At 45.6% G+C, this 113345-nt stretch carries 83 protein-coding genes, 4 tRNA genes and 3 pseudogenes; 65 read left to right on the top strand and 25 right to left on the bottom strand.

Annotation, left to right across the window (positions count from 1 at the left end; all coding sequences use genetic code 11):
* Positions 1-383 precede the first annotated feature (383 nt).
* A tRNA-Ser gene (locus BHV83_RS12955) sits at positions 384-468 on the bottom strand.
* A 192-nt stretch (positions 469-660) separates the two neighbouring features.
* Between BHV83_RS12955 and trxA the strand changes: the two genes are divergently transcribed.
* Entirely contained in the window at positions 661-1134 is a 474-nt protein-coding gene (gene trxA / locus BHV83_RS12960; protein ID WP_005858169.1) for a thioredoxin, read from the top strand.
* 84 nt (positions 1135-1218) lie between these two features.
* On the top strand, positions 1219-1551 hold the full coding sequence (locus BHV83_RS12965; protein WP_005866270.1) for a CGGC domain-containing protein: 333 nt from the start codon (positions 1219-1221) through the stop codon (positions 1549-1551).
* An 82-nt stretch (positions 1552-1633) separates the two neighbouring features.
* Here BHV83_RS12965 and BHV83_RS12970 read toward each other — a convergent pair whose 3' ends face one another.
* Positions 1634-2182: a 30S ribosomal protein S16 gene (locus tag BHV83_RS12970; protein WP_121962232.1), complete on the bottom strand. Its 549-nt coding sequence runs from the start codon at positions 2180-2182 to the stop codon at positions 1634-1636.
* Positions 2183-2527: 345 nt separating this feature from the next.
* On the opposite strand from BHV83_RS12970, the gene BHV83_RS12975 reads away from it, so the two are divergent.
* A complete protein-coding gene (locus BHV83_RS12975) occupies positions 2528-4165 on the top strand; it encodes an ABC-F family ATP-binding cassette domain-containing protein (RefSeq protein ID WP_121962234.1) in 1638 nt (545 codons plus the stop codon).
* On the opposite strand, the gene BHV83_RS12980 is transcribed toward BHV83_RS12975, so the two are convergent.
* Entirely contained in the window at positions 4162-5643 is a 1482-nt protein-coding gene (locus BHV83_RS12980; protein WP_005858165.1) for a DUF3943 domain-containing protein, read from the bottom strand. The two genes, BHV83_RS12975 and BHV83_RS12980, sit on opposite strands and share 4 nt — an antisense overlap.
* 172 nt (positions 5644-5815) lie before the next feature.
* On the opposite strand from BHV83_RS12980, the gene BHV83_RS12985 reads away from it, so the two are divergent.
* The 7 genes from BHV83_RS12985 to BHV83_RS13015 all read left to right on the top strand — a co-directional run bounded on the left by BHV83_RS12985 (position 5816) and on the right by BHV83_RS13015 (position 9858).
* Complete coding sequence (locus BHV83_RS12985; protein ID WP_005858164.1) at positions 5816-6427, top strand: trimeric intracellular cation channel family protein; 612 nt, start codon at positions 5816-5818, stop codon at positions 6425-6427.
* Between the two features lie 22 nt (positions 6428-6449).
* Positions 6450-7514, top strand: a complete 1065-nt coding sequence (locus tag BHV83_RS12990; RefSeq protein ID WP_005858163.1) for an asparaginase — start codon at positions 6450-6452, stop codon at positions 7512-7514.
* A gap of 49 nt (positions 7515-7563) precedes the next feature.
* A complete protein-coding gene (locus tag BHV83_RS12995) occupies positions 7564-8367 on the top strand; it encodes an MBL fold metallo-hydrolase (RefSeq protein ID WP_005858162.1) in 804 nt (267 codons plus the stop codon).
* Positions 8368-8483: 116 nt separating this feature from the next.
* Positions 8484-8556: transfer RNA gene (locus BHV83_RS13000), tRNA-Lys, on the top strand.
* A gap of 19 nt (positions 8557-8575) precedes the next feature.
* Positions 8576-8648, top strand: a tRNA-Lys gene (locus BHV83_RS13005).
* A gap of 15 nt (positions 8649-8663) precedes the next feature.
* Positions 8664-8748 (top strand) — tRNA-Ser (locus tag BHV83_RS13010).
* A 114-nt stretch (positions 8749-8862) separates the two neighbouring features.
* A complete protein-coding gene (locus BHV83_RS13015; protein WP_044544614.1) occupies positions 8863-9858 on the top strand; it encodes an Acg family FMN-binding oxidoreductase in 996 nt (331 codons plus the stop codon).
* 3 nt (positions 9859-9861) lie between these two features.
* Here the strand turns inward: BHV83_RS13015 and BHV83_RS13020 are convergent, their stop codons facing one another.
* The gene (locus tag BHV83_RS13020; RefSeq protein ID WP_286757595.1) at positions 9862-11928 is read right to left on the bottom strand and encodes a cation:proton antiporter; all 2067 of its coding nucleotides are present in this window, start codon (positions 11926-11928) and stop codon (positions 9862-9864) included.
* A gap of 287 nt (positions 11929-12215) precedes the next feature.
* On the opposite strand from BHV83_RS13020, the gene BHV83_RS13025 reads away from it, so the two are divergent.
* From BHV83_RS13025 to BHV83_RS21780, 12 genes and pseudogenes are all read left to right on the top strand, one after another.
* Positions 12216-13505 (top strand): hypothetical protein, encoded by a 1290-nt coding sequence (locus tag BHV83_RS13025; RefSeq protein WP_286757596.1) that lies wholly within the window; start codon positions 12216-12218, stop codon positions 13503-13505.
* Between the two features lie 30 nt (positions 13506-13535).
* A complete protein-coding gene (locus BHV83_RS13030; protein WP_286757597.1) occupies positions 13536-15146 on the top strand; it encodes an OmpP1/FadL family transporter in 1611 nt (536 codons plus the stop codon).
* A 205-nt stretch (positions 15147-15351) separates the two neighbouring features.
* Complete coding sequence (locus BHV83_RS13035) at positions 15352-15945, top strand: RNA polymerase sigma factor (protein ID WP_008774229.1); 594 nt, start codon at positions 15352-15354, stop codon at positions 15943-15945.
* Between the two features lie 75 nt (positions 15946-16020).
* A complete protein-coding gene (locus tag BHV83_RS13040) occupies positions 16021-16194 on the top strand; it encodes a hypothetical protein (RefSeq protein ID WP_195474016.1) in 174 nt (57 codons plus the stop codon).
* Positions 16195-16272: 78 nt separating this feature from the next.
* Entirely contained in the window at positions 16273-16923 is a 651-nt protein-coding gene (gene rpe / locus BHV83_RS13045) for a ribulose-phosphate 3-epimerase (RefSeq protein ID WP_286757598.1), read from the top strand.
* 33 nt (positions 16924-16956) lie between these two features.
* Positions 16957-18243 carry a ComEC/Rec2 family competence protein gene (locus BHV83_RS13050; protein WP_286757599.1) on the top strand — a complete coding sequence of 429 codons (1287 nt, stop codon included), beginning with the start codon at positions 16957-16959 and terminating at the stop codon, positions 18241-18243.
* Positions 18244-18281: 38 nt separating this feature from the next.
* Positions 18282-19331, top strand: coding sequence for a DHH family phosphoesterase (locus tag BHV83_RS13055; protein ID WP_286757600.1), 1050 nt, complete (start codon positions 18282-18284; stop codon positions 19329-19331).
* A gap of 52 nt (positions 19332-19383) precedes the next feature.
* Positions 19384-19956, top strand: coding sequence for a BamK family beta-barrel-assembly machinery protein (gene bamK, locus BHV83_RS13060; protein WP_005858151.1), 573 nt, complete (start codon positions 19384-19386; stop codon positions 19954-19956).
* Positions 19953-21341: a phosphoglucosamine mutase gene (gene glmM / locus BHV83_RS13065; protein WP_008774233.1), complete on the top strand. Its 1389-nt coding sequence runs from the start codon at positions 19953-19955 to the stop codon at positions 21339-21341. The genes bamK and glmM overlap by 4 nt, the downstream gene beginning before the upstream one ends.
* Before the next feature lie 113 nt (positions 21342-21454).
* A complete protein-coding gene (locus BHV83_RS13070; RefSeq protein ID WP_005866294.1) occupies positions 21455-22111 on the top strand; it encodes a SusR-related protein in 657 nt (218 codons plus the stop codon).
* Complete coding sequence (locus BHV83_RS13075) at positions 22108-22860, top strand: DUF6377 domain-containing protein (RefSeq protein WP_286757601.1); 753 nt, start codon at positions 22108-22110, stop codon at positions 22858-22860. The genes BHV83_RS13070 and BHV83_RS13075 overlap by 4 nt, the downstream gene beginning before the upstream one ends.
* A 149-nt stretch (positions 22861-23009) precedes the next feature.
* Positions 23010-24160 (top strand): annotated as a pseudogene (locus BHV83_RS21780) (DUF1080 domain-containing protein).
* Positions 24161-24503: 343 nt separating this feature from the next.
* Here BHV83_RS21780 and BHV83_RS13090 read toward each other — a convergent pair.
* Positions 24504-24995 carry an NUDIX hydrolase gene (locus BHV83_RS13090; RefSeq protein ID WP_009017132.1) on the bottom strand — a complete coding sequence of 164 codons (492 nt, stop codon included), beginning with the start codon at positions 24993-24995 and terminating at the stop codon, positions 24504-24506.
* A 3-nt stretch (positions 24996-24998) separates the two neighbouring features.
* Positions 24999-27098 carry a DNA topoisomerase 3 gene (locus BHV83_RS13095; RefSeq protein ID WP_034527038.1) on the bottom strand — a complete coding sequence of 700 codons (2100 nt, stop codon included), beginning with the start codon at positions 27096-27098 and terminating at the stop codon, positions 24999-25001.
* Between the two features lie 188 nt (positions 27099-27286).
* Here BHV83_RS13095 and BHV83_RS13100 point away from each other — a divergent pair, with 188 nt between their 5' ends.
* A complete protein-coding gene (locus BHV83_RS13100) occupies positions 27287-27865 on the top strand; it encodes an RNA polymerase sigma-70 factor (RefSeq protein WP_048927792.1) in 579 nt (192 codons plus the stop codon).
* Between the two features lie 14 nt (positions 27866-27879).
* On the opposite strand, the gene BHV83_RS13105 is transcribed toward BHV83_RS13100, so the two are convergent.
* From BHV83_RS13105 to BHV83_RS13125, 5 genes are all read right to left on the bottom strand, one after another.
* Positions 27880-29652: a DUF5107 domain-containing protein gene (locus BHV83_RS13105; RefSeq protein WP_286757602.1), complete on the bottom strand. Its 1773-nt coding sequence runs from the start codon at positions 29650-29652 to the stop codon at positions 27880-27882.
* Positions 29653-29705: 53 nt separating this feature from the next.
* Complete coding sequence (locus tag BHV83_RS13110; RefSeq protein ID WP_286757603.1) at positions 29706-31529, bottom strand: DUF4091 domain-containing protein; 1824 nt, start codon at positions 31527-31529, stop codon at positions 29706-29708.
* A gap of 123 nt (positions 31530-31652) precedes the next feature.
* Positions 31653-33299 carry a RagB/SusD family nutrient uptake outer membrane protein gene (locus BHV83_RS13115; protein ID WP_048927794.1) on the bottom strand — a complete coding sequence of 549 codons (1647 nt, stop codon included), beginning with the start codon at positions 33297-33299 and terminating at the stop codon, positions 31653-31655.
* 27 nt (positions 33300-33326) lie between these two features.
* Complete coding sequence (locus tag BHV83_RS13120) at positions 33327-36734, bottom strand: TonB-dependent receptor (RefSeq protein WP_321774370.1); 3408 nt, start codon at positions 36732-36734, stop codon at positions 33327-33329.
* 190 nt (positions 36735-36924) lie between these two features.
* Positions 36925-37938: a FecR family protein gene (locus BHV83_RS13125; protein ID WP_286757605.1), complete on the bottom strand. Its 1014-nt coding sequence runs from the start codon at positions 37936-37938 to the stop codon at positions 36925-36927.
* A 110-nt stretch (positions 37939-38048) separates the two neighbouring features.
* Between BHV83_RS13125 and BHV83_RS13130 the strand changes: the two genes are divergently transcribed.
* A complete protein-coding gene (locus BHV83_RS13130) occupies positions 38049-38591 on the top strand; it encodes an RNA polymerase sigma-70 factor (protein WP_022191874.1) in 543 nt (180 codons plus the stop codon).
* Positions 38592-38647: 56 nt separating this feature from the next.
* Here the strand turns inward: BHV83_RS13130 and BHV83_RS13135 are convergent, their stop codons facing one another.
* Positions 38648-39268: an HU family DNA-binding protein gene (locus BHV83_RS13135; RefSeq protein WP_005866317.1), complete on the bottom strand. Its 621-nt coding sequence runs from the start codon at positions 39266-39268 to the stop codon at positions 38648-38650.
* Between the two features lie 434 nt (positions 39269-39702).
* Here BHV83_RS13135 and BHV83_RS13140 point away from each other — a divergent pair, with 434 nt between their 5' ends.
* The 5 genes from BHV83_RS13140 (at position 39703) to BHV83_RS13160 (ending at position 48830) form a co-directional block, all read left to right on the top strand.
* Positions 39703-40674 carry a FecR family protein gene (locus tag BHV83_RS13140; RefSeq protein ID WP_048927796.1) on the top strand — a complete coding sequence of 324 codons (972 nt, stop codon included), beginning with the start codon at positions 39703-39705 and terminating at the stop codon, positions 40672-40674.
* A 171-nt stretch (positions 40675-40845) separates the two neighbouring features.
* Positions 40846-44220, top strand: coding sequence for a TonB-dependent receptor (locus BHV83_RS13145; protein ID WP_286757606.1), 3375 nt, complete (start codon positions 40846-40848; stop codon positions 44218-44220).
* 18 nt (positions 44221-44238) lie between these two features.
* Complete coding sequence (locus BHV83_RS13150; RefSeq protein WP_286757607.1) at positions 44239-45744, top strand: RagB/SusD family nutrient uptake outer membrane protein; 1506 nt, start codon at positions 44239-44241, stop codon at positions 45742-45744.
* 84 nt (positions 45745-45828) lie between these two features.
* On the top strand, positions 45829-47259 hold the full coding sequence (locus BHV83_RS13155; protein WP_195205259.1) for a sulfatase family protein: 1431 nt from the start codon (positions 45829-45831) through the stop codon (positions 47257-47259).
* Positions 47256-48830, top strand: a complete 1575-nt coding sequence (locus BHV83_RS13160; RefSeq protein WP_195205260.1) for a sulfatase family protein — start codon at positions 47256-47258, stop codon at positions 48828-48830. Before BHV83_RS13155 ends, BHV83_RS13160 begins: the two co-directional genes overlap by 4 nt.
* A 396-nt stretch (positions 48831-49226) precedes the next feature.
* On the opposite strand, the gene BHV83_RS13165 is transcribed toward BHV83_RS13160, so the two are convergent.
* Positions 49227-50318: a glycoside hydrolase family 76 protein gene (locus BHV83_RS13165; protein WP_057329147.1), complete on the bottom strand. Its 1092-nt coding sequence runs from the start codon at positions 50316-50318 to the stop codon at positions 49227-49229.
* A 134-nt stretch (positions 50319-50452) separates the two neighbouring features.
* Here BHV83_RS13165 and BHV83_RS13170 point away from each other — a divergent pair, with 134 nt between their 5' ends.
* The 3 genes from BHV83_RS13170 (at position 50453) to BHV83_RS13180 (ending at position 54004) form a co-directional block, all read left to right on the top strand.
* Positions 50453-51388, top strand: a complete 936-nt coding sequence (locus tag BHV83_RS13170; RefSeq protein ID WP_195205262.1) for an alkaline phosphatase family protein — start codon at positions 50453-50455, stop codon at positions 51386-51388.
* A gap of 11 nt (positions 51389-51399) precedes the next feature.
* The gene (locus BHV83_RS13175) at positions 51400-52320 is read left to right on the top strand and encodes an endonuclease/exonuclease/phosphatase family protein (RefSeq protein ID WP_005858105.1); all 921 of its coding nucleotides are present in this window, start codon (positions 51400-51402) and stop codon (positions 52318-52320) included.
* A gap of 106 nt (positions 52321-52426) precedes the next feature.
* Complete coding sequence (locus tag BHV83_RS13180; RefSeq protein WP_195205263.1) at positions 52427-54004, top strand: hydroxymethylglutaryl-CoA lyase-like TIM-barrel protein; 1578 nt, start codon at positions 52427-52429, stop codon at positions 54002-54004.
* Between the two features lie 142 nt (positions 54005-54146).
* Here the strand turns inward: BHV83_RS13180 and rpiB are convergent, their stop codons facing one another.
* The 6 genes from rpiB to BHV83_RS13210 form a co-directional block, all read right to left on the bottom strand.
* Positions 54147-54578 carry a ribose 5-phosphate isomerase B gene (gene rpiB / locus BHV83_RS13185; protein ID WP_005866347.1) on the bottom strand — a complete coding sequence of 144 codons (432 nt, stop codon included), beginning with the start codon at positions 54576-54578 and terminating at the stop codon, positions 54147-54149.
* 2 nt (positions 54579-54580) lie between these two features.
* Positions 54581-56611, bottom strand: a complete 2031-nt coding sequence (locus BHV83_RS13190) for a transketolase family protein (RefSeq protein ID WP_286757608.1) — start codon at positions 56609-56611, stop codon at positions 54581-54583.
* Positions 56612-56791: 180 nt separating this feature from the next.
* Positions 56792-57484, bottom strand: a complete 693-nt coding sequence (locus tag BHV83_RS13195; protein ID WP_008779607.1) for an NUDIX hydrolase — start codon at positions 57482-57484, stop codon at positions 56792-56794.
* A 20-nt stretch (positions 57485-57504) separates the two neighbouring features.
* Positions 57505-58650 (bottom strand): galactokinase, encoded by a 1146-nt coding sequence (gene galK / locus BHV83_RS13200; protein WP_005858095.1) that lies wholly within the window; start codon positions 58648-58650, stop codon positions 57505-57507.
* Positions 58651-58757: 107 nt separating this feature from the next.
* Positions 58758-60032 carry an MFS transporter gene (locus BHV83_RS13205; protein ID WP_005866353.1) on the bottom strand — a complete coding sequence of 425 codons (1275 nt, stop codon included), beginning with the start codon at positions 60030-60032 and terminating at the stop codon, positions 58758-58760.
* Positions 60033-60077: 45 nt separating this feature from the next.
* Positions 60078-61154 carry an aldose epimerase family protein gene (locus tag BHV83_RS13210; protein ID WP_005866355.1) on the bottom strand — a complete coding sequence of 359 codons (1077 nt, stop codon included), beginning with the start codon at positions 61152-61154 and terminating at the stop codon, positions 60078-60080.
* Between the two features lie 225 nt (positions 61155-61379).
* On the opposite strand from BHV83_RS13210, the gene BHV83_RS13215 reads away from it, so the two are divergent.
* Positions 61380-63839 (top strand): ShlB/FhaC/HecB family protein, encoded by a 2460-nt coding sequence (locus BHV83_RS13215; RefSeq protein WP_353743782.1) that lies wholly within the window; start codon positions 61380-61382, stop codon positions 63837-63839.
* A gap of 214 nt (positions 63840-64053) precedes the next feature.
* On the opposite strand, the gene BHV83_RS13220 is transcribed toward BHV83_RS13215, so the two are convergent.
* The gene (locus BHV83_RS13220; RefSeq protein ID WP_154396500.1) at positions 64054-64290 is read right to left on the bottom strand and encodes a hypothetical protein; all 237 of its coding nucleotides are present in this window, start codon (positions 64288-64290) and stop codon (positions 64054-64056) included.
* Positions 64291-64579: 289 nt separating this feature from the next.
* Here BHV83_RS13220 and BHV83_RS13225 point away from each other — a divergent pair, with 289 nt between their 5' ends.
* Entirely contained in the window at positions 64580-66928 is a 2349-nt protein-coding gene (locus tag BHV83_RS13225; protein ID WP_122115088.1) for an ABC transporter permease, read from the top strand.
* Between the two features lie 212 nt (positions 66929-67140).
* Here BHV83_RS13225 and BHV83_RS13230 read toward each other — a convergent pair whose 3' ends face one another.
* Positions 67141-67671: a DJ-1/PfpI family protein gene (locus BHV83_RS13230; RefSeq protein WP_022191891.1), complete on the bottom strand. Its 531-nt coding sequence runs from the start codon at positions 67669-67671 to the stop codon at positions 67141-67143.
* A 166-nt stretch (positions 67672-67837) separates the two neighbouring features.
* On the opposite strand from BHV83_RS13230, the gene BHV83_RS13235 reads away from it, so the two are divergent.
* The 15 genes from BHV83_RS13235 (at position 67838) to BHV83_RS13305 (ending at position 85725) form a co-directional block, all read left to right on the top strand.
* Positions 67838-68191: a winged helix-turn-helix transcriptional regulator gene (locus tag BHV83_RS13235; protein WP_005858079.1), complete on the top strand. Its 354-nt coding sequence runs from the start codon at positions 67838-67840 to the stop codon at positions 68189-68191.
* A 459-nt stretch (positions 68192-68650) separates the two neighbouring features.
* On the top strand, positions 68651-69574 hold the full coding sequence (gene rbsK, locus BHV83_RS13240; RefSeq protein WP_122115086.1) for a ribokinase: 924 nt from the start codon (positions 68651-68653) through the stop codon (positions 69572-69574).
* Positions 69575-69595: 21 nt separating this feature from the next.
* Positions 69596-71152, top strand: a complete 1557-nt coding sequence (locus tag BHV83_RS13245) for an ADP-ribosylglycohydrolase family protein (RefSeq protein ID WP_005866369.1) — start codon at positions 69596-69598, stop codon at positions 71150-71152.
* A gap of 12 nt (positions 71153-71164) precedes the next feature.
* Complete coding sequence (locus BHV83_RS13250; RefSeq protein ID WP_005866371.1) at positions 71165-72181, top strand: nucleoside hydrolase; 1017 nt, start codon at positions 71165-71167, stop codon at positions 72179-72181.
* A gap of 6 nt (positions 72182-72187) precedes the next feature.
* Positions 72188-73189 (top strand): GRP family sugar transporter, encoded by a 1002-nt coding sequence (locus BHV83_RS13255; protein WP_005866373.1) that lies wholly within the window; start codon positions 72188-72190, stop codon positions 73187-73189.
* Positions 73190-73278: 89 nt separating this feature from the next.
* Positions 73279-74028, top strand: a complete 750-nt coding sequence (locus tag BHV83_RS13260; RefSeq protein ID WP_005866375.1) for a hypothetical protein — start codon at positions 73279-73281, stop codon at positions 74026-74028.
* Positions 74015-74395, top strand: a complete 381-nt coding sequence (locus BHV83_RS13265) for a GtrA family protein (protein ID WP_005858065.1) — start codon at positions 74015-74017, stop codon at positions 74393-74395. Before BHV83_RS13260 ends, BHV83_RS13265 begins: the two co-directional genes overlap by 14 nt.
* Before the next feature lie 5 nt (positions 74396-74400).
* Positions 74401-75333: a glycosyltransferase family 2 protein gene (locus BHV83_RS13270; protein ID WP_008779615.1), complete on the top strand. Its 933-nt coding sequence runs from the start codon at positions 74401-74403 to the stop codon at positions 75331-75333.
* 150 nt (positions 75334-75483) lie between these two features.
* Positions 75484-76884 (top strand): class II fumarate hydratase, encoded by a 1401-nt coding sequence (gene fumC / locus BHV83_RS13275; protein ID WP_286757610.1) that lies wholly within the window; start codon positions 75484-75486, stop codon positions 76882-76884.
* A 94-nt stretch (positions 76885-76978) separates the two neighbouring features.
* Positions 76979-80422, top strand: coding sequence for an alpha-L-rhamnosidase (locus tag BHV83_RS13280; protein ID WP_286757611.1), 3444 nt, complete (start codon positions 76979-76981; stop codon positions 80420-80422).
* A 356-nt stretch (positions 80423-80778) separates the two neighbouring features.
* Positions 80779-82167, top strand: a complete 1389-nt coding sequence (locus tag BHV83_RS13285; RefSeq protein WP_005858057.1) for a polyamine ABC transporter ATP-binding protein — start codon at positions 80779-80781, stop codon at positions 82165-82167.
* Positions 82168-82179: 12 nt separating this feature from the next.
* Positions 82180-82977 (top strand): ABC transporter permease, encoded by a 798-nt coding sequence (locus BHV83_RS13290; protein WP_005858055.1) that lies wholly within the window; start codon positions 82180-82182, stop codon positions 82975-82977.
* Positions 82977-83765, top strand: a complete 789-nt coding sequence (locus BHV83_RS13295) for an ABC transporter permease (RefSeq protein WP_005858053.1) — start codon at positions 82977-82979, stop codon at positions 83763-83765. Before BHV83_RS13290 ends, BHV83_RS13295 begins: the two co-directional genes overlap by 1 nt.
* 6 nt (positions 83766-83771) lie before the next feature.
* Entirely contained in the window at positions 83772-85109 is a 1338-nt protein-coding gene (locus tag BHV83_RS13300) for an ABC transporter substrate-binding protein (RefSeq protein WP_122380352.1), read from the top strand.
* Between the two features lies 1 nt (position 85110).
* A complete protein-coding gene (locus tag BHV83_RS13305) occupies positions 85111-85725 on the top strand; it encodes an HAD family hydrolase (RefSeq protein ID WP_005858049.1) in 615 nt (204 codons plus the stop codon).
* A 25-nt stretch (positions 85726-85750) separates the two neighbouring features.
* On the opposite strand, the gene BHV83_RS13310 is transcribed toward BHV83_RS13305, so the two are convergent.
* Entirely contained in the window at positions 85751-86431 is a 681-nt protein-coding gene (locus tag BHV83_RS13310; protein WP_005858047.1) for a queuosine precursor transporter, read from the bottom strand.
* 61 nt (positions 86432-86492) lie between these two features.
* Positions 86493-87155, bottom strand: a complete 663-nt coding sequence (locus BHV83_RS13315) for a DUF2490 domain-containing protein (protein WP_008774273.1) — start codon at positions 87153-87155, stop codon at positions 86493-86495.
* 114 nt (positions 87156-87269) lie between these two features.
* On the opposite strand from BHV83_RS13315, the gene BHV83_RS13320 reads away from it, so the two are divergent.
* The 9 genes and pseudogenes from BHV83_RS13320 to BHV83_RS13360 all read left to right on the top strand — a co-directional run bounded on the left by BHV83_RS13320 (position 87270) and on the right by BHV83_RS13360 (position 98387).
* Positions 87270-88151, top strand: a complete 882-nt coding sequence (locus BHV83_RS13320) for a hydroxypyruvate isomerase family protein (protein WP_008774274.1) — start codon at positions 87270-87272, stop codon at positions 88149-88151.
* 225 nt (positions 88152-88376) lie between these two features.
* Positions 88377-88877, top strand: coding sequence for a GFO_1088 family ECF-type sigma factor (locus tag BHV83_RS13325; RefSeq protein ID WP_008774275.1), 501 nt, complete (start codon positions 88377-88379; stop codon positions 88875-88877).
* Positions 88874-89461 carry a PG0215 family putative anti-sigma factor gene (locus BHV83_RS13330; protein WP_122380324.1) on the top strand — a complete coding sequence of 196 codons (588 nt, stop codon included), beginning with the start codon at positions 88874-88876 and terminating at the stop codon, positions 89459-89461. Before BHV83_RS13325 ends, BHV83_RS13330 begins: the two co-directional genes overlap by 4 nt.
* 27 nt (positions 89462-89488) lie before the next feature.
* Positions 89489-89929 (top strand): DUF5024 domain-containing protein, encoded by a 441-nt coding sequence (locus BHV83_RS13335; RefSeq protein ID WP_009274957.1) that lies wholly within the window; start codon positions 89489-89491, stop codon positions 89927-89929.
* Positions 89930-90174: 245 nt separating this feature from the next.
* Positions 90175-90855 carry an ABC transporter ATP-binding protein gene (locus tag BHV83_RS13340; protein WP_005858035.1) on the top strand — a complete coding sequence of 227 codons (681 nt, stop codon included), beginning with the start codon at positions 90175-90177 and terminating at the stop codon, positions 90853-90855.
* Positions 90856-90950: 95 nt separating this feature from the next.
* Positions 90951-93275 (top strand): ABC transporter permease, encoded by a 2325-nt coding sequence (locus tag BHV83_RS13345; protein ID WP_286757612.1) that lies wholly within the window; start codon positions 90951-90953, stop codon positions 93273-93275.
* Between the two features lie 25 nt (positions 93276-93300).
* On the top strand, positions 93301-95655 hold the full coding sequence (locus BHV83_RS13350; protein ID WP_195319967.1) for an ABC transporter permease: 2355 nt from the start codon (positions 93301-93303) through the stop codon (positions 95653-95655).
* A 199-nt stretch (positions 95656-95854) separates the two neighbouring features.
* Positions 95855-95938, top strand: a pseudogene (locus BHV83_RS13355) (ABC transporter ATP-binding protein); the annotation flags it as partial.
* 82 nt (positions 95939-96020) lie between these two features.
* Positions 96021-98387, top strand: a pseudogene (locus tag BHV83_RS13360) (ABC transporter permease).
* On the opposite strand, the gene BHV83_RS13365 reads toward BHV83_RS13360, so the two are convergent.
* Both BHV83_RS13365 and BHV83_RS13370 read right to left on the bottom strand, forming a co-directional pair.
* Positions 98374-99720 (bottom strand): sodium/glutamate symporter, encoded by a 1347-nt coding sequence (locus BHV83_RS13365; RefSeq protein WP_005858025.1) that lies wholly within the window; start codon positions 99718-99720, stop codon positions 98374-98376. The pseudogene BHV83_RS13360 and the gene BHV83_RS13365 overlap by 14 nt on opposite strands.
* Before the next feature lie 87 nt (positions 99721-99807).
* Positions 99808-100698 carry an AraC family transcriptional regulator gene (locus BHV83_RS13370; protein ID WP_005866402.1) on the bottom strand — a complete coding sequence of 297 codons (891 nt, stop codon included), beginning with the start codon at positions 100696-100698 and terminating at the stop codon, positions 99808-99810.
* Positions 100699-100800: 102 nt separating this feature from the next.
* Between BHV83_RS13370 and BHV83_RS13375 the strand changes: the two genes are divergently transcribed.
* The 7 genes from BHV83_RS13375 to BHV83_RS13405 form a co-directional block, all read left to right on the top strand.
* On the top strand, positions 100801-102102 hold the full coding sequence (locus BHV83_RS13375; protein ID WP_122145319.1) for a glucosidase family protein: 1302 nt from the start codon (positions 100801-100803) through the stop codon (positions 102100-102102).
* A 32-nt stretch (positions 102103-102134) separates the two neighbouring features.
* Complete coding sequence (locus BHV83_RS13380) at positions 102135-103880, top strand: class I mannose-6-phosphate isomerase (protein WP_122378983.1); 1746 nt, start codon at positions 102135-102137, stop codon at positions 103878-103880.
* Between the two features lie 146 nt (positions 103881-104026).
* Positions 104027-105130 (top strand): ROK family protein, encoded by a 1104-nt coding sequence (locus BHV83_RS13385; protein WP_005866408.1) that lies wholly within the window; start codon positions 104027-104029, stop codon positions 105128-105130.
* A complete protein-coding gene (locus tag BHV83_RS13390) occupies positions 105127-107496 on the top strand; it encodes a GH92 family glycosyl hydrolase (RefSeq protein WP_250788834.1) in 2370 nt (789 codons plus the stop codon). The genes BHV83_RS13385 and BHV83_RS13390 overlap by 4 nt, the downstream gene beginning before the upstream one ends.
* Positions 107486-108628, top strand: a complete 1143-nt coding sequence (locus tag BHV83_RS13395; RefSeq protein WP_122145321.1) for an MFS transporter — start codon at positions 107486-107488, stop codon at positions 108626-108628. The genes BHV83_RS13390 and BHV83_RS13395 overlap by 11 nt, the downstream gene beginning before the upstream one ends.
* A 1-nt stretch (position 108629) precedes the next feature.
* Positions 108630-111518: a glycoside hydrolase family 38 N-terminal domain-containing protein gene (locus tag BHV83_RS13400; protein WP_286757613.1), complete on the top strand. Its 2889-nt coding sequence runs from the start codon at positions 108630-108632 to the stop codon at positions 111516-111518.
* A gap of 728 nt (positions 111519-112246) precedes the next feature.
* Positions 112247-113345: SusC/RagA family TonB-linked outer membrane protein (locus BHV83_RS13405; protein ID WP_286757614.1), on the top strand; the 1099-nt coding region annotated here is incomplete at its 3' end.

A 113345-nucleotide genomic window follows, 5' to 3' on the forward strand; every position in this document is an offset into this window, starting at 1 on the left:
GTTTGTCAAGTGAATAACTTACGGCTGGGGGTAGCCGTAAGCTTACGAGTCTGGAAGTGGTTAGTTATTCACTTGGGAAGCCTTTCTCAAGTGAGTTGGCCTGTTGATTAACAGGATATAAGACAGCGATTTATATGGCAATGGTTATCCCATGATCTCATCTGTTGGCCGACTTCTATATTTCTGTAGGTCGACTTGTCTTAGGTTGCCGGCTGAAATGAAATATAGATGAGCCTGAAGATACCCCCACTGATTATCGGGTGAGCCGAATTTTCTTCTGATAAGGCATTGGAGACAAGACTTATAAGCAATAAAAAAACCTACAAATCAGCGATTTGTAGGTTTTTGTCCACTTACTCTCTTGTTTTGTTCAGTAGGTTCTGCGGAAAGACAGGGATTCGAACCCCGGGAACCTCTCGGTTCAACGGTTTTCAAGACCGCCGCAATCGACCACTCTGCCATCTTTCCAATATGTTGTGCGATCAAACGTTTCGTTTAATTGCTTTGCAAAGGTAGTCATTCTTTTGGAATATACAAGAGTCTTATGCGCTTTTTTTCTTTTTGTTTATTCTTTTCTTTTAAGAATAGAATGTGTGGGAATCCCCTTTTTATTGCTATTTTTGTAGCAAATAATTTATCAATCAAGTAAAAGGTTTCTATATGAGAAAGTTGAAAAGTTTATGGCTGGTTTCGGTTGTGCTGCTATTAGTAAGCTGCTCGATGTCCGCTAAATCAGATAAATCAAGTGAGGCTGGTACCGCCTCCAAGGGAGAGGTCGTTACTTTGAACAAGGCAGAGTTCCTGCAAAAGGTATTCAATTACGAGAAGAACGCTACGAAATGGGTATATGAAGGTGATAAGCCTTGTATCATCGATTTTTATGCGGACTGGTGTGGTCCCTGCAAGCAAGTGGCTCCTATTTTAAGGGATTTGGCTATCCTGTATAAGAATGATATCGTAGTTTATAAGGTAAATGTGGATAAGGAAAAGGAGTTGGCTGCCGCTTTCGGTATACAAAGTATTCCTACGTTCTTGTTTATCCCTAAGGAAGGACAGCCTCAGATATCGATGGGAGCTCTTCCCCGTGAGGAGTTTGTGAAACAGATCGATACTTTCTTGTTGAAGAAGAAGTAACACGACTTAGTTAATCATCATTTATAGATCGGAAAGCCGTAGAATTTTAGATTTTACGGCTTTTTTAATTGGGAGGGATGCTTTATGAAAGTAGGAATTATCAGATGTATGCAAACAGAGGATTTTTGCCCCGGTACTACTGATTTTAGGATGATCCGTGAGAAAAAGGGAGCCTTTGAGGGTGTAGAGGAAGATATTGAGATCATTGGGTTTATCAATTGCGGAGGTTGTCCCGGAAAAAAGGCCGTATTAAGGGCGAGGGAGTTGGTGAATAGAGGGGCGGATAGTATCGCTTTTGCTTCCTGTATCCAAAAAGGGACGCCGATAGGTTATGCCTGTCCTTTCGCCAAAAGGATGAAGGATGTTATCCAGAACGATTTAGGCGATGGCATCCGGCTGATCGATTATACGCATTAGGAAGATCCGGTAGCTGGTGGAAAAGGCATAAAAAAAGAGGGCATTGAAAAATGTCCTCTTTTTTATTTTGGCATCGCACGAATTATTCAGCGCTTTCAGTTGCCGGAGCTTCTTCTGTGGGAGCCGCTGCGGCTGCTTCCTCAGCTTGCTTAGCAGCTTCAGCTGCTGCCAATTCTGCTTTCTTTTTAGCTACGATTTCTGCTTTTGCCTTATTAGCTTCCTTCTCAGCCTCAAGACGTGCTTTAGCTTCTGCTCTAGCTGCTTCGCTGTCTTTTTCTTTGATAGCTTGTACGGAAGCTTGTTTGTTCTTCAACCAAGCTTGGAATTTCTCCTCAGCTGCGGCTTCGTCGAACGCACCCTTCTTAACACCTTCCAATAAATGCTTTTTCAAGCAAACGCCTTCGCGAGAAAGGATGTTACGAGTTGTGTCTGTAGGTTGAGCACCTACTTGTAACCAATACAAAGCTCTTTCGAAGTTCAAATCTACTGTAGCAGGATTAGTGTTCGGATTATAAGAACCTATCCTTTCAATAAATCTTCCATCACGTGGAGCCCTGCTGTCTGCGATCACGATTTGGTAGAAGGCGTAACCTTTACGACCGTGTCTTTGCAATCTAATTTTTGTTGCCATGTTTGAATAATTAATTTAAGCTGTTTGTATTAGCGGGTGCAAAGATAGGAGTTTCTGTTTATAAAACAAGCGTTTTGTTGGAAAATATGTGGATGCTTCTGCTTTTTTTAAAGGTAGTTTAAGGGATTAGTCCCTTATGCAATTGGTTGCCGACAGCGTCGGCAATAATGCTGACGCTGTCGGAAATATTGCTGACGCCGTCGAAAATATTGCCGACGGCGTCGGTAACCAATTTCTTCCTAGTCTTGTTCCGGAAAGATCGTATGAAATCTCTTGTACATCCCTAATGAAAGGGATTTTTCTTATCTTTGCGGCTTCATTATAATAATGTATTAAGATAAACATATGATTTCAGTTGACGGACTAACAGTAGAGTTTGGTGGAAGCGCCCTTTTCTCGGATGTTTCTTTTGTGATTAACGAGAAAGATCGTATCGCCTTGATGGGTAAGAATGGTGCCGGTAAATCTACCTTGTTGAAGATATTGGCCGGCGTGCGGGAGCCAAGCCGTGGAAAAGTGTCCGCCCCTAAAGATACCGTGATCGCTTATTTGCCGCAGCATTTGATGACGGAGGATGGCCGTACCGTTTTCGAGGAGACGGCGCAGGCTTTCGCCCATCTGCACGAGATGGAGGCGGAGATCGCCGAATTGAATAAGCAACTGGAGACTCGTACGGACTATGAGTCGGATGGTTATATGGAGTTGATCGAGCGGGTCTCTACCTTGAGCGAGAAATTCTATTCCATAGAGGAGATCAATTACGACGCCGATATAGAGAAAACCTTGTTGGGACTGGGTTTCAAACGGGAGGATTTCGACCGGCAAACCAGTGAATTCAGCGGTGGCTGGCGTATGCGTATCGAGCTGGCGAAACTACTGTTGAAGAAACCGGATGTCCTTTTGCTGGACGAGCCGACGAATCACTTGGATATCGAGTCTATCCAGTGGTTGGAGGATTTCTTGATCGATAATGGTCAGGCCGTAGTGGTGATCAGCCACGACCGTGCGTTCGTGGATCATATCACGACTCGTACGATCGAGGTGACGATGGGCCGGATTTATGATTATAAGGTAAACTATAGCCAATACTTGCAATTACGGAAGGAACGTCGTGAGCAACAACAGAAGGCTTATGACGAGCAACAGAAGATGATCGCCGAGACGAGAGAGTTCATCGAGCGTTTCAAGGGCACGTACTCCAAGACCTTGCAGGTGCAGAGCCGTGTGAAGATGCTGGAGAAGCTGGAGATCTTGGAGGTGGATGAGGAAGATACCTCGGCTTTGCGCTTGAAGTTCCCGCCTTCGCCCCGTTCGGGCTCTTATCCGGTGACGATCGAGAATGTCTCGAAAGCGTATGGCGATCATATGGTTTTTCGGAACGCTAATCTGATGATCGAGCGAGGGGATAAGATCGCTTTCGTCGGGAAGAATGGCGAGGGTAAGTCTACCTTGGTGAAGTGTATCATGAAAGAGATCGAGCATGAGGGGACGTTGACGCTGGGGCATAACGTGATGATCGGTTATTTCGCCCAGAACCAAGCCTCCCTGCTGGATGAGAATCTTACGGTTTTCCAGACGATAGACGATGTGGCGCAAGGCGATATCCGTAATAAGATCAAGGATCTGCTGGGTGCGTTCATGTTTGGCGGCGAGAACTCGGCGAAGAAGGTGAAGGTGCTTTCCGGTGGCGAGCGTACACGTCTGGCCATGATTAAGCTATTGTTGGAGCCTGTGAACTTGCTGATTCTGGATGAGCCGACAAACCATCTGGATATGAAGACGAAGGATATCTTGAAGCAGGCGTTGCTCGACTTTGACGGGACGTTGATCGTCGTATCCCACGACCGTGATTTCTTGGATGGGCTGGTCTCTAAGGTCTATGAGTTCGGAAACCAAAAAGTGACGGAGCATTTGGAAGGCATCTATGAGTTTATGCAGCGCAAGAAGATGGAGAATCTGCGTGAGCTTGAGCGGAAGAATTAAATCCTCCACCCAAGCGTCAGCATAATATCATACGTGGAGCTATCTATATCTTTATGATACTTATAATGGGTACGGCGGGAGAAATAACGATTTCGCAACGCAATATTCCATTTATGCTTGGACATATAGGCTAAGGTGGTGGAAAATACCGTTAAACGTGCGTTGCCGGCATCGCCTTGTACGTTTAACTTTGTAGGGTCCACCGCGTTCCAGTCTATATCCGGCTCGTATCCTTTCCATGTGAAGATATGGTAGTTCTCCAAATCGATTAAGAACGCCCAGCGTTTATCGTAGGCCAATCCGGTAAACGCTTTCACGCTATAACCGCTTCCCAGATTATAATCTCTCTCTTCCAGCCGGAGGTAATCGGAGATGCTTGCGCCCAAGGCGACTCCTGTTCCGTATAATTCGGCGTAAACATCTACCTTATTGTCCGGCGTGCCTCTTTTGTAATAGATCAATCCACCACCGACCGCCGCCGCTTCCGATATGCGGTAGGGAGCTACCGTTTGGGAACTATTGGATTTTAACTCGGAATCATAGTAGTCGAAATGCTGAAAGATTCCAGCGGCCAGACTACGAGGGCCTTTACTCCAGACCTGTTTCCCCCAGATAGCCCCAACGGCATTGACTTGGCTGATGAGCGGCTGGCTCGAAAAGAAATCGAACCCGGCCTTCAACTGAAACCATTCATAGGGCGAATAGAAATCATCATTGAAAGGATCTCCATAATCCAACCTGAAGGATACGTGCATGCTCGTAGTGCCATGCTTGGAGCCTTCCTGCTCGGCAAGGAAGCGAGGGCCGACACCCACGATGAAGTTTACGGGAACCGAGGTGTAGACACGCCCCTTGGAGCTGCTGTGTCTCCAAGCTTCTCCCGTGATGATACGATTGATCGCCCGCATCGGAGATATCAAACCGGATAAGATCTCCCGTCCCACACGTTCCGCCCCGTGGGAGCGGTTGTCGATGAATAAGTCGGAGAGCCGGTAGGTAATCTCACCTAATTCTATACCGCCGAAAGAGGTGGCAAGCATGTCATTGATGGAGGGCGGTTCCGTTTCCATAAAGAATTCCCACATTAGGCTGCCTCCCGCCGCGAATGGAATGGATTGCCAGAAATTCAGTCCATTGCTACGGGCCGCGTTGAAATATAACGATCCGTGATAGGGATGGGCCACCAGATTGGTAGAGAACTTATCCGTATCCCAAACAGGCCCCGTCTTGAAGTTTTGCTTAATCGTATGTCCGTTTATCTTCGCGAAATCCTCGTTCATTAAGAAACGGTCGAAAGTCCAGACGGCCATGTTCATTCCGAATACCTCGCTTGCTGCCAACCAAGGGCGGCGTGGAATGAAAAGGGCTGTGTCGCTCACGTAATTGCGGGCATCCATCTGAGGGAAGTGTTGCCCCCACATCCATTGGCTGGATAGCAGACAGATCAACCCGATCAACATGCATTTTTTCATCCTCATCTAACTCAATTCTCTTTTGTAAATAAAAATCAATAGGTTACGGTTATAACCACTCCGCAAACTTATATATAATAAACATTAAGGGATTCGTTTGGTTTAAATTATTGTTAGGTATTCTTTCTATAAATGCTGTTATTTGCGAACTATTCCGTATTTTTGCGAAAAAAACAAAATGATAGATTTTATCACCTTTTGTGACTATACAGGGACCTTTGCGTTTGCCATAAGTGGCATAAGATTGGCTTCTGCGAAACAATTTGATTGGTTTGGCGCCTATGTGGTGGGTGTCGTGACCGCTGTAGGAGGAGGTACGATTCGTGATATTTTATTGAATGCGGTGCCTTTTTGGATGGAACAAGCCTCTTATTTGATTGTCTCGGCCTTGGCTTTGTTGTTCGTTATCGCTTTCCGAAAATACGTGATCCGTTTGAACAATACATTTTTTATATTCGATGCTATCGGATTGGGGTTGTTTGTGGTGGTAGGTATCGCCAAGACCTTGGATTTCGGGTTTCCCATGTGGGTGGCGATCGTGATGGGAACCATAACCGGCTCATTTGGCGGTATGATGAGGGATATATTGATTAATGAGGAACCTTTGATATTCCGGAAAGATATTTATGCGTTGGCTTGTGTCTTTGGCGGTTTGATATATTATATATGTATGCAAACTTCTATGTCGGCGGCGATGATACAGTTCGTATCGGCGTTGAGCGTGTTCCTCGCACGTATAATCGCCGTAAAATATCATATAAGTGTTCCGGTGTTGAAAGGAGAAGAATAATTTATTAACTTTGCATAATTATATGGACATGCATACTCAACAAGAAAAGGCTTCCATCCTGTTGATATATACGGGTGGGACGATAGGTATGATCGAGAATCCGGAGACTGGAGTGTTAGAGTCGTTTAATTTCCAGCATTTGAAGGACAATATGCCGGAGTTGAAGAAACTGGGGTATTCGGTGGCCACGATACAGTTCGATCCTCCGATGGACTCCTCGGAGATGGGGCCGGACTCGTGGATGAAGATCGTGAAAATCATCGCCGATAATTATCAGAAATACGACGGCTTTGTGGTACTGCATGGCACGGATACAATGTCGTATACGGCATCGGCATTGAGTTTTATGCTCGAGAACCTGAGTAAGCCGGTGATCCTTACGGGATCGCAATTACCGATCGGGATGTTGCGTACCGATGGGAAGGAGAACTTGATTACGGCGATCGAGATAGCGGCCGCCAAGGAGAACGGCTTACCGTTGGTCCCGGAGGTCTGTATCTTTTTTGAGAATGATTTATTGAGGGGGAATCGTACGAGTAAGATAAACGCAGATAATTTTAACGCGTTCCGTTCGTACAATTACCCGGCTTTGGCTCATGCGGGTATCTATATTAAGTATGATCTGCCGCAGGTATATCATCCGGTATCGCGTAAGCCGCTGAAGCCGCATTATTTGTTGGACCGAAATATCGCTATACTAAAACTATTCCCCGGAATTTCTCCGCAAGTAGTGGAAAGTATCCTGAATATCCCGGGTCTGAAAGGCGTGGTGATGGAAACATTCGGAAGCGGAAACGCTCCGTGCGAGGAATGGTTCTTGAATATGTTGAAGGAGGCTGTAGACCGTGGTATCGTCATCGTGAATGTTACTCAGTGTAGGGCCGGAAGTGTGGAGATGCACCGTTATGAGACGGGGCACAAATTGTTGGAGGCAGGCGTGACGAGCGGCTTCGATAGTACGACGGAGAGCGCCGTGACGAAGCTAATGTTCCTCTTCGGCCATGGGCTGACACCCGACGAGGTGAAGGAGCATATGAACTGCTCGTTGATCGGGGAGGTATCGATCCCTGAGACGTTCCGCCCCTAGTGTATACTATGTAAAACAGAAAAAAAGCAGTGTTGCGGAATAGGAGAGTATGAAACTATCATTTCTGAGTTTAGCGAGTGGGAGCAGTGGGAACTGCTATTATTTGGGGACTTCGGAATTCGGTATGCTGATTGACGCAGGTATCGGAATCCGGACCATAAAGAAAGTATTGAAGGACCGGTCGATCGATTTTACCAAGATCGTGGCCGTGTTGATTACCCACGATCATGCGGATCATATCAAGACGGTCGGGTATTTGGGCGAGAAGCTTTGCATTCCTGTCTATGCGACAGCCGACGTGCACCGGGGGATTGATAAGAGCCGGTATGTGGAGGAGACCTTATGTGTCTCCCGCAAGGTTATAGAAAAAGAAGTTCCATTCCTTATCCGTGATTTCCGTATCACGGCTTTCGAGGTGCCTCACGATAGTACTGATAATGTGGGGTACCATATCGAGTATGGTAATCATAAATTCACTTTCGCTACCGACGTAGGCCATATCACGGACACGGTGGGGAAATATATCTGCATGGCGAACCATTTAATATTGGAAGCGAACTATGACGAGGAGATGCTTCGTTTCGGTACATATCCCGCTTTCTTGAAAGAGCGAGTGGCGAGCCCCACCGGGCATTTGAGTAATAGGGAGGCCGCAGAGTTCTTGGCGACCCATTATAATACCGGTTTGAAGAATATCTGGCTTTGCCATCTCAGCCGGGACAATAACCATCCCGAACTGGCCTATAAGACAGTGGATATACGTCTTTTCCAAGAGGGCATAAGGGTAGGGAAAGATGTCTCATTGGTAGCGTTGAAGCGGACTACACCCTCGGATATTTACGAGTTTGATTAAAATTTTAAGAAAAAAAGTAGTCGAAAAGTTTGCGGGGAAAAATAAAACCTCTATCTTTGCACCCGCAATCGAGAAACAAACGGTGGTTTGAAAAAGTAACGATAGCAAAACAGAATGACTTGGTAGCTCAGTTGGTAGAGCAAATGACTCTTAATCATTGGGTCGAGGGTTCGAGCCCCTCCCAGGTCACTCAAACAAATAACATGTTGACTTGGTAGCTCAGTTGGTAGAGCAAATGACTCTTAATCATTGGGTCGAGGGTTCGAGCCCCTCCCAGGTCACACGATTTACTTATTGGAAAGATGGCAGAGTGGTCGATTGCGGCGGTCTTGAAAACCGTTGAACTGAGAGGTTCCCGGGGTTCGAATCCCTGTCTTTCCGCAGAGAGTCCTGTAAGGCGAAAGCTTTACGGGATTTTTTGTTTTTGAGGCGTTTGTCCGGGCACGAACGGAAAGAGGTAGCGGGCATCGCTAGAATGAGAAAGTGTATAATAATATGGAAACAGGATCATTGCGGATAAGTGATATACGGCCGGATTTTATCTATATGATGGAACAAGCCGTGAAAGCCCCATCGGGACATAATACCCAACCTTGGTTGTTTCGTGTGCAAAAGGATAGGATACAGATTCTTCCGGATATGAGTAAGTCCCTTCCGGCCGTAGATCCGGATAACCGTGAGTTATTTATTAGCTTAGGATGTGCCACCGAGAATCTTTGCATTGCGGCTGAGGCAAAAGGATATGCTCCGCTACCGGTTTTTTCAGGATCGGGGGAGATCACCGTACTCTTGTCGGAGGCATCGATGATTAAGGAGACGAGTGGGCTTATCGAGGAAATTTCGGTCAGACAGACGAATCGAGGCATATATTCCGGGGAAATGATTCCATCGGATCAATTGAGCTATTTGAGGAATACGCCTTTGGAGGAAAATATCAGTCTGCATTTGTGGTCGAAAGGAGAGTGGGAGTTCGATACGCTTTCTTCTTATATATTTGCGGGGAATAACCGGCAAATGAACGATCATCTGTTTAAACGAGAGCTGAAATCATGGATGCGTTTTAATAAGAATCATGTACGAGCTACATCGGACGGCCTGAGTTATGCGGTGTTCGGGGCGCCGAATCTTCCCCGTCTTATCTCAGAGACAATCATGGGAAGTGTCTTGAAAGCCGGCATACAAAATAGGGGAGACAAGAAGAAGCTGGACTCTTCTTCTCATTTAGCCTTGTTTGCCTTACGGACAAATACGCTACCGGAATGGTTTGCGCTAGGCCGGAGTTTGCAACGTTTTCTTTTGAGAGCTACGGAAAAGAATATCGCTTTCGCCTTTTTGAACCAGCCTTGTGAGGTGCGTGATCTTTCCGGTTTGCTGGCGAAAGACTTGTCTTTCACCAACGAGATTCCTGCCTTGATCCTCCGTCTAGGATACGCCAAGCGGAAAATGCCGTACTCACCTCGAAAGTCTTGGCGTGAGAGGCTGGTTCCGTAATGGTTAAGTCAGATAGCGAGTGCCCTCGTTCATGCCAGCCTGCACAGGATATGCCAATACGAAACTGTTTGCCTGAAAGTATTTGTTGAGGTACTTGGGGATACGGGCCATGGCGGGAGCGTAGGAAAGTCCTTCCTTGCGGCTAAGGATAATCCACATCGTGTCGTCCGGTTTTATATCCCGGAAAACGATCAGGAAGTCATCCCAGTCGTTGAATTCGATATAACTGGCTTCTCCGCTTTTCTTGGCTAATAATTTCTTTAAGGCATTCAAGGTCGCTTCCGAACCGTAAAAGACTGTCGCTGCACCTGTGTTCTGGGTCACGTTTCGTAGCCGAAAGATGATTTGGTTGAAACCGATTTCTTTTTCGGCCAATTCCGGGATGATGATCAGATGCCGTCTAACAGTAGAGATGGGTTGTACGGGCTTGTATATGAATGTACTTACACTACTTTCCGCCAATACACTTTCCACGATATGGCCTAGGAAGGCCGCCGGTATATCTTTTTCCTTGTGCAATCCCACTACCAGATCTGTGATCTCCCGCTCTTTTACCACGCTGGCGATAGCATTCGATACGCTTAAGTCATATCTTAATAAATCCTTCATCCGGGTATCCGTGGCGGCAGCCGTATTGACTGCGGTCTGTAGAACCCTGCGGGATTGTTTCAACGCTTTCTCGTCTGAATGATGGTTATCTATCACTTTTAGGGCAAACAAGCCGTTCTTGTTTTGGGGAGATTTGATCGCCAAGCTGAGGTTGACCAGCTCTTCCACGGTCTCTTCATTGCTGACCGGTATCAAGATATGCTCTGATTCTTTTTTGTTTTCCTCCTTATCGGATATATCTTGGGCCGCTATGTTATGAGCGCCTTTTTGGGCGGCGAAAGAGGCGATGGTACAAGTGACAAGTATCATCAGGATCGTACCGTTCAACACGCTCTCATTTAATAACCGGATTGGTTCCCCATTAGCGTCTGTTCCGGTGATTACGTTATATCCGACCATCACGGCGGCCAATGTAGCGGCGGCTTGTGCGTTACTTAGGCCGAAAATAACGCTTCGCTGATCCGTGGACAGATGGAAAGTCTTTTGGGTCATCCAAGCGGCTATGTATTTGGCGGCCGTAGCTACGATAATCATGATAAGCCCTACTTTAATGGTCTCGAAACTGGTAAAGAACGTACGATAATCTATTAACATACCTACGCCCAACAAGAAGAATGGGATGAATATGGCATTTCCTACGAACTCTACACGATTCATCAAGGGTGAGCTTTGCGGGATAAGGCGATTTAGGGCTAGTCCGGATAAGAACGCCCCGATGATCGCCTCCATACCCGCTACCTGAGCTAGGAAAGATCCCAGAAATACCATCACCAGCACGAATATATACTGTGATATATTATCGTGTACATGCTTAAAGAACCAACGCCCAATGAAAGGGAAACCGAATAATACGATTAATGCGAATATCAAGATGGAAACCCCCAGACGAATCCAAAACATATCGTTGACCTGTCCGGTGGCCATGCCGACAATGATCGTTAGGACGAGCAATGCCAAGGTATCAGTGATCATCGTTCCTCCTACGGTGATACTGACAGCTTTGTTTTTGCTGATACCCAGTTTACTGATAATCGGATAGGCGATCAATGTATGGGAGGCGAACATACTGGCGAGTAAAACGGAGGTCAATATGTTGAATCGCAGGACCCATATCCCGACAACCGTTCCTAGGATCATCGGAATGAGGAATGTGTACATGCCGAAAGCTAGGCTTTTCGTACTATTTCTCTTAAAATCCGCCATATCGATTTCCAATCCGGCGAGAAACATGATATAAAGCAATCCCGCCGTCCCGGACAAGATAATGCTGCTATCCCGTAATACGAGATTAAAGCCATGCGGTCCGATAATTGCGCCGGCAATGATCAGTCCAAGCAGGTGAGGGATTCTCAGCTTGTTTAATAAAAGGGGAGCGGCCAGGATAATTAAAAGAATCAAGAGAAATTTTAATACCGGGTCCGCTAAGGGCAATGTGAAATCTATTGTCGAGGCTAATACCATATGCGTAATTTTTTCGTTATAATTTGAAACAAAAATAATAAGAATTTGCGGAGATTGCAGCGTTTACGCCAACTTTGCATCTTCTTTTATAGATAACAATAAATGTGTGAGTTTTATAAGTTAAAGTATATGTAAATCTTGGGACATTAGCGTGAACCGATTATATTTGTACATACATTGCATTGAGTTTATTGTTATAAAACTAAAAAGCGTTTAAACCCTTTGCATAAAAGGGTGTCAAACATGAAAAGAGAAAAATATTTATTTAATGTAGAGGAGAAACAAATATGAAACCCATGAAATTAACATCTTTAGTGATGATGCTTCTGATCGCGTTTAGTGCCGCGGCTCAGGAGGAGTTCTTTGATGATGTGTATTTCTCTTCCAAAAACAAGAAAAAGAAAGAACAGGTTGAAGAGAAAAAGGTTGTTCAGCCGAAACAGGAGTCTAGGGCCCTTGTCGCTACAGCCAAGAGCCAAGCTTCTTCAGACAGCCGGGATGTAGATGAATATAACCGTCGTTATACATCAGTCGAGGTGGAGGAGCCTTATCGTGAGGATGATTCCGTTATCTATGAGGATAGCGATGAGAATGAGTCTTCTTCCGAGCGTCGTTCGGATACTGAATATACGGAACGTATCATTCGTTATCATTCGCCGAGTAAGATTACGATCGCCGGAGCGGATCAAGTCGATTTGTATCTGAGTGACGGATATTATGGTTACGGCTATGATACGGATTATTCGAACGGTAGTGCGAACGTGAATTTTAATATCAATGTCGGCAACGGTTGGGGGTCGCCTTGGTATACCGGTTGGTACGATCCTTGGTTCTATAGTTATAGCCCTTGGTGGACTTATTCATCTCGCTTCTACGGCCCGTCTTGGGGATTCGGCTGGGGCTGGGGAGGCTTTTATGCCGGCTATTATAGTCCGTGGTACGATCCATGGTATGGCCCGTCTTGGGGCTGGGGTGGAGGCTATTGGGGTGGCCATTGGGGACATCACCATCATTACTATCCCGGTTACTACTCGACTCCAAGTAGACATTATTCAAACGGACGTTCCTCTTATCGAGATAATCGCTCTTATGCGAGTGGCAGAGGTTCCGGTTATACAGGTGGGCGGAGCAGTAGCTCTTCTTCCTTGAGAAATTCCGGATCGACTACAAGACCTTCGTCTTCAAGTTCCTTGAGCAATGGACGTGCGGGATCTACCCGTAGGGAATCTGCTATTTCCTCTGGTGCGGGACGTCGTTCCTCTTCTTCTGTTAGAAATTCGGCAACGACAAGAAGTAGCTCGGGCATAAGTAATAGCTCGGCGAGAACAAGGATTTCCAGAAGTAGTTCTGGAGCCGCATCTTCTTCCGGACGTCAATATTCAGCTCCGGTAACACGTTCTTCTTCCAGAAGCAGTAGCGATTTCTCAAATAGTCGCTCTTCTTCCAGTCAATTTAGAAGTTCCTCTCCTTCTCGTAGTAGTTCGGTAGGTTCTTCTTCCGGTAGCTTCGGTGGAGGTCGTTCTAGTGGAGGCTCTGTTGGTGGCGGAGGTGGCCGTGCCGGTGGTGGTCGCAGGTAAAAGTGTTAGGTTGATAAAATTAGAGATACGATGAAAAGGATAGGAATTATAATGTCGGTGCTTGCCCTGTGTGGCGGCACCGCTTTTTCGCAGTCACAGTTGGATGCCTTTAAGTATTCCCAGACGGAGTTGAATGGTACGGCTCGTTATTTAGGAATGGGTGGTGCTTTTGGTGCGTTAGGTGGTGATATTTCCGCTATGAATACGAACCCGGCAGGCTTGGCGATTTATAAAAGCTCGGAGGTAGTTACGACATTGAGTTTGTCTTCGGCCTCTGCGAAGACCGATTGGCTTGGTTCGAAGGTGGACAACAGCCGTACGAAGGTGAGTTTCGATAATATCGCTTACGTAGGATATTTCCCGACAGCGAATGATGAGGGTATCGTGAGCTGGAACGTTGGTTTCTCTTATAATCGCTTGAAGAATTATAACCGGAACTATACGATGGCTACAGGAGGTGATTTGAATACTTCTCTTTCTGATTATGTGGCCATGCGTGCGGCAGGAATGCCTAGCGGACTGTTAGGGGAGGGTAAAGACTATAACCCTTATAATAACCAAGACTTAGGTGATTGGCTATCTATTCTAGGATACAATGCCGGTTATATGGATTCATATAACGATAATGATAAAGAGTATTATAGTGCGTTCGGGGATAAAGATGCGGATGGGCAATGGAGTCCGTATTTATTGCAAGGAGGTCAATTAAAAGTTTCAGAGCGAGGTTCCGTGGATCAATATGACTTGGCTTTCGGTATAAATATATCGGAACTTGTGATGCTTGGCGCTACGGTTGCGATTACGGATTTGAACTATCGATATCAGTCATCGTATGATGAGGAATTTACGAACGGCAATACTTTATACTTAGATAATTACTTGGATACGGATGGTACCGGGTATTCATTTAATGTGGGTGCTATCGTTCGTCCTACTGATTTTCTTCGTTTGGGTGTAGCTTATAATTCACCAACGTGGTATAAGATGACAGATCGTTATTATGGTGAGGCCGGTTCTTATCTGACCTTTATGGATAAAGGGGAGATGAAAGAGCGTAAACTAGATGCCGCTACCCCTAATAATGCTTATTATGACTATGAATTCCGTTCTCCGGATAAATGGATCTTTAGTGCCGCCGCAATCTTGGGTACGACCGCTTTGATAAGCGTTGATTACGAGTTGATGAATTATAAGAATATGCGTATGTATCAAACGGATGGTAGCAGTAACGTGTATACTAACCAAGATATAACGGATAATTTCAAGTCAATGAATACGATCCGTGTAGGTGCGGAGGTAAAGGTTACTCCTCAATTTGCCGTAAGAGCAGGTGTCGCCTACAGCGATAGTCCGATCAAGGATAAACTGAAGAATGGAGAGAAAGAGGTCTTTACGGTTGGTACGATTCCTAATTATACGATCGATAAAGGGGTCATGAATTATACGGTAGGTATCGGTTATCGCTTCACCCCGAACTTCTATACGGACTTGGCTTGTGTATTCCGTACGCATAAGGAAGATGTTTATGCGTTCTCTAATATGTTTGCGGGAGATGATCCGAAACCATTCCTCGAAGCCCAACCTGCCACGATGAAAACAAACACGACTCGTGTAGCTTTGACATTGGGATACAAGTTCTAATATACATATATTTTAGATCTGTAAAGTCCCCTGTTCGTACGTTAAAGGTGCGGGCAGGGGACATTCTTTTTATAATTTGAAATAAAATATTTGTTGGTTTAAAATATTTTTCGTTCTTTTGCTTCCATTAATAACATTGTATAACAATTAAACCCCATCGCCTATAGCATAAACATTACTCGAATAAACTAAAAATGTGAAAGTAATGAAGACTTTAAAAATGATGACCGACGAGGAATTGGTTGTCCTTTATGCAGAAGGTAATAATGCCGCTTTCGATATTTTATTAAATCGATACAAAAGTAGCATTCATTCTTACATTTATTTCATAGTACGTAACAAAGAGCTTACGGAGGATATCTTTCAAGAGACCTTCGTGAAGGTTATCATGACTATAAAACAAGGTCGCTATACCGAGAACGGCAAGTTTAAGGCATGGATTACTCGTATTGCCCATAACTTGATTATCGATAATTTCCGTCAGGAACGTAGCGAAAACACGATCTCGAATGATGAGGTGGAAATCGACTTATTTAATAATATCAAGCTTTGCGATGGTACGATAGAGGATAATATCGTGCGCCATCAAGTATTGTCTGACGTGAAGAAATTGGTAAAGCATTTGCCGGATAACCAGCGTGAGGTGTTGGAGATGCGCTACTATCAAGACCTTAGTTTTAAGGAAATCGCCGATATCACGGGGGTTAGCATCAATACGGCCTTAGGGCGTATGCGTTACGCTATCTTGAATATGCGCCGTATGGCCGATGAGAACCGTATCGAGCTATCTATGGTGTAAAATAATTTTCTTTCCATGCAATAAGTCTTAGGTCCCTACGTTTTATTAGCAAACAAGATAAAAATAAAGGTGCCTATGAGGAAGCTTTCTACGCAATGCATGGATGATTTGGAGAAAAAAATGAAAAGTGCCCCGGAGGCGAAAAGTTCGCCTCGGAAGCAAACGATGGATTTCTTGAAACAGTTTGCGAGGGCTTATCAAGCGGAACCGGCTGTACGTCCGGAGCTCTGCGGGTATGTGTTGAACTAAGAATTACGGAAAGAGAATCTATATTATTAGGTTCTCTTTCTTTTTTTGTATACTTTTGTAAAAACAAAAGACAAGATTATGAAGCATTTGATAGCGCCTTCCCTGCTTTCCGCTAATTTTCTGGATTTGCGGAAGGAGGTGGAGATGATAAATAAAAGTGACGCCGATTGGTTGCATCTGGATATTATGGATGGGGTATTCGTGCCGAATATCTCGTTTGGTTTCCCGGTACTTAACGCATTAAAGTCTATATGCCAGAAGCCGATGGATGTACACTTGATGATCGTGGAGCCCCAGAAGTTTATCCCTGAGGTCGCGGCTACGGGAGCCTATATGATGAACGTGCATTATGAGGCATGTACCCATTTGCATCGGACGGTAGTGGCTATTAAGGAAACGGGCATGAAAGCGGGTGTTACCTTGAATCCGCATACGCCCATCTGCTTATTAGAAGATATTATCCAAGATGTGGATATGGTTTTATTGATGTCCGTGAATCCGGGATTTGGTGGTCAACGCTTCATTGAGCATTCCGTAGATAAGGTGGCCCGTTTACGAGAAATGATAGACCGGAAGGGATTGAGTACTATGATCGAGGTAGATGGCGGGGTGAATTTAGAGACGGGAAAGCGTTTGGTTGACGCAGGTGCCGATGTATTAGTCGCCGGTAACTTCGTATTCAAATCTCCAGATCCGATACAAACAATTAAAGACTTGAAAGCTTTGTAGAACACATTAATATATCACCAAAACCTAACTATCATGATTGAGGAAATACAAAAGCGGCCTTTTGTACGGCCGCTTTTTTTATGGATAACCGGAATTTTATGCTATGCGTTTTTACCTACCTCTTTGCTCTTATATGTTTTAGGGGTTTTATCTGCTCTGCTTTTTCTTTTTCTGGGGTTCTCGTGGGGGCGAGGGCATGCTGAGTTGCGATACGATTCCCGTTGGATATGGGGAGCTATAGTCTCTGTTTTGATTGTATGTTTAGCGGTTGAGGTCTGTTGGTATAGTGACCGGCGTATAGCGCTTGTAAATGAGCCTGATTCTTCTTTAGATTTATTGGCTAGCGAGGCCCAATATTCTTTGGTAAATACGTTTGATCGCTTACGCTTGTCTGATGAGGAGAAATCTATTTTGGCTACATTGACATTGGGATATAAGAAAGCGATGAGTCGGGAAACGAAAAGGCGCTTCTCTTTGGCGGGCGTGTCTCATATATTAGCGGTGAGCGGTTTTCATGTTGCCGTGATTTGTGGATTCTTATCTTTCTTTTGCTCGTTTATGCCAAGATGGGGGATAGGACGTTGGGTTCGTTATATCATTCTGGTGGGAAGTCTTTGGGGGTTTGTCTTTATCACAGGATTAGCGCCCTCGGCGGTACGGGCAGCCTTGATGCTATCTTTATATTTAACAGGAAGGGCGCTTAGGCGTGTTACGGATGGATATAATACATTGGCCGCCGCCGCTTTCTGTATGCTGGCCTATAATCCGTATTATCTGTTTGATGTCGGTTTTCAGTTAAGCTATTTGGCTGTGTTTTTTATTTTATTCCTAGTGCCTCGTTTCAAGGAATGGATAGTGGTGAGAAATCCTTTGTTGGCCATGCCTTGGGAATGGATTACGGTGTCTATAGCTGCGCAGATAGGGACTGCTTTGCTCTGTTTTTATTATTTTGGACAATTTTCGACAGTTTTCTTGTTTACGAATCTACCGGTCACTCTCTTGGCTATGTTTTTGATTCCTTTTGCCTTTTTGTGGTTAGGCTATCCGGTGGATTTCTATGGATATGACTGGATACAGAAGATCGTAGAAGGGTTGGTTCATAGCATGGTAAGGGTGGTGGACGTGTTCAGCGCTCTGCCTTATGCGACGATTACGGGGCGTTTTAGCTTCTTTGAGATGCTAGGAGGTTATGGTTTTCTTGTTTTATGCTTGATATATATGAAGATACGGGAACCAAAAGTTTTGTTAGCCGCCTTAACCCTTTTGTTAATAATATCAGTAAAGATCCTTATTGAACTTTTTTTGATAGCCGGAAACTAAAAAAGTCGTACCTTTGGAGGTGAAAACAAAAAGATTATATGATCACTAAAATCATTCAAGAAGAGAAGATTCAGAAAGCCAAAAAATACGTAGAGAAAGGCGAGAGTTTTGTTATCGTGACGCATGTCTCACCAGACGGCGACGCATTAGGTTCATCCCTTGGTTTATATCATTTCCTATCCGCTTACGGTAAGGATAATGTAGCGGTAGTGGTACCGAACGCATTTCCCTCTTTTTATAGATGGATGCCGGGCGCTAAGGATGTCGTGATACATGAGAAATATCCGGATTTCGCCGAGAAATTGATCAAGGAAGCGGATGTTATTTTCTGCCTCGATTTCAATGAACCCAAACGTATCGAGAAACTGGCTCCGGCGGTGATCGCCTCAGAAGGCCGCAAGGTGATGATTGATCATCATTTGAACCCCGCGGATTTTTGCCGTGTGACGATGTCGTATCCGGAGATGTCTTCTACCAGTGAGATGATCTTCCGTTTTATTTGTCGTATGGGGATGTTCGATTTATTGAATGGGGATGCCGCCGCTTGTATCTATACGGGTATGATGACGGATACGGGATCGTTCACCTATAATTCGAATAAACCGGAGATTTATACGATCGTCAGCGAATTGATCAAGAAGGGGATTGATAAGGATTTGATCTATCGTAAGGTGAATCAGGTCTATTCCGAGTGTCGTTTACGTATGATGGGATATGTGTTGTATGAGAAGATGAGGGTCTATCCGGAACAACAGGCGGCTCTTATCACGTTATCGAAAGAGGAACTGGATCGTTTTCAGTACCAGACTGGAGATACGGAAGGTTTCGTGAACTTGCCGTTAAGCATAGAGAACGTAAGCTTTAGTGTCTTTATTCGTGAGGACAGCGATTACATAAAGGTATCGCTTCGCTCCGTGGGCGATTTTCCTTGCAATCAGTTTGCTTCTACTTATTTCAACGGAGGTGGACATAAAAATGCGTCCGGAGGTGAGTTCTATGGCTCTTTATCTGAGGCCGTAGCCGTGTTTGAGAAAGGTTTACAGGAATTTAATCCTAATAAATCAGAAGATTTAGGCAAACATGCGTAAGGTTTGACGAAGATTATTTACATTTGCGATTCATTCAATTAAAGACTAACAAATGAAGAAAGGTTTTAATATCCTGTTGATTCTGTGTGCCGCATTAGTTGCTATCTCTTGTAGCAAGACAAAGTCGTACACGGATATGTTGAAAGATGAGAAAAAGGCAATCGAGCGTTTTATCGATGATAAGGGCCTTGAGATCTTGGATGATTTTCCTGCTGATAGCGTATTTAAGGAAAATCAGTTTGTGCTCTTGGATAATGGTGTCTATTTGAATATTATTGATAAGGGAAGCGATCAGAGAGCGGTGCAATATAAAACGAAAATGTTGTACCGTTGTAAGATGAGTTACTTCATGGATTCTACTATTGTCGCTATTGAGAACTATGGCCCGCATAGTAATGGAACTTCTCCTATCGCTTTTACATATGGGGATTATTCGAAGAATTCACCTTATGATCCCTCTTATTATTATGTAAGTGAGGGAATGCAAGAGCCTTTGAAGTATGTTGGAGATCGGGCTAAAGTGAAAATGATAGTGCCTTTTAAAAGAGGAGCCTATAATGATCAATCAAACGGTCAACCTGTATATTATGAAATTCTAGAATATATATTTGAAGAAAACTTATGACACTAATTAAATCTATTTCCGGTATTCGCGGTACAATAGGCGGTAGCCCGGAAGACGGATTGAATCCGTTAGCTATTGTTAAGTTTGTAGCCGCTTATGCTACATTCATCCGAAAAAACACAAAAGTGGAGACCAATAAGATCGTTGTTGGGCGTGACGCACGTATCTCCGGTCCGATGGTAAAACAAGTCGTCCTAGGAACGCTTACCGGTATGGGATTTGATGTGGTGGATATCGATCTGGCCACGACCCCGACAACCGAGTTAGCCGTAGCTATGGAAGGGGCTTGCGGAGGTATTATCCTTACCGCCAGTCATAATCCGAAGCAATGGAATGCCTTGAAGCTTTTGAATGAGAAAGGTGAGTTCTTGAATGCCGCTGAAGGGGCTGAGGTATTACGCATAGCTGCCGCCGAGGACTTCGAGTTCGCCGACGTGGATCATTTGGGCAAGGTAATCCCGAATGCGACTTATAAGCAAAAACATATCGAGAGCGTCTTGAATCTGGATCTCGTGGACGTGGAGGCTATTAAGGCCGCTAACTTCCGTGTAGCTATCGATTGCGTGAACTCCGTAGGCGGTATCGTGATCCCGGATTTGTTATATGCGTTGGGTGTGAAGGAAATCTTTAAGCTGCATTGCGCCCCTCATGGAAACTTCTCTCATAATCCGGAACCCATTCCGGAAAACTTGACAGAGATCTCCGATTTGATGGGACATGCGAAAGCGGATGTTGGCTTCGTAGTAGATCCGGACGTAGACCGTTTGGCGATTATCTGCGAGAATGGCGAGATGTTCAACGAGGAATACACCTTGGTCGCTGTCAGTGATTACGTATTAAGCCATACTCCGGGTAATACGGTAAGTAACCTGAGCTCCAGCCGTGCGCTTCGCGACGTTACCCGTGCTCATGGCTGCGAATATAATGCCGCCGCTGTAGGCGAGGTGAATGTGGTTGCCAAGATGAAGGCTACGAATGCCGTGATCGGTGGTGAGGGCAACGGTGGAGTGATCTATCCGGCCAGCCATTACGGACGCGACGCTTTGGTAGGTATCGCCTTGTTCCTGACTCATCTGGCAAAGAAGAAGATGAAGACGAGCGAGTTGAAGGCTTCCTATCCTCCGTATTTTATCTCCAAGCAAAAAGTCCAGTTAACGCCGGAGATCGACGTGGACGCTATCTTAGCGAAAGTAAAAGAGAAGTTCTCTCAATATGATATTACGGATATCGACGGAGTGAAGATCGATTTCCCGGATAAATGGGTTCATTTGCGTAAAAGCAATACGGAACCGATCATCCGTATCTACTCTGAGGCCCATACGATGGAGGAAGCCGAGGAATTAGGCGGTCAATTAATACAGATCATCAACGAGATGTGTAAATAACACCCTTTCGGGGCGTTTTAAAATATTGGGTTCAGTCTTCAGCCGAGGTAAGCTATTTATGCTCTGTTGATTTGACTGAACCCTTTTCTTTTGGATAATTCTCGGTTCGTGTAATGAATAAACTAATAAAGGTAATCTTATTTCTAATTGTCGGGATGGTTCAAGCCTTCGCATGGGGAGGGCTGAGAGGGGACACGTTGGCCAAGGAGCTGGATGAAGCTGTCTTGAATAGATCTTTTTATCTTCAGCAACGGGAGCAACGGATCACGCAGCTAAAGGACATGTTTCTCTTGAGCAAGATATCGTTGTGGCAGGAATATGAGATCAACCACCAATTATACGAGGAATTCAAGAAAATACAACAAGACTCGGCCATCTATTACATAAAGCGGAATATGGAGATAGCGTCATTTATGAAGGATACGGCACGCATCTATACTTCCCGCTTACGGCTGGCTACGCTTTATGCTTTCTCCGGGATGTACCGTGAGTCGGAAAGTCTGTTGCGAAGCATAGACCGTGAGTTGCTGTCTAAAGAGCAGAAACAGGATTTCTATGAGGCTTATTATTCGTTTTTCTCTTATTACAGTACGAATCTGGATTCTTTTGAATATAGGAAACAACTTGATTTATACAAGGATTCGTTATTGTCTGTCTTAGATACGGCCTCTTATCGGTATAAGATAAATCTGGCGCAGAAATATCTGGCTCACGGACAGGCGAGGTCTGCGGAGAAGGTGCCGTTACTTGCAATATACAGTTCCGCATGAATGAGATCTCTAAATTCTATCCTATCATTAATGCTTCCTATCAGATACAGGAAGCTCAAGGCAAAAGGCAATTGATGACTTATTTCTTGTTGATCAGCCTATTGACGCTCTTTCTGATCCTTTCTCTAGCCTATGTGTATAGGCAGATACGGAAGATCTCAGCGATACGAGAAGAGTTGGTTAATACCAATGCCTGTTTGGTAAAGTTGAATGGAGAGATAAGCGAGACGAATAATTTATTGCAAGAGCGAAATATACAGCTATCGGAGTCAAACCATATCAAAGAGGAATACATCGCTCATTTCCTCGATCTCTGCTCCACCTATATTAATAAACTGGAGGATTACCAGAAATCGCTACAGAAAAAGGCGATGAATAAACAGTTGGACGAGTTATTCAAGATGCTCCGTTCGACCCGTATGGTGGAGAATGAGGTGGAAGCGCTTTATGTTAACTTCGATCGAATCTTTCTTGGATTATATCCTACGTTTGTCAGGGACTTCAACGCTTTGTTGCAGCCCGAGGAACGTATCGTCTTGAAATCGGAGGATCTGTTGAATAAGGAACTTCGTATATTCGCCTTGATGCGGTTGGGAGTTACGGACAGCGTAAGGATAGCCGCTTTTCTTCGTTGTTCGTTGAGTACGATCTATAACTACCGGACCAAGGTACGTAATAAGGCGTTAGTGCCTCGTGATGAGTTTGAAGGTTGGGTGATGAGGATCGGGGTTAACCGGAATCCGTTATAATCAATCTACATTTTTTAGGATAGTGATCTTTATTAACTGATTTGTATTTAATGGGATAGAGGATCGTACTGTCTACATTTTTATATCAATCTTCTTTTTGCTTCTTATTCCCGGATACATTTGCGGCATAACTTTTAAAAAGAGATGTCATGAAGATTAAATTAATGATTGCCGCCGTGATCGCCTGTTTGGTGTTCACGGGATTTACGAAAGAGAACGTATCCGATACGGTCGATCACAACGCATGGAAAACATCCGGCGTCGTGGTCATACAAAATGATGTCCTTACGTTGGCCGGTTCCAACGCCCGTGCTTTGTTGAACGATGGCAAAGGCTATACGAACTTCGAGTTAGATATGGATGTACGTACCACGACCGGTGGCAAAGGTTATATTGGTATCCATACGGACGCTACGGATCGTAAAGGATATCGTATCGCCTTGAACAACGATCGGGAAGATCCGGTTTGGTGGCGGATGACGGGTAGCTTGGTGTCGGTCCGGAACCTGACGAAGAGTTTCGTGAAAGAGAACGAATGGTTCAAGATGAATATCCGGGTAGAAGGACGGCTTGTCCGGGTGCGGATTAATGGTGAGACTGTCGTAGAATATATAGAGCCTTCCAAACCTTTCCGTTTGAAGGAGAACGCTAAAGCATTGTTATCCCAAGGTACTATCTCGCTGGTGGGTACGGGACGTGGAAATCTTCAGTTTAAGAATATCTCTTTAGAGGCGTTCAGCGCGAAAGGAATAGACATTCCCGCTCAATGGGCGAATGCCGTGGATGAGCAGACGGACGTGAGTGGGTAACAACCTTTTCGGAGGCGGCCCGCAACAGCTTTGACTATGTGTTTACCGATGCCATGACGTTTCTGGATCATAAGGGGCGGCGTACGCACCTATGGGTAAACAAGGAAGTGATTATCGACGATGAGCAGGCATATATGGATATGATGTTGGACCGTATCTGTTCTGTCTTGGAAGAGCCGGTCGATATGTACGTGAATTCCTGTTTCCTTCCCGATGCGATGAGTGACCGATATGATATGTTTTGGACAGAAGAGCGTATCGACCGTTTCGTGAATGCCTTGGCAAAAAGTGGAAAGGCTTTGGAGATAAACGAGCTTTATCATATTCCGAATAAAGCGATCATTCAGAAAGCGAAAGCCGCGGGTGTAAAGTTCACGTTCGGTTCCAACAATATCACGCCGGAGGTAGGAACGCTCGATTATTGTATCCGTATGAAAAAGGAATGCGGTTTGACGGCGCAAGATATGTATAAACCACACATTAATATATAAGATTAGTTTTAAGGTCTGAACAAACATTAGATTTAAGGTAGAGGTATTAGTGCTTTAGGCAAAGATTGTTAGGTTTCGAGGTAAGATACATATGGAGTTACAGTTATAATATAATAGGTCGATTACTATAGGACAAAACATCTTATTTACTATATATAAAGATAATCATATATAGTTACATTCCACAAACCACGACGTGAACTGTACAGACCACGACGTGAATTATACAAACCATGCTGTGGTCTGTACAGTTCACGCCGTGGTTTGTGGAATGTAACAGTATCTTACGAAGAATGAACAGGCTCTTGAATAACTATTCTAGCTGAAGTGTAGCGTTTTTATCCTATAGGAAAATAGCGGTGAATTCCTTTTCGAAATTCGGGGTGAATGCGCCTTTCCCCAGATTCTCTTTGATCTCCTCGATCGGCCAGAAACGTCCTCCGTCCAGTTCCTCGGGATCGGGGGTGATGGGGCCATCGTAAGTGGTCCGGAAGCTGTTTACCAATTCCTTCTCTATGGAAGACTCGAATATATAACGTTTGATGAAGACAGGCGTGAAATCGGTAATGCCCAATTCCTCACGAACCTCACGGCGCAGGGCCTCTTCCACGCTTTCTCCATAATCAATATGCCCACCTACGGCCGTGTCCCATTTTCCCGGTTGTATATCCTTGTTCATGGAACGTTTTTGGAGATATAGATCTCCATCCTTATTAAAGATATGTAAATGGATTACGGGATGTAGCAACTTCCTTCCGCTATGACATTCCTTGCGAGTAGCCTTTCCGATCGTCTCACCTTCCTCGTTTACCAGAGGAAACCATTCTGTTCTCATATTTTAAATAGACTTTAATTTACTGATAACCGTACCTAACTCCTCATCCGTTAAATTATTTCCATACGTAGCGTAATCCAAGCGGAACGTACATCCGTTCTTGTATTCGGAGCAACCATAAGCGGTTTTGCCCCGGAGGATAGAGCCTTTGTGACAGATGGGGCAAACGGGCTTATCCGTTGATGGAAGCTCCAATTCAGGAGTAGCCTCTGCTTTCTCTTTCTCTTTCTTGGCACGAGGCTTACGAGGTTTCTTTTCCTTTTTCTCCTTGGGTTCGTCTTTGGGAGTTTCTTTAGCTGCTTTAGACGTATCCTCAATCGTAATCGTTCGCCGGGTTTGGTCGGAAAGGACGTTTATGACGACCTCGTTTACCATTTGCTTCAACTCATCCAGGAAAGTACGAGCCTCATAAGTCCCCCGTTCGATCTGACGAAGCTTCTTCTCCCAAAGACCCGTCAACTCCGCGCTTTTCAGCAGTTCTTCATGGATCGTGCCGATCAATTCCGCACCGGTAGCGGTGGGATAAAGATTCTTGCGCTCCTTCCGTATATAATTACGCTTGAACAAGGTCTCGATGATCGCCGCACGGGTAGAAGGGCGGCCGATACCGTTTTCCTTTAAGGCATCCCGCAGCTCGTCATTATCCACTAATTTACCGGCGGTTTCCATCGCCCGCAATAAAGTTGCTTCCGTATAGGGTTTCGGAGGCTGGGTCCAAGTCTCTTTCAAGATCGGTTTATGCGGGCCGCTTTCTCCTTTCACGAAATCGGGCAATACGCCTTCTTCCTCGGTAGGTTCAGCCTCCGGATCTTTCTGCTCGGCTCCGAATACGACACGCCAACCCGGTTTGAGGATTTGCTTTCCGGTTACCTTGAATTCCACCTTATCCACTTGACCCAAGACCGTAGTGGTCGATATCTCGCAATCCGGATAAAAGGCAGCGATAAAACGACGGGCTACCAAATCGTACACCTTCCGTTCCGTATCCGTAAGATTGCGGGCGGGGACTCCGGTAGGGATGATCGCATGGTGATCGGTAACCTTCGAGTTATCAAACACTTTCTTGCTCTTCGGCAATTTCTGATTCATCAAAGGAGCGGTAAGCTCCGTATAATCCACCAACCCTTTCAAGGTATTGGGAACTTTCGGATAGATATCATCACTAAGGAAAGTCGTGTCTACACGTGGGTAGGTTGTCACCTTCTTCTCGTAGAGCGATTGGATCAACTTTAGCGTATCGTCCGCCGTAAACGCGAATTTCTTATTACATTCCACCTGCAACGAGGTCAAGTCGAATAGGCGGGGGGCGAATTCCTTCCCTTTCTTCTCGGTGATACTGGTAACAGTAAAATCCTGTTCCTTTACCTTCTCCAGAAAAGCCTCGCCTTCCTCTTTCTTCGTGAACTTACCTTTCGTGGCGGAGAAAGTCGTATTCCTGTAAATGGTCTTTAATTCCCAATACGGTTCCGGCTTGAAATTGTCGATCTCGGCTTGCCGGTTTACGATCAAGGCGAGCGTCGGGGTTTGCACACGGCCGATCGATAATACCTGCCGGTTCTGCCCGTAGCGCAAGGTATAAAGGCGGGTGGCGTTCATCCCCAGCAACCAGTCGCCGATGGCACGGGATAGCCCGGCCTCATATAACTTATTGAATTCCGTCTGTTCTTTGAGTTTTTGGAAACCTTCCCGGATCGCCTCCTCCGTAAGCGAGGAGATCCAAAGGCGGTAGACCGGGCATTTACAACCTGCCTTTTGCATGACCCAGCGTTGGATCAGCTCTCCCTCTTGGCCGGCATCACCGCAGTTAATGACCATCTCGGCATTTTGCATCAGGCTCTCGATTACCTTGAATTGTTGCTCATACGTAGGATTCTCGATTAGTTTGATACCGAACCGGGGAGGGATCATAGGTAGCGACCCCAGACTCCAACGTTTCCAGTTCTCCGCGTATTCATGCGGTTCTTTCAGGGTACACAAATGCCCGAATGTCCAAGTTACCTGATATCCGTTTCCTTCGATATACCCATTCATTCGTTGGGTTGCCCCTAATACTTCCGCGATTTCCCGAGCCACACTCGGCTTTTCGGCGATACAAACTTTCATCAATACATCATCCTTTCTTAAATGAACAGACAAAAATACATGATTATTTCCGAATGAGCAAAGATGTTTGTTATCGTGAGTTTATAAAGCTGTATGATGGAGTTGCTGATTTTGGTTCAATTTGTTTTTACCTTTGGGAATTTTGCATACATTTGAACCTATGTAATCGAAGTGGGAGAATAAGTCGAATGGCAGACATTGATTCAGAGAAAGAAAGAAGGCTTGTGGCGGACTTGCTGGAAGGGGACGAGTCGGCCTTTTGTGAATTATATGCCCTGTATAAGGATCGCTTGATGTGGTTTTCCTTGAAATTCCTTAAATCCCGGGATATGGCGGAAGATGTTTTTCAGGATGCTTTCGCCTCTATTTGGCAGAATCGCCGTTTCTTAAACCCGAATGTACCTTTTGGCCCGTATGTGTATACGATCGTGAAAAATCGGATCTTAAACCTGTTGGCGGGACTGGATCGTGAGTTGGAGCTGAGGGATAAGATACGGTCCGCCTCATTGGATAGCACGAACGAGACGGAGGACTCGGTATTGGATACGGATTTAAACGCATTGTTGGATAAGGCGCTTGAAACGTTGACCCCACAACAAAAAAGGGTTTTTGATATGAGCCGTAAAGATATGAAATCCCATAAGGAGATAGCCGACAGTTTGGGTATCTCGGTATATACGGTACAACAACATATCTCTACGGCCTTGAAAGTGATCCGGGCGTTTCTGGCTAAATATGCGGAGACTTATATGACGCTACTGCTCTAAACACACACCTCCCTTTATTCATATTCCCGATAGGCACCGAACCGGGCTAAGCGATCCTCGCCGAGTTGTTCCGGTACAGGTTGAGGGGAGAGGCCCAAGCCTTCGTTGATCTGTTCCCAAAGTCCCGTACGGGTGTAAGTTTGATGCACTTTCTGGAAACGGGTGGATAGTAATAAATCCTTGGCTTCTTGATATTGCTTCTTATCAATCAGTAGCTGTACCTTTCGCTCGACCACCCATTCATCAGAGGACGCGTTTATCTTATCCAGCCATTTTTCCCGTTCCGATAAAGCCTCTGTTCCAAACTTCTTTAATACTTTATCCCGCTCGATAACCAACTGGGGATGTAGGTTCAACCACGAGGTCTCGGGGATAGCGGCGTAAGTATCTCTCGCCTTTTCCCACGCCTGCCGACGAACATATAGCCTTGCCAATAAAGCTTTTGCCAGATCGATATCCGGGATGGATAGTTGTTCGATCGCCTCCTCTACACGTTCTCTTCCAGCCAACCAAGTCCCATAGTGGAATTGCCAATAATCCCGTTCCGGCCGGGGAGATATTTGGATCGCCCAACGAAAAGCATCGTCCAGATCTTCCATGCCGGATGGAGCCCACTGCCCGTCTTCCGGATAGGGGGCGGCGGGAAGCGTGGACTTATTCTTATAGGCATCGGCTAAGGCGATCCAGATGGAAGATTCATTCTTCCGGGCCCAGTCGAATAGCGGGATGCGATCGATCGGGCGAAGCCTTAATGCCGGAACCTTTAAAGAATAGATATCCAAAGGATGATCTGTCGGTATCCAATATTCTACGTGATTCTTTTTCTCGCCGGGACGCAATTCGAGCTTGATGGACTGGTCGCTGATCGGGCCACCTTGGATTTCTACGTAAGGCTGCCGGTCGGGGGTACTGAGCATGGACCATTCCTTGTCGCCGGCTACGCCATAACTCCATAGCTTGATACCGGGCGTACTGGATTCGTCGGCGATATGATAGAGCCCGCTGCCCAAGGAGGGAGTGTAGGCCCCGAAAGCATTCACGTCTTTCGTTTTCCAGAAGTAGCCGGTCATCTCTTTGATATCCCGTTCATGATGGGTTCCTTCGGTTTTCCAGTCGATCGTGTCCAACGTGGAGGCATGGGATAATACGGTCCCGTTCGGGAAATCGTATTGGGTATCCGGTGCGCAAGGAAGGGCGGCGTTGGACCATGACATCCATGGATAGGCTTGCTTTCCCGGGTTGTAGTAAACAACCCTTTGGGTAAGGCATTCGTCCTTATCTCCTAAGGAATATTCTACAGACCATTGCATACCGTAATGAGATTCCCGTTCTCCGCATGTTACATATGTGCGGTCTCCCGTATGATCGATCTGATAAAGCACCGGCTCATTTTGCGTGGGAGAGTGGGAGATCGGGAAACTGACCTCGATCCCCCCGGCCACGAAATAGAAACGGGGTAATATCCGTGTGTATTTGATTACGTCCGGTCTGTACAAGACCTCCTTGCCGCTCTCCTTGTGAGTGAGGGATATTACTTTCCCGCAAAGATCGGGGCAGATGATAGCCTTGACTTTCTCGTTCTCTAGCGAGATCATCCGGTACCTTTTAGGTACCGGACGATTTGAGGTCTCGCTATAACTCATATAGGGGTATACGCCATTCGGGTCCAAGGCGGTCGGTAGCGGGCCGGTGGGCGTCAATACGTGCGTCAGCTGTATCTGGTCGAACTCCTCGCAAACAACACCTGTTGTCTGCGAGAAGGCCGGCCCTGCGGCTACGCTTGCCATGAGTGATAGGATTAAACGATATGCTTTCATGTCTTTCCTGCTATATAAGCCCATTATTTCGCCAAAAGATCGGACAGTTGACGGATGATGAGGTTACCCTTACGTACATCCGCCGAGATCTTGTTCTCATCGAGCTCTTTCTCTTTCGGGAAGATAGACAAATGTTGGTCTAGCTGCTTCAATAAGCCTTGGGCTTGCGCGTTACCCGATTGGGCGGTCAGTTCCCGTAAGATACGGACCTTCTCGAAATCCACGATACCCTCTCTCATCTTCTCGAAGCGGATGCAACTCTTGCCTCCCGGATATACCATGTAGCAATCGCCTGCTGCCCAAGAGCCATGACGTGCGTCGCGATCGGCATCTTCCGGCCAAGCGTCGTAAGCCCATCGCAAGAAGCCGTCGTACCCATACGCCATTACATACCAACTGATCCAACGTCCCTCGATAGGAGGTGAGAACACGAAGTTGTTCGGGATCGGCGGGTTACAGCATACGTATACGGTGGACGTGCGTCCGGTGGCGGCCCGTGCCTTTTGCTCGGCGATGGTAGGTTCCTCTCCGTAAAGGAAAGAATAATCGTCCAGCAGTCCGTCCAATTCCTTATGCCAATTGCCGGCGTAAGTGATCTTCCAGCATTTATCATGGTTGCGCACGACATTGATAGCCGCTAAGGTCTCTTCCATCGGATTCTCGTTGATTCCGATATAGGTGATGTCCAACCAGCTTTTAGCTTCTAGATGGAACTTGAAATCCGTGAGGAAGATATTCCACATCTTCTTGAATTCCTCCGAGCTTGGCGCCCAGTTGATATAAGAATAATCGCCCGTAGCCTCGTCCTTATAGCGGTGACGGAATCCCCAAGGAATCGGGGTATAGAGGGTGATTGCCTCGTTGATGCCACATTCCATCGCTAATTCTACGTACTCGTCGAAGATCTTGTAGTCGAAGGCCCATGTGCCGTCCGCTTTCTTGATCCACTCGATCATGCCCCCCTCGATCATATAGGAGTTATCGGACCAAGGAGAATGTACTCCATAAGTCGTGATGTAGGTACCACCCGCATCGGCATAATGCTTCAAATGCTGCTTGAGAAGCATTTTATGTTCTGGTGACCACGGTTCCACGTGATTGTACCATGCCACGGCCCACGGGTTCTGCCATAGGTCCAGACGGTATTTCCAGTCTTTCGGATAGGGGAGCAACTGGTTTTGCACCACGATCTCCAGATTCAAGAATTGAGGAGCCTTGCCTTTCGCCCGCACCTCCACCTGTCCTTTATACGTACCGGGAGCGGTTCCTCTCGGCACATCCACCATCATCCATACCGGACGGGTGGTTTGGGAAGGGAGATCGAAGCGGTCCAGCGTCTCGAAACGGTCTGGCATCAAGAAGCCGGATTTGTAGGGAGATTCCCCGCAGATGGCTTTTTTCTCGGCATACGGATAATTGGACAATACGTAACGCACCAACTCGAAGGTAATCCGGTCTTTTGGGATGATGTTTCCCTCGGCGCTCCTCAAGTCCTGCGTAGAGACACGTACTTGTTCCAACGCTTCTGACGACCATACCAATATCTGGGCATTCGCTCTTTCCCCCCTCCAAACGGTCGTAGAGTAGGAAGATGATAAATCGTTGTCATGGTTTACGGGTACTTCCTTCCGGAAATAAAGCCGGTCGGTCGATCCGAAGGCGGAATGGATACCCGCCTGATTGCTCCAAGCGGGTTCATTCACGCAAAAATCAAATGTTAACTCCGGGTCATAGTGATGACTCCGTACAGGAACAAACGTGGAATCCATCTGCCCCGGATACACTTGGCCTAGACTGATATGAGAATAAATAAAAAAACTAGCTACCACTAAAAAGTATTTCTTCATGCTATAAAAATTTAAGATAATTCATATTTAAATGGGATTCCCCTCCCAGATAGGTAGGCCCTACCTTCTCGTATAGGTAGGGCCTACCCTCATATATATAGTCGCTTATTCTTGGAAAAACCCTTACCAGCCCGGATTTTGTTCCAAGGTTCCTTTCGACAATTGTACCTGTTGCAAAGGGATCGGGGATAGCCAATGCTTCGGTGTCTGGAACTTGCGGGCGGATGCGGGTTGGGCGATGATAAAGCCATCGCTATCCACCTGTATATCCTGCCCGATCACCAACTCCGGGAATTTCTGTTGATACTCCGTACCCACGAATTTCACGCCACGGATCGCAAGGGGAAGAACCGTTTCCGCCGTGCCCCAACGACGTAGGTCGTCCCGGCGGTATCCTTCGAATGCCAGTTCCACGGTTCTCTCACGCCGGATCTCTTCCAGCATATTCAGGCCGTTGACGGAGACGAAAGCGTTGGTTAGGTGAGGCATATTCGCCCGGTTTCTCAGATCATTGATGGTGATGTCTAACTGATCGTCCGTGATTTGTCCGTTCTTCTCGTATAAAGCCTCGGCGAGGATCAGCAGGACTTCGGCGTAACGAAACTCCTTGAAGTCGTATTCGCCGATGAATTGAGCGGCATCCAATGTCTCATCCAAGAACTTACGGATCATATAGCCTGTGCGTGTAGCGCTATTCCCTACAAATCCCGGATAGGTAGGTGTCCAGAGACCTCCCTCGAAAAAGACCTCGCTACCGGGAACGATAAACGTCTGCTCCATACGGGAGTCCCGGTTCTCGAATTCACTCGTCTGGTATTGGAATCCCTTAAATAAAGGAGATTTATCGATGGGCAGACCATCGTTACATAAATACATATCCGCAAGGTTTTTTGTAGGAACCATGGCACCGAACCAAAGTTCCCGTGTCCAGTTATGGGTCACTCTCAATTTATAATAACGCCTTGCCAATAAGACCTCCTTGCTATCATCCCCCTCTAAGATATGTAGATATTTATAGCTTTCCTTCCCTTTATCCCGGAACAAGGCGTATTCCTTGGAATCCACTAAGGCTTGGGCGGCATCGATGGCCGATTGGATATACATATCGGCGTTGGAGCCTTGATGGTATTTCTCCCAAGTTCCCTCGTACAAGGATACGCGGGCTTTTAACGCTAAGGCGGCCCCTTGCGTGGTACGGCCCAATTCCTCAGTAGTCAACTGGCTTTGCTTGGGAAGCAAAGGAATCGCCTTATCGAGATCGTCGATGATAAAATCAATGATCTCCTGCTGGGAGGAGCGAGGCGTGTAAAGCTGTTCCGAGGAGGTATTCAAGGGAATCTCTATCTTGGGAACCCCTCCGTAGAACTTGACCAGTTTCCAGTAGTTGTAGGCCCGGAAGAAATGGGCCTCGGCTTTCCAGCGTCCGATCTCGTCGTCGGTCAATCCAGACTCCTCCGCTTTCTTGAGCAGATAGGAAGTGGATTGGATGAATTTCCAAGGCTCATCCCAATCATCCGAATTGACCGGTGCTAAATAAGAACCATCGCTTACGTCGTCCGCCCCCGAACCGAAAGCGATATCCGAGTTCTTATCTATATATTGGGAGGCCTCCATCAGGCTGAAGTAGAAATCATTGGCGGCCAACTCGAAATCGGAAGGCTTTTGCCAAAATACGGCGTCGGACACTTGATCCATAGGTGTCATATCCAAGTCGCAACTAGATAGCCCGAGTGTGGCCGATAGCGCTATAATTATATTAAATCGTCTCATACTGCTAATTTGTTTTTTCGTGGAACCTTAGAAAGTTAAGTCAATACCGAAAGAATAATAACGTTGGAACGGATAATTGAATCCGGCTTTGTCCGACTCGGGGTCCCATCCTCCTTTTACGTTATGTATCTCGAATAGATCCTGTCCGCTTACGTAAAAGCGTGTCCGTTCGATGCCTAGTTTCTGTAACGCACCTTTGGGGAGCGTGTAGCCTATCTGGATATTCTTTAGGCGAACATAGGCGGCGTTGATCTTTTGCAGGGTGGATGCCTGATAATTCCAATGCCGGATCTCCCCATGCGTCAAGCGGGGATAATAGGCGTCCGGACGATCCTCGTTCCATGTCTGGCCGTAGTAGAACTGGGGCGGGTATCTCCACCAGTCGCTCCAAGGCATGGCGAAGTCTCCTTCACGGAACAAGGTGCGCTTGGCAACTCCTTGGAAGAATACGCTGATATCGAAGTTATTCCATTTAGCGCCCAGATTCAATCCGAAGGAATAGCGGGGAGTGGTGGAGCCAACGTATTCGGCGTCGCCGTCATCCCCATCTTTATCACCGTAGGTGGAGATCTTACCGTCGCCGTTCAAATCCTTGAACTTCGCGTCTCCGATGCCGATATTGGAAGGTACGCCCTCTAGTTTCTTATAAGCGTCGAGATCCGCTTGGTCCTTGATCACGCCATCGTATACGTAAGCGAAATAGGAATTCATGGGATAACCTTCCCGGGTCTCGTTCAATCCTAGTTTATAGGTATCGGCACCTCCGTATTCAACTAATTTGTTCACGGCGTCGGTCAACTGGAATTGGGCAGAGTATTCAACGTTGCCGATCTTGTCGGTCCAGTTCAATGTCAACTCGAAACCGTTCGTGCGTAATTTACCCGAGTTCGAATAGGGTGCCTCCGCACCTAACATGCTGGGATAAGTTACCGGAATTAACATATTATTATTCATCTTCACGAAATAATCAAACGAGAAGCCGAGGCGGGAATCAAGGAAAGCGGCATCGACACCCATGTTGACATTCTCCAGAATTTCCCATGTCCGGTCTACCCCGGCCAATACGTCTAAGCCCATGGCTTGGCTTTGGGAACCGTTTCCGAACGGATAGATTAATTTAGTTCCCCAGCCATCGTCCCTAAACTTTAGCAACTGGATATAGTCATACAGGCGGATACCTTCTTGGTTTCCGGTCTGTCCGTATGATGCTCTTAACTTCAGCTCATTGAATACCTTGGAGTTTTTCAAGAAGTTTTCTTGCGAGATACGCCAGCTGGCGGAGACTCCGGGAAACATCCTCCACCGGTTGCCGGGGGCGAAACGGGAACTACCGTCATAACGGAAGTTTGTCTCCAGAATGTACTTGTTCTTAAAGCTGTAGCCTAGGCGGGCGAAGGTAGAGCCGGTAGCCCAATGCTCGGCTTTGGCGTCGTTCTTCATATTTCCCGTGCCTCCGAGGTTAAGCTCCCACAGCTCATCCGAGATGAAGTTATCACGGCGTGCCATGAACATGCGGACTTCCTCCGTCTCGTAGGCCATACCTAACATGGCGTCCAGATGGTGGTCCGGGCCGAAGTTCTTATCGTAATTCAAGTAGGCCGTGTAATTTTGGTAAACGGTCTCTTCTGTCGTGCGATCCACGGCAGACTGCTCCGGACTTCCCGCTCCGGTGTAGTAGGTGATATTATTGTCCCATGTATAAAGAGGGATCGCTTTCGCTATGTCCTCATTGTTCTTGTTCTTATAATTAACACCGGCTTGGGCGGTTAAGGTCAGTCCGTCGATAATGTTGGCGATTAACCTGAAATTACCATTCATCTCCCGGGTCTTGAACGTGGCGGTCTCGCTCTCTTTGGCCAACGCTACGGCATTGCTCCAGCCTCCTTGGGTGAAGAAGTTACCATCGGCATTATAGACCGGGTGGTTAGGCATATCCAGAATCGCCTCACCGATTACCCACGCTCCGTTGCTGCCTACATCGGTACGTTTATTATTGTCCAAGGCTACTTTGGTTTCCAGCTTTAACCAATCCGTGATCCTATAATCGTAGTTCATACGTAGATTATACTTGGTGTTATTGTCGTCGGCATATTTTACGACTCCGAATTGCTTGCTATAACCGGCGGATAAATAATAATTGGATTTCTCGCCGCCACCGGAGATAGTGAGATTGTGCTTATGCTGAACGCCGTTGTTCAACAGCTCGTCCATCCAGTCCGTGTTCGTAAAGAACAATTTCCATCCTCCATACAACGGGTGATCGATCGGATTCGGGTCGTTGGACAAGATCCTATCCAGAAGCTCTTGCGTATACATAGGGGCGGAGCCGTTATGGATATTGGCCTCGTTGTCCATGATCGCCATCTCATAATTGGTTGGCGCTTTCATCATACCGGTCATCTTGGAGATCGACAAGTTTCCATTGTAAGTGATCTTAGGTGCGCCGGTCGCTCCCTTCTTGGTCGTAATCAAGACAACGCCGCCTGCGGCCCGTGCTCCGTAAATAGAGGCGGAGGCATCTTTTAAGACGGAGATGGCATCGATATCCTGCGGATTGATCATATTGATATCACCGGGAATACCATCTACTAAAACCAGCGGGGCACTGTCTCCGTTAGCGGATGAGACTCCACGTATGTTCATCTTAAAGTCCTCGTTACCCGGCTGGCCGGAGCTTCGTTGGATAACCATCCCCGGTATTTCTCCCTGCAAGGCGGATAGCACGTTGGTCACGGGCTTAGATTCGATAACCTCAGAGGTGACTTTCGAGATCGCTCCGGAAAGATTGCTTCGTTTCTGTGTTCCGTAACCAATCACGACTACCTCGTCAAGCTTTTGGGCGTCTTCCTTTAGCTGGATATTAAGGGTCTTGTTGTTGCCTACGGCCACTTCTTCCGATAAATAGCCGATGTAAGATATGAGCAGGATCGATTTACCGTTCGCCTCGATGCTATACTCACCGTTCAGGTCGGTAACTGTCCCTTTGGACGTACCTTTTACCACGACGTTCGCCCCGATGATCGGTTCGCCCCGTTCATCTGTAATGATACCGGTCACTTTCCGGTCTTGTGTCACTGGAACGGAGGCGTTGCCCGCGTTTCCGAGACTGACGGCTATCGTGTTATTCTCTCGCTTAAAATAAAGATTGGCTTGCCGGGTGATCTCGTTCAATACGCTGTTGATGGGAGCGTTCTTGAACTTTAGGTTAACTTGTACGTTCCGGTTCGCTATGGCTTCTCCATAGAAAAACTTTAATCCTGTCTGCTTCGACAAATCATCGAAGACTTTTTGTATGGGTTGGTTTTTTACTTGAATCGTTATTCTTTCTTTTTGATTTTCTTGGGCTTGCAGAGGCTTAGGGGAGCTTAACGCTAAAAAAACTAAAATAATAGAACAACACATCCAATTATACCTAGTAATAGTTGGAAAGTTCATAATTTTGTATGTTTAAAGGTTGTTTTTATACACTTTTAAAAACAGTCCGATTTCTGTAATCTCCAAGGGGGTCCAATCCAAGGGTGTACATATCGGGAAAGATAAAGGGAGATCGAAGGTCAGAGGTCGGTTTCCCTTTTTTATGTGGCTATGCTTAGGTCGTATCTTTCATGACAAATCGATTTTAAGGTTAATAACTCGTTTTGTATAACACGATCCGGTTTCCTTCCGTCCGGTATCGGATGCCGGTTGAATATTGAATCGCGTTCAGTACGGCTTCCAGACTTTTATTGTCGTGCTCGCCATAGATGTAATCGTCGAATACGCTATTCGGATCGAGTACGATCGCTTGATTATACATCCGTTCCAGATCATGTACAACGCTACTAATAGGTGTCCGGTTAAAATAAAGGCCGCCTTGCAACCATGCCGTTACTTTTTGGACGTCCTCGTTCTTTTTAAGGATCTCTCCATTCGCGTTATTCACGATTACTTGCTCGTTCGGTAATAGGCGCATTACGCTTTCGGGCATATCCACCTCAACTTTTCCGGTCCGAACGCTGACGGCCATCAACTCATCCTCTTGATAGGCTTTTACGTTGAAAGAGGTTCCGAGTACTTTTACGTCGGCTTGTCGGGTACGGACGATGAAGGGCTTGCCCTCGTCTCTCATGACATTGAAAAAAGCTTCTCCTTCCATTTCTACCAAACGGATGTCAGAGGTAAATTCCGTTGGGTATCGCATGACGGTACCGGCGTTTAGATGAACGACCGTGCCATCGGGAAGGGTGACTTGCTTATGTTCGCCATGATTGACGCTTATTTCCGTTAGGAGATGGTCGCTGGCAGATGTATGCTGCTTCGCTGAATGATTTAGGTATAGTTTCGTTCCGAATCCGATGGAAACGATAATCGCTATGCTCGCCGCATACTTGATGAAAGTGGATAGGGAGATTCTTCTTTCTCTTTTACGTGTCTTATCCAACAGGTCTTGCGCCTCCTTCTTATAAAGCAGATGATTATGGGAATCGGATTGAGGTAAGTCCTGCGCTTCGCTCCAGACCCGGTCCATTTCGCTTTCTAATTCTGCTCGCTCCGTTATGGATGAGGCTAACTTCCGCAAGGTCTCTATATCGTACCGTGTATAGAGTCCATTTACGTATCGGATTAATAAATCGCTTATATGTTTGTTTTCTTCTTCCATTATTTCTCGTGCTATATTAATAGTACAAAGAAGTCCGGGAGAACTGGGATATCATTAACTTTTATTAGTATATGATTTTATTATCTTCGCGAAACGATATGTGATGCTAAATGAAAGAGAGACAAATTATAAAGTCGTTGAAAGAAGGAGATAGGGAGGCTTTTTCGATGTTGTATAAACAATATTGGGAAAAGGTTTATCATTTCTGCGGGCTTTATTTGAATAATCGGGATGTGGCCGAGGATGTGGTACAAGAGGTGTTTATCAAGGTCTGGGAGTCGAGGGAATTCATCCGGGAGGATGATAACTTCAAGGGGCTTCTGTTTGTCATCACCCGTAACTTGATCTTTAATCAGCACCGGAAGAACGTGAACGAGGACTTTTATAAAATGACGGTCTTGTCCGCTATGGAGACCTCTTACGACTTAGAGGAAGAGATCACCGCCTATAACTTGGGGGAGTATATCAATCATTTGATAGAGGAATTGCCGGAAAGACGCCGGGTTATCTTTAATCTAAGCCGGAAGGAGCATAAAAGCTATAAAGAGATAGCCTTCCAACTCAATATTTCCGAGAAGACCGTTGAGAACCAAATCAGCGAAGCCTTGAAGTTCTTGAAGAAAAATATCATGTTACTTATCTGGTTTATCTAGCGCTTTCCTAGGTCACGTATTTATAGAGTCCGGAAGTGCCATTTTCGTCCTAAGTTTTAGTTTTGCTCGTCTTCTTTTTCAGGCAGCACATAAATCCGGTGTGTTCGATATCCTACGCTGGCTATTACGTTATCCTTGATAAATTGCTTGATATCCTCGCTCGCACGGTAGCGGGTACAATTGTTCAAGCCGGCGTAATCGGTGAGATTTATATATGAGTTTCTTTCTAGATAAGATAACATCTTAGCCTTCCTTCCCTCGATTCCCGTTTTGGGCAGATTTTCCCGTTTAACCAAGATGGGGGCGTTCTTTTTTACCATCTCCTTCAGTCGGGGAGAGCAGCGGAAGTTAACGCCGTGTATGCTAGCGCTTGATTTAGTATTTCCTTTCTGGTCCGTTACTTCTTTGCTTTTTACCGATGGCGAGAAATGTCCCAATCCTTCCAGTTCCACGCTGTACCCATAGGATAATTCCCTGCCGATATAGGAAGTAAGCGCCTCCAATACACCTTTTATGTCGGCGGAGGTGACGGATGAGCATTCGGAAATATACTCACATATATCGTTCATGCGTTTGGTATCTCTGGTGATGACTCGTGCGCAGGATGTTGGCCCGCGTTGTTCATTGCCCGGTGTATTATAAATACTGACTTGGATGCCACTTCTTGGTTTTCCCATGATTTTCTCGTTATTTAAATGGATAATGTATAGGATGCCTCGGAGATTTAACGTTTATCTCTTTGGCGTTTCTATTTGATGAAATCGGTTGCCGACGCCCTCGGCAATGCTGCTGACGCTGTCGGAAATATTGCTGACGGCGTCGGAAATACTGCCGACACCGTCGGCAACCAATTTCATTGAATACAAAGGACGGAAATATAAGGATGGAAAGCAAGGAAGATACTGATAAAACACAATTTCGTAAAGATAATTTTAAAGAGTACCTATAAGTAATGGACATTTAATTGTACTTGAGGCTTTAGGCATGATTATTTTTCAATCGTATTTGGGTATCTTATCTGAATTTGATTAACCTAAGCGAATTTTTTTATCTTCCAATAGGGGGGAGGGAGTCGTGGCGTGTATTTATAAATAGAACAAGAATAATAAACATGAGCGAAGATACGAGAACGATATTGAAGAAGTTGATGCGAGATGCTCTGGATGAGAAAGATCGGCAACGTTTGCTGTGTGACCCAAAAGTGGAAGAGCGTATGCGTTCCCAATGGGACGAGGCTGCGGATCGCGTGAATCCCATGGTGGGGAATCGCATGTGGAAACGAATCATAGCCCGGACAATGGCGACAAACGGTGTCCGTAAACTCTGGGTCTATAAGATTACGGCGATAGCCGCCTCCATATTGCTACTTTTAGGTGTAGGAAGCGTAGTTTATTGGTCTCATACGAAAGAAGATCAATATATATATGTAATGGCCTCCGGTGTCCGTTGCATAGAGTCGGTTTCCTTATCGGACGGTACGACCGTGAGAATGGGGCCGAATAGCCAATTGATCTACCCAAAGAGTTTTGATGGCAAGACCCGTGATGTGGAATTAAAAGGGCAAGCCTTCTTCGACGTAGCGAAAGATCGGGAAAGACCATTTACCGTGCATACCAAGAACATGGATGTAACGGCCTTGGGCACGGCCTTCGAGGTTTTCAATTATGATTCCGAGAGCAAGTTGGAGACGATCCTGTTAAACGGTAAGGTGAAGATTGGCTTGGGAGGTCCCAATGTGAAGAACAGGCGTGAGGTGATATTGAATCCGAACGAGATGTTGGTTTTCGACAAACAAGCGAATACCGTTAGAGTTAAGACGGTTAATGCCGAGGAGTATTCGGGTTGGCGTAACGGTGTCCTCAGTTTTGAGAACGAACGCTTGAGCATGATCCTTACCCGTCTGGAGCCTTGGTTCGGGCGGAAGATAAAGTGCCCGAAGGAGATAGCGGAGAAATATCGGTTTACGTTTAAGGTACGGGATGAGTCCTTGGAGCGAATCCTGTTTATGCTGAGCAATACGTCGCCCATTAAATACAGAGAGAAAGACAATGAATATGAACTATATATAAAGGGAGATAAATGAGTGTCTAACGTTAAATTCTAGGAGATATGCTTGTTAACAGTTCTTGAGTCTAATAAAAAACAGGAGGAAAAACTAGGTTTCTCCTCCTGAGCAAATGTTCTTGACGGCAGGCGTTAGGAGTTGAGAGGCCGACACACCTGCTAATTTATTCATCAGAAACATTACAAAGTTATGAAAAAAATCAGAAAAGTAAACCGAGTCATGAAGATAAGTGCGTTGTTATCCTTGGCTTTCGCATGCACTGTATCCGCTTCTACCTATGGACAGAATTATAAGCTTTCCATGAATAAACAGGATTGCAGTATATCGGAAGTGCTAAAAGAAATAGAGAAAAATAGTGAGTACACGTTCTTCTTGAATGATAATCAAGTAAATGTAAATAGGAAAACGAGTGTAAAAGCAAATAATGCTTCGTTAGAGGAGGTCTTAGAGCAAGCCTTGAAAAATACGGGATACCAATATGAGATTGTAGACCGGCAGATTATAATTAAGTCAAAGAGTGTTTCAAGTGTCTCACATCCGAATGCCTTATTCCAGTCTTCGCCACGAAAGATTACCGGGCAAGTAAAAGATGCCTTGGGAGAACCCATTATCGGGGCGAATGTTGTCGTCAAAGGAACTACGAACGGAACGATTACGGATATTGATGGAAACTTCAGTCTGGAAGTACCGGACAATGCGATCTTGGTAGTTTCTTTTATTGGTTATACGGATCGTACGGTCGAGGTTGGTAATTCTTCGAAAGTAATGGTTAGCCTGTCCGAGGATACCCAGAAGTTGGATGAGGTTGTGGTCGTAGGTTACGGAACGCAGAAGAAAGTGAATTTAACAGGAGCGATCTCCTCTTTGGATGCGGAGACGTTGGAGAATCGTCCGATCACCAACTCGACCCAAGCGTTGCAAGGTACGCAAGGTGTTTACGTAAATCAAGCGGGTGCTCAGCCGGGAGCGGACGGGGCGACGATTCGTATTCGTGGTCAGGGAACCTTGAACGATAATAACCCATTGATTTTGGTGGATGGTATCGAGTTCCCGTTGGAAGCGGTAAATCCGAATGATATTGAGAGTATTTCCGTATTGAAAGATGCGGCTTCTTCCGCTATCTACGGTTCTCGTGCGGCGAATGGCGTTGTCTTGGTAAAGACAAAGGGGGGAAAGAAAGGTAAGTTTACCGTCGATTATAATAACTATTTCGGCGTGCAGCAGGCTACCTATCTGCCTAACTTCGTATATGATCCGGTCGTGTTTATGGAAATGAGAAACCAAGCGCAACGGAACGAAGGTAAACTAACGGTGGATTATTCTGACGCGTTAATCGAGGAGTACAAACAAGGCATGTTAACAGACCCGATTATGTATCCGCAGAATAATTGGTTGGATATCATGTATAATAATGCCTTTATTATGGAGCATAACATGCGTTTCTCCGGAGGTGATGATAAATATACGTATTCCGTATCTTTAGGCTATGGTGATCAAAATGGAATATTGCGTGGAACGGATTCCAATAAATATACCTTAGCTGTGAATACGACTGCTCAAGTGAATAGCCGCTTGAAGATCGGCGCTAATATCAATGCGCATTACCAGATCTATAATGAGCCGGTAGCGGGTGTGGCAAACTTAGTGGAGATGACTTATAAAGCGCAGGCTTTCCACCCGACTTATACGGCCGATGGTCGCTATGCGGATACCTTTATCCGTACTCCTGGGCATAATATCTATCGCCATCCGTTGGCGTTGGCCGATGAGGGCGAGAACAAGCATAAGTCCTTGCGTATGTTGGCGAATTTGTCTGCGGAATATAAGCTTCCGTTTGATATCGTTTATAACTTGAATGTCGGTTTAAACAAATATGATTATCTGCAATCTCGTTTTGCGCCTGATGTATACGAATATCAGTTGAAGACCAATGAGGAGAAACGAGTGGTTTATGACGGTCAGAATACACGCCATGCCTATAAAGGTGATAAGAATGACTTGGCAGTTACAGTATTCAATACTTTATCTTGGGGCAAGAAGTTCAATGATGCCCATGACGTAAAAGTATTGGCTGGCTATAGTTTTGAGAGCGATGATAAGACTGAGTTTTCCGCTAAGGTAGAAGGTTTCTTAGGGAACGAGTTGCACGAATTAAACGCAGGTTCTAGTAATCCGAGTGTAGCGGGTACTTCCTCGAGATCAGTCTTGATGTCTTACTTTGGTAGGGTGAATTATGGTTATAAGGACCGTTATTTATTTGAGGGTAACTTTCGTTATGATGGTTCGTCTCGTTTTGCCAAAGGAAATCGTTGGGGGATTTTCCCATCATTCTCTGCCGGATGGCGTTTGAGCGAGGAAGAGTTTATGAAAGATATTCCTTGGATCTACAATCTGAAATTGAGAGCTTCTTGGGGACAATTGGGTAACGAGCGTATCGATTTGTTCCGTTACGTGGACCTAATGAACTTGAAGGTGATAAAAAATGATGGTTCAATTACGGATTATAACTACCCGTTGAATGGAGCGATGCAATCCGGAGCGGCTATTACCGCCTATAACGATCCGAACATCACATGGGAGACAACGACCATGACGAATGTCGGTATTGACGCTAGCTTGTTAAACGGAAACTTAGATTTCTCTTTCGAGTTCTTTGATAAACGTACTTCCGACATCTTGCGAAAGGTTACTTTGCCGGATCAAGTAGGTGGTCTGGATGGCCCGATCCGTAATATCGGCGAGGTGAGCAATAAAGGTTTCGAGTTGAATATGGGGTATCGGAACAATATCGGGGACTTCCGTTACGAGGTAAATGGAAATATGACCTTTATCAAGAATAAGATCGTTAGCTTGAAGGGGCAAACAATCATTGATGGAATGTTTATCTTGGAAGAAGGAAAGCCTATCGATTCTTATTATATGCTTCATGCTATCGGTATTTTCCAATCTGAGGAGGAAATCAAGAATAGTCCGTATCAAACCGCGGCTACTAAACCGGGATATCTGAAGTTTGAGGATACGAATGGAGATGGGAAAATTACCGAAGATGACCGCCAGATACGTGGTGGTGTGATTCCTAAGATAACTTATGGATTCAATATCAACTTAGGATATAAGGATTGGGATCTGGGCGCTTTCTTCCAAGGTGTAACTGATGTCTATACATATGGAGACCGTATTGGTGCTACTCCTTTATGGTTTGGTTGTGGTTTGCCGGAACAATGGTTGACGGATGCTTGGACTCCCGAGCGGGGAACCAGCGCTACATTGCCTATCTTGACTACGTATGAAGGATGCTTGAACGAGAATTTCCGTACAAATGATTTCTGGTTGAGAAATGCCTCTTATTTACGTTTAAAGAACTTGCAACTTTCTTATAACGTACCGGCCTCTTTCTTGAAAAGCGGTGTGGTTAAGAGATTAAAGGTCTTTGTCAATGCGCAAAACTTATTCACGTTCTCTCCGATGAAGGATTTTGATCCGGAGAAGAACTTGAAGGGAAGCAACTGGTATGCCTATCCGTCTGTACGGACTTATACGGCAGGTGTTAATGTCACATTTTAAATAATAAGGAATAATAATATGAGACGTAAAATATATAAGATGATATGTGTCGCTGTCGCTTGTATGAGTTTAATCGCTTGTGATAGCTGGTTGGATGTAGATCCTTCCGATCAATATTCCACGGAAACATTCTGGAAGACAAAAGAGCATGCGAGCGCCGGTATAATGGGATGTTACAACGCATTGAAACCTTGGCGTTCATTGCATACGATGGAATTCGATATGCTGACAGCGAATGCGATGCCTTATAACGAGGCGAATGGTACGCAAGCGATTGGAAAGGGTGAACATTTGTCTACTACGGCTCTAATCGGAAGTTTATGGAAGAACTGTTACGTTGGTATTGGCCGTACGAATACTTTCATCGCTAATGTCGGAGGTGTCGATATGGATGAGTCGGAGAAGGCGAAGATGGTGGGTGAAGCCAAGTTCTTACGAGCTTTCTATTATTTAAGTTTGGTCGATAAATTCGGAGGTGTACCGCTGATTATAGATGCTCCCAATGCGGATGAGCAAGCCGAATTACCTCGCAATTCCAAGGAAGAGGTAGTGAATCAGATTGTCAAGGATTTGGAGGAGGCCGCTGCCGTGCTACCGGACACCTATGCTAGCTCAGACTTGGGACGTGCGACAAAAGGTGCTGCGTTAGCGTTAAAAGCCCGTACTTTATTATATAATTCTCGTTGGGCGGAGGCGGCCCAAGCTGCTAAGCAGGTAATGGAGTCTGGCGTTTATCAATTATTCAATGATTATCGTCATTTCTTTAGCGAAGATAATAAATATAATTGTGAGGTAATCTTTGATATAGAAGCGAAATTGCCAGAGTATCCAACGGATTATGATCAGAATATCTGGCGCTTGAATCGTCCGGCTCCCTTGAAGGAACTGGTTGATACATATCTCTGTGTTGACGGGAAGACGATAGAAGAGTCACCACTTTATGATCCGACTCGTCCGTATGAGAACAGAGATCCCCGTTTATTGAAATCGATCGTTTGCATCGGTTATCCGTATTTAGGAAAGACGATCACAAAAGAAGATGTGGCGACTACGGGTTTCGGTGTGAAGAAATACACTTCTTATGAGGATGATGTAACGATTCCTTTAGTAGAACGTTCGGCTTTCAATTTCATTTTAATTCGTTATGCGGAAGTTCTGTTGACGTATGCCGAGGCCCAGAATGAGGCGAGTGGTCCTGATCAGTCAGTTTATGATGCCATCAACCAATTGCGTAGGCGTCCGGATATCAATATGCCGGAAGTACCAAAAGGTTTGACGAAAGATCAGATGCGTGAGGTAATCCGCCGTGAACGCCGTATCGAGTTGACCTTTGAAGGACTCTACTATTCGGATATCTTGCGTTGGAAAACCGCTGAGAAAGAGAATAATGGTATGATGCATAATTATGATGGAATAGAAGTCGTGAAACGTTCTTTTAATCCGAAACGAGATTATTTATGGCCGATCCCTTATAACCAAACAGTCTTGAACCCTAATTTGGAGCAAAATCCGAACTGGGATTAATTTTTGGATAAATTAAAAACTGTTATCTTTGAAGTGCCAAACACAGGATGGCACTTCAAAGCCAATATATCAATAAATAATATCATGAAGAATAAACTAATGTTACTGACGGCCGCCTCAGCCTTTTCAATGGCAGGCATAGCCGCTGATTACACAAATATCGTTCTAATTAATTTGGATGATGCGGGTTACGGAGATTTTTCTTTTAATGGGGCTTACGGATATACCACTCCGAATATCGACAAAATGGCGGCGGAAGGCGTTCGTTTTACACACTTCTTGGCGGGACAGCCGATCAGTGGAGCGTCTCGTGCCGGCTTGTTGACCGGTTGTTATCCGAATCGTATCGGTTTCGCCGGCGCTCCGGGACCGGATTCGAACTACGGAATCCATCCGGATGAGATGACGATCGCAGAGGTATTGAAACAGAAAGGATATAGTACCGCTATCTTCGGTAAATGGCATTTAGGTAGCCAAAAGGAATTTCTTCCCTTGCAAAATGGCTTCGATGAGTATTATGGTTTGCCGTATTCTAACGATATGTGGCCATTCCACCCGCAACAAGGTGAGGTCTTTAATTTCCCGGATTTGCCGACTTATGACGGAAACGAGATTATCGGTTATAATACGGACCAAACACGGTTGACTACGGATTATACCACCCGTTCTGTTAATTTCATCAAGAAGAATAAGAATAAGCCTTTCTTCTTGTATCTGGCCCATAATATGCCCCATGTACCGTTGGCCGTTTCCGATAAATTCAAGGGAAAGAGCGAGCAGGGTTTATATGGCGACGTGATGATGGAGATCGACTGGAGTGTAGGTGAGATATTCAAGACATTGCGTGAGCTGGGCTTGGAAGATAATACGTTGGTGATCTTGACTTCCGATAATGGCCCTTGGACCAATTACGGGAATCATGCCGGTTCAGCCGGTGGGTTACGTGAGGCAAAGGCTACGACCTTTGATGGTGGTAACCGGGTTCCTTGTATCATGTACTGGAAAGGTAAGACGTTACCGGGCACGACTTGTAATAAGTTAGCTTCTAATATCGACCTTCTTCCTACGTTCGCCGAGATCACGCAGGCCCCGCTGCCTACTCGCAAGATTGATGGCGTTAGTATCTTATCATTGATAGAGGGCAAGAAAGACGCGAATCCTCGTGAATCCTTTGTCTATTATTATAACAAGAATGACTTGGAGGCTGTCACGGACGGTATGTTTAAGCTGGTATTCCCTCATAAATACGTTACTTACGGGGCTTATGAGCCGGGAAACGACGGCCAGCCGGGTAAGTTGACGAATCTGGAGATCATGAAACCTGAGATGTATGACTTGCGCCGTGATCCGGGAGAGCGTTATAACGTGATCACCCAGTATCCTGAGGAAGCTGCGAAGTTGATGAAGATCGCCGACCTGAAACGTCATGAGTTAGGGGATAACCTAACGCGCGTAAAGGGAACGGAGCGTAGGGAACCGGGCCTAGTACAAGGGAAAAAACGTCATGACCTATGAAACAATCGATCATAAGTATCGGAATGACTGCCTGTTGTCTTTCGGGAAACGGGCAGTTCCTCTTTGCCGCCGATAAACCAGTGCAAGAGGAACGTCCTAATATCTTGTTTATCCTTTCGGATGATCATACTTCCCAGTCTTGGGGCATTTACGGGGGGGTGTTGGGGGAATATGCCCGCAACGAGAATATCCGTCGCTTGGCTGCGGAGGGTTGCGTATTGGATAATTGTTTTTGTACGAACTCGATCTCTTCTCCGAGTCGTGCGGCGATCTTGACCGGAGCCTATAGTCACGTGAACGGTGTCTACACGTTAAGTGATTCTTTTGATCCGGAGCAGGATAATATCGCCAAGCAAATGCGGGCGGGAGGCTATCAGACCGCTTTGGTCGGTAAATGGCATCTGAAAACGCAACCGCAAGGTTTCGACTTTTATTCCGTGTTTCATGACCAAGGCGAGTACCGAGACCCTACTTTTATAAATTGTACGGAACCTTGGCCGGGTGAGCGTAATTTCGGGGAGCGGGTACGAGGTTTCTCCACGGATATCGTGACGGATAAGGCGATCCGTTGGATGAAAGAGGCCGATAAGGACCGGCCTTTCATGATGTGTTGTCATTTCAAGGCTACACACGAACCTTGGGATTTTCCGGAACGGATGAGGCATTTATATGACGGCGTTGTTTTCCCGGAACCGGAAAACTTATTTGATTGGGGGCCGGAGACGAATGGACGTACCTTCTCCGGACAGCCTTTGGAGGAGTTGGCCCGTCGTTGGGACGTGGCGTCGCAAGACCCTGATAAATGGTGGTGCCGGTATCCGGAGTTGCCTTTTACGACGAAGGGCATGCATCGATCTGCCGCCCGTAGCGGCGCTTACCAGAAATTGGTGCGCGACTATCTGCGTTGCGGGGCTACGATCGACGATAATATCGGGAAGTTATTGAAAGCGCTGGACGATATGGGAATCGCCGATAATACGATCGTGGTGTACGTATCCGATCAAGGTTATTTTTTAGGAGAGCATGGTTTCTTCGATAAGCGTATGATGTATGAGGAGTCTCTACGTATGCCTTTCGTGATCCGTTACCCGAAAGAGATCCCGGCGGGGATCCGCAATAAGGATATAATCTTGAACGTGGATTTTGCCTCTTTGCTGGCGGATTACGCAGGCGTGAAGACCCCGAAAGAATCGCAGGGCCATAGTTTTCGCGATAATCTGAAAGGAAATACCCCAAAGGATTGGCGTAAGGAGATGTATTATCGTTATTGGACCCAACATTCGAACCGTCCGGCCCATATGGGTATCCGTAATGAGCGGTATAAACTGATGTTTTTCTATGGCGACCGTCTGAATATGACTGGTTCGGAGGATAAGACCACGACACCAGCATGGGAGTTTTACGACCTTCAATCCGATCCTCGTGAGAATCACAACGCTTACAACGATCCCCAATGCGCCAAGATCATCCGGCAAATGAAGGAGGAGATGCTGAAGCTGCGGAAAGATGTTAAGGATGAGGACACGAATACCCCTAGGATGAAGGAGATTATGGATACCTATTATTGGTAAAAAGAAAGCGGAGGGAGACGTAGCGTGCTGCGTCGCCTATCCTTTGTAATAGAAGTCCACGCTAGCAACCGAGAGGGAGTGTGGTATGTTATAAAGCATGTATTTCTAGAAAGAAGAAGGAATTTGTTCTTTTGTGAAAAAGAAGTCTTATGTTTGTGCACGATATGAAAAACAGGGTTTATGTGGCCCCGTTATCAGTAAACAACCAACCTTGACATGAATACAAACAGAGATAAGGCTGTCTCTTTTGGGCGGGACGGCGGAGATGTCCGCCGTCCTGTTTTTTTGTCAATGAGCCAGAGCTGTACGTGACATCCGTTCCAGCTCCGGGGGAGCCAGAGCGGAATATCGCCCGCTGGCTGTGTGAATAATGACAAGCTGCGTCTCCCCGGATACCTATTTCGTTAACTCATAAGCCTCTATCACGCACTCCAAAGCGCAGGCGTTTGCTGCCGAGCTTTCCTTGTGGAAAGGGCCGTACCAATAACAACCGAAGCTTTTGGATGTGGGGTCATAATCTTTCGTGATGATGGATTCTGCGTTTTTCAAGATGAAATCTTTATAAGCCGGATTCTTTGTCACTTCATACAGGAAGGCTAAATGACGGATGAAGATACCCTTAAATTGGACACCGTCGTTGCTATCATCGATCTCGGGCTTCATCTCACGAAGTATACCCTCGTCGGTTACCAATTGCGTGGTAATGGTAGCGTCGGCGATCTTTTCCGCTAGCTCCAAGTAAGATTTATCGTTGGTTTGGAGATACATCTCGGCTAAGACAGCGATGGCTACGCCTTGGTTATACGTGTAGTGGGCGTTGCGGTTGGGGGTACAATCGTCTTTCGTGCCGTCCTCGATTTGGTAGATGTCCGTATTGATCATGCCGGTTTGCGTATACCAATCCACGTTCTTCTTGAACCAGTCGAGATACGCCGGATTTTGGGTCGCTTTATATAATCGGATAGCTGTCAGGGAGAACAGGTTGTTCGCTATGGAGTTCTTGTAATGCAAAGGGTTCTTTTTCCAGAAGATGCCACCTCCGCAAGCGTCGCTCCAGCCAGTTGTCATATCATCGAATATGATCTCGGCCATATCTAGGTACTTTTTCTCTCCGGTCAGTTTGGAGGCCTCGATCCATGCCAATGCCCACCAACCCTCGTCATCGTAATAATCATTGATGAAGTTGTCGCAATAACGGGGAGTACCGGTTGAGTCTACGCCTACTTGGTAATGACGGGCTTTCTCGAATACATCCTCTATGACAGATGGGATGGCCGGATCTTTGGTTACGGCGCCGTAGCGAATGGTGGCGGTCAATACGTTCGCCGAGTTCCACCAGCCGGCTGTTTCCCAGATACCGGTCGTGTCGTTTCTCCAGCTTAGGGAGGTTTGTACGCTTTCTCGCATCTTTCCCTCAAAAGGGGAAGGTTTGCTACAGGATAGCATGAAAAATACAAGCAATACGCTTGTCAGGAAATGTTTGTACATACGTATTTATGAAAATAAGATTAGATTAAGCCACAAAGATAAATGATCTTTTTGAACTTTAGTTAAACTTTGTACCTTTGTCTGACGGAATCTAAGATACTTCAATATTAATCATAAAAGAAAAACACGGTAAGATGAAAAAGCAAATCTTATTTATTTGTTGTGCGGTAATCGCATACTGCCTGAGCGCCTGTAATACGGCACCTCAGCAAGCGCCTTTGAAAGAGAAGAATCTGCCAAAGCATGTAATCTTGATCGGTTTCGACGGCTTGAGCGCCCATTGCTTGAATAATGGGGCGGATATGCCTACTTTCCGTAAGATGATGGCGGAAGGCGCCTCCACGTTAGAGAATCGTTCGATCCTGCCTTCGTCGAGTGCTTGTAATTGGGCTTCCATGTTTATGGGAGCGGGACCGGAGTTGCACGGATATACGGAGTGGGGATCTCGTACGCCGGAGCTTCCTTCGCGTGTCGTGAATAGCGACAACCGTTTCCCGAATATCTTCGGCCTGTACCGGGATAAGGCTCCCGAAGCCGAGATCGGCTATATCTATGAGTGGGAAGGCATGAATTATCTGGTGGATACCTTGGCCATGAGCTTCCGTAAGCATGCCCCGATGTCGGCTGAGAACCCGAACGGATGTACCCTGGTAGCCGTTCAGTATATCAAGGAGAAGAAGCCGAACCTTTGCGCGATCATATACGATCAGCCGGATGGTACCGGACATGGCAAGGGTTGGAGCTCCCCGGAGTATTTCGCGATGGTGAATCATTTGGACAGTTGCTTGACGCAAGTGATGGACGCCGTTCGTGAGGCGGGTATCATGGATGATACGGTGGTTATACTGACGGCCGACCACGGCGGTATCGAGACCGGTCACGGTGGCAAGACGATGAACGAGATGCAAACCCCGATCGTTTTCTATGGAAAGAACGTAAAGAAAGGCTTCAAGATCCCGGAGAGTACGATGGTATATGATATCGCTGGCACGATAGCTTGCCTCTTGGACGTACCGCAGCCGCAGGTGTGGATCGCCCGTCCGATATTATCAGCTTTCGAGGATAATTAAAAACATAGATCATGAAGAAAGTTATTTATTCTTTTATTTTTCTTTTTTGCGCCGTATTAACCTTACAGGCGGAGACAATGGTGGTTGCCACCTATAATTTGCGTAACGCCAACGGCGGCGATTCCACGAACGGTAACGGTTGGGGACAACGCTATCCTTACATCGCCCAGATCGTACAATTTCACGGGTTCGATATCTTTGGTACCCAAGAGGGCAAATATCCGCAATTGCAGGACTTGAGGCAAGCCATGCCCGGATATGATTATATCGGTGTGGGACGTGACGATGGTAAGCGGGCGGGAGAGCATTCGGCTATCTTTTACCGCACGGACAAGTTCGAGGTTTTGGAGCATGGCGATTTCTGGCTATCCGAGATCACCGACCGTCCGAATAAGGGCTGGGATGCCGTCCTTCCCCGTATCTGTACGTGGGGTGAGTTCCGGGATAAGCAAACCGGTTTCACTTTCTTGTTCTTCAACCTTCACATGGACCATGTAGGCGTACAGGCACGTGCCGAGAGCGCCAAGCTGATCTTGGAGAAGATCAAGGAGTTCCCCAAGAAACTTCCCGCTATCCTTACCGGCGATTTCAACGTGGACCAAACAAGTGAGTCCTATCAGTTGTTAGATGGTTCCGGTATCATGCGTGACTCTTATGAGATCGCTGATTTCCGCTATGCCCCGAATGGTACCTTCAACGGTTTCCATCCGGACCGCAAGACCGATAGCCGTATCGACCACCTTTTTCTTACGAAAGAATTTGAGGTGAAGAAGTATGGAATCTTAACGGATACTTATCGCTCCGAGGCGAAAGAAAGCGCCCGGAAGGAGCAAAACGGTAATTTCCCGAAAGAGGTGTCATTGAGTAAATATGAGGCCCGTACCCCTTCCGACCACTTTCCCGTAATGATCGTTGTGGAAGTAAAAGACTGAGGTTTTAGAAAAATTGGTTATTATTAACCCCGTAATCTTTATCAAATTTGTTTAGATCTTGTTATATAATCAGAATATTGACTAAAACGATCTAAACAAATTTGGTATGATACGTAAATTATTGATTCGTGATTTGACTCTTCGCGATGGTCAGCAATCGGCATTCGCTACAAGAATGTCTCAAGCGCAAATAGACCGTGTACTTCCTTACTACAAAGACGCAGGCTTTTATGCCATGGAAGTATGGGGTGGGGCGGTTCCCGATTCCGTGATGCGTTATTTAGGTGAGAATCCGTGGGATCGTTTAGAGATCATCAAAGAGAAAATAGGAAATTCCTCCGAGTTATCCGCTCTTTCCCGTGGGCGTAATTTATTCGGTTATAATCCTTATCCCGACGAGATTATAGAAGGCTTTTGCCGGAACTCGATTCGTTCCGGTATCGATATCATGCGTATTTTCGATGCTTTGAACGACGTGGATAACGTGAAATCCACGATCCGTTATGTGAAGAAATTCGGGGGAAAGGCCGACTGTGCCATCTGTTATACGATAGATCCTCACCATTCCCCGGTAGAACGTATAAAAGCCGCCTTGCATGGACGGCCCTTGCATAAGCCTGTTTTTACGAATGAGTATTTCTTAAACAAGGCCCTTCAACTGGAGTCGCTGGGCGCTGATATGATCACCCTGAAGGATATGAGTGGTTTGATACCTCCGGCTCGTACGGCGGAATTGGTGCGATTGTTCAAGAAGAGCTTGAAAGTACCGGTGGATTTCCATACGCATTGTACGCCCGGTTACGGATTGGCGTCGGTCATATCCGCCATTATCAATGGGGTGGATATCGTTGATACGAATATATGGAACTTCGCCGGAGGACCAGCCGCTCCCGCAGTAGAACTGGTCTATATCTTCTGCAAGAAATTGGGTATCGAGCTGGATCTTGATATGGATGCGATCGCTAAGATCAACAAGGAATTATTGACGATCCGCAAGGAACTTTCCGCATTCGATACCGCTAAGAAATTCCCAAGGCCCTTTAATCCCGTAGAGGATAGTTTCCCCGCCGAGATCGACCGCTTCTTCAACGATGCCATCGAGGCCGCTCGGAAAGATAAGGAGGACGATTTGCTGCTTTATTGCCGTGCGATCGAGGAGTATTTTGATTTCCCCGAGCCGAACGAGTTGGTGAAAAAAGCGCAGATCCCGGGAGGTATGTACACAAATATGGTTGCCCAGTTGAAGCAATTGGGGCAGATCGACTTGTTGGAGAAGGCGATGTCGCTCATTCCGCAAGTACGGATGGATGCCGGCTTGCCTCCGTTGGTGACGCCTACGAGCCAGATTATCGGGGCGCAAGCGGTTTCCTGTGCGCTGGATGAGCTGAAAGGCCGCCCGATGTATAGTAATCCTTCCAACCAGTTTATCGCCTTGGTAAAAGGAGAGTATGGCAAGACGCCGATTCCGGTAGATCCGGCGTTTCGGTTGAAAATCACCGGCGTACAAAATGAGGTGCCTTACGACGGTTCCCATTACGTGATGCAAGAGAATCCTGTATTGGAGGATTTGGATGTGTTATTGGCTGAGAATGAGAAAGAAATACTGTTGCTGGAGTTATTCCCGACGGTAGCCCGTACATTTTTAACTAAATGGAAAGAACAAAAAGCGAGATCGAATGTTTAATAGTAGAAAGTCTTCAAATTTGGCATCCGTCATCTATTATATGTACGTTGCCGTTTAAACGGTGATACGAAAAGGCTCTCCGAATGGTAAGCGAACCATGGGAGAGCCTTCTTTATTCTATAAAGTGACTTTTTCGCGGACTTTACAAAGGGATCTTGTCTATACGACGTTGGTGGCGACCACCCTCAAAAGGTGTATCCAAGAATATCTCAACGATTTTCTTAGCCTCTTCCTTGCTGATAAAACGACCGGGCATTGATAACACGTTCGCGTCGTTATGCTCACGTGCCAGTTTCGCGATATCCTCTCGCCAGCATAAGGCGGCACGGACACCCCGATGTTTGTTCAAGGTCATACTAATGCCATTCCCTGTACCGCAGACAGCTATTCCCGGATAAACCTCGCCAGCTTCTACGGCCTTGCCCATCAGATGGGCGAAATCCGGATAATCGCAACTGTCAGAGGAATAAGTTCCAAAATCTTTATAAGACAATCCCCTTTCATCGAGGATTGTCTTTATATATTCTTTTAACTCAAAACCAGCGTGATCGCTACACAAACCTACTATACCCATCTTTATGCTAATAATTCTTTTACTTGGTTATAAACGTTCTTAGCCGTGAAACCTAATTTCTCGTCCAATACTTTGTAAGGGGCGGAGAAACCGAAGGATTCAAGTCCCCATACCTTGCCGTTAGGACCTACCAACCCTTCCAGATTAACCGGAAGACCAGCGGTTAAGCCGAAAATCTTGCTTCCTGCGGGAAGAATGGATTCTTGGTACTCTTTGCTTTGTGAACGGAATAGACCTTCGGAAGGTACGGAAACGATACGAACCTTTATGCCATCGGCACGAAGCAGGGCGGCGCCCTCGACCAAAGTCGATACCTCGGAACCGGAAGCCAAAAGAATTACATCCGCATTAGCGTCTTCATTGACGACATAGGCACCCTTTTCCGCTTGCAAAGCCTCTTGATAGCGGTTTTCCTTAGCGGGAAGATCTGTGATATTCTGACGAGAAAGAATCAATGCGGTAGGAGTGTAAACGTTCTCCATCGCTAGTTTCCATGCGACTGTTGTCTCCACAACGTCTGCCGGACGAAGTACCAACATGGAGTTGTGTCCCTTATGATTCTTCAATTTCTCTAATAAACGAACTTGAGCTTCTTGCTCTACCGGCTCGTGCGTAGGTCCGTCTTCTCCAACACGGAAAGCGTCGTGTGTCCAGATGAACTTAACGGGCTGCTCCATCAATGCGGCCATACGTAACGCAGGCTTCATGTAATCGGAGAATACGAAGAAAGTACCGCAAGCGGCGATCACGCCACCATGTAAAGACATACCGATACAGATACAAGCCATAGAAAGCTCGGCTACACCCGCTTGGAAGAAAGCTCCGCTAAAGTCGCCTTTCACGAAAGCATGAGTCTTTTTCAAGAAGCCGTCTGTCTTATCGGAATTGGAAAGGTCGGCGGAAGCTACGATCATGTTTTCTACATGGGTAGCAAGCACACCTAATACGGTAGCGGAAGCGGCACGGGTCGCTTGGTTCGCTTTCTGCTCGATTGCGGCCCAGTCGATTTTAGGAGCCTTACCGGAGAACCATTGCTCCATCTTAGCCGCTAAGTCCGGGTGAGCTTTCGCCCAGACGTCTTTCACGGCGTAACGCTCGGCGACGATTACTTCCAGTTCTTTCGCACGTTTGGCATATAATTCGGCTACCTCAGGAAGGATTGCGAACGGATGTTCCGGATCGCCTCCTAGGTTCTTGATCGTATCTGCGATGGAAGCTCCTGCCGCGGATAAAGGTTGTCCGTGAGTAGATACCTTATTCTCGTAACAGCTGTTATCAGCGCCGACAGCACCTTTCCCCATAACGGTGTTACCGATGATCAAAGTCGGTTTGGAGATCTCTGCCTTAGCCTCTTTTAAAGCCTTGCGGATCTCGTTTACGTCGTTACCGTTTATTTGAATGACTTTCCAGCCCCAAGCCTCGTATTTCATGGCTACGTTCTCCGCATCGACGTCTTCTACCTTGGTAGATAGCTGCACGTTGTTAGCGTCGTAGAACATGATCAAGTTATCCAGTCCTAAAGTTCCGGCGATACGTCCGGCACCTTGGGAGATTTCCTCTTGGATACCTCCATCGGAAATATATGCGTAAATAGTCTGGTTCATTACTTCCTCACCCAGACGTGCTTTCAAGAATTTAGCTGCGATAGCCGCACCTACCGCATAAGTATGTCCTTGTCCCAGCGGGCCGGACGTGTTTTCGATACCACGTATAACGTCTACCTCAGGATGTCCCGGAGTAACGCTTCCCCATTGGCGAAACTGTTGAAGTTCATCCAATGTGAATTTGCCGCTTAAAGCCAGTACGGAATAAAGCATCGGAGACATATGCCCCGGGTCAAGGAAGAAACGATCGCGTCCTTCCCATTTGGGATTCTTGGGATCGTATATTAAGAACTCTGAGAACAGTACGTTAACAAAGTCTGCACCACCCATAGCGCCACCCGGGTGCCCGGAGTTCGCTTTCTCCACCATTGACGCAGCCAGTATACGGATGTTATCAGCTGCTTTGTTCATTACTTGAATATCGTTCATTTTATCAGATGAATTATTTATTTGACTGCAAAGATAATCAAACTCTTTGTAAGAGCCGTTATATCAATCAAACAATTCCTTTTCGGTAAAGGTTCCTATCTTCTTATATTTTTGATAAATTGAGAGATATTTAAGATAGCCCGCTGAGCGCCTTATTCTTGCGGGTATACATCATTCGGATTAGAGCGAGAAGTCGAAACCCTGTTCAACCCATTTGTTGTATTTTTTCTCGTTGAATTTGTAGAGGAAAGCTCCTCGTTTAGAACTTTTCTTGTCTTTGATATCCAGTTTTTCCAGAATATCCATGGCGTTTAGCTTTTTGCGGAAGTTTCGTTTGTCTAAAAGGGTTTGGTAGATGGCCTCATACAATGTCTGTAGTTGGGGCAAGGTAAATTGCTCGGGAAGCAAATTGAAACCGATAGGGCGGCTTGCCGCTTTCTTTTTAAGGACGGACAACGTATCGTTTATCATTTGGTTATGGTCGAAAATCAAGTCGGGAAGCTCGGATATCTTGGTCCAAGTAGCGTTATGGCTTTCCAAGATCTCGGGACTAAAATCATTCATATTCACCAAGGAATAGTAAGCTACGGAGATAACCCGCTCCCCTAGGTCACGCGATACATCTCCGTAAGCCCCTATTTGTTCCATAAAAAGATGCTCGATGCCCGTGCAATCGGTTAATACCCGTGATGCTGCTTCATCCACGCTTTCCCCGGATTTCACGAAGCCTCCCATAAGAGACCACTGTCCTTTCATCGGCTCGAACGAACGTTTGTATAATAAAACATTCAACTCCTTATTGTTAAACCCTAGAATGATACAATCTACGGCAACATAGAATTTTACTTCGTCTTGATAAAAAGCTGCTGACATCGTTTTATGGATTTTAAAGATTAACAGAGCTTGCGTGCTCCGTCGCTGATTACTACATTATATAATTTAGGTTCACGGCCAAACTTCTCTTTATAAGCGGAGAAGGCTTTCTTCACGAAATCGTCGTACAACTCATCCTTAACCAAGTTGATCGTACAACCGCCGAATCCTCCACCCATGACACGAGAACCCGTTACACCACATTCCTTGGCGATATCGTTCAAGAAATCCAGTTCCTCGCAGCTAACTTCATAAAGCTTGCTCATACCTTGATGCGTGCCGTACATCTTTTCGCCGACAGTCTCATAGTCGCCTTTCTCCAAAGCGGCACATACGTCGAGTACACGTTGGATTTCCTCGATAACATATTCGGCACGCATGTAATCCTCTGCGCTGACATCCGCTTTTACCTCGTTCAGCATCTCCATCGTAGCGTCACGTAAGAACTCTACTTCCGGATGGTTGCGGCGAATGGCGGCTACCACGTTCTCGCAGGATTTACGGCGTTTGTTGTAGGCTGAGGATGCCAACTCATGCTTAACGACCGAATCCAATAACACGAGTTTGTAACCAACCGGATTAAACGGATAATATTTATATTCCAAAGAACGGCAATCCAAGCGGATCAAACTTCCGGCCTTGCCGAATACGGAAGCGAATTGGTCCATGATACCGCAATTCACGCCACAATAATTATGTTCTGTAGCTTGACCGATCTTAGCCAACTCGAATTTATCGATATTCAATGAGAATAAGTCATTCAATGCGAAAGCATAAGTACTTTCCAATGCGGCGGAAGAAGACATTCCAGCGCCCAGAGGCACGTCTCCAGCGAATACGGTATCGAAACCTTGGATATTACCACCTCGTTTAATAATCTCCCGGCATACGCCAAAGATATATCTTGCCCAGCTTGCGGAAGGAGCGTCCTCCTCGGTCAAGCCAAATTCAGCGTAATCATTTAAGTCGATGGAGAACGCCCGGACTTTGCCCGTCCCATTCGGTTTGATCTCGGCGATCATCCCTTTATCTACAGCACCCGGAAAAACGAAACCTCCATTATAATCAGTGTGTTCACCGATCAAGTTAATACGTCCCGGGGATGTGTATAAGCTACCTTCGGTATTAAATAACTCTTTAAATTTAGTTCTGATTTTTTGTTGCATGATACTTAATTTGATTAAGGTAAATAATTGAATAAACAAGAAGAAATTACCCATTCAGATAACTCTGCCGGATAATTTCTTCTTTATCATATTATGTCCTGTCCTTATTATTCAACAGGAATGTCTTTGTTTACGTTCTTGCTACCGATCAAAGCGTAATATAGCAAATATGCCAATCCTAGGAATACCACCCAGAAGCTAGTAATGAAACCGCCAGCGTCGGCTACAGCTCCTTGGATCAACGGAAGAATACCTCCACCGCAAACCATCACCATGAAGATACCGGAAGCGGCTGCCGTATATTTACCTAAACCTTCTACTGCCAAGTTGAAGATACCACCCCACATGATGGAAGTACATAAACCACAAAGAGCCATGAACATGATTCCAACCGGAACCTCAACCATACCGAAAGAGATATCAGACAAGAATACAGGCATACTAACTTTTGTCGTAGCAGGGGCGAAGATAGCGATCAAGATAAAGATCATACCTACCGTGGCGGCTGATGACAACATCGCCTTACTAGAGATCTTAGCTCCGAAAGAGGCACCGAACAGACGTCCGATCATCATCAAGAACCAATATGTACCCACGATAGAACCGGCTACTGTAGGATCGATACCGATCTCAGGAGAAGTAGCGAACAAGTTCATGAAGTTAGGAATACCTACTTCGACACCCACATACAAGAAGATTGCGATGGCACCTAAAATGAAGTGACGGAAAGAAAGCGCGCTGTGCTTGTCCGGAGTCTTGGCTTCATTTTCTTTAACCATATGCGGTTCCGGAATTTGCATGCAGAACAATACGATAAATACGATGGCAAAGATACCCATAGCCAAGAACAATGCCGGGTTAGCGTCACTGATCTGAGCCTTAGCAGCGTCACCGATCAAATAACCAACCAATACCGGAACGATCGTAGCGCCGATAGAGTTCACGGAACCGGCAACCTGAATTAATTGGTTACCTTTGTTTCCACCACCACCTAGCGTGTTCAACATCGGGTTTACTACGGTATTCAACATACACATAGAGAAACCGGACACGAAAGCACCTGTCAAATAAACAGCGTAGCTACCAGCCACACCGGAAAGATAAGAAATACCTACACCACAGAAACCTACGATGATCGCTAACAAAGCGGTTTTCTTGTAACCGATCTTCTGCAATAGCATACCGGCCGGAATACCCATGAAGGCATAGGCAATAAAGTTAGCTGCGTTACCCAGCTGCGACATGAAGTTGCTGGCAGCGAACTGGTTCTTAACGATGATACCGAATGGGTTCTGTAGACCCGTCACGAAAGATATCATGAAGAAGAGAGCCACCATCATGATAATAGGCAATGTGTAATTCTTTTTTGCTGTTGATTCCATTTCTTTTTTGTTGTTTTAGATTATTAGATTACTTAAATTATTCTCTTATTCTACACTGAATTTATAAATAGTAGTACTTTGGAAAACCTCGCCCGGGCGGAGTTCCGTTGTCGGATATTCCGGTTTGTTGGGGCTATCGGGGAAATGCTGGGTTTCCAGACATAAAGCGGCCCGTTCCGGGTAGCGTTGTCCGTTCTTACCTTCGAAATTCCCAGTCATCCAGTTACCTGTGTATAATTGCACGCCCGGTTGAGTCGTATAAGTTTCCATTACGATACCGGTCTTGGGGGAGGAGCAGCGAGCGCAGTAAGAAAGTTCGTTGTCCTCTTTATTTAATATGTACGTGTGGTCATATCCCTTACCGAATATAAGCTGTTCGAAATTGTCATTGATTCGTTCGCCTACCTCATGAGGAGTCCGGAAGTCCATCGGTGTACCTTCTACCTTCTCTTTAGGTCCGTACGGGATTGCCGTATTGTCTGTAGGCAGATAATAGTCGGCGTTGATCGTGAGAATATGGTCTCCTATATAAGGGTCTCCCGCACCGGATAGGTTAAAATAAGAATGATTGGTTAGATTCAAGACCGTAGGTTTGTCCGTAGAGGCTTGATAGGAGATAACGACCTCATTCTCATTTGTCAGATGATAAGTTACGGTTGTCTTTAGTTCTCCGGGGAAACCTTCCTCGCCATCGGCGGAGGTATATTTCAACTCAATGGTTTGCTCGTCTATTTGTTTGGCGTCCCATACGACCGCATTGAATCCCTTGATTCCGCCATGCAAGCTATTGGGGCCATTATTTATGGCTAATTTGTCATAAGTAATACCGTCGATCGTGAATTTTCCAGCGGCGATACGATTTCCATAACGACCGCAAATGGCACCGAAATAAGGTTCTTCTGATGTTAAGTACTCTTCAATCGAATTATGGCCAGTAACGACATCGGTCATTTTTCCGTTCTTATCCGGAACCATCAGTGAGACGATTTTCGCTCCATAATTCGTGATCGCTAGCTCTGCTCCAACCTTGTTACACAGGGTATAAAGCGCCGTTTCTTTCCCGTCAATTTGCTTGCTGAAGTTAGCAACAGACAAGCCCGACAGTGTATTTATGTTCTTCATGCGTATCAATATTATTGAAATTGCGTGTAAAAGTAACTTTCTTCTTTGTATTTATAACCTTTCTGAATAATGTTTTATAGCATGATTTTAGATTTGTCTACCAAAAATATATAATTATCGCTTGTTTATACGTCAAGTCCTTGATTCTTCTCTTAGGCTAAAAAAACAAAACAACTCTTGTCTTACCCCTGTTATTAGTAAAACAGAGATAGAAAGAAATTGTCCATGCGGTCGTCCTATAAATATATCATACTCATACTCTTTGTGCTTATGCCCGGCTTGCTTTATTCCCAATCTCAAGATTGGGTACGTAAGTCCATTTATCCGCAAGCGGATAGTGGTAAAAGCAAGATCTATAATTGGATGTGGGGGAGGCATTATCGTCACCTTTATACGATCCCGATCAGGGTTCCTTCGGCTACGATAGAAACGTTGGGGGGTGGGATGGATATCGTCGGGCAAGCGGAAGGGTTTCACGGATTATTGTTGGAGAATAAGCGTAAGCAATTGTATTTGCTAAAGCCCTTGGGTGGCTCTACGAGTTTCTTGGAGTCGAAGTTTTTCCGGGAAATATATAATAAGACTGATTTTAAGAATACATATTTGGATGAGTTCTTAGGAGATGCTTATACGATTATCAATCCCTATACCTTTTTGGTCGCAGATTATTTAGCGAAGTCCGCGGGATTGAGTTTTTCTCCCTCCCGTATTTACTATATTCCTTCCCACATACGGAAAGACACAGTTGCGGACGGCAGCGATATACAAGATAGGCTGGTCAATCTAATCAATGTTCCGGATATTAATTTAAGGTCTAATTTGTATACCACGGAAGACTTTCTAGACAGCCTTCAAGTGAGTAAAAACTATATGGCGGATCAAAATCTATACATTCGGGAACGTATTTTCGATATGTGGACCGGAGATTGGAATAAGATGAACGAAAACTGGGAGTGGCAGTCACATACCGTCAATGATAGCGTAATTTATACCCCGATCGTGATCGATAGGAATCATGCTTTCACGAAGGTGGACGGAGTATTGTTCAAGCAAATGTTGAAGATGTTATCGTTGGATTTTATCTGTAATTATGATAGCCTGATTTTAAAAGATACAAAGAAAATCAATAAGCTAGCTTTTGCGCTGGATATGGCGGTAGCAGGCCGCAGTGATGAGTCGGTTTGGATACGCCAAGCCCAAGAAATTCGGAGACAGATGACCGACTCTTTGATCGATAGCGCTTTTACTTATTTGCCGGAAGGTGTAAAACATGATGAGATAGAACTGATTAAACGAAAGTTGAAACGAAGGAGGCTAGAGTTGGAAGCGGTTGCCAGTCAATATTATCGCTTATTGCAACGTACGCCAGTGGTTGCCGGAACCAATCAATCCGATTATTTCTTGATCGAGCGGCAAGCGCCGGACCGGACTGTTTTACGGATTTATGATCCCGAGACCGGAGACTGTAGGTTGGAACAACAATTCTCCGGCAAGGAAACCAAGGAACTGTGGTTATATGGGCTTGCGGGAAACGATACGTTTGAAGTGAAGGGAAATACACGGAAAGATTTTCCGATATACTTGATCTCCGGAGAGGGGGAGAACCAATACCAATTGAATCATAACCGGAAAATACATGTCTATGATAAAGATTATAAATATGATTACCAGAAGATAAAATACCATAAGATATCTTTTACCCCGTGGGGAATATATGATTCGGATAAAGGTATTAGTTTGGGTACGTTCTTTACATATACGATGTATGGCTTTAAACGAGCCCCATTCACCTATCAGCATCGGATCGGGTATAATTATTTGAAAGGGTTCATGTATGCAGGTATCTTCCCTAATTATGATGGCCGGAGACGTTTATACCTAAATGCCTCCATTTCTTCACCCCGTAACTTCGAGAACTTCTTCGGATTTGGAAATAATACGGCGGGCTATAAAGAGGAGAAAAAGAATTATAACCGGGTGAAGCTCCGGACGTATATGTTTAATCCATCCTTCGAGATGGATTTGAGGAAAGAAGAGGTGATGACATTCTTTGGCTCTTTGGATATGTACAAGGCTAAACGTACGGATGATCGATATATTTATACGGTTTATGGAGAAGATCATCCTATTTTCCGCACGAATTATTTCGTAGGTCTTGGTGCTACTTACCGGATAACGAAACAGCCTTATTCGTGGCTTCCCCTATTGGAAACCGAATGGACGGCCGGATGGAAAATGAATTTGAAAAAGCCGGAACGTAATTTCCCCTATGCGCAGGGAAGCCTTTCATGGAACGTACGGTTCTCGGATCGTTTTACTTGGGCCTCCTTGATGAAGGGAACGGTATTATTCGATAATGACTATGAGTTCTATCAAGCCGCCACGATTGATTTAAGGGGATTCCGTGAGAACCGTTTTATCGGAAAGCAATCCTTTTACCAATACTCGGATTTACGCTTGGACATGGGAAAACTAAAGAATCCGTTCACTCCCTTAAAATATGGTCTATTCGCGGGCTTTGATTATGGGCGGGTCTGGTTTCCCGGTGAGCGTTCCCATAGTTGGCATACTTCCTATGGTGGCGGGATTTGGCTTACTTTCTTGAATAAGTTCACCACTAAATATTCTTGGTTCGGCTCGACGGATAGTTTCCGGTTCGCCTTTGAGTTGGGGCTTGGGTTTTGATATAGCCTCAAACTTACACGGGACTGATGAGGGAAATTCTCATCATGATAAGGAGGGTTATTGTCTATTTCTATATTTGTTCTTGTCTTCTGTCGTATGACCCGGTAAAAACGTGTACGTGTTTTCCGAAAAACATGTACGACTTTTGTGGAAAACATGTACGTGTTTTTTCAGAAATATAATCATGTTTTTAAGGCTGATGATAATCAATGATTTACATATTCGTGTTATTTGCATGCTTATTGTTTGGATTTATTGAGTGAAAATCTATACATTTGCCTTTGATCAATTTTGTTCTTGTTATGAAATGGTTAAGGGCAATGTTTTTGTGCATGGTCGTTTTTGCCGCATTGACTGTGGTCGCCAACGATTCTTTCTCCCAAAAGGAGGTACGGGCGTGTGCTTCTACATCTTTATTTTCAATAGCGAATAAAGAGCCGGCTGCTTTCATCTCTTTTCAAGAAATCATAACTCCTTTGACGTCTTTCTCCGCTTTTGGGGAGAAACTTTTGTATCTTATTGCCTCATTGAATTTTTTCCTCGCTTTGTTTACCCAGTCGGTAGCTTTGTTGTTTTACGAACGGAGGGTAAGTTATGTTCGATTAAAATCCGTCTTTTGGCAAGAGCGATACTCTTGCTATGTGCTTTGTCGTATGCTGAATTAGACATGATTATGCCCTGTCTTCAAGGGCATAGAGGAGAGTTGTGTCAATTTATTTTATACGAAAAACAAGCGTATCATGAACTCTATATATCGAAATTTTATTATCACGTTGAAGGCAAATAAAATGGCGGCAACACTAAATATATGCGGCCTCGTTATCGCCTTTACTTTATTTGATAGCGTAGCTATCCGTACGGAATCCGAACGAACTTTTGATAAAATACACTCGAAAGCCGAGGCTATTTATCGATTGGATTGTGTGACAAGTAAAAGTCAATGGCCTACGCAAATCCTGCCTTTCGCCCAAGCATTTGCCTCGTCTTCTCCACATATATTGGAAAGTACGATCATAAATCCTTACATAGGGGAAGTTTATTTTACGATCGGGAGGGACGAGATTCTCAAAGGTTATAAGGAACCGGTGATAACCTGTACTCCGGGGATCGTTTCTATATTTGACTTCCAATTGGTGGAAGGTTCACTAGATTGCTTAGATGATCCGGAGAAATGCCTTTTGCCGGAAAGTATGGTCCGGAAGATATTTGGCGAGTCATCGGCTATTGGTAAGGAGTTGCTTGCGGAAGAAGAGATTTGGAGCAAGGAACGAAAATCACTAGTCGTAGGAGGAGTTTATAAAGATTTCCCGGAAAATACACAATTGAATAATGCCATTTATACTTCTTTATCGTCGACTTATTGTATGGATGATTGGGATAACTGGATTTTCCTTTGTTATGTCCTTTTAGATGATCCGTCACAAAAAGATCTCATTTGCTCCCAGTTTAACCAAGCATTTCCCTTCAAGCAATACGAGAGGCTCCAAGAGGTACAGACCCGTTTGGTGAATTTATGCGATATTTATTATATGAATGATATGAATAGTGTTACTTACATAAAATCAGGGAATAAAAGACAAACGGATTTGTTGTTTAGCGCTTCGTTTCTAGTGGTATTGATAGCAGTGATTAATTTTATAAACTTTACAATGGCATTGGTTCCGGCAAGAATAAAAAGTATTAACATCCGCAAAATTCTAGGGGACTCGGTATGGCGGTTGCGTGGATTTCTTTGGTTAGAGTCTTTTCTTTTTGCGCTATTGTCTTATGCTATATCCTTTTTGCTGTTATTGGTTTATGAAGGTTGCATTGGAGGAGGGTTTCATATGAAGGGAATAGTTTTTTTTGGTGGATTATTTATGACTTTGTGTGCGGGACTATTGGCCGGTGCATATCCGGCTATTTATGCAACTTCTATTCCTCAGCGAATCGTGCTGAACGGTTCTTTTGGTTTGTCTCCAAAGGGAAAAAGAATGCGGGAATGTCTGGTTGGTTTTCAGTATACGGTTTCAATTATATTGATCGTCCTGTCACTGTTTATTTATAAGCAGATAGAGACAATGCGGAGTCATTCCTTTGGTTTCGGGAATGATAATGTAGTTGTCGTAGAATTGAATAAGGAGATAACCGAGAAATATAAAGAGAATTTTACCAACTGTTTGCGTGGTTATGCGGGAATTGAGGATGTGGCTTTCGCCGCTAGTAAGATAGGAGCGACCAATGAGAATCGTGGCGGGGCCGCAGAGTTTAATGGAGAGACTATTTATTTTTATTATTTGAATGTATCACCTAATTTTTTATCCCTTATGGATATTACCGCGAACGAGGGACGTGTCTCAAGGATGGAAGATGGGAGGAATAAAGAGTTGCTTTTGGTTTTTGACCAAAAAGCGAAAAGGCAATTAAACCTTCATGTGGGTGACCGTATGAAAACCTTTTGGGGGAATGATGCCCGGGTATTAGGATTTACGGATGAGGTGGTGATCGCTTCCACACATAAAGCATCGGAGTCGCTAGCTACTTATCCTGTCGCTTTTGTGACGAATGAAGAATTATATATGCCTTACGCTTATATAAAGTTGATGCCGGGGGCTGATAAAGGGAATGTTTTACTTTATATTAGGAATATGCTCAACGAACTTTCCCCTTCATGTTTACCTGATTTTGAGTTTTGCGATACATTCTCCCGGCATCTGTATGAAAAAGAAATCCAGTTTGGCGACCGGGTTATTTTATCCAGTGTTTTATCTATCTGGATGGCATTGGCAGGTATTTTAAGTCTGGTATTGTTTGATGTCCACTATCAGCGGCGAGAAATTGGTATAAGGCGGGTGTATGGATCTTCCGTGAGTGAGATACTATATCGTTTGAATAAAGTCTATTTAAAGGTCTTGCTCATTAGTTTTGTTATCGCGATTCCAGTTTCCTATTATTTTATGGAGAGATGGGGCAGTAATTTTATGGAGAAAGTCCCTGTCAGTTATTTGATTTATTTTGTCGCATTGCTAGGGATCAGTATCCTGACGGTAGGAGTGGTCACGTTCCAAAGTTGGAGGGCGGCGAATGAGAATCCGGTGGATATGTTATAGACAACTTACATCGGCAACGAAGTTAACTTTATCGGCAAAGTAACTTAACATACTTTGCTGATGAAGCTAAGATACTTTGGAAGTACAGATAAGGTATTGGATTGTAACCGATTTTTCTAACTAATTTGAAATTTGTAAGGGAGGATTTATGCGAATAGTCCCTCCCTTACATTTTGTCTTGTTCAAATAGTTGGCTTTATTTGTCCTAGAACTTATTTCTTCAAGGCCTCCAAAACTTGAGGCATCATAGTACAGATATAATGTTCTTCTTTCGCTGTAAAGAAATTGCCATCGACTACGGAATCCTCATCTGTTGCTTGTCCTTTGCTAATGGCAGGCTTAGCCAACGGATGTACCGCTAGCTTCTTTCCTTCCGTGATTCCGGTGAAGTCGAAGAGCATAGCGGCAGCGCAATGTCCAATCATAATTTTACCCTTTTCCCCGAAATTCTTAATCACATCCATTAGATCGATATTGTATTGTTTGCTAGCGTTCTGCTGGAAAACAGGAACCGCATCGCCACAAGCGAATACCATTGCGTCGTATTCATCTTCATGCCCTTTTAAATTAGCGATCACATCGTCTACTGTCAAAGCTATGCCAGAGTTCGTTTTGATCTCTTTTGAATTGGCTACCGCATATACTTTATAAGTAATGCCATTCTCGAAAAATGATTCCAAATATTGGAACAAACCAAATCCATTTACTGGATTTACCGCTAAAACTGCTACTTTCTTTGCCATAATCGTAAATTATTAAGTGATACAATAGTTATTTTTCGTAAGTTTATTACTTTTGTGGCGTAAAAGTAAGCCCCTTTTTTAGAGAAAACAAGAAGGCACTTATAAATAAGGAACTTACATGGATGTAACCATTGTTGAGATTCAAGTAAATAGAAAAGGTTAAAAAATGAAAAACTTTCATCCGACGGGGAATTGCCCCGTGAGAGACGTATTGAGCCGGCTAGGAGATAAATGGTCTATGCTAGTGCTTATCACTTTAAGTGCTAACGGTACCATGCGTTTTAGTGATATCCATAAAACCATCGCGGATGTATCGCAACGTATGCTGACCGTAACCTTGCGTACGCTGGAATCGGATGGTCTGATCGAACGAAAGGTCTATGCGGAAGTTCCTCCCCGAGTAGAATACTGCTTAACGGAAAGAGGATTAAGTCTTATTCCCCATATCCAAGGATTGGTGGATTGGGCGTTGCAGCAGATGAGTGGTATTATGGAAAGCCGGGTTTTACATACGTCATGACTTGCTTTGGCATTAATCTATCCGCTAATTTTTTTGCTTTATCTAATTCAACCTTGAATCTGACAAAAGCGTGTATACAGCTGTTCGGGAGACGTATTAGCATCTATTAGATTAAAAAGGGCGAGGTACATCTGATCCCCGTTTTGAAGGTTTGCGTAAAGGTGGAAATATCTTTTTTCAGCTTTTGTCAAGATATTGACAAGCACTAATAATATGTATGTGTTATTCATGGAACTTTTGATATTATCAAGTGTTTGATATATAGTGAATATGAGAAATTGTATGATGCAAATATATCGATTTGGGTTTATCTACGATGAAGATTAATTGATGATTTTTATATTTTGGATCTTTTTATATTTGCGACATCGGTGAATGAATTTAAATTAACATGAAATCTGGTGTACCAAGCGGAATATATGATATTTTTGTTAAACGAATGATTAATAAGAGAAAAGCATGAAAGACTTACGGAATCATAATATATTGGTTGTTGGAAGTAGCAATACCGATATGGTCATAAAGACGAATCATCTTCCTCGTCCGGGGGAGACCGTATTAGGAGGAACATTTTTTATGAACCCGGGTGGGAAAGGAGCGAATCAAGCGGTTGCTGTTGCTCGGTTAGGGGGACAGGTCTCGTTTATTTGTAAAACAGGCAGTGATATATTCGGGCATCAATCCCAGCGGCTATTTGAGGAAGAGGGGATTGATACTTCCTATATTTTCTCAGATCCGAAGAATCCTTCCGGTGTAGCGTTGATTACGGTAGATGCCCATGCTGAGAATTGTATTGTTGTGGCTTCTGGGGCAAATGCGAATTTACTGCCAACAGATTTAGCGAAGGCAGAGGAAGCTATAGAACAAGCCGAGTTGATATTAATGCAGTTAGAAATACCGATGGATACTGTTGAGTTTGTCGCAAAGACAGCTTGGAAGAAAAATAAGCGAGTAATACTAAATCCGGCTCCAGCTCAACCTTTGTCGGCTGCGTTACTCCGCCATCTGTATATGATTACCCCGAATGAGACAGAGGCGGAGATGATCACCGGCGTGAAGATCACGGATGAGGTTTCCGCGGAGAAGGCTGCGCAAGTTATAATGGAGATGGGAGTACAGAACGTAATCATTACTTTAGGTTCAAAAGGAGCTTTGATTTACTGTGATTCCATGGTAGATATGGTTCCTGCGATAAAAGTGGAAGCCGTTGATACTACTGCGGCCGGGGATATTTTCAACGGTGCTTTAACGGTTGCTTTGGCCGAGGGGCGGGATTTAAGGGAAGCCGTGAGATTCGCTTGCAAAGCTTCCGCCATTTCCGTGACTCGTGTGGGAGCGCAATCTTCCGCTCCTTATCGAAATGAGGTAGATATCTTTGATTAATCTAAAAAACAATCTAATATTATGAAACAAACAGTATTTGCGATGATAGCGGCTGCCTCTTTATTTATAGGGGCGATCTCATGTTCCCAACAACCCTCGGCAAAGGATCAAACGACGGTTCCCGCTGAGTTTACGATTAGTAAAGAAAAGTTGATGGATAAGATTAAGGGAGGTTGGGCCGGACAAACCATAGGCTGTACGTATGGCGGTCCGACGGAGTTCAAATATAACGGAACGATGATTCAGGAATACGTACCGATCGTATGGCCGGACGGGTATATCAAATGGTGGTACGAGAATGTTCCCGGATTATACGATGATGTTTATATGGACCTTACGTTCGTAGATGTCTTTGACCGGTTGGGATTGGATGCTCCTGTAGACTCATTCGCCATGGCGTTCGCTACGGCTGGATATACGTTGTGGCATGCTAACCAGTCGGCACGTTATAATATTTTACAAGGGATCATGCCGCCGGCATCCGGTCATTGGCTGAATAACCCGCATGCGGATGATCTTGATTATCAGATCGAGGCGGACTATGCCGGACTGATGTCGCCGGGTATGCCGAATACGGCTTCCGAGATTTCTGATAAGATCGGGCATATCATGAATTATGGAGATGGTTGGTACGGCGGTGTGTATGTCGGGGCGATGTATTCGTTATCGTTTATCTCGGATGATATCGAGTTTATCGTGACCGAGGCATTGAAGACGATACCGGAGCAAAGTATCTATTATAAATGTATGAGCGATGTGATCCGCTGGCATAAGGAATATCCGGACGATTGGAAACGCACTTGGTTTGAATGTGAGAAGAAATGGAGCTCGGATATTGGTTGTCCGGATGGTGTTTTTGTTCCGTTCAATATTGATGCCGTGATCAATAGCGCATACATTCTTATCGGCTTGCTTTATGGTGAGGGAGATTTCTATAAAACATTGGATATCTCTACCCGTTGCGGACAAGACTCGGATTGCAACCCAGCCTCCGCGGGTGGTATCTTAGGAACAATCCTTGGTTATAGCCATATACCGGATTATTGGATGAAGAACTTGAGAGAAGTGGAGAATATGGATTTTGCCTATACGACCATCTCATTGAATAAGACTTACCAAATGGGCTTCGATCAAGCGTTGCAAGTGATAGAGCGCAACGGCGGTTCCGTTTCAGGTGACGAGGTGACGATCAAATGCCAGCAACCTGTAGCCGTTCGTTACGAGAAGGCTTTCGAGGGTATGTATCCGATAGAGAAAGTGGCGGTTAATAAGAATTTGCCCGATGTAGGAGAACTGCCTTTTGAGGGAACAGGCGCCGTATTCAAAGGCTTTGTGAACGCTAAAGATGATAAATACGTAGCGAGAGTAGAGATGTACCTAGATGGGGAGCTGGTTGAGACGGCGAACCTTCCGGCATCCTATACGACTCGTAGGAACGACCTGTTCTGGAAGTATCAGCTGCCCAAGGGAAAACATACGGCTACGTTTAAATGGCTAAATCCACGTAATGATGTCTCCGTTCATTTCAGCGAGATACTGATTTACTCGGATGCTCCGAAAGAGATTGTTCACCAATAAATTATAAAGATTATGAAGAAATCATTGTTTCTGATGGGCTTATTTGCCTTGTTGATTTCCTGTAAGGGAAATGTGTCGAAAAATATTCCTCAAACCGATAAGCCTCAACCGGTAAATCTTATTCTAGATACTGATTTAGGTCCGGACTATGATGATGTGGGCGCTATGGCCTTGATGCATGCCTTGGCGGATAGCGGTCAGGTAAATATCCTTGCGACTCTTTCCTCCAACCATGATGAGCGGGTGGTACCTTGCATTGAGGTGTTGAATACTTATTTCAACCGTCCGGACATACCGGTAGGGGCACCAAAGAGCGAACCGGGGGCCTCCTTGACTACTTGGCATAAAACGAAGTGGACTGACGAGTTACCCGCTAACTATCCGCATCATACGGCGAAGACTTCCGACGCTCCGGATGCTCTGAAGGTGTACCGTAAGATTCTGAGCGAACAACCGGATACCAGCGTTGTTATTTGTACGATTGGTTTCTTCTCTAATTTAAGGGACTTGCTTCAATCGGGAGCTGATGAATATAGCGATCTCTCCGGAAAGGAATTAGTCGCCAAGAAAGTGAAACGTTTGGTTTCTATGGCGGGCCTGTTTCCGGAAGGAAAAGAATTTAATGTGTATTGCGATGTCCCTGCCTCTAAAGTCGTAGCGGATGAATGGCCTACAGAGATTGTCTTTAGCGGTTTTGAGATCGGGAACGTAATCTTGACCGGAAAGAAACTGGTGCAAATGAACGTGGAGAACAGTCCTGTAAAAGATGCGTATGCCCTTTGTTTCGCGGAGGGAGACCCGGAAGGGCGCATGAGCTGGGATCATACGGCGGTATTGGTCGCTATAAAAGGTTATGAGCCTTATTTCGATGTAGAGCGAGGTACCTTTCATGTCGTAGATGATGAGGGGACTAACAATTGGGTGGCAAATCCCAATGGCCGTGATCTTCGTTTGATCGAGAAGATGCCGCCTACGGAGGTCGCTTCCTTGATAGAGAATTATATGATGCATCAACCATCTATTAAATAGTATTTTATGTATATCGTACAAGATTATTCTTTAGCTGTCATATTCTGTGTCGTTACGATGCTTTGTTGGGGATCGTGGGGGAATACGCAGAAATTAGCCTCCAAGACTTGGAGATATGAGTTCTTCTATTGGGACTACGTGATTGGTGTCTTGCTCTTTTCTCTGATTTCCGGCTTTACCTTGGGCAGCATCGGGACGGAAGGACGCAGTTTCCTGCCGGATTTGGCGCAAGCGAATCTCGCTAGTTTAGGGAGTGCCTTTTTGGGCGGTATTATTTTTAATGCTGCCAATATCTTGTTGTCTGCGGCGATCGCCATTTGCGGATTGTCGGTCGCTTTTCCGGTAGGGATCGGATTGGCCTTGGTGCTAGGCGTATTGGTTAACTATTTTGGGGCGGCGAAGGGGGAACCGACTTATATCTTTATCGGTGTAGCCTTAATCACGATCGCCATCATCTTGAACGGCCTGGCTTATAAGAAAGCCTTGGTCGGTACCAAGAAAGTATCGGGGAAGGGGATCCTTATATCGGTTGTGGCCGGCGTGATCATGGCCTTTTTCTATCGTTTTGTCGCCGCTTCCATGGATATGGAGAATTTCGCTTCTCCGGCACCCGGGAAGTTGACGCCTTATACCGCCGTATTTGTTTTTGCCATAGGAGTATTTGTTAGTAATTTCTTATTTAACACATTGGCAATGAAACATCCGGTGGAAGGTAAGCCTGTCTCCATATCCGGTTATTTTAAGGGAGATATGAGTACGCATCTCGTGGGTGTATTGGGGGGTGTTATCTGGTGTATCGGTCAATCTTTCAGTATGATAGCGTCAGAGAAAGCGGGAGCGGCTATATCTTACGGATTGGGGCAAGGAGCCACGCTAGTCTCCGCTTTATGGGGCATCCTTATCTGGAAAGAGTTCAAGGGAGCGCCAGCCATTTCCAATCGTCTGAATGTCGGGATGTTTATTTTATTCGTGATCGGACTTGGGTTCTTAATTTATGCGGGAGCTTAAATAACGTTATTTTTATTTATTCCGGAAAAAACATTACCTTTGTTCTTGTTTCTTGTTTATGGGAGTTTAATAACGAAAAAAGACGATCTATGAAAGAAGAAGGTGATGTATTCAAAAAGTTCCGTGATTCCTTCAGCAGGATGGAGGGACATTTCCATATACTAGAACAGCGTGTGCCGGTTGAACTTCAGATGGAGTATTTCAAATACTCGGAAAACGTACGGAAGGAAAACCGGCCTCCCCGTCCCTTATCGGAGGATGAGTGCGAGACCCTGTACAACACTTTGTTGACGGAGGAAACCACGGACAAGACCGAGAAGAGATATTTGTTATCTCAATTGGCTACCTCGAAATCCGTCCGTGCGTACCGATTGTTGGAGGAATACACCCAGCATCCGGACCCGGAAGTGACAGATTGGGCCTACATGGCTTTGATGGAGTCTCGTATCTCTTTAGAGTCCGATTTCTCCGACGAGAAACAAATTTATATCTCGACCGGCTTGGGAGGAAAAGGGGAGAAGCTGCGTTTCTATGTCTTGATGACGTCTAAAGGCAAGAAACCTTTCCAAGAATATCAGCGGCAGACAATCGAGCGGGAGTTCGCTTATTATCTGCCGAAAACGGACTGCGAGATCGAGCGTTTGACGATCGGTGAGCAGTATGTGGAGCTGGTGTTCTTGATCCCGGTACGTACGGATATAAAAGCCACGTTGGACCGGGTGATCAATGAATGTAACCAATACGGCGATTTCCTCTCGAATGTTTTCACGATCACGAATGTCAAGGAATTGACACCCGAGGAGATTTCCGAGATTATAAGTAAGAATGGAGACGATTAAGCAAGCTATTAAGTATGGTGTAGTCGGGTTGAGCAATACCTTGATAACGATGATTGTTATCTGGGTGATGATGAAACTCTTCGGATGCCGGGAAGGTTTATCTAACTTAACGGGATATGTGGCAGGCATATTAAACAGTTTCATCTGGAACAAGCAATGGACTTTCAAGGGAAGTTCCACCGGATGGACGAAAGGGGCGGTTCGGTTCACGATCGCTTTCATTATTTGTTATGCCTTACAGTACGGATTGGTACTGATCTTGAATTCCCGACTTACGATCGATCATTACTACAACCACTTGATTGGAATGGCTTTCTATACGGTGATTAATTTTTTAGTAAATAAGTTTTATACCTTTAAAGCTTAAAAGGCATGAAGAAGTTAGCGGTTATAGTCCCGTGTTATAACGAGGAAGCCGTGATCGAGGAATCGTATCGGCGTACGAAAGAGGTCTTGGTAAAGTTGCCGAACCCTACGGAGATTATCTATATAAATGATGGCAGTCAGGATAAGACACGTTCTTTGTTGGACCATATAGCCGCTACCGATCCTCTTGTGAAGGTGATTCACTTCTCCCGGAATTTCGGTCATCAACCGGCGGTAACGGCGGGTATCAATAACTGTGACGCTGATTTGGCGATTATCATCGACGCCGATATGCAGGATCCGCCGGAATTGATTCCGGATCTGCTGGAAGTGCAGGAGAGAGAGGATGCCAACGTGGTTTATTGCGTCCGTAAGTCACGGGAAGGGGAGAGTCTTTTCAAGCTGTTCACCTCCAAGGCTTTTTACCGGGTGATGAATTATATGAGCGAGGTCCATTTCCCGCTGGATACAGGAGATTTCCGTTTAGTGGACCGGAAGGTGATGAATGAGTTCGACCGTTTTAAGGAACGGGGAAAATATATCCGTGGCTTGATAAGCTGGGTGGGCTTCCACCAAGTGCCGTTTTATTATGAGCGTGAGGCGCGTATCGCCGGCGAGACGAAATATCCGATTAGTAAGATGCTGAAATTCGCGTCGACGGCAATGCTTTATTTCTCGAAGAAGCCGTTGCGTTTGGCGACGAGTCTCGGGTTTATATCCGTATTGGTCGGTATAATCTTGGCGGTTTGGTTCACGTTGGGCAAGATCTATGGTTTTAGTAACGCCGAGGTTGGCTGGACTTCTATCATGACTTCCATTATCTTCTTTGGAGGTGTGCAGCTATTGACGGTCGGCGTGTTAGGGCAATATGTCGGTATCCTCTTTGACGAGATCAAGGCCCGTCCCGAATACATTATTGACGAGAAGAAAAACTATTAAAAAACATCGGAGGCGAAATAAGCCGTTTTTCTATGATCTGAATTCTGTTCCATGATAAATGTCTTTTCATGATATACTTGTGAATGTAACATAAACAATTCGATATCCGGATAGTTTATACATAGAAGAGATTAATAAAACTTATGTGTCATGAAGTATAGAATAGAGAAAGATACCTTAGGTGAGGTGGAAGTGCCGGTGGACGTTTATTATGGGCCGCAAACACAACGGAGCGTGAATAATTTCAAGATCGCCACCGATATTAGCCGGATGCCCAAAGAGGTGATAGAGGCGTTCGCTTACTTGAAAAAAGGAGCGGCTTTGGCTAATAAAGACGCCGGCGTCTTGTCTCCGGAGAAATGCGAGTTGATCGGTAAGGTATGCGACGAGATCTTGGCGGGTAAATTAAATGACTCCTTTCCCTTGATCGTATGGCAAACGGGGAGCGGGACCCAGACGAATATGAATGTCAATGAGGTGATCGCCAACCGGGCACATGTGCTGAGCGGAGGAAAGCTAACGGATAAGGAGAAAGTGCTGCTTCCGAACGATGACGTGAATAAATCGCAATCCTCCAATGATACGTTTCCTTCCGCTATGCATATTGCCGCCTATAAGGTGACTGCGGAGGTGACGATCCCGGGATTGGAGAGTCTGTATCGTGCGTTGGCGCTAAAAAGTGAGGAGTTCATGAAGATCGTGAAGATCGGGAGGACTCATTTTATGGATGCCACTCCATTGACATTGGGGCAAGAGTTCAGTGGCTATGCGGCTCAATTGGAATATGGTATACGGAAAGTAAAGGATTCCCTGTCGCATATCTCCGAGTTGGCTTTAGGAGGTACGGCGGTTGGGACTGGTATTAACGTCCCAGTCAATTATGACGAGTGTGTCGCTAAGAAGATATCAGAGTTGACTGGGCTTCCTTTTGTAACCGCTCCGAATAAATTCGAGGCCCTGGCTACCCATGATGCTTTGGTTGAGGCGCATGGAGCCTTGAAATCCGTAGCGGTCAGCTTAATGAAGATCGCGAACGATATACGAATGTTGGGCTCAGGTCCTCGTGCCGGTATCGGTGAGATCCATTTGCCGGAGAACGAGCCGGGTTCCTCCATCATGCCGGGAAAGGTGAATCCTACGCAATGCGAGTCATTGACGATGCTCGCCGCTCAAGTAATGGGTAACGACGTGACAATCTCGATAGCCGGCTCCAACGGGCAGTTCGAGTTGAACGTATTTAAGCCGGTGATTATCTCGAACTTCTTGCAAAGCGCCCGCTTGATTGGTGACGGTTGCCTGAATTTCAGTGAACGTTGCGTAAAAGGCATTACCCCGGTGAACGAAAACATCAAACGCCATCTGGATAGCTCCTTAATGCTGGTTACCGCCTTGAATCCGAAAATAGGATATTACAAGGCCGCCGCTATCGCCCAGAAAGCCTATCAAGAAAATAAGACTTTGCGGGAGGCGGCTATCGAGTCCGGTTATGTGACCGCCGAGGAGTTTGATCGTTGGGTAGACCCGTCCAAGATGGTAGGAGAGATTGAGTAGTGTCAAAACTGCTACATCTTCTCCCAAAAATGAAACAAAGAGTTAAGATGATAATGGATATTTTTGTACCGTTATCATTTTAATTCTTTGTATTATGAAGAGCACACGATGTATTTTGTCTATAATCTTAGGGTTGCTGGCCGGATGGCTACCTCTGGGTGCGGTTACCGTATTGAAGAACCTACAGGTTGAGTATCAAACCAATCCACTGGGAATTGATGTCAGTCAGCCACGTTTTAACTGGCAGATGGAGTCCGATCGCTATGGGGCCTGTGGGCAGGCTTATCGGTTATGGGTGGCCGATAGTCCGGAGCAATTGGCTGCCGGGCGTTATATCTATGATTCGGGAAAGGTTCTTTCCGGGGAATCGGTCGGCGTAGTTTATCAAGGAAAAGCATTGCAACCTTCCACTCGCTATTATTGGAAAGTTTCCGTATGGGATGAATCGGGAACGGAAATTACCTCCACCGAGCCTGCGTGGTTCGAGACCGGTCTTCTGGGTTCCGGATGGAGTGGCGCCCGTTGGATCGGCTCGTCGGAGACACAACTCTCCAAATATCGCTCGCATTATGTGATCGACTATGATGTGCGGGTTGCCGAGGGTAATGATAAAGCCGTATTTGTCTTTGGGTCGAGGGACGCTGATAATTATGTGTCTGCTGAACTGGACTTGAATGGTTCGGGGGACGCCCGTTTCATTTTACGTCATACCACAGATGGAAAAACGAGGCAAGATGCGGCGGAAAGTCTGGCCTCTATCATCCCAGCCTCGGATAAGCATAAGGTGCATCATATCCGGTTGAAGGTGACGACGGCCCAATATGCCTTGAAATATTTCGTGGATATAGAGATCGATGGAAAGACCTTGGTGAATTCCTCTTTGACTCCCGAGAAGAAAGAACGGAAGAGCCGTGGTGATTTCTGGGGAGGCAAGGAAGGGGCTTTCACCGTGTATCCTTATCCGGATGGAGAGTTGGTTTATCATTGCCGCTTGTACGCGATCGGTTTCCTGCAACCTAAAGGGCAGACCGCTACATTCTCCAACTTGCGTATCAGCGAGGATACGTGGAATACGCTTCTGTACAATCCTGCCGAGACTTATGTGGAGAAAGGGGAGGGAAAGCTCAATGTCTGGTATCCGGGCGAGAACGTATCCGCTCCCATGCTCCGGAAAGCGATAAAGATAGAGAAACCGGTCAAGAGCGCCCGTTTATATGCTACCGCTAGGGGTGTCTACGAGTTCTCGGTGAACGGGCGGAAGGTTGGAAAGGATTATCTGAATCCGGGTTGGACGGATTACCGTTACCGTATCATGTATAATACGTATGATATAACGGATTTGCTACGACCAGGCGATAATGGTATTGGGGCGATGTTGGGCGCCGGATGGTGGAGCGAGCATAGCGGTTTCCTTACCGGTTGGCAGGATCAATACGGAACCCGCCAGTCCTTATTGGGAAAGATCGTGATCGAGTATGCCGACGGTACTCGTGAGACGATCGTTACGAATGATAGCTGGAAATGTTATGACCGGGGACCGATCACTTTTAACGGCCTTCAGAATGGAGAGGAATACGATGCCCGGAAAGAGGTGAACGGCTGGGATGCTCCGGGTTTTGATGACTCGTCATGGAAACCGGCGACCTTATTCGCCGCTCCTCCGGTAAATGTGGAGATCCAAGGATATGTAGGCAGCCCGATACAAAATAATGTGACCCTGACCGCTCAGTCCGTGGTTGAGCCTATCCCCGGCGTCTATGTCTATGATATGGGGCAGAATATGGTCGGTGTTCCTCGTCTGACTTTCAAGGGAAAGGCCGGACAGGAAATCACGATCCGTTTCGGGGAGATGAATTATCCGGAAACGATCCCTACCGAACCTGTCGCCCCGTATACGATCGCGATGTATAAGGAGAAGAAAGGGCAAGTCTATACGGATAATTACCGGAGCGCCCTTTCCACAGATCGTTATATCTTGAAAGGGGATGCGGCGGGTGAGACGTATGAGCCTCGCTTTACGTTCCATGGTTTCCGTTACGTGGAGATTCACGGGTTGGACAAGCCGTTACCCTTGGAAGCGGTGAAAGGGATCGTGCTGGAATCTATCGGTGCGCGGACGAGCGGTTATGAGACGTCGGACGAGCGTGTCAACCGTTTGTTTAATAATATCATCTGGGGCCAACGGGGTAATTTCTTGTCGGTTCCGACTGATTGCCCGCAACGGGATGAGCGTATGGGCTGGACAGGGGATGCGCAGGTATTTGCCCGTACGGCTACTTATAATATGAATGTCGATCCGTTTTACACCCGTTGGCTCTACTCGGTCCGGGATAATCAAGGAGATGACGGTAGTTACGCGAACTATATACCCGTAGTCGGTTTCCCGCCTCACGGCGCGGAGGATGGCGGAGGTGCCATGGGATGGATGGAAGCCGGCGTGATCGTACCGTGGCAAATGTATCAACAATACGGAGACGTGCGTATTCTGGAACAGCATTACGCTTCCATGGTCGCTTATATGGATTATTTGGAGCGTCGTGCCGTACGCTATGTACAGCCCTTCGGTGGTTTCGGCGATTGGCTGGCTATCGAGCCGACGAATTCCATGTTGACGAACACCGCTTACTCCGCCTACGACGCTTTGATTATGGAGCAGGTAGCGAAACGTTTAGGGAAGGATGCGGACCAAAGGCGTTTCCGTACTTTCTACGAGAACGTGAAGAGGTCTTTTAACGACCTGTTCGTAAACGAGGAAGGACGCACGTTCGCCCCGACGGTGGAATCTATCTTTGGTAAGGACTCGCAAGTAGGTATGTGGCCCGGAACGGCGGCTACCGAGGCGAAAATCGTAGATACGCAGACCTCATACGTGGTTCCTCTCCAGTTCGATCTGTTCAATGAGAAAAACAAACCCTTGGCGATCCGGCATCTGGTAGAGAATATCAAGAAACATAATTATACGCTTACGACCGGTTTTATCGGTACGCCTTACCTGAATTTGGTATTATCCGACAATGGTTATGACGATGTCGCCTATAAGCTGTTTGAGCAAACCGCCTATCCTTCATGGCTATACCCTGTCCTGCAAGGCGCTACCACGATTTGGGAACGTTGGAATTCCTACACGTTGGTAAATGGCTTCGGTCCTGTGGATATGAACTCTTTCAACCATTATTCGTATGGCGCTATCGAGGAGTGGATGATAGCTTATACCTTGGGTATCCAGCGGGATGAGGAACAACCCGCCTATAAGCACATCATCCTTCAACCCCGTATCGGCGGGACCTTCTCGTTTATCCGGGGGCATTACGATTCCGCCTATGGCCGTATCGAGAGTGGATGGCAAATCCAAAAGAAGGGCTATATATACGAGGCAACCATCCCCGCTAATACGACGGCTATTTTATATCTGCCCGCTAAATCGGAGAAGTCCGCTCGTATGGAGAAAGGGCAGGAGGGTATCACGCTCGTGGGGTTGAAGGATGGGAAGGCTGTGTACCGATTGAGATCGGGGAGCTACCGGATATACGTGGATTGAATATTTCCCAAATATCCCGCCCGCGTCGGGTGCGCGGTCGAATCTTGGAGAAATGCGGGACCTCGCGCCGGGTGCGCGGTCGAATCTTGGAAAAATACGGGGCTCGCGTCGGGTGTGCGGTCGAATCTTGGAGAAATATTGGACCTCGCGCCGGGTGCGTGGTCGAATCTTGGAGAAATACGGGGCTTACATCGGGTGCGCGGTCGAATCTTGGAGAAATGCGACGCTTCTCACCCGGTGTAAGGTCAGATTTTGTAAAAACGATAGTGCCCGGCCTTATTAAAATCTGTACATTCGCGCAAAAATAAATAAGAACATTGTTCATGATTGTTTAATTCTAATTAGATCAAGCGAGAATGTCAATACGAAAATCGGATCGCATTATCAGCGTGGAGCACGTATCGAAGTATTTCGGCGAGAAGGCCGTGCTGAATGATGTAAATTTACAGGTCCGCAAGGGCGAGTTTGTAACCATTTTGGGGCCTTCCGGTTGCGGAAAGACTACCCTGTTGCGTTTGATAGCCGGCTTCCAGACGGCCTCCGAGGGCGTTATCACGATGTCCGGGAAGGAGATTACGCAGACGCCGCCGCATAAACGTCCCGTAAATACGGTATTCCAGAAATATGCTTTATTTCCACATCTGAATGTGTACAATAATATCGCCTTTGGCCTGAAGCTGAAGAAACTTCCTTCCGCCACGATCGAGAAGAAAGTGAAACAGGCGTTGAAAATGGTAGGGTTGACAGACTATGAGGATCGGGATGTCGATTCCCTTTCCGGTGGCCAGCAGCAACGGGTGGCGATCGCTCGCGCTATCGTGAATGAGCCGGAGGTGTTATTGCTGGATGAGCCGTTGGCGGCCTTGGACTTGAAGATGCGCAAGGATATGCAAATGGAATTGAAAGAGATGCATAAGTCCTTAGGCATTACGTTCGTGTACGTGACCCACGACCAAGAGGAAGCGCTGACGCTGAGCGACACGATCGTTGTCATGAGCGAGGGAAAGATCCAGCAAATCGGTACCCCGATCGATATTTATAACGAGCCGGTCAATTCGTTCGTCGCTGATTTCATCGGTGAGAGTAACATCTTGAACGGGACGATGATCAAGGATAGGCAAGTCTCTTTCGCCGGTCATGAGTTCGAGTGCGTGGATGAGGGATTCGGGGAGCAAATGCCGGTAGATGTCGTGTTGCGCCCCGAGGATATTTACATCTTCGAGCCGTCGGAGGCGGCGATGTTGACGGGTACGGTAACCTCCTCCATCTTTAAGGGTGTGCATTATGAGATGATGGTGCAAACCCCGAACGGATACGAGTTCATGGTACAGGATTACCACTGTTTCGAGGCAGGTAGCGAGGTCGGGCTTCTTATCAAGCCTTTCGATATCCATGTAATGAAGAAAGAGCGTATTTGCAATACCTTCGAGGGAAAGCTTATCGACGCTACGCATGTGGAATTCCTAGGCTGTACGTTCGAATGTAAGGAAGTAACCGATATAGAGCCAAATACGCCTGTGAAAGTCGAGATCGATTTTAAAGATGTGATCTTGGAGGATAACGAGGAAGACGGTCGCTTGACCGGAGAAGTAAAATTTATCCTCTACAAAGGCAACCATTATCATCTGACCGTGTTTACAGATTGGGACGAGGACATCTTTGTCGATACCAACGATGTATGGGATGATGGAGATCATGTCGGCATAACGATCGCCCCGGATAAAATTCGAATTATTCATGCTTAAAAAGGGAAGGAAGTGATCAATACGTTTTCTGCATTTTTTATGAGACGAAGGAACTGGACCATTCCTTATGTCCTGTTTTTGGCCATCTTTGTCGTGATACCGCTCCTCTTGATCGTGTATTACGCCTTTACGAATGACGAAGGGATGTTTACCTTCGCCAATTTCCGTAAGTTTATGATCCATCCCGAGGCGATAAACACCTTCGTGTATTCAGTCGGGATCGCTTTGATAACGACCATTCTTTGTCTGCTGCTGGGATATCCGGCCGCTTGGATATTGAGCCAAGCCCGATTTAATACTTCCCGTACGATGGTCGTTTTGTTTATCCTTCCGATGTGGGTCAATATCTTGATCCGTACGTTGGCTACCGTGGCTTTGTTCGATTTCTTGAATTTCCCGCTGGGAGAGGGGGCCTTGATCTTTGGCATGGTGTACAACTTCCTGCCCTTTATGATCTACCCGATTTATAATACGCTCCAGAAAATGGATCACAGCTTGATAGAGGCGGCGCAAGACTTGGGGGCGAATCCGTCGCAGGTATTTATCAAGGCCGTATTCCCACTATCGATGCCGGGAGTGATGAGCGGTATCATGATGGTGTTTATGCCGACCATCTCTACGTTTGCCATCGCCGAATTGTTGACGATGAACAATATCAAGCTCTTCGGTACGACCATACAGGAGAATATCAATAACGGTATGTGGAACTACGGGGCGGCGCTTTCTCTTATCATGTTGTTATTAATCGGAATCACGGGATTGTTCAGCAATGAGAGCAGTGATTCGGCGAATGAGGGAGGGCTTATCTGATGGTGAAATATTTAGCTAAGGGATATCTATGGGCTTTGTTATTATTGCTCTACTCGCCGATCTTGATTATCATGATCTTCTCATTTACGGAGGCGAAAGTACTGGGTAACTGGACCGGGTTCTCCACGAAATTATATAGCTCTCTTTTTGCCGGCAACGTACAACATTCGTTGGTCAGCGCACTTTGGAATACGTTCGCTATCGCCATGATAGCCGCTACGGTATCTACCTTGTTGGGGAGCGTAGCCGCTATCGGGATCTTTAATTTGAAGGCAAGGGCCCGCAATGCCGTGAGTTTTGTCAATAACATCCCGATGTTGAATCCGGATATCATTACCGGTATTTCCTTGTTCCTGTTGTTTGTCAGCTTAGGGATCTCTCAAGGTTTGACGACGGTCGTGCTGGCGCATATCACGTTCTGTACGCCGTATGTGGTATTAAGCGTCATGCCCCGCTTGAAACAAATGAACCAGAATATCTACGAGGCGGCGTTGGATTTGGGGGCGACTCCGTTTCAGGCCTTGCGGAAGGTGATCTTCCCGGAAATCCGTCCGGGTATGATCAGTGGCTTTATCCTTGCCTTCACGCTATCTATCGACGATTTCGCCGTGACCATATTTACGATTGGTAATGAGGGCTTGGAAACCCTTTCCACCTTTATCTACGCGGATGCCCGGAAAGGAGGTTTGACCCCGGAACTGCGTCCCCTCTCAACGATTATATTCGTAACCGTGTTAGTATTGTTGATTGTTATAAATAAACGTGCTGAGAAAGCGAAGCGAGCGTAAATGAAAATGAAGAAATTTATATCGATTCTGTCTGTTTTGGCCCTGCTTATGGGGCTGTTCACTTCTTGCGGGCGCTCGGACGAGGAGAGAAGCAAGATCTTGAAGATTTATAACTGGGGAGATTATATCGACGAGGACGTCCTGACGGATTTCCCGAAATGGTATAAGGAACAGACGGGTGAGGAAGTCCGGATTATCTATCAGGTCTTTGATATCAACGAGATCATGTTGACCAAGATCGAGCGGGGACATGAGGATTTCGACTTGATTTGCCCTTCGGAGTATATCCTTGAGCGCATGCTGCGGAAAAATCTCTTGCTACCGATCGACCGTAATTTCGGGAAGACACCGGATTATATCGACAATGTCTCTCCCTATATCCAAGAGGAACTGAATAAGTTAAGTCAGCCGGGCCGTAAGACTACCGACTACGTGGTTCCTTATATGTGGGGAACCGCCGGCCTGTTGTATAATAAAGCCGATGTCTCGAGGGACGAGGTAATGTCGTGGAAATGCCTTTGGGACCCTCGTTTCAGGAATAAGATCTTGATGAAGGATAGTTATCGTGACGCTTATGGAACCGCTATCATATACGCCCATGCGAGGGAATTGGCGAATGGTACGATCACGGTGGAGCAATTGATGAACGATAGCTCCCCGGAAATGATCGCTATCGCCGAGGAATACTTAAAGAAAATGAAACCGAATATCGCCGGTTGGGAGGCCGATTTCGGTAAGGAGATGATGACGAAAGGAAAGGCGTGGCTGAATTTCACTTGGAGCGGCGACGCGGTCTGGGCCATGGAAGAGGCGAGTGCCGTAGGCGTAGATCTGGGGTATGAGGTTCCTTTGGAGGGTAGTAATATCTGGTACGATGGTTGGGCGATCCCTAAATACGCTCGCAACGTGAAGGCGGCCAGTTATTTTATGGACTATCTATGCCGTCCGGACATCGTCTGCCGTAATATGGAAGTGACCGGATATGTCAGCACCGTGGCCACCCCGGAAATATTGGCGGAAAAGATCGATACGACGCAGACCGAGTTCTCGGACGTAAGTTATTTCTTCGGACCGGGAGCGGAGCGTGTCCAGATAGACCCGGCTCAATATCCGGACCGGAAGGTCGTGGAACGTTGTGCCATGATCCGTGATTTCGGGAACGAGACGGAGGTGGTTCTGGAAATGTGGAGCCGGGTAAAAGGTGACAATCTTAACTCTTGGATTGTTATATTGATATTCGCTGTTTTCGGCTTGTTGTTTGTCTGGGTCGTTTACAAGCGGATCAATCGTTATCAACAGAAAAGACGACATCGTAGACGTCGTAGCTGGTATAAAAAGAAATGATATGGAAGGCATAAAGAACTTGATTATAGACTTGGGCGGTGTGCTTATTAACTTGACTCGCAACCGTTGTATCGAGGCTTTCGAGAATCTGGGCGTGGAGAATATCCGGGAACAGATCACGAATAACTATCAACATAAGGACTTGTTTGAGCGATTAGAGTTGGGAACGATTTCGGTGGAACAGTTTCGCGATGATATTCGTGCCTTATCGGGAAAGCCCCTGACGGACGAACAAATCGACACGGCATGGATCGCCATGTTGGGAGACGTCCCGGAAAATAAGTTGCGTCTGCTATTGGAGCTTCGTGAACGCTATAATACGATGCTTCTGAGCAATACGAACGAGCTTCATTGGAAATGGTCCGAAGATACCTATTTCTCTTATCAAGGTCTTTGTGCCCAAGATTTCTTCCATAAGATTTACCTCTCTTACGAATTGCATATGCTGAAGCCGAACGCGGATATTTTTGAGTACGTACTGAAGGACTCGAATCTTTTAGCCGAGGAGACTATGCTGATTGATGACGCTTCCGTGAATTGCCGGGCGGCTGAATTATTGGGAATGAAGTCCTATATGCCGCAGCAAAGGGAGGATTGGTCGCATCTATTCAAATGAAGGCCGGTCATTGTTTGGTCCCGGCCTAAATGTCTTTAACCTTTAGGATATTATACGAGGTACCAAGATCATACACATCATTCCCGTCTACTTTCTTGATGTACTTTACGACACGGATGGTGACGGGAAGGATGATAACCTCGTACAAGGATTTAAGTACCGCCTGCGTCCCGATCATGATAAGCAATTCTCCGGCCGGGATCAATCCGGCGAAGGCGATCGGGAAAAAGATCAGGGAATCGGCGCTCTCACCGATAAGGGTAGATACGATCGCTCGTAACGAGAAATTCTTTCCGTTGGAGGCGATTTTCATTTTGCTCATCACATAGGCGTTCAGGAAAGAACCGGCCAAAAACGCTATCAAGCTGGCGACCGCTATACGTGGGGCCATCCCGAAGACGAAATTGAAACCTTCCTCCCCCTCCCAGAAAGGGGCGGCCGGTAATAATACCGCCAATTGCGCGAAAGCGATCACCAGAAAATTAGAGGCGAAGCCACTCCAGATAATTAGCCGTGCCTTCTTGAATCCCCACACTTCCGCTATACAATCATTGATGATATACGAGATCGGGAATACGATCAAACCTGCGGTAGCCGTTATACCGCCTACTTGCACTACTTTTGTCTCTAAAAGATTGGACGCTACAAGGCATATATTAAAAAGTATACCTAGCAGCATGAAAGGTACTGTAACTGTTTTTTGCATGTCTTCTTGTTTTTAACGAGGTTTATCAAGCACTCGGGACGCGAAGGTACGAAAATTCTTATTAAAAACGATGGGTATAGCAGATACCGATCGCATGGCGGTAATTCACGGGATCGTCTACATTAAATATATGGTAGCGATAATAGAGTTGGAGGTTATTGTTCGGGTTTAGTTGGTAATTACTTCCTGTGGAGAAACGGATCTTATCGGACCGCATCTTATTTCGCGTATCATTGAAGACCTCGGTGTAGGCAAAAGGACAGAAACCACTCTTGCCGATCTTATAGGAGAGGGTCAGCATCGAACGCAGATAATTCTTGGGATGTTCGGCGTGAACCTTATAGGTACTTTGAAAACGTTCCCGGACAGAGAGGGTAAAACGTCCGGCCGAATAAGTCCCCGTAGCATAGAGATAATATCGGTTTCGCAACTCGTCGGATGCCTTGTATCGTGCTAGAGACATATATCCGCTTCCTGCCAGAAGATATTTATTAAACTTGTAGTTTACCTCAACGGTGGTGAGGAACCATTCCGCTTCCTTAAAGTCATCTCTCGGACGGATGTCCTCTTCTACAAGAAAGGATAAATGTTTATAGATTTTTCCGCATAGGCTCGCCTTGAAATACACACCTGCGCCTTCCATTCCGTATAGGGATGAAGTGCATCCTATTATAAAGAATAGGATCAGATAAATAGATCGTTTTGTATATGATGTGTTTTTCATGTAGAGTGACTTCCGTATGCAAAAGTAGTGTTTTTGGATGTAATACCAACGCCTCAGGATATTATATCCGATTTTTCTTATATTTGTCTCCTATTAACTATCAAATTCGAATACATGGAAAACATATCAAGAAGAACGGCTATCAAGACATTTTTAGCTGGAGGCGTGGCTTTGGCGACTACAGGTATCGAGGCGGCAGCCGCCGCGAAAAAGAAAACAGACGTGAAGGAACCCTTGAAAGGAAATGTCCGCCATTCCGTAAGTAAATGGTGTTTCGGCGATTATAAGCTGGACGAGTTCTGTGAGATCTGCAAGCATATAGGGATTGAATCCGTTGAGTTGCTGGACCCGGTAGATTGGCCGATCGTACAAAAACATGGCCTGACGGTGGCGATGGCGCAAGGGGCCGGGCTTGGAATAGATCGAGGTTTCAATGATCCGGCCTTGCATGACGAGTTGGTCGCCAGTTATGAGAAGGTGATCCCGATGGTGGCGGACGCAGGATTGACAAACTTGATTTGCTTCTCCGGCAGACGTAATGGCGTAACGGACTTGCAAGGCTGGGAGAACTGCGAGAAGGGGTTGAAGCGCCTTATCCCGTTAGCGGAGAAACATAAGGTCGTCTTGACTATGGAGCTTTTGAACAGTGTCGGCCATAAGGATTATCTGTGCGATCATACGGTTTGGGGGGCGGAGCTTTGTCGCCGTATCGGTTCCCCTAATTTTAAGTTACTATATGATATTTATCATATGCAGATCATGGAGGGGAATATCATCGAGAATATCCGGAAATATAATCAATACTTCTCCCATGTCCATACCGGAGGTAGCCCGGGACGTGCGGAAATCGACGAGACGCAGGAACTTTATTATCCGGCTATCATCAAGGCTCTTATGGAGACAGGCTATAAAGGCTTCGTTGGGCAGGAGTTCGTCCCCGCCCAAGAAGACAAGATCGCTTCCTTGGAGAAGTGTATCCGTATCTGTGATGTATAGGGCTATTTAGTAATAACTTACAGTGCCAAGCCCGTGCCGTTATAGTGGCACGGCTGTGCCACCAGCGTGGCATCGTTGTGCCATCGCTATGGCATCATCGTGCCATCGCCGTGGCATTATCGTGCCATAAGGGTGGCACGACTATAATACTAGAATGACAAAGACCTTGAATTTATTTTCTCCAGCCATGTTACGTTTTCTTTTCTCGATTGTCATTAAGATAGAATGGAACAAGAACAGTTTAAAAAAGAGATATTGCCTTTGCGGGAGAAACTATTCCTTTACGCGAGAAGGCTGCTGGATAACCCGGAGGATGCCGAGGATATCATGCAGGAAGTCTTTTTGAAACTATGGTATATGCGTGGCGAGTTAGACTATTATAATAATGTAATGGCCTTGTCCGTACAAATCACAAAGCACCTTTGCCTGAATCGGATGAAAGTTCGTGAACGCACGGAAGGTGAGGCGGGCGAACAATTCTTTATCTGCGATGCCTCCACGCCTTATACCCAGCTGGAACAAAAAGATAGTTTGGAGCATGTAATGCGGCTTATCAATAAACTACCGGGACTTCAACAGACCATTCTTCGCATGAAACACGTGGATGGTTTCGAGGTGGAGGAAATCGCCGGGTTGACCGGAAGTACCCCCGAGGCGGTACGTATGAATCTTTCCCGTGCCCGTAAACGGGTGAGAGAGCAATTCTTTAAAATGCAGACGTTATGAAAACAGAGGAATACAAGTCTATAGAGGATTTATTAGACCGCTTCTTCGAGGGCCAGACCTCGAACGAGGAGGAGCAAGTGTTGTATGAGTTCTTCGCCCGTCCGGATATTCCCGCCCATCTGGAACGTTATCGGGAGGTATTCGGATACTTCGAGAGTGGCATTGCCTTGGATTTTAGCGAGACTCCGGAATTGAGGCTACCCGCTAAGGAAATTTCTTATAAACGAAAAATAGGATGGACAATCGTTATTTGCGTGGCAGCTTCTCTTTTATTGTTTTTGGTGAATACGGTCTTTATGAATCAAAATGCTTCTTTTAATCCTTATGAGGGAAGCTATATCGTGCGCAATGGTGTCGTAATGACAGATATAAAGAAGATACAACCCGAATTGGAGGTCATATCCCGAGCGGCGGAAGCGATGGAGAAGAATGCGGATCAGCTCTTAAGAAATGCGGATGAAATAGCTTATTTGCCGGAAAGGATGAATAAGCGATTCGAGAAGAAACGGGAGACTCTACTGAGGAATATTCCGGATACTCAGGTACGTAAGGAGGTTTATAAGATGTTGGAATTGGATAAATAGTAAATTAACTAATAAACAAAAGAAGTTATGAAAGCAAGTAAATGTTTTTGGGTGGCATTATGCCTTTTGGTGGGAAGTTTCAGTACAGAGTTATGGGCACAGAAGAATTTGGAGGCTGTCGTGCAGAAATGTAAAGCGGATAAGACGATCGATAAAAGCGTAGTAACGAATAAAGATCCGAAAACTAAAAAGGTATATAAGATAGTCTCTTCTTTCGTCGTAGAGGGCCACGCCGCATTACAACAAGAAATTAAATCCGCTTTTGAGCGGGACAAGGAAGAGGCTTATCAAGTGATCGAGAATGAGAACGATGGGGTGGTTAGTTGGTTTATCCGTTTCTCGAAGGGTAAAAATACAGTTTCTTATTCTATAAATGTTGATAAGGAAGAGCTTTTCTTGACAGTCATTGAGAATTTCGACATGCCGGAGGAAAAAGATATAGAGATAAGATCAAGTAGTGACATGTAGGTTTTACTATGTAGATAAGTCAACAATAGCACCTCTCATCTGTGAAGCTGGGAGGTGTTTTTTTATGTCGAGATATTGGATAGTAGTGTCTAAATTTTGTACACCACTGTCAAATAATTGGACAGTCTGTTTTGGAAAGTAAAATAGTACTTGTTTGAGAATTAAATATTTAGTTAGTTTGGCACACTATTTGAATTAGATATGGTAAATTAAATAGTTAGATAACAATTAAAACAAATACAGTCATGATTAAGATCGAAGGTTTAAGTAAGTTTTTCCGTACGGAAGAGGTTGAGACAATTGCGTTGAATAAGGTTTCTTTGGAGGTAAAAGATGGCGAGTTCGTCGCTGTCATGGGACCTTCCGGCTGCGGTAAGTCTACGTTGTTGAATATTCTGGGTTTGCTGGATAACCCTTCCGAGGGAAATTATTACTTGGGCGACCAAGAGGTAGGACACTTGAAAGAGAAAGAGCGTACGCAGGTCCGTAAGGGAAACATCGGTTTCGTGTTCCAGAGCTTCAACTTGATAGACGAGTTGAACGTTTTTGAGAACGTGGAGCTGCCGTTGACTTATCTAAAGATCAAGGCGTCGGAGCGTAAGCAGATGGTAACGGATATCTTGAAGCGGATGAATATCAGCCACCGTGCGGCTCACTTCCCTCAGCAACTCTCCGGAGGTCAGCAGCAGCGTGTGGCGATCGCTCGTGCGGTAGTTTCCAACCCGAAGATAATCTTGGCCGATGAGCCAACGGGTAACTTGGATTCCAAGAACGGTGCCGAGGTTATGCAGCTGCTCACCGAGCTGAATAAGGAGGGAACGACAATCGTAATGGTGACGCACTCCAAGCACGACGCGGGTTTCGCCCACCGTGTGATCAATTTATTCGACGGTAGCGTTGTTTCTTCCGTTAGTGAATTTATTTAGTCAACATGACATAAACACATACACACAAGAGTTTTTTATAAGCTAATTGGCCTGTGAAGGTCGGTTAGCTTTCAATTTAACTTAAATACAAATCGATGAGACAGCTATATTATACAATCCGTTATTTACTTCGAGGCCGAGGGGGAAATGTGATCAAGGTTCTGTCCTTGACACTAGGACTTGGAGTGGGATTGATCCTGTTCGCTAGGGTCGCTTTTGAATTGAGCTTCGATACATTCTTTGACCAAGTGGAAGATTTGTATAGCGTGCATGTGCGATACAATGATGATAAAACGGGAGAGGAAGATGGGTCTCGTATCCTATTTGCCCCGATCCCGGAGGCTTTGCGGCAAGAGTTCCCCGAGATACAGTACGCGACGGTTTGCCGGAGAAGGTACGGGGCCGTATTGTATCATGGTGAGGATCGGTTCAAGCCCCGTTTGATGATGGCGGATTCCCTCTTTTTCCGTACGATGGGAATCAAGGTGCTAAGAGGGGATGACCGTTTGTTAGGAATCGAAGATCAAGTTTTCTTATCGGAAAAAATGGCTGAACGTATATTTGGCAAGGAAGATCCGATCGGGAAACAACTGCTGTACGGAAAAAACTATCCTTATACGGTGGCCGGGATATTCCGTGACATACCGGAAAATAGTCATTTACGTTTTGATGCTGTCGCTTCTTTCATTAATATGAAAACCCAGTTCGGTGCCTATGCCGGTTGGGGTGCCGACGATAGTTATCTGGGCTATATCCGCCTGAAACCGGGTGTGTTCCCGGAACAAATCAATCAGAAAATACCGGCTTTATTGCCTAAATATATAGATGTAGAAAGAGAGAGGAAACAAGGTTTTGATATGGAGCTTTATATCAAGCCGGTCTCGGAGATATATACGCAAAGTACCGAGGTGAAGCGGATGGTGGTGATCATGAGCGTACTGGCTTTCGCTTTGTTATTCGTGGCGGCGATGAATTATATCTTGAACTCGGTATCTTCTCTGCCGATCCGGGCGAGATCCGTAGGAGTACACAAATGTAATGGAGCTTCCAGCGAGGACATTTTCAATATGTTCTTGTTTGAGACGGCGGCTTTATTTGTAGTGGCTCTTGTATGTATGGCATTGCTTTTATTCGCTTTCCGGGAATATGTAGCGGATATGGCGGCTGTTCCTACTTTGGGCACTTTATTGAATGCGCAGACTATATGGCTTCCTGCGATCATGATCTTGGCTATATTCATTTTGTCCGCCTTGCTACCGGCCCGTTTGTTCAGCGTTATCCCGGTTACCCAAGTATTCCGGGTATCTACTTCGGGTAAGCAGGGATGGAAGCGGAGTTTGCTCTTTATCCAGTTTGGGGGAATTGCGTTTGTCATTACATTATTGGTGATCGTGTTATTGCAATATGATCGGCTAATGAATAATGATTTAGGATATGATCCGGAAAATATAGTGTATGCCCCCTTGAATAATATGGATGATCAGAAAGCGGCCAAACTTACCGCCGAGTTCAAGAAGTTACCTTATGTCACGGCTACGGGGCTTTCGTCAATGGATATTCTAAGTGGTTATGGTGGTTTCCCTATTCTGGATAATGAGAAAAACTGGCTGTTCACGGCCCGACAGGTAAACTATGATGCCGATTATCTCTCTCTGATGAAAATCCCCTTGCTTGAGGGGCAACCACTAAAAGGTGACGGGGATATTTTAGTGAATGAGTCATTTGTGAGTAAACGTGGGTGGACGGATGCTGCGATCGGTAAATATATTTATGATGATGAGGGTAATTTAAAAGGAAAAATAGTGGGTGTAACCCGTGATTTCATGGTGAATTCCTTCTTCACTCCCCAGTTACCGGTCATCATGTTTGGTAGTGACCGGATGAGTTATTGTAACTTTACGGTTCGTGTCTCCGAGCTAACTCCGGAATATTTACGGGAAATGAATGATAAGATCGCGGAACTATTTCCGAATGAGGATGTCGGTTTTACGGTGCTGAAAACGATCATAGAGTCTCAGTATGAGGGAACCCGTCATTTCCGTGACGGCGTCTTTGTTGCCTCGATCGCTATCTTGCTGATCACCTTAATGGGATTATTAGGGTATATTACGGACGAGATGCACCGTAGGAGCAAGGAGATAGCGATTCGCAAGGTGAATGGAGCGACGGCCCCGAATATTTTACGTCTTTTATCTAAGGATGTTTTGATCACGGCTTTCCCGGCTATCCTTTTGGGAGTGATAGCCTCACGAGTCGTGGGAGAGAGCTGGTTGAGGCAATTCGCGGATAAGATACCGCTGACTGTTTTTATTTTCATATCTACGGCTCTACTGGTTCTAGCGATCATTTGGGGATGCGTGATCCTGAAATCTTGGAATATCGCCAATGAGAATCCGGTCCGTAGCATTAAGAACGAATAATATAACAGGTAATATAAAATTACGTATGAAAACTATTTTGAGGAATCTCTTGAGTGTATTGTGCCGTTTCAAGATGGCGACACTTTTAAATGTATTAGGACTATCTGTGGCTTTTTCTGCTTTCATCTTGATTATGATGCAAGTCGAGTATGATCAGAATTTTGACCGAGGATATACGGATACGGAATCTATATTTCGGGTAGAAGCTATGTTTGAGGATGGTGGGCAGGCAGTTATTTGCCGTCCGCTGGCCGATGCTTTTATCCAATCCTCGCCTCATATCGTAGCTGGGACCTTGGCGAATCCTTGGGGAGGGGACTTGTTTTTCTCTGTAGAAGAGAATGGTGTACGGAATACTTTTAAGGAACAATGTATAAATGTTTATCCTGAATTCACGAAGGTATTTGACTTTAAATTTCAGGAAGGAAATCCGGAGGCGTTACAGGAGCCAAACGTTGTTTTGTTGCCGCAGAGCATGGCTCAGAAGTTTTTTGGGAATCAATCGGCTGTAGGCAAGCAATTGAAGTTTGAGAATGGAGATCATCTAACGGTAGGTGGAGTGTATAAGGATTATCCACGGAATTCATCTGTACGGAATTGTATTTATCAAAAGATGGACCCGAAGGAAAACGCCCAAAGCTGGGGAAACTGGAATTATATTTTCTATATCCGTTTGGACAATCCGAAGAATGTCGAGGGGTTATTTGAAAATTTCAAGGCACATTTTGATCCAGCTCTAATAAAGGATAATAGTTTCTCATGGGGGGGATCTGGAATGACTTTCCGTATTAATCCGTTGCCTGATGTTCATTATACGACTGATGTAAAATATGACCAGACCCCGAAAGCCAGCAGGCAAACTTTGATGATATTATTTGCCATAGCTATCGTGATCGTGATAATCGCCGGAATTAATTTCACGAATTTCAGTACGGCACTTACCCCGATGCGTATTAAGAGTATTAATACACAAAAAGTATTAGGGGGAAAAGAATCTGTGATCCGTTTTGCTTTGATTTTAGAAGCGGTGTTAATAAGTATAATCTCTTATTTGTTAGGACTGCTATTAGTTTATATCGCGGGGAAGACGGAAATAGCCTCATTGATAAATGCCGATATTTCGTTATCAATGCATATCGGATTGGTTTTGGCTACAGCTTTTATCTCAATAGCTACCGGGCTTCTTGCCGGTATATATCCAGCATATTATATGACTTCTTTCCCACCGGCTTTAGTGTTGAAAGGTAGTTTTGGCTTGTCTCCGAAGGGATGTCAATTACGAAATGCATTGATAGGAGTGCAGTATGTAGCTTCTTTCGGATTAATTATTGGTGCTACATTCATGTATTTGCAGAATTATTATATGCAAAATACCCCTCTCGGTTATGATAAGGATGAGATAATTATTACGAATATGAATAACAATATCCGGAAAAGTCGGGATGCCTTCGCCAGCCAAGTGAAATCTTTCTCCGGTATCGAAGAGGTTACATATGCGGAGATGCTCCTTTCTAGTCAGGACCAATACATGGGATGGGGACGTAAATACCGGGATAAGGATATACAATTCCAATGTCTACCGGTTGAACCTTCTTTTTTGAAGGTGATGAATGTGAAAATATCGGAAGGTCGTGATTTCCGGGAGGAAGATAAGGCGAAACGTTATGGCACGTTTGTCTTTAACGAACGTGCCCGGACAGAATATGGGCTGGAGATAGGATCTTTAATAGATAGTATGGAGATTGTCGGTTTTATGCCGGATGTTAAATTCGCCTCTTTCCGTACGGAGGTAACGCCTATGGCCTTTTTTGTATGGGGTACTAATAATTGGGGAAACCAACCTAATTACGCTTATATAAAGGTAAAAGCCGGCTCTGACTTACGGGGGGCTATGCAACATGTCAAGACTACGCTTCAATCATTTGATCCGGAATACCCGTTTAATGTCCGTTTCTTCGATGAGGTATTGAACGGACTTTATGAGAAAGAGAGAAGCCTCAGTTCATTGATTACCTTATTTAGTTTAATCGCGATCTTTATCTCGGTGGTAGGGGTATTCGGTTTGGTCGTATTCGATAGTGAGTACCGGAAGAAAGAGATCGGTATCCGTAAGGTATTAGGCTCTACTACCGAGGAGATTATCGTGATGTTTAACAAAACATACATACGAATCTTATGTGTTTGTTTTGTTTTGGGGGCGCCGATCGCCGGTTACGTGGTACATCGATGGCTTGAGAATTTCGCTTATAAGACTCCTATGTATTGGTGGGTGTATTTGATCGCTTTTGCTATCATAGCGGTTATCACGATATTGACTGTCACTTTCCAGAACTGGCGTGCGGCGAATGAGAATCCAGTACATAGTATTAAGAATGAATAGAAGATTTTTGTAGAATCATATTGCTGCTTTCATAGAAAAGTATGTGTCCAATAATTGTACAATGGTGTCCAATTATTGGACACTTCTGTTTTATGAATTGAGAATTAATTTATTGAATATTAGTTTGATGTGTAGTTTGGCACGTTATTTGAATATTATTAGATGGATTTGAGTATAATAAATTAAAACAAATACAGCCATGATTAAGATCGAAGGTTTAAGTAAGTTTTTCCGTACGGAAGAGGTTGAGACAATTGCGTTGAACAAGGTTTCTTTGAATATCTTGAAACGAATGAATATCAGCCATCTTATTTAAGGAATACTCTTTTTGGGTCGATTTTAGTATCAATAAAATAGAGTAAGTTATGAAAACAATCATACGCAATTTCATCAATGTATTAATACGTTTCAAGGTAGCTACCTTTTTGAATGTAGCGGGATTAGCGGTCGCTTTCGCCGCTTTTATCGTGATTTTGATACAGATTAATTTTGAGCGGACTTTTGACCGTTGCCATCCTACGTCCGGGCGGATTTTTAGGGTGGACTTGACCATTCCGGGTACTTTCGGGACAATATTACCCCGTGCCTTTGTGGAGGCTGTCATCCAATCTTCCCCGCATATAGAGGCGGGTACATTGTTGACTCCTTCTTTTGGCTAGAATGGTGTTTATCTCTCGGTGGATAGAAACGGGCAACCGTTTGGGTTTAAGGAAATCGTGACAACCTGCCACGCTAGTTTACCGAAGATATTCGCGTTCCCGATCGTGGAAGGCGATATCGATTGCTTGAAAGATCCCGAGAAAGTAATGGTACCCCGAAGCTTGGCTGACAAGTTGTTTGGGGAAGATATCTCTGCGGTTGGTAAGACGTTGCGAGCGGAAGAAAATATCTGGACTAAATCGGCTAAGCTCTTTACGATTGGCGCGGTTTATAAGGATTTCCCGGAGAACACGCAGCTTCGGAACGTGGTCTATACGGCGATCGATCCGGATTATAATATCAATAATTTTAGCTCAAGTAACTGGGTTTGTTATTTATTGCTTGATAATCCTGCCATGGCAGATGAGGTTGCCGATAATTTCAACCGTCATTTTGATTTCAAGAAGATTTACCATGAAGGAGAACAGATCCGGCTCGTTCCGCTGACTGATATTTATTATATGAATGAGACGCAAGACGGTGGTACATTCCGGAGCGGAAACAAGGAAGTCACGGCCTTATTGTTCGGTATAGCTCTTCTGATCGTCATTGTCGCGGCTATTAACTTCACGAACTTTAGCACTTCTCTGACTCCGTTGCGAATCAAAAGTATCAATACGCAGAAGGTATTGGGTAGTTCGGATACTTTGTTGCGCAGATCTTTATTGATAGAGGCAGCCCTTATTAGTTTTATAGCATGGCTGGTAAGTCTCGTTATCGTTTGGGGATTGGATTGGGCGGAAGCGCTACCTTTTATCGAGGCCGATTTGAGTTTGGTCTCAAATCTTCCGATCGTTTTCTTGTGTGGCATCGTAGCGTTGGTTATCGGTTGGCTGGCGGGTATTTATCCTGCTTATTATATAACTTCTTTTCCTCCGGCCTTGGTGCTGAAGGGCAGCTTCGGGTTATCTCCTTCCGGGCGTAAGTTACGTACGACATTGATTTGTGTCCAGTTCGTTGTTTCGATCGTGTTGATTATCGGGGCTTGCTTTGTGCAAATCCAGAATAGTTATATGCGGAATTTCTCTTTAGGATTCGATAAAGACCAGGTAGCTATCGTGGAGCTGAATGAGACAATGTACGATAAGCATCACGATACATATGTGAATCGCTTGAAAGAGAATCCGGGGATCGAGGATGTAGCTTTCGCTATGGAGAAAGTGGGCTCTAAGGACGGGTATAACACGAATGGCGGTAGTTATAAGGGTAAGGACTTTCAGTATTTCATAATTATAGCATCTTCCAATTTCTTGCGGGTGATGGGGATTCCGGTTATAGAAGGGAGAGATTTCTCAAAGGCGGACGAACTTTCGGATCATACGTCTTATATATTCAATCGTACGGCGATGGAGGGGTTGGATATGCAAGTGGGTGACGCGTTCGATAGCTATTCTCCCGGTCATCTTATCGGTTTCTCCGACGATGTGAAATTCACCTCGCTTCGTGGTGGAGAGGATAATATCGCTTTCTTGGTCGGAAACTTTGGTTATTCTTTGCCAATCTCTTATATCCGCTTGAAAGCCGGATCGGACATTCATGCCGTAGTAGGTCACATTCAGGAGACGATGAGAGAATTAGATCCTTCCTATCCGTTTAATATCGAATTCTATGATGAGATCTTTAATCATCTTTACCAGAAAGAGGAGAATCTACGCGATCTGGTTACGGTTTTTAGTTTACTGGCGATTATTATCTCTTTGGTCGGAGTATTTGGCTTAGTGGTGTTCGAGACTCAATACCGCCGTAAGGAAATAGGTATCCGCAAGGTACATGGAGCTACGGTAGGAGAGATCCTGCTGATGTTTAATAAGGCCTATCTGAGGATTGTAGGTATTTGCTTCGTGATAGCGGCGCCGGTCGCTTGGCAGGGCGTGAAGATGTGGCTCGAGGGTTTCGCTTATAAGACTCCGCTTCATTGGTGGGTATTCTTAATCGCCTTATTGATCGTAACCGTAATCACGTTATTGACCGTAAGCTTCCAGAACTGGAAAGCGGCGAACGAGAACCCGGTAAATAGTATCAAGAGCGAGTAATCCACCATCCCATCTTCCACGCCAGTAGCAAGATCAGTAGGGAAAGGACCAAGCAGGCTAATAGCAACCAAACTCCCAATCCGTTGACGAAAAGGATGGGGACGAAGGTGATCAATAAGATCTCTATGGGAGCTATAGGCAGGTAAGCCATCGCGTAATCATCCATCGCTTTGCTGGAAAGTTTCGGATCGACGATCCGCAGCAAGGCGATGCCCATGGCCATCGTGCCGGTCCACCATCCCCAAGCGAAAATCATGCGCTCGAACCAAAAGGTCTTGGCTAATCTTCTTCCTAAGAAGAATGTTATGCACCAGACGATCGCCACGCCCGCTATGATGAGTACGATAAGCGGCAAGGCATATTTTACGATCACCCCTAGCTTGATAGACGCTACACCGCAAGCTACCAACATATCCGTGAAGGAACTGCTCAGCCTCTGGGTCGTCTGCGGGCAGATATATCTGGATATGGTTGTCGCATCGAAGAATTTCTTTAATACTAATCCAATGATAAAGGCACAACTGAAAACAGGTAACTCCAATACCGGATAATACACCTTTACGGTTTGGCTAACCATATATCCCAAAAAAGCCACGACAAACACCAAGGCCACATGGAAAGTCAGCGTATCGATGGATATGGAGGAAGTCGTAGCCTCTCCGATGGAATCCCGCTTATCCTCCGGCAGCAACCCGCTTCTCAACTCATCCGGGAGATCGTCGAAATCCGAGATAAAAGCGGTTTGTTTATGCTTGGCCGCCCATTTGACCATCAGTAAACCTCCGATGATCGAGCAAATAACCCCCACGGTAGCGGTTGTCATGCCTAAACTGCGAGCCTCGTCCCAGCCCAATCCCTCGAACGCAGACCCGATAGCAGCGGCCGTGCCGTGTCCGCCATAAAAGCCTGTCGGCAACATAATGCCGAAAGCGTCATTCAGGTCCGGCCAGATCAGTTTGATCACGTACAATCCGAAAAGGCCTACCAATGCCCATTGCAATAACATACCCACCTGAGCGTACGCCCACATCGGCCCGACTCGTTTCGCTACTTCTTTCATGGAGACGTTCGGGGAAGATAAAGGCAACGCGCCGAACACCAAGGCGATAAGGATAGCCGCATAAGTACCTAAGTCATTGGAAAGCGGAATCCACCCCAGTCCATTAGGTCCGAACGCCAGTCCTAGCAAGCCTGCGATCAAGCTGGGTGGGATGAATAATTGTTGTATCAGTTTTACCTTGACTCGTATGAATTTGCCAACCAATAGAAGTATCGAAATGAATCCAAGATCCGTAAAGAGAGTCCAAGGGGTGAACTGTGTTAGGTCTATCATAGTAACTACTTACTTTATGTTCGTTTAAATATCTATTGTACAAATATATTTTATTCTCATGAGAAATACTAGAAATCCAAACGAATTCTATATCTCCATCTCCTTTTTACGATAAACGGAAGGAGAGCAACCCATAACTTTCGTAAACGTACGCGAGAAGTAGGCGGCATCCTCGAATCCCAGATGCGTGGCGATCTCATTCAACTTCATATTCGTTAGCTCGATATATTCACAAGCCTTCTGTATTTTCAAGCGTATGAAGTAATTCATGGGCGAGACCCCGGTCTCGCCAAAGAAGAGAGCCGAGAAGTGAGAAGGGGAATATTTGAAATAAGACGCTAATTCCTTCAAGGTAAGATTCTGCTGGATGTTCTCACGCATATAATGAATAACCCGTGCCGTGAATGGATATTCTTTTTGCGAGGGAATCATGATATGGCGGAATTGCTCCAGATAGATGAAAGAGGCCAGAAAATTGTAAAGGCACATGGAGGAATAAATCATATATTCTTTAATATATCCCATGGAGAAACTGCTATATATCTCCTCAAACAGCCGTAACCGATCTTGTAAACGGGAATATTCATTCGGCGAAATAGTGACCGGAACCGGATGCGACGGCAGGAATTGATCGCGAAGCTTCCCTTGGAAGTGTAACCAGTAAATAGTCCATGGATCTCCCTCGTCTGCCCCGAATGAGTAGGGGATACCGGGAGGGATGATGATATATTGGTATTTCTCCACGGTATATTGTTTACCGAGGATACGATACCATCCTTTTCCCTCCGTACAATAAATAAGCATGGCGTAGTCACAGCCATGTTCTTTTTGGAGAAAATGATATTTAACACGTGGGAAGAAACCGATCTTGCGTACATATAAATTATTGATGAGCGGTTCCCTCCGGTAGCTTGCCAATAGTTCCTCGGGTAAAGAAACGAGCCGTTCTCCCTTAAATCCTTCTTTTATCTTGACCATGATCTATAAATCATAAGATTGTACAAGTAAATCGGAACAAATGTAGTATTCCTTTCTGGATTATTGAAATAATTTTGCCGACATAAATCATAACATAATGCCATGAATAAAATTCTAGTTGTAGTTTCTTTTGTATTTGTATCTTTTTTGTCTTGTACGGGATTAACCGATAGACAGCGATTGGCCAATCAGATATTGTCTGATACGAATTTGTTGAAGGTCGATAGTATGGCTCGTGCTACCATCCGCAATGGTTTTAACGCGGGCAGCGGTTATTCCCAGATATGGGCTCGTGATATGAATACGTTTATAGAGATCGCTTGCGAGGAGAGTGATCCACACGAACTGCGGGAAGCTATCTTATTGTTTTTCGCTCTTCAACAGCCGAATGATGAGATGATCGATGGTTATGTGCTGAAAGAAGATTTTACATGGTATGATGATACGCCTTATTATTCGAATGCCGCCCCGAAACATGTCGCTTTTAAGAATACGGTAGAGACGGACCAAGAGTCTTCCTTGATTCAGATCGTAGGTAAATACATTCGTAAGACGGGTGACCGGGGTATTCTGGATGAGGTGGTGGCCGGAAAGACCGTCTTGGAGCGAATGAACTTGATGGTAGATTACTTGATGCGAGAACGATATAATAAGGAATATGGATTGCTATACGGGGCGATGACGGCGGACTGGGGAGACGTGCAGCCGAACGATGATTTCGGATGTGACATGAATGAGCTATCCGATCCGGCCATTGACGTATATGATAACGCTATGTTTCTTATCGCTTTAGATTATTTATTGGAGATGGCTCCCGATTCCCCGCAAGCTCCCCGTTGGAGAAGTTTACGGGAGGGAATCGCCAAGAACGTACGGACTCATTTATGGGACGAGAAGCGCCAGAAGTTCATTCCTCATATTTATCCGGAGAAATCTCCGATTCCGGAAGGTTTTGATGAACTTGCCATTCATTATCATGGTGGGACGGCTATCGCTATAGAGGCCGGCTTGTTGTCGGAAGATGAGATACGTACCGTAAATGCCCAGATGCTTGAGAATGTTCGCCTGTCGGGTATGCCAAGCATTGGTCTTACCTTATATCCCGTGTATCCGGATGGTTTTTTCCATGGAGGAATGTCAAAGGCTTATCTGTATCAGAATGGCGGGGATTGGACTTGGTTTGGCGGTCGGATGATCCAGCAGCTTGTCGTTAATGGAATGGTTGAGGAGGCTTATGCGGAGATTCATCCGATGATCGAGCGTGTGATCCAAAATGACGGATTCTACGAATGGTATGGCAAAGGCGGTGTCCCCAGTGGCTCTGGTAATTTCAAGGGGTCGGCCGGAGTGCTATCTAAGGCGATTGAATTATTAAGGGATTGGGCAGAGAAAAATAAGAGTTAAATACAAGCGTGCAATATTAAATATCAAAAGAGATGAGAAAAAGTAATTATGATAAAATGCCGGCCACCGTTGTAGACGGTACCTTGTGGAAAGGCTGGGAATCGATACGGAAGCGATTGGCGGAGGTCCATGCGGAAACGAATGGATCACAAGTTTGGGTGGTGGAATGCTACCAAGGGGTTCATCACGAGGAGTTGATGCGTGAACTGCAAGCGCTCGCGCCCGATCGTTTTATCAATACGCGAGATTTATTTAAATCGGCAGAAGATATAGAGGCGATGACCTATCCTTATCTGACGGATGACCGGTTGTTTGGCCGCCGGGCTCATTTCTCTTATACGTATTTCTTGGATGAGGAGAAGGTGAACGCCTGCCGGGAGTCCTTGCGTGATGGAAAAGGCTGGACAATCGTTTATGGCCACGCCGCCGCCGAGATCGTTCCCGCTCCGGACAAATTGATCTACGCGGATATGGCTCGTTGGGAGATCCAGATGCGTTCCCGTAGAAAAGAGGTGAACGGGCTAGGTGTGGAAAACCGGGAGGAAGCCCCGTCGTACCATTATAAGCGAGGATATTTTATTGATTGGATTGTTTGCGATAATCTGAAGAAGAAAGTCCTTCCCAAGGTCGATTATTGGTTGGATACCCATATCGTCGGAACACCTAAGATGATTTCCGGGGAGATCTTGAAAGAAGGGTTGGAGAAAACGGCGCATACTCCGTTCCGGGTAGTACCTTTCTTCGATCCGGCTCCTTGGGGCGGCCAATGGATGAAAGAGGTCTGTGATCTGGATAAAAAGCAAGATAACTTCGGCTGGTGTTTTGATTGCGTGCCCGAGGAAAATAGTTTATACCTGAAAGTTGCCGGAGAGCTGTTTGAGATCCCTTCCAATGACTTGGTATTCTATAAGACGAGAGACTTGCTGGGCGGGCCGGTCGAGGCTCGTTTCGGACAAGATTTCCCGATCCGTTTCGACTTCTTGGATACGATGGGAGGAGGAAACCTAAGTTTGCAAGTGCATCCGGTCACCCAATATATCCGGGATACGTTCGGGATTTATTATACGCAGGACGAGAGCTACTACCTGCTGGATGCCGAGGAGGACGCTACCGTTTATCTGGGATTGAAAACCGGTGTCAACCCGGACGAGATGATCGCTGCCCTAAACGAGTCCCAACAGACCGGAAAGCCTTTCGATACGGAGAAATATGTCAACAAATGGCCTGCCAAACGCCATGATCATTATCTGATCCCCGCCGGAACGGTCCATTGTTCGGGAGCCGGTGCCATGGTGCTGGAGATTAGCGCTACCCCAAGTATCTTTACCTTTAAGCTTTGGGACTGGGGCCGCTTGGGATTGGACGGACTGCCTCGACCGATTAATATCGGCCACGGCTCGAAAGTGATCCAATGGGAGCGGCAAACGGAGTTTGTCCGTCATAACTTGATCAACCAAGTGGAGATGATCGCCGAGGGAGACGGTTGGCGGGAGGAGCGGACCGGCTTGCATGAGAACGAGTTCATCGAGACCCGCCGTCATTGGTTCACGGATATCGTGCCTCACAATACGAATGGAGGGGTGCAAGTGCTGAATGTAATCAAGGGAGATGAGTTGATCGTGGAGAGTCCGACAAACGCTTTTGAACCATTCATCGTTCATTATGCGGAGACTTTTATCATTCCGGCTTGCGTGGGTGAATATACGATCCGCCCGTATGGATCGTCCGTAGGTAAATACTGCGGTACTATAAAAGCTTACGTACGATTTAGGCAATAATCACCGTGCCATAGGCATCGCACAACTGTGCCACCCTTGATGGCACGGTAGTGCCACTGCGATGGCACGCCAATGCCAACCCTATGGCACGGCTGTGCCACCACGGTGGCACTGGCGGAACATGGGTAAATAAAGAAAAGGAATATATGATGTATACAAATGACAATAGAATAGTAATGACATTGGATGCGGGAGGAACGAATTTTGTTTTCTCTGCCATCCAAGGAGGAAAAGAGATAGCCGATCCGGTAGTTCTTCCGGCATGCGCGGATTGTTTAGATAAGTGTTTAGGCAATTTGGTAGAGGGTTTTAAGGCAATTCAGGCAGGCTTGCCGGAAACTCCGGTCGCTATCAGTTTCGCTTTTCCCGGTCCGGCAGACTATCAAGCCGGTATCATAGGCGATTTACCCAACTTCCCCTCTTTCCGGGGTGGAGTAGCGTTAGGACCGTTTCTGGAAGATATATTCGGGATACCGGTATTTATCAATAACGATGGGAATTTATTCGCATATGGAGAAGCGTTAACCGGAGCCCTTCCGGATATAAACCGCCGTTTGCGGGAGGCAGGAAGCATGAAGCAATATAAGAACCTGCTGGGAGTCACCTTGGGTACCGGTTTTGGTGCCGGGGTTGTCATTAATCAAAAGCTTCTATTGGGAGATAATGCGGCAGGAGGAGATATCTGGTGTTTTCGGAATAAGAAATATCCGGAGTATATCGTAGAGGAGAGTGTCAGCATACGTGCGGTCATGCGAGTATATGCGGAACGATCCGGTGATACGGGAGTGCATACTCCGAAAGAGATCTTTGAGATCGCCGAGGGTATTTGCCCGGGTAACCGGGAGGCTGCTATTACGGCTTTCTCCGAATTAGGGGAGCTAGCGGGGGATGCGTTGGCGTCTGCCATTACTTTAATCGATGGCATCATCGTGATCGGTGGTGGACTATCGGGGGCTTCTAAATATATTCTCCCTGCTTTGTTGAAAGAATTGAACTCATCTACCGGTATGATGGATGGAAGTCGTTTCGGCCGATTGCAAATGAAAGCTTATCTTTTGGAGGATGCGGAGAGTTTCGCTGATTTCGCTAAAGGAGGAGCTGTCGAGGTACCCATTCCGGGTACCAATCGCAAGGTAGGGTATGATCCTTGTAAACGGATAGGGGTGACCGTAAGTAAACAAGGTGCTAATCGCTCGATCGCTATGGGAGCTTATGTTTTTGCGTTAAACCATCTATCTAAAGGAATATGAGACAAAAATATAGTATAGGACCTGTATGGTTCCTGATGTTTGCGTGTGCTTTCTTCACATCCTGCGTGACACAAGGCAAGAAAGTTCAGCAAGATGAGCTTAGCCAATATGTAGAACCTCGGATCGGTACGGCGCATTGCCGTTGGTTTCATTTTACCCCGGGAGCGATGCCTTTCGGTATGGCCAAGCCGGCTCCTTCTACGAACGGGCATATCGGGAATAAATCCGGTTGGGAGGCGACCGGTTACGATTATCGGGATCAATCGATCGAGGGTTTCCCCTGCTTGCATGAGTTTCAGATCGGTGGAATCGTACTGATGCCTACGACGGGTTCATTGAAAACAATTCCCGGGGCGGTAGACGACTCGACAGGTATAGGATACCGTTCCCGTTTTGATCGTGCGGACGAGATCGCTACCGCCGGTTATTATTCCGTTCTCCTAAAAGATTACTCGATTTGTGCGGAGCTTACCGCTACCCCTCGTGTCGCTATTCAGCGTTATACATTTCCGGCCGGGGAGGATAGCCATATCTTGTTCGATATAGGAAACCGTCAAGGAGAGAGCGGAGCTGTACGGGATGCTGAAATTACTTTTACGGAAGACGGGCGTATCGAGGGCTGGGTGATTACCGAGCCTGAATATGTGAGGAAATATCAACCCGGGGCATCGGTTCCTTTGTATTTCTCGGCGGTGCTGGACAAGGTTCCCGTTGGATTTGGCGCTTTCAACGGAGCGGATATCCGTCCGGATGAACGGAAAGCGACGGGCGTGGGGGCCGGACTTTATCTGACATTCCGTACCCAAGATCAAGAGTCGGTAACCGCTAAAGTAGGTCTTTCTTATACATCCGTGGAGAATGCCCGGTTAAATAGGGAGACTGAGGCCGCTACCCTTACGTTTGACGAGGCAAGGGAAATATCTCGCCAAACATGGGAAGAATATTTGGGACGTATCCGGGTAGAGACTCCAGCGCGAGAGGATAAGGTGAAATTCTATACCGGTTTGTATCACGCTTTATTGGGGCGTGGGTTAGCTAGCGATGTGAATGGCGCTTATCCGAGAAATGATGGCTCGGTAGGACAAATCCCTTTGAAAGACGGGAAACCGGTACATAACTTATACAATACCGATGCCGCTTGGGGAGCGCAATGGAATCTGACACAGGTTTGGGCTTTGGCCTATCCGGAATATTATTCGGATTATATAAGTAGCCATTTGTTGGTGTACAAGGACGCCGGCTGGCTGGCGGATGGAATCGCTAATAGCCGTTATGTCTCCGGGGTTGGTACGAATTTATTAAGTACGATTATCGCTGGCGCTTATCAATGTGGCATCCGGGATTTCGATGTGAATACGGCTTATGAGGCTTGCTTGAAGAATGAGTTGGATGGGGAGAATCGTCCGTTGGGCGCGGGAAAGATCGATACCCGTTATTTCGTGGAATATGGTTATGTACCTCATTTGGATAAAGGGGACGGGCCGGACGAGGCTTTCATGTTTTCCGCTTCCCATACCTTGGAATATGCTTATAGTGCGTGGGCCGTGGCCCAATGGGCGAAGCAACTGGGTAAGACGGACGATTATAACCGTTTGATGGACTTATCGAAAGGCTGGGAGCGTATCTATGACCCTTCCTGTAATTTTGTTCGTCCTAAAAAGAAGGATGGTACGTTTATCGAGGACTTCAATCCGATGCAAGTATGGCGCGGATTCCAAGAAGGTAACGCTTGGCAATATACATTCTATGTACCGCACGACGCGAAAGGCTTGGTCGCTAAAGTTGGTGCGGACGTGTTTAACCATCGGTTGGATAGCATCTTCACGGTGTCTCGTAAATTAATCTTTAGCGGAGGCACGGAAGTAGGGGCTTTCGCCGGTTTGCAAACCTTGTATAACCAAGGAAATCAACCTTGTTTGCACATCTCTTGGATGTTCAACGAGGCCGGTCGTCCCTCGCTTACGCAAAAATGGGTGCGGGCGATCTTGAATGAGTTCTATGGTACGGATGGCATCCACGGTTATGGCTACGGACAAGATGAGGATCAAGGCCAGCTCGGGGCTTGGTACGTGATCTCTTCCTTAGGCTTATTCGATATGAAAGGCTTGACGGATCAAGCGCCTTCTTTCGCTTTGGGTAGTCCTTTGTTCGATAAGATTACGATCCGGCTGAATGACCGCTATTATAAAGGGAAGGAATTCGTGATCGAGACTCGTAATAATAGTAAGCAAAATGATTACGTGCAATCCATGGACTTAAACGGGAAACCATTGACGGATACTCGTATTCCTTTCTCGGAGATTGTTCAAGGTGGACATTTGGTTTTAGAAATGGGTAACCAACCAAAAGATCGATATGAGAACTAAAAGTACGAACTCCGCTATATTCCCGATCCTTTTCGGCTTTTTCGTGATGGGATTCGTGGATGTCGTGGGAATTGCCACGAATTATGTGAAGATGGACTTTGGTTTGTCCGATACGTTGGCGAACCTATTGCCCATGATGGTCTTTCTTTGGTTCGCCCTGTTCTCTGTCCCTACCGGTATCTGGATGGGACGGCACGGGCGTAGGAATACGGTGGTCGTAGCCTTGGCTATCACAACCTTGGCGATGCTGATACCTCTATTCTTCTATGACTTTGCTTGTATCTTGTTTGCGTTCGCTTTGCTGGGAATTGGAAATACGATCTTGCAAGTGTCCTTGAATCCGATGGTAGCGCGGGTGGTAAATCCGGATAAAGTAACGAGCGTGCTTACTTTAGGGCAGTTTATTAAGGCGGTATCTTCCTTCTTAGGGCCGATTATTGCAGGTATAGCTTCTTCTTTCTGGGGAGATTGGAAGTTGATATTCATTGTCTATTCGGTGACTACCTTGTCATCTATCATCTGGTTGATAACGACTATTCCGGGTAAAGAGGAAGGAGAGGGGCAAGAAGCCTCGTTCGCCTCTACGTTAGCTTTATGTAAAGATGCTAGGATACGGATGCTTTTCTTGGGGATTCTGTGTATTGTCGGGATCGATGTCGGTCTGAATACGACGATCCCTAAGCTATTGATGGAAAAGTTATCCATGCCGTTGCAAGAGGCTGGATTAGGGAGTAGCCTTTATTTCGCCGCTCGTACCGGAGGTTCTTTCCTGGGGGCTATATTGCTGGCGAGGATCTCGTCACGACCCTTCTTAAGGGGAAGCATGCTTATCGCTATCCTTGCTTTCGTAGGATTGCTTATCTCGGATAGCTTGTGGGGCATGGGCGTTATGATCGTACTGGTTGGCTTGGCTTGCTCGAATGTGTTTTCGATCCTGTTCTCTTTTGCGTTGGAACATCGGCCGGAGCAATCGAACGAGGTCTCGGCCTTGATGATTATGGGTGTATCAGGAGGCGCTTTGATTACGCCTTGTATGGGAGGCATAGCCGATATGTTCGGACAGGTAGCCGGCTTGATGCTATTATTAATATGTATGTTGTATATAGGACTTATATCAATAAAAACACGATAAGATGAAAAAAAGAACTTATTTATCAGCAGGATTGGCTTTGTTGATCGGGACATTGTCGGTTCATGCGTCTCCGGGATTATCGGATGTCAAGAGCCGTGTATTACCGGCGGTTTATAAATCGAAAAACGGACTGACCCAAAAGGTCGAGATCTCCGTAAAACATGAAGGAGAACCTTCTACAGTGACGATCCATTTAGGCGAGCAAAGCCATAAAGAGAAACTGGTGTCCGGGGATAATGTATTCCGAATCGAGATACCCGAGGTTAGCACGACTCGCCAATTACCGTTGACGTTGACAAGTGGGAAAGAGAAAGAGGAAACTACGGTGACCGTAAAACCGGTTCGACATTGGCAGATGAATATGGTGCAACACACCCATACGGATATCGGTTATACCCGTTCCCAAATGGAAATCTTGGCAGAACAGCTTCGATACATTGATTATGCGTTGGATTATTGTGACGCTACGGATAATTATCCGGATTTCGCTAAGTTCCGTTGGACTTGCGAGATCGCTTGGGCGGTTAGCGAATATTTGAAATGTCGTCCTGCGGAACAGATCGCTCGCTTGAAGCAACGGGTAAAGGAAGGCCGTATTGAATTAGCAACGATGTTCTTGAATTTTGACGAATTACCGGATGAGCAGACACTTGCCGCTTCTCTTTATCCGATCAAGCAATTCAGGGAAAATGGGATGCGTGCCGAGGTAGCTATGCAAGACGACGTGAATGGTATCGGTTGGTGTTTCAGCGAGTATTTCGCAGATGCCGGCGTGAAATATGTGAATATGGGAACCCATGGTCATCGAGCGTTGATCTGCTTTGATAAACCTACGGTGTTTTGGTGGGAATCACCTTCTGGGAAGAAGGTCTTGACTTATCGTGCGGAGCATTATCACTATGGTAATTTTTTCGGGATTCATACAGATAACTTTGACCAGTTTGAGGAGCGTGTTTTAACTTATTTAGGTGAAATGGAAGCGAAAAATTATCCGTATGATATATTAGCGGTGCAGCATTCGGGATATCTTACGGATAATGCGCCCCCTTCGACTAAAAGTTGCGAGATGTTACAGAAATGGAATGAGAAGTATGAATGGCCGAAATTACGCACGGCGGTAGCCAGTGAGTTTTTTAAGACGGTAGAGAGCCAATATGCGGATCATATTCAGACTATTCGTGGAGCTTGGCCGGATTGGTGGACGGATGGTTTCGCTTCCGGTGCCCGTGAAGCCGCCATATCTCGTGTGACTCATTCGGATATTATCGCGAATCAAGCCGGATTGTCATTTGCTAAAATGCTAGGCGCTCAATTGCCGAAAGACATCAATGATCGGATTCAGGACATCAACAAAGCTCTTTTGTTCTATGATGAGCATACTTTCGGGCATAGCGAGAGCGTACGTAACGCTTATGGACTGGAAACTTGGGAACAACGCTCCTTGAAACAATCGTATGCGTGGGAAGCCTATCGCCATTCCGGTTTGCTGGGAGAGGCTACTATGGGTATATTACAATCATTCGTGCCTAAAAGCGACGTTCCGTCTATCGCTGTATTCAATACGCTCAACTGGAGTTATAGCGGTATCGCTAAAGCTTATGTCGATCATCAGATTCTTCCGAAAGACAAGGCTTTCGAGATCGTGGATGCGGCTGGCAACGTAATTCCCGCACAAGCTGGCGAAAGCCGTTCCGACGGTACCTATTGGAGCTTTTACGTGAAAGATGTCCCGGCCTTGGGATATGCGCAGTATTATATAAAAGTAAAGGATGCGCCACGTCCGGAAATACAGGGCGCAACGGAATTAAAAGAGACACATGTGGAGAATCCTTGGTATGCCATCGACTTCAATACCCGTAAAGGTACGATTCGTAAATTATATGATAAGGATTTGAACAAACAATTGGTTACGCCGGATGCGGAATGGGAGATGGGAGAGTTTATTTATGAGATTATCGATAGCCGTCATCCGATGGAACAATATCGTGCTCCCCAATTCCTCCGCCGTCGTCCCGAGAAGATGCGTTTCGAGAAATATGAGAAAGGCGATGTTTGGGATACATATCGTTTTCGGGGAGAGACAGTAGCGGGACGTGAGCCGAATAATTTGATGGTGGAATTCCGTGTATTTAACGTAACAAAGAAAATCGAGGTAGTTTATCGCTTGCGTAAAAAAGCGGTAACAGATCCGGAAGCGGTTTATATCGCTTTCCCGTTTGAGGTTGAAAGCGGTAAGATCCATTTGGATGTACCCGGCGGATCGATTGAGGCGGGTGTAGACCAAATCCCGGGCTCCTCTAACGATTGGTACACGGTGCAAAACTTCGCTACGGCTCGTAATGGAGAGTCACAGGTCGTGATGGGTAGCCAAGAAATACCATTAATGCAATTTGGGGCGATCAATACGGGGCGGTATAAGGCCGGAGCCGTACCTCAGTCCACGAATATGTATTCATGGCCGATGAACAACTATTGGGTAACCAATTTCAATGCGGACCAAATGGGAGAGATGCAATGGAGTTACTTCATCAACTCTTCGAAAGACAACACTATTGAGTATGCGACTAAGTTCGCTTGGGAAAACCGGATTCCGTTCTTGACCCGTGTTTTGCCTGCCGGAGATAAAAAGGTGGAGCCTCTTCAATCGGCTTCCATTTTCAAGATCGTACCGGAGAATTTGTTGTTGGTAAACATGAGGCCTGTGGAAGGCGAGAATGCTGTTATGCTTCAATTGCGTGAGATAGGCGGGAAGCCAGCTACTTTCTCCGTAACTTCAGATAAAATTAATTTTGTGAAAACTACGGTTTGTGATGTCGTTGGAGACCCAGTTTCGGGGAATCCGTTGAGTTTCGCTCCGTGGGAGAATAAGTTTATAAAATTATCTTGGTAGCATGGTAGGGGCGGGGTTTGCCCGCCCTTATCCAGTTTGTCTTATGTTTGTATATTGAATGTTTTGATAGGATTTAATCCCAAATAAATCGGTATTATTCTAAGCAGAAGACTTGCTTGTGTTAGAGTGATGGGTGAAGAGTGTCATGAGAGACTCTGTTTCGGGTAATGCCTTATTGGATTTCAAGCCTTGTGGGAATAAGTCTATGGCGCTTTCTTGGTAGAAATATTGTAGATAATGTGGTTCTTCTTTTATTTATAAAGGAGGGCTAAATTTTTTCATATTATCCAGTCTCTGAATACATTATCTGTTTTTTTCATAGAAGCCATACTAGTGCCATTTTCGCCTAGCCTTGAATCTCAATAAATTTAACATTTGTTTATTGTAACCAATTTAAAGTGTTTTTACTGTTAATATTTGATAGTTAATTATTTATGTGATAGAAAGACGATGATACTATTGTAAGTCCGTACGGAACAATATATTTTTAGTACATTTAAGGGCTGATATTCTTGGTTTCAAGGGGTGATTTGTGATAAATGTGTTATTTTTATTAAAAAAATACTATAGATTTAAGTCTAGTTTACAAAAAAAGTTATACATTTGCCCAGTTTTTAATGATATAGACCATGAATGGCGCACTAGTTCCGTACGAACTATGTCTATTCTACAATATAATATTACATATAAATGTAATCAATCTAAACTTAATTTAAAACAAGAGCAAAATGACAAAGAATGAATCTAAGCTATTATCCCTTCAAGGGATAGCTAAAGCCTCAGCGTTCTGTTTGCTGCTTTCTGCCTTCTCTGTAGACGCCGCTATGGCCGTTCCCGCTTCCGCAGGTACGGTTGATGAAGTGATGGTCGTACAGCAGGGTAAGAAAGTGACAGGTATGGTTGTTGATGGTGCTGGTGAGCCTGTTATTGGCGCTAACGTGGTGGTGAAAGGCACTACAAATGGTACGATCACGGACTTCGACGGTAATTACTCGTTGGAAGGCGTGTCCGCAAATGACATCTTGGTGGTATCCTATATCGGTTATTTGTCCCAAGAGATCCCGGTGGAAAATCAATCTTCAATAAAAGTAACTTTAAAAGAGGACACTCAAACTTTGGACGAGGTTGTAGTTGTAGGTTATGGTACGATGCGTAAGTCAGACGTGACCGCTTCTATCGGTGTGGCTAAAGGAGACGACTTGACAAAGAATCAAAACTTTAGTGCGCTAGACAACTTGCGCGGTAAGGTATCTGGTGTAAACATCTTCTCAAACTCCAGCCAGCCGGGTGCTTATTCTAACCGTGTCGTTATCCGTGGTATGGCTACTATCAACGCTTCTTCAAACCCTCTATATGTGGTAGACGGTGTTGTTATGGAGAACTTCGACTTGGTGAACCCGAATGATATCGAGTCTATGGAGGTCTTGAAAGATGCTTCCGCTGCCGCTATCTACGGTGCTCGTGGTGCCAATGGTGTTATCATGGTAACTACGAAGCGTGGTAAGAAAGATGGTGAAGGTGTACAGGTTAGCTATCAAGGATCTGTCAGCGCAAGCCATATCGCTCGTAAGATGGATACGATGAACGCCCAAGAGTGGTGTGACGCATTCATGATTGGTCTGGAAAACGAGAATAAGTGGCAAGGTAAAAATTGGTCTTTGAACCGTGCTGATTGGTTTAATGATTCAGATTTCTTTGATGCAAACGGTAATCCTCTGTATGATACGAATTGGCAAGATGAGGCTACTCGTACCGCGGTTTCTCACAACCATCAGTTGAATATCCAACAAGCGGGTAAGAGCTCTTCAATGGGTGCTTTCTTGAACT

The sequence above is a fragment of the Parabacteroides sp. merdae-related_45_40 genome (assembly GCF_001915675.1).

Bases quoted from the DNA above. Each gene is read 5' to 3' on its own strand.
- trxA (WP_005858169.1), top strand. From the start codon at position 661: ATGAGAAAGTTGAAAAGTTTATGGCTGGTTTCGGTTGTGCTGCTATTA.
- BHV83_RS12965 (WP_005866270.1), top strand. From the start codon at position 1,219: ATGAAAGTAGGAATTATCAGATGTATGCAAACAGAGGATTTTTGCCCC.
- BHV83_RS12970 (WP_121962232.1), bottom strand. From the start codon at position 2,182: ATGGCAACAAAAATTAGATTGCAAAGACACGGTCGTAAAGGTTACGCC.
- BHV83_RS12975 (WP_121962234.1), top strand. From the start codon at position 2,528: ATGATTTCAGTTGACGGACTAACAGTAGAGTTTGGTGGAAGCGCCCTT.
- BHV83_RS12980 (WP_005858165.1), bottom strand. From the start codon at position 5,643: ATGAGGATGAAAAAATGCATGTTGATCGGGTTGATCTGTCTGCTATCC.
- BHV83_RS12985 (WP_005858164.1), top strand. From the start codon at position 5,816: ATGATAGATTTTATCACCTTTTGTGACTATACAGGGACCTTTGCGTTT.
- BHV83_RS12990 (WP_005858163.1), top strand. From the start codon at position 6,450: ATGGACATGCATACTCAACAAGAAAAGGCTTCCATCCTGTTGATATAT.
- BHV83_RS12995 (WP_005858162.1), top strand. From the start codon at position 7,564: ATGAAACTATCATTTCTGAGTTTAGCGAGTGGGAGCAGTGGGAACTGC.
- BHV83_RS13015 (WP_044544614.1), top strand. From the start codon at position 8,863: ATGGAAACAGGATCATTGCGGATAAGTGATATACGGCCGGATTTTATC.
- BHV83_RS13020 (WP_286757595.1), bottom strand. From the start codon at position 11,928: ATGGTATTAGCCTCGACAATAGATTTCACATTGCCCTTAGCGGACCCG.
- BHV83_RS13025 (WP_286757596.1), top strand. From the start codon at position 12,216: ATGAAACCCATGAAATTAACATCTTTAGTGATGATGCTTCTGATCGCG.
- BHV83_RS13030 (WP_286757597.1), top strand. From the start codon at position 13,536: ATGAAAAGGATAGGAATTATAATGTCGGTGCTTGCCCTGTGTGGCGGC.
- BHV83_RS13035 (WP_008774229.1), top strand. From the start codon at position 15,352: ATGAAGACTTTAAAAATGATGACCGACGAGGAATTGGTTGTCCTTTAT.
- BHV83_RS13040 (WP_195474016.1), top strand. From the start codon at position 16,021: ATGAGGAAGCTTTCTACGCAATGCATGGATGATTTGGAGAAAAAAATG.
- rpe (WP_286757598.1), top strand. From the start codon at position 16,273: ATGAAGCATTTGATAGCGCCTTCCCTGCTTTCCGCTAATTTTCTGGAT.
- BHV83_RS13050 (WP_286757599.1), top strand. From the start codon at position 16,957: ATGATTGAGGAAATACAAAAGCGGCCTTTTGTACGGCCGCTTTTTTTA.
- BHV83_RS13055 (WP_286757600.1), top strand. From the start codon at position 18,282: ATGATCACTAAAATCATTCAAGAAGAGAAGATTCAGAAAGCCAAAAAA.
- bamK (WP_005858151.1), top strand. From the start codon at position 19,384: ATGAAGAAAGGTTTTAATATCCTGTTGATTCTGTGTGCCGCATTAGTT.
- glmM (WP_008774233.1), top strand. From the start codon at position 19,953: ATGACACTAATTAAATCTATTTCCGGTATTCGCGGTACAATAGGCGGT.
- BHV83_RS13070 (WP_005866294.1), top strand. From the start codon at position 21,455: ATGAATAAACTAATAAAGGTAATCTTATTTCTAATTGTCGGGATGGTT.
- BHV83_RS13075 (WP_286757601.1), top strand. From the start codon at position 22,108: ATGAATGAGATCTCTAAATTCTATCCTATCATTAATGCTTCCTATCAG.
- BHV83_RS13090 (WP_009017132.1), bottom strand. From the start codon at position 24,995: ATGAGAACAGAATGGTTTCCTCTGGTAAACGAGGAAGGTGAGACGATC.
- BHV83_RS13095 (WP_034527038.1), bottom strand. From the start codon at position 27,098: ATGAAAGTTTGTATCGCCGAAAAGCCGAGTGTGGCTCGGGAAATCGCG.
- BHV83_RS13100 (WP_048927792.1), top strand. From the start codon at position 27,287: ATGGCAGACATTGATTCAGAGAAAGAAAGAAGGCTTGTGGCGGACTTG.
- BHV83_RS13105 (WP_286757602.1), bottom strand. From the start codon at position 29,652: ATGGCAAGCGTAGCCGCAGGGCCGGCCTTCTCGCAGACAACAGGTGTT.
- BHV83_RS13110 (WP_286757603.1), bottom strand. From the start codon at position 31,529: ATGAAGAAATACTTTTTAGTGGTAGCTAGTTTTTTTATTTATTCTCAT.
- BHV83_RS13115 (WP_048927794.1), bottom strand. From the start codon at position 33,299: ATGAGACGATTTAATATAATTATAGCGCTATCGGCCACACTCGGGCTA.
- BHV83_RS13120 (WP_321774370.1), bottom strand. From the start codon at position 36,734: ATGAACTTTCCAACTATTACTAGGTATAATTGGATGTGTTGTTCTATT.
- BHV83_RS13125 (WP_286757605.1), bottom strand. From the start codon at position 37,938: ATGGAAGAAGAAAACAAACATATAAGCGATTTATTAATCCGATACGTA.
- BHV83_RS13130 (WP_022191874.1), top strand. From the start codon at position 38,049: ATGAAAGAGAGACAAATTATAAAGTCGTTGAAAGAAGGAGATAGGGAG.
- BHV83_RS13135 (WP_005866317.1), bottom strand. From the start codon at position 39,268: ATGGGAAAACCAAGAAGTGGCATCCAAGTCAGTATTTATAATACACCG.
- BHV83_RS13140 (WP_048927796.1), top strand. From the start codon at position 39,703: ATGAGCGAAGATACGAGAACGATATTGAAGAAGTTGATGCGAGATGCT.
- BHV83_RS13145 (WP_286757606.1), top strand. From the start codon at position 40,846: ATGAAAAAAATCAGAAAAGTAAACCGAGTCATGAAGATAAGTGCGTTG.
- BHV83_RS13150 (WP_286757607.1), top strand. From the start codon at position 44,239: ATGAGACGTAAAATATATAAGATGATATGTGTCGCTGTCGCTTGTATG.
- BHV83_RS13155 (WP_195205259.1), top strand. From the start codon at position 45,829: ATGAAGAATAAACTAATGTTACTGACGGCCGCCTCAGCCTTTTCAATG.
- BHV83_RS13160 (WP_195205260.1), top strand. From the start codon at position 47,256: ATGAAACAATCGATCATAAGTATCGGAATGACTGCCTGTTGTCTTTCG.
- BHV83_RS13165 (WP_057329147.1), bottom strand. From the start codon at position 50,318: ATGTACAAACATTTCCTGACAAGCGTATTGCTTGTATTTTTCATGCTA.
- BHV83_RS13170 (WP_195205262.1), top strand. From the start codon at position 50,453: ATGAAAAAGCAAATCTTATTTATTTGTTGTGCGGTAATCGCATACTGC.
- BHV83_RS13175 (WP_005858105.1), top strand. From the start codon at position 51,400: ATGAAGAAAGTTATTTATTCTTTTATTTTTCTTTTTTGCGCCGTATTA.
- BHV83_RS13180 (WP_195205263.1), top strand. From the start codon at position 52,427: ATGATACGTAAATTATTGATTCGTGATTTGACTCTTCGCGATGGTCAG.
- rpiB (WP_005866347.1), bottom strand. From the start codon at position 54,578: ATGGGTATAGTAGGTTTGTGTAGCGATCACGCTGGTTTTGAGTTAAAA.
- BHV83_RS13190 (WP_286757608.1), bottom strand. From the start codon at position 56,611: ATGAACGATATTCAAGTAATGAACAAAGCAGCTGATAACATCCGTATA.
- BHV83_RS13195 (WP_008779607.1), bottom strand. From the start codon at position 57,484: ATGTCAGCAGCTTTTTATCAAGACGAAGTAAAATTCTATGTTGCCGTA.
- galK (WP_005858095.1), bottom strand. From the start codon at position 58,650: ATGCAACAAAAAATCAGAACTAAATTTAAAGAGTTATTTAATACCGAA.
- BHV83_RS13205 (WP_005866353.1), bottom strand. From the start codon at position 60,032: ATGGAATCAACAGCAAAAAAGAATTACACATTGCCTATTATCATGATG.
- BHV83_RS13210 (WP_005866355.1), bottom strand. From the start codon at position 61,154: ATGAAGAACATAAATACACTGTCGGGCTTGTCTGTTGCTAACTTCAGC.
- BHV83_RS13215 (WP_353743782.1), top strand. From the start codon at position 61,380: ATGCGGTCGTCCTATAAATATATCATACTCATACTCTTTGTGCTTATG.
- BHV83_RS13220 (WP_154396500.1), bottom strand. From the start codon at position 64,290: ATGAAAGCAGCCGGCTCTTTATTCGCTATTGAAAATAAAGATGTAGAA.
- BHV83_RS13225 (WP_122115088.1), top strand. From the start codon at position 64,580: ATGAACTCTATATATCGAAATTTTATTATCACGTTGAAGGCAAATAAA.
- BHV83_RS13230 (WP_022191891.1), bottom strand. From the start codon at position 67,671: ATGGCAAAGAAAGTAGCAGTTTTAGCGGTAAATCCAGTAAATGGATTT.
- BHV83_RS13235 (WP_005858079.1), top strand. From the start codon at position 67,838: ATGAAAAACTTTCATCCGACGGGGAATTGCCCCGTGAGAGACGTATTG.
- rbsK (WP_122115086.1), top strand. From the start codon at position 68,651: ATGAAAGACTTACGGAATCATAATATATTGGTTGTTGGAAGTAGCAAT.
- BHV83_RS13245 (WP_005866369.1), top strand. From the start codon at position 69,596: ATGAAACAAACAGTATTTGCGATGATAGCGGCTGCCTCTTTATTTATA.
- BHV83_RS13250 (WP_005866371.1), top strand. From the start codon at position 71,165: ATGAAGAAATCATTGTTTCTGATGGGCTTATTTGCCTTGTTGATTTCC.
- BHV83_RS13255 (WP_005866373.1), top strand. From the start codon at position 72,188: ATGTATATCGTACAAGATTATTCTTTAGCTGTCATATTCTGTGTCGTT.
- BHV83_RS13260 (WP_005866375.1), top strand. From the start codon at position 73,279: ATGAAAGAAGAAGGTGATGTATTCAAAAAGTTCCGTGATTCCTTCAGC.
- BHV83_RS13265 (WP_005858065.1), top strand. From the start codon at position 74,015: ATGGAGACGATTAAGCAAGCTATTAAGTATGGTGTAGTCGGGTTGAGC.
- BHV83_RS13270 (WP_008779615.1), top strand. From the start codon at position 74,401: ATGAAGAAGTTAGCGGTTATAGTCCCGTGTTATAACGAGGAAGCCGTG.
- fumC (WP_286757610.1), top strand. From the start codon at position 75,484: ATGAAGTATAGAATAGAGAAAGATACCTTAGGTGAGGTGGAAGTGCCG.
- BHV83_RS13280 (WP_286757611.1), top strand. From the start codon at position 76,979: ATGAAGAGCACACGATGTATTTTGTCTATAATCTTAGGGTTGCTGGCC.
- BHV83_RS13285 (WP_005858057.1), top strand. From the start codon at position 80,779: ATGTCAATACGAAAATCGGATCGCATTATCAGCGTGGAGCACGTATCG.
- BHV83_RS13295 (WP_005858053.1), top strand. From the start codon at position 82,977: ATGGTGAAATATTTAGCTAAGGGATATCTATGGGCTTTGTTATTATTG.
- BHV83_RS13300 (WP_122380352.1), top strand. From the start codon at position 83,772: ATGAAGAAATTTATATCGATTCTGTCTGTTTTGGCCCTGCTTATGGGG.
- BHV83_RS13305 (WP_005858049.1), top strand. From the start codon at position 85,111: ATGGAAGGCATAAAGAACTTGATTATAGACTTGGGCGGTGTGCTTATT.
- BHV83_RS13310 (WP_005858047.1), bottom strand. From the start codon at position 86,431: ATGCAAAAAACAGTTACAGTACCTTTCATGCTGCTAGGTATACTTTTT.
- BHV83_RS13315 (WP_008774273.1), bottom strand. From the start codon at position 87,155: ATGAAAAACACATCATATACAAAACGATCTATTTATCTGATCCTATTC.
- BHV83_RS13320 (WP_008774274.1), top strand. From the start codon at position 87,270: ATGGAAAACATATCAAGAAGAACGGCTATCAAGACATTTTTAGCTGGA.
- BHV83_RS13325 (WP_008774275.1), top strand. From the start codon at position 88,377: ATGGAACAAGAACAGTTTAAAAAAGAGATATTGCCTTTGCGGGAGAAA.
- BHV83_RS13330 (WP_122380324.1), top strand. From the start codon at position 88,874: ATGAAAACAGAGGAATACAAGTCTATAGAGGATTTATTAGACCGCTTC.
- BHV83_RS13335 (WP_009274957.1), top strand. From the start codon at position 89,489: ATGAAAGCAAGTAAATGTTTTTGGGTGGCATTATGCCTTTTGGTGGGA.
- BHV83_RS13340 (WP_005858035.1), top strand. From the start codon at position 90,175: ATGATTAAGATCGAAGGTTTAAGTAAGTTTTTCCGTACGGAAGAGGTT.
- BHV83_RS13345 (WP_286757612.1), top strand. From the start codon at position 90,951: ATGAGACAGCTATATTATACAATCCGTTATTTACTTCGAGGCCGAGGG.
- BHV83_RS13350 (WP_195319967.1), top strand. From the start codon at position 93,301: ATGAAAACTATTTTGAGGAATCTCTTGAGTGTATTGTGCCGTTTCAAG.
- BHV83_RS13365 (WP_005858025.1), bottom strand. From the start codon at position 99,720: ATGATAGACCTAACACAGTTCACCCCTTGGACTCTCTTTACGGATCTT.
- BHV83_RS13370 (WP_005866402.1), bottom strand. From the start codon at position 100,698: ATGGTCAAGATAAAAGAAGGATTTAAGGGAGAACGGCTCGTTTCTTTA.
- BHV83_RS13375 (WP_122145319.1), top strand. From the start codon at position 100,801: ATGAATAAAATTCTAGTTGTAGTTTCTTTTGTATTTGTATCTTTTTTG.
- BHV83_RS13380 (WP_122378983.1), top strand. From the start codon at position 102,135: ATGAGAAAAAGTAATTATGATAAAATGCCGGCCACCGTTGTAGACGGT.
- BHV83_RS13385 (WP_005866408.1), top strand. From the start codon at position 104,027: ATGATGTATACAAATGACAATAGAATAGTAATGACATTGGATGCGGGA.
- BHV83_RS13390 (WP_250788834.1), top strand. From the start codon at position 105,127: ATGAGACAAAAATATAGTATAGGACCTGTATGGTTCCTGATGTTTGCG.
- BHV83_RS13395 (WP_122145321.1), top strand. From the start codon at position 107,486: ATGAGAACTAAAAGTACGAACTCCGCTATATTCCCGATCCTTTTCGGC.
- BHV83_RS13400 (WP_286757613.1), top strand. From the start codon at position 108,630: ATGAAAAAAAGAACTTATTTATCAGCAGGATTGGCTTTGTTGATCGGG.